The sequence below is a fragment of the Joostella sp. genome (genome assembly GCF_048266025.1).
In the GTDB taxonomy this organism is placed as follows: Bacteria; Bacteroidota; Bacteroidia; order Flavobacteriales; family Flavobacteriaceae; genus Galbibacter; species Galbibacter atrarenae.
The window spans coordinates 1-115343 of record NZ_JBLXAF010000008.1; the positions used below are offsets into that span (position 1 = coordinate 1).

Consider the following 115343-nt stretch of genomic DNA (forward strand, 5'->3'; position numbering starts at 1 on the left):
GGTACTACGAAAGTGGGAGAGTAGGTCGCCGCCTTCTTTAGAATCCTCATCATGTATTTGATGAGGATTTTTTTTTGCTATATACTTAAATGAAATCTCCATAAGCAGGTACCAGTCTTCTGTCAAAGTCACCTGTATGTTCGCTTAGCCAATTCTATAGCATCTCTTCCTGGAAGAATCAATGATTATACTTCATTGTCTTGTCATTTATAAGTTTATTATTGATATTAAGGGCGAGCATAAGCTAGCTATTTGGATATTCACCTGTATGGTCGTTTAGAAAGGTTCTACTGAGTTTTTAGAGCTTTTCTTCATAGTATTTGATTTTGAAATCTTGTATGTTTTAAATTGATTTCATCGTTAGTAATCTCTTTACGCTTTATTGCTCTAATACTAATAGCTTGTTCTTGGAAAGTGATTCATATATGATAAATTTAATATTAAATAGGCTTATCAGTTCTCATTATTTCTAGTTTCGATAGGAGGAAAGTTTATTGTGGAGCTTGTGTAGGCTTAAAAGAAACCTAAGAAATGGATATATCCATTATATTTAGGAATTCAACTATAAGTGAGCTGTAATGATAAGTTCTTAGTAGGTGGCAAAATGAAATAAAAAAAGGTTATTATATTTTCATATAATAACCTTCTTAGTCGGGGTGGCAGGATTCGAACCTGCGACCTCCGCGTCCCAAACGCGGCGCGATAACCGGGCTACGCTACACCCCGAAAACTTTTTGAGTAAAGTTCAATTTCACTTTAAATAAAAGTACCGTTTAAAGCGGGCACAAAAGTATGATTATTGTTTGAATAAAAAAACTAAATATTAATTTATTTTGAAGATATTTTTCATAATTAATTTTTGTGTTTGATATACAGTGTCTTATGTTTTTTTGTAAGAATAATTTAATAGAGAATGTTTGGTTGTACTTAAAGATTAATTAAGTTTTTGAGTTAGAATATTGCTCAATAAGTATAGGATATTTATTTACATATACTAGACAATTCTGTATAGTTATATTCCTTTTTAGATTGGTACTTTTGTAGAAATAAATTTAAGTAATCTAACTAAGAAATAAAATGGCAGAAGTAACAAACAAAAAAGCGTTATTAGCATTAGCTATCGGTGGTTTTGGCATCGGGATGACAGAGTTTGTTATAATGGGGATCTTGCCTGATGTAGCTGCAGCTTTAAATATTTCAATTCCTAAGGCAGGCCACTTTATATCTGCTTATGCATTGGGTGTGGTCGTTGGGGCACCTTTATTGACTACCATTGGTAACAAGTGGGCGCCTCATAAAATGTTATTATACCTAATGATATGGTTTACTGTTTTTAATACCATCTCTGCATTTGCAGATAGTTATTCACTTTTATTAGTAGCTAGGTTTTTATCTGGGTTGCCTCATGGGGCTTTCTTTGGAATAGGAGCTGTGGTTGCTGGAAAGCTTGCTAGAGAAGGGAAGTCAGCCAAAGCAATAGCGACAATGTTTTCTGGTTTAACAATAGCTAATGTTATTGGTGTTCCGTTGGGAACCTATGTTGGGCATCATTACCATTGGAGTATTTCTTTTATGATTGTAGGTGTGATAGGGATAATAACTATGTTAAGTATTTATTTTTGGATGCCTAAAGTGGAAACTACGCCTTCAAGAGGAATGGCAAATGAGTTTAAAGTATTTAAGAATTTAGATTTCTTAGGACTTATTGTACTTACAATGGTTGGTACTGGTGGATTTTTTGCTTGGTATAGTTATATAGCCCCTTTGATTACTGATGTTGCTGGATTGAATGAAAATATAGTTAGCTACGCTATGATTATTGCTGGTTTAGGAATGGTAGTAGGAAATTTTGTTGGAGCAAAATTGGCAGAAATATTTTCGCCTTTAAAAGCCGTTATTATCAGTTTAGTGGTGATGGTTTGTGTGCTACTAATTAATAGTTTTGTAGCATCAAGTGGTTATGTAGTATTATTGATGACGTTTATTATTGGAATGACTGCTTTTACTGTATCTACTCCGATTCAAATGGCGGTAATAAAAAGTGCCAAAGGTTCTGAGATGTTAGGATCTTCAGCCAATCAAAGCGCATTTAACATGGGGAATGCTTCAGGAGCCTTTTTTGCTGGACTTCCTATTGCATATGGACTTAGTTATACTTCGGCAAGTATTGTAGGCGCGATAATGGCTTCAAGTGGAGTTGTTTTGGCTATTTCAATTTTATGGTACCGTAAAAATAAGGCAACCAAGAAAGGATTAGCTTTTCAGAATTAATTCATTTTATTTAATAAGTATAGGTTTTTGCTTTGCTATAATCATCACTAAAAAGTATTTCGGCATGACCACTTGGAGCATCGTATGGAGCCTTTTCTAAAACACTCGGGTTAGAAGGGTATTTGCCTTCGCTATATATGAGTTCTTTATATACTCCTGCATCTTTGATTAAAATTATAGACCATTTATTTTTCTTTGTTTTTTCAACAAAGAGTGGTGGATTCATTACAGAGAATTTTGTAATTGGTTTAAGGTTAGTGTCTAGTAGTAACATTGCACAGCCGCCAGTTCCACAAAAATAGCGAGTAAAGAAGTTTATGAAAACCTCATTTTCACCATCATCATTTAAGTCAATTTCATATAATTGAAATTTTCTATCATTTTCTTCTAAAATATCAATATCATTTTTTAAATAGACTTCCTTTAAATAGGTTTTAATTCTCTCAGCTAATTCATCGTTTACAGTTTGTTGTGCATAATTTTCTTGGACAGGATTTTCTATTTCCTTTTCATGACTTTCTATTGTTATTTTTTCAACTGTATCTGTGTTTTTGTTGTTTGGTTCTTTACAGGAAATGAAGGAAACGAATGTTAGAAATAATATAAGAGCTTTCATCTTTTTTAATTTTTTATGTGTTAAGTAAATTCACTTTTAAACATTTTAGTTGTTATGATTTACTTTACATGTGTTAGGTTGGTAGTATTATAAAGATAATTATAATTTGTTTTGAAATTTATTTTAAAGGTTAATGGTATTGTTATTCTATTAGGAAAGACCGAAATTCGTTGTGATAAATTTAATTATGATGCCAGAATTTCAGACTCCTTTTATTGAATTGTCTAAAATGACTTTAGCGATTAAAAATCATATTATTTTAGAGGATATTAACTTGACGATAGAAAAAGGGACATCTCTTTCTATATCTGGGGCTTCTGGAAGTGGGAAAACAACTTTAGCGACTTTAATTTCCAATGGGAACGGACAAAGTTCGGGGAGTATTTATAACCCATTAAAAACTGTTTTTGTCTCTCAACAAGATAATTTTAGTGAAGTTTCAGGGATGGCTAGTACATATTATAGTAAGCGTTATGAGTTTCATGAGTATGAGAAACAACTTTCTGTGAGTCAGTATTTATATCAGATAAATAAAAAGGAAAAGTATACAGAAGGGAGTATTCTGGAGGATGAGCTCTTGAATAGTTTCCATGTTTCTAGTTTATTAGATAAAAACTTAATGCAGTTAAGCAATGGAGAGCGTAAGAAACTTCAATTAGTAGTAGCTATTTTTCAAGCTCCAGAGTTGTTGATATTAGATCAGCCTTTTACGGGTTTAGATGTAGCTGCCAGAAAAGAGTTATCCAAATTTTTTTATGAGTTTACCCAGCAAGGAGTAACACTTGTTCTCATTTGTGGAACAGAAGAGATTCCCCCTTTTATTGATAGGTCTATTGTGTTAGAGAAGGGTGAAATTGTACAGGATACGACTCCTTCTTCAATTAAAAATATAGAAGTATCTGCTGTAAATATTGATAAAAACATTGATTTAAGTAAATTACTTAAGAGCAATGACCATGATTATAATATAATTGTAGAAATGAAAGGTGTTAATGTTTCTATGTCTGGAAAGTCTATTTTGAAAAATATAGATTGGCTTATAAAGCCAGGGGAATGTTGGGCGCTTTTAGGACATAATGGTGCTGGAAAGTCTACTTTGTTAAGTTTAATTACTGCGGATAATCCACAAGGATACAATAATCATTTAGTGCTTTTTGATATAAAACGTGGAAGTGGTGAAAGTATCTGGGATATAAAGCAAAAGATTGGATTTTTATCACCTGAGCTGCATCTTTATTTTATGCGGGGTAGGGGTGTAATAAATAGTGTTCCAGGAATGAAAACCACTGCCAATCATTACAGTACTTTAACATGTTCTGATGTGATTATTTCTGGTTTTAAAGATGAAATTGGTACTGTTTCAATTCCAACCAAGAATCAAGAGGAAATTGCTAGCGATTGGTTGATTTTAGTAGGTTTGTCGCATTTAAAAAGTTCATTGTTTATTAATGCATCGCTTGGAGAGCAAAGAGTTTTATTGCTTTTAAGAGCTTTAGTTAAAAACCCACCGCTTCTTATTTTAGACGAACCATGTCAAGGGATGGATAGCAATCAAATTCAGTATTTTAAAGAGCTCTTGGATTATATTTGTAAGTCTAAGGAAGTAACTATGATTTATGTTTCTCATCGAAAAGAGGAAATTCCAAATAGCGTAACTAAAACACTAACCTTGTCAAAAGGTGAAATAGTTTAAAAAAGGAATTATAAGGTTTTTCTTTGTTTTAGTGTTATTTTATATTGTTATTCAGAATAAATGAACGTTTTTTTTGTTAAAATGTTAGTTTAGTGTGATTATTTTTATACATTTATTGTCGTTAGTTAGGTTTATTGCAAGTTTACTAAAACGTTTTATTAGTATTTTGTGAATCATGACTAAAAAAGTAAAAATCTAAATTAATAAACCAAGACTTAAATTAATGAGTGAAAACAGTAAAAAAACAAAGGACAATTCACGAAGAAATTTTATTAAGAATAGTGCTTTAGCATCATCATTTTTAATAGTGCCTAGGCATGTATTAGGGGGTGTTGGATATATGGCACCTAGTGATCGATTAAATATTGCCGCAATTGGAGCTGGAGGAAAAGGGCAAAGCGACATTGTAAATGCGTCTGTAAATGGTAGAGAACGTATTTTAGCTTTGTGTGATGTCGATTTTTCAGGATCTGCAGCAGCAACAGTTAAGAAATTTCCTAAGGCAAAGTTATATGCAGATTTTAGAGAGATGCTCGATAAGGAGAAAGATATAGACGCGGTAACTATTTCTACTCCAGATCATGTTCATGGCCCTGCTGCCAAGTATGCAATGGAGAGAGGAAAACATGTTTATGTTCAGAAGCCTATGACTCATAATATTCGTGAAGCTAGAATGCTTACGGAAATGGCGAGAACACAAAAGGTTGTTACTCAAATGGGGAATCAAGGGGGGTCGAATCCTTTATTAGGGATGGTCCAAAAATGGGTAGATTCTGGTAAATTAGGTAAAATAACAAAAGTAGAGGTTTGGACAAATCGCCCTGTATGGCCTCAAGGTTATGAAATGCCAAAACCAGATCCTAGTAAAAAACCTAGTGCTTTAGATTGGGACTTGTGGTTAGGTCCAGCTAAAGAAACTCCATATGTGCCAAACATACATCCATTTAACTGGCGTGGTTGGTGGGATTATGGAACTGGAGCATTGGGAGATGTAGGTTGCCACCTTATAGATATTCCTTTTAGAACATTGGATTTAATGTATCCTAAAGCTGCAGAATGTAGTGTAGGTACAGTATTTACTAAAATGTGGACACCAGATTATCATCCAGAAGGATGTCCTAACTCTTCTTTTATAACTATAAAATTTGATGCTACAGAGAAAACAAAATCTCCTTTAGTAATGACATGGAGTGATGGAGGTATTAGACCGTCTCATCCAGATATTATACCTGCGGATAGTGATATTGGAGGTAAAGGAAGTCAAAATGGAGTTTTAATTCATGGTGAGAATGGAATTATTTCTACAAATATTAATGACAGTTCTCCATTAATGCCAAAGTTGTATCTAAATGATGGTACTACAGAATTTGGTCCAGAAGTTGAGGAAATGCCAGAACCAGAATATGGGCACCAACGTAAGTGGGTAGATGCATGTAAAGCTGGATTTAATAGTAAGGAACATAAAGGACTTACTTCTTCTTTTGATTATGCAGGTCCAATGACAGAGACTGTGTTGATGGGTAATTTAGCTATTAGAAGTTATATGCTGAAAAGAGAGAATAGTAAAGGAAATGAAGAGTTTTATGGCCGTAAGAAACTATTGTGGGATGGTGAGAACATGAAAATCACAAATCTAGAAGAAGCTAATCAGTTTGTAACAAGAGACTATCGTATAGGATGGGAAATGTAATATTTTGAATTGTTTTATACCAAAAAATAAAGGCGAGCCACATGGTTCGCCTTTATTTTTAATGTGTTGTAAGTTGTTAATTATTTGTCATAAGGGAACTTACGAGTAGATTTACGCATCATAGCTTCAATAATGTCATAAGTGTTTTTTCCAGACTTTCTAGTAATTACCTTTTCGTATTTCCAAAGTAATTTTCCTGTTGCACCATCGCTTAATTTAATAGCTATTCTTCCGTAATCTGATGTTCCAGAAACAAAAGATACAAAGTCAAAATCAGTAGAAACACCTTCAGAAATTAAAGCATTTAATGTTAGATCTCCAGAAATAATAGCATCGACATTTAGGAGTTTACATAAATCTTGAGTTGTGTAAATATCTAAATTCATTAAATCTATACCTTCTTTAGATAAAATTGCATTTGTATTGTTGATATCTTGAAACTCTATGCGGTAGTCCTTGCGTTTATGCATCTTAAGAAAATAAGTTTCTAATGCATTTTGCACTTCATATCCCTCTTTCTCTTGAAGTTTCTCTAGTTGCTCTTTTGTAAGTTGTTTGTTGTCTAGCTCTAAACGTGCTTCAAAAGGAACAATGGCAACCGTTTTATGGTTTTTGCTTAACTCTTCAAAAGAATCACTTTGGTATATTGTTTTTTGTGCAAATGTGATGCTACTTAAAAGTAGTAAAGTGAGTAATAATATATTTTTTTTCATTTTTCTTAGAACCTGAATTCTGTTTTTATATTAGAAAAATTATGTTTGAGTTTCTCTATTAGTAGTTGTTAATCTAGTTTGGTGTGGTGTCTTTAATTTTGGGTGTCAAAAATATTGAAAATCTCTAAGCCTACCTCAATTTCTCGAGATTTGTTCTGTAAATGCTTGTTTTTAACTTTTTCTTCACGATTTGTGTATATTCAGAAATACTTAAAACGATTAATTAGAGTTAAAAGTAGCGTTGAAGGTTGCGCTATTACCTACATTATCTGTAACAATAACTTCTAGGTTTCTAGAGCTATCTTTAAAGTCTATATCGCTTAAATCATAAGTTAGCATGTTTTTTTTGTACTCATATTCAGTTAAAATCCATTCGCCATTGATTGTTGCTTTATATGAATTTATGCCACTTAGATCGTCTGTGATTCTTAGTTTTAACTCTCCATAACTAGAAAGGAATTGCCCACTTCTAAAGTTTGCAGGCTTAATTACTGGAGCAACAGTGTCTTTAGCTACTTTAAACTTTCCGAGATCGCGGGTTCTTGTGCTTAGTAAATCACCTTTTCTGTAAGTATATTCGTATGAAAGTCTTCCGTCTTCATTAACATGAGCGATAAATAGTTTTTCTTTATCAATATCGGTTCTATTATTAATGTTCATGCTAATTGTATAATCGTCTCTTACAGGTGTACTTTCGTTGTGGATAATGATAGCTTCATCTTCTTGGGTTAACTGAATAAAGAAATCTTCATAAAAAGTGTCTTCAGGAAAAAATAGAGAGGCATTTCCAACGGAAAAGATATTATCACGATTGGCGATAAGATAATCTCCTATGTTTTCTTTTTTCTGAAGGAAAGAAGCGTTCTGTTTTTTTCCTTCAATAGGAATAATTATAGTGCTTGTATTTCCTGCAAAATCTGAAACTTCCATAGTTACTTGATACGACATACCTTCATCAACAGAAATTACACCGTTGTCATTTCTCTTTTTATAAATGCTTAATTTATTATAAGGCTCGATATAGCATTTCTGAATTTTCTTACGATTATCTATATAAGTAGGGTAATCGATTAATGTATTTATATAACGACTTTCATCAAAAGAAAAAGTTTCAAAATCGTATTCAAAATTTAAAGTCCCATTAACAGTAGTACAAACTTTATAGGCACCATTTTTATTATATGCCATATCCAGCTGGTCATAAGTTTCCACGCCCAAACCAATGCTACCAGAAGCGTCGATTTTATCAGCTAAGTAAGTCCCATTTTGCTGTTTTGTAAGGCGCAGTTCTATTCTGCTGTCATTGTTATTAATTATAGAGCCATCTCCTACTGGGTAGGCGTGAATTCCTAAAATGCGTGGTGCTTTGGTGTCTTTAACAGTATAACCAAATAAAAGAGGGTTGATAGGTTTTTCTAATCCATCACGGATTTCAAAGTGCAAATGTGGACCGCCGCTTCCGCCTGTATTCCCACTGAGGGCGATAAGCTGACTTTTGGATACTTTTATTTCATTTTCAGAAGGAAAAAGCTCAATTTCATATGATTGATTCTTATACTGCTGCTTTTTTACTATCTCTTGAATTTCTGGGGAGAATTTTTGTAAGTGTCCATATACAGTAGTATACCCATTAGGGTGAGTTATGTAAATTGCTTTTCCGTAACCGTAATGTTGAACCTTAATTCTTGAAACATATCCATCTGCAGCTGCATAAACATCAAGTCCTTCTCTTTGTTGTGTTTTAATATCCATTCCAGCATGAAAATGATTGGAACGTAACTCTCCAAAAGTACCAGCTAGTACAATAGGAATGTCTAAAGGGGAACGAAAATAGTTTTTCGGATAATTGTTTTGTGAGTAAATAAATAAGGGAAGTAGAAGACTACAAATAAATACCGATAGATAGCGCATGAAAAAAAATTGTCTTACAAAAATAATGAAATGATAATTAAATCAGTAAAAAGTACTATAAAAACGCAAAATTAATTATATTAGTGAGGATTAATAATAACGATAGAAAAAAGATAAATATTTTAAGGAACAGGAATTTTTTTGTTCTGAAAAATAACTAAGATTTAACTTAAGAAATTTAATAGGAAAAGAAATTTTTGCAAACTGTTGTGAAGTATGTAAAGGTATCTTAACTTTGTAAAGATATGTATTGAATATTGCATATATGAGCGAGATTATAGAAATAGTTGATTCTCTGGAAAATAAGATTGGTAAGTTGCTTGAGAAGTTGCAGCAGCAAAGAAATGCTAATCGTAAATTAGAAGAAGAATTAAGTGGTTTGAAGAATGAAAATAAGGATTTATCACTTTCAGTAACGAAATGGGAGGATAAATATGAATCGCTCAAAATGGCAAATTCAATGCTTGGCAGTAATGAAAATAAAAAAGAAGCTAAGCTTAAAATAAATACTTTAATTCGAGAAATTGATCAATGTGTTGCTCAATTATCGGAATAAACGTTCTAAAATAGATGGGAGAGAAGCTTAAAATAAAGATATCTATAGCAGATAGGGTGTATCCTTTAACTGTAGAGCCAGAACAAGAAGAAGGACTTAGGAAGGCGGCGAAAACTATAGATGTGTTAATTAAGCAGTTCGAACAGAACTATGCCGTTAGAGACAAACAAGATGTATTGGCTATGTGTGCCTTACAATTTGCTTCTAAAGTAGAACAAGAAGGTATTGATACTAACAAAACAAGTGAAGAGATGGAGGAGCGTTTAAAAAACTTAGACGCAATGTTATCTAAGCATTTGGGCTGAAAATAAAATGTTCTTTAAAATAGTATAATGTTACTGCCTACATTGGTTGCATTTTTTTGACAAACTCAACAAGTATTAATTAAAAAAGGTGAGTTCAAGTTGTAAAAGCAAGCCGCTCCTCTGATTAACTTCAGATACAGGAATCGCGGATCCTTGATCAGTTTGGTAGCCTTAAACCTGTTTAGAGGAGTTTGTACAAAACTTCAATTACCAATGTAGGCTTTTTTTTTAAATATATGTAAAGATGGATAATACTACACTATCAATAATTGTTGGAGTAATAGGGATTATAGTTGGGTTTGTGATAGCGAAGGTGCTTGAAAAGAAGAATGCAACCAAAATGATCTCAGGAGCTAAGAAAGAAGCTCAAAAGATATTAAGAGAAGCTAAGACAGAAGGAGAAAGTATTAAGAAAGATAAAATACTTCAAGCGAAAGAAAAGTTTCTAGAACTTAAAGCAGAACATGAAAAAGTAATTGTTTCTAAGGATAAAAAAATTGCAGAAGCTGAAAAAAGGACAAGAGATAAAGAGTCTCAAGTGTCTAATGAACTTGCTAAAAACAGAAAGCTTAACTTAGAAGTAGAGGCTAAAAATAAAGATTATGATTACCGCTTGGACTTTTTAGATAAAAAGCAAGGGGAAATCGAGAAACTTCATAAGAGTCAGATTGATCAATTAGAGTTGATTTCAGGGCTTTCTGCTGCTGAGGCTAAATCTCAACTTGTAGAATCGTTAAAATCCGATGCGAAGAGTGATGCCATGGCGTTTATTCAGAATACATTGGAGGAGGCTAAACTTACTGCACAACAAGAAGCTAAAAAAGTTATTGTAAATACCATTCAAAGAATTGGTACAGAGGAGGCAATAGATAATTGTGTGTCTGTATTTAATTTAGAGTCAGATGACGTTAAGGGTCGTATTATTGGTAGAGAAGGAAGAAACATTAGAGCTTTAGAATCTGCTACTGGAGTAGAGATTATTGTAGATGATACTCCTGAAGCTATCATTCTTTCATGTTTTGATTCTGTGAGAAGAGAGATCGCAAGACTATCGTTACACAGACTTGTTACTGATGGTAGAATTCACCCTGCTAGAATTGAAGAGGTAGTTAAGAAAACTAAGAAGCAGATTGAAGAAGAGATAATAGAAGTTGGTAAGCGTACGGTAATAGATTTAGGAATTCATGGTCTGCATCCAGAGCTTATAAAAGCAGTAGGACGAATGAAATATCGTTCTTCTTACGGTCAGAATTTACTACAACACTCTAGAGAAGTTGCAAAATTATGTAGTGTGATGGCAGCTGAATTAGGAGTAAATGCAAAATTGGCAAAACGTGCTGGTTTATTACATGATATAGGGAAAGTTCCTGAAACAGAAATGGAAACTCCACATGCTATTTTAGGTATGGAGTGGGCAGAGAAATATGGCGAGAAACCAGATGTATGTAATGCTATCGGTGCTCACCACGACGAGATTGAAATGAAAACTCTTTTAGCGCCAATCGTTCAGGTTTGTGATGCTATTAGTGGAGCAAGACCAGGAGCAAGAAGACAAGTATTAGATTCTTACATCCAAAGACTAAAAGATTTAGAAGAAATAGCTTTCGGATTTACAGGAGTGAAAAAAGCTTATGCTATTCAAGCTGGACGTGAACTTCGTGTTATTGTAGAAAGTGAAAAGGTAAGTGATGATAAAGCTTCAGAATTATCTTTTGAAATTTCTCAAAAAATACAAACGGATATGACGTATCCTGGGCAGGTAAAAATTACTGTAATTAGAGAAACTAGAGCAGTAAATATAGCTAAATAGCCTTATAAATAATAACTTATATAATCGTCTGGAAAGTAATTTTCAGGCGATTTTTTTTTGTTTTTTTCTTTGCTTTCTTAAAAACAGCAAGCTATTTGAATCTATATGGTTTCTTCTAACATATAACTGCTTCATTCACGATAATGGAATAGTCTTAATAAGGAATCAATTATAGTATTCTAATCGATACTTTACCTCAACCATAATAATTTCTAACAGTTGACTTTATTCTGCCAAATAGTAAATTGGCCTTTAATTGTTATGTGTTTTAAACTATAATTTTTTTAATTTAGAATATATACTAAATTAAGTAATGTTTTTATTTATATATTCTTTATATTCATCTTTTATAAGTTTTGTTTTTATTTTAAATATATACTTATAAGTAGTATTAAGAGGGAATTTTATTTTTAAACCTATTAATAGGGTAATGTTATTTATTTACTCTATTTAATTAAGATTTCATTTTTACTCAAATTAAACAGCTTAATTTTTCTAAGAGAATTACCATATGCAACCTAGTTGGTAAACCCTTATTAGTGATAAAGTTAATAACTGTTTAATAGTTTGTTTACAGTTTGAGTTTTAATTAATTTAATTTATACACTAATGAAATCAAAAAAATTAAAAGCGGCAATTGTTTTAATGATCTCCGCAGGGATTGCTGATGTGCAATCACAAAATGGTAAAGGCGTTTATGTAGCGACAAACCATACTACAGCAAATACGGTTGTGGGCTTTATTCAAGATGGAAATGGAGCATTAAATATGATAGGAGAGTTTCCAACAGAGGGAAAAGGTACTGGGAATGTTGAAATATTTGATTGGGGTTATGATCATACGCATCCTTTAAAAGATGGAATCGATCCTTTAATCTCTGCTTATGGACTTACAAATACTAAAGACGGTAAGTTTGTAATTGTTGTAAATGCTGGTGATGCTTCTATAAGTACAATGAAAGTTATGGCAGACAAAAGTCTAACTTCAGTAGATAAAGCAGCAGCTGGAGATATTCACCCTTTAAGTGTTGCTTCGCATGGAAACCTTGTATATGTAGCTAGTTCTGGAAATGTACCTACTCCACCTTTTAGTGGTAACTTAAAAGGGTTTAAGATAGACGCTAATGGTAAACTTACGGCTATTTCAAATTCTGTTAGAGATTTAAATGCAAGACCATCTTGTGTGGCTTTTACTGAAGATGGGAAGTTTTTGGTTGTAAATGAACTGGTAAGTGGGTTGGTGAAAATTTATGCTGTAAATACAGATGGAAGTCTTAGCGACGCACCTGTTTCTCAAGCTAATTCTCCTCATGATTCTAAAAATGGAAGATGGCTACCAATTCCTGTTGGCTTTGATATCGTGAAAAAGGGAAATAAGCATATTGTTTTAGTTTCTGAAGCTCGTTTTTTAGATAATAAAGGAATGTTACGAGAAGAAACTAATAAAGTACCGCAGTCTCCTAAATATTCATGGCAAACAGGATCTACGTCATCTTATGTAGTTGATTCCAAAGGTCAGATAGAACTTGTTTCTGGCGATGTTAAAACAGGAAACTCTATGGAAGGTGGTCAAATTGCTAACTGTTGGGTAGAGATATCCAAAGACGGAAAAACATTGTGGGCAGCGAACGCTCTTTCTAGTTCTATATCTAGTTATTCAATTGCAGATAATGGCGAATTGAAGCTTACTGACGAAACTTTATATAAAGATACTTCTGAAGAGCTTTTTTTTAGTGATCTTGTGGTTAGTGAAGATGGAAAATATCTATATCAATTAATAGGTAATCAAGGTGCTGTAATGGTTTTCGAAGTTTTAGCAGGGAATAAGCTTAAAGAGTTAGGGGTTTATTCTTCTACGCAACTGCCTAAAGTAGGAACTTACGGTATTATAACCTTATAATATTTATCAATACAATTTAAGCTCCTTTAGTCGTCTAAAGGAGCTTATTTATATGCTCTTGTGATTTTTGATAACTATTTCTTATTTAGTTTTGGTATTAGGATTTAATAAAATCTTCAAAGTCTAAGTAAAATTCTTCAAATTTATCCATAGTGTCATTTAGAAAAACCATTGTTTCTTGCCATGTATTTTTATTATGGATGCTAACACCTTCTTTTAATACATAAATTCTTGATATTTCTTTACCATTTTCCAGAAAGAACGAATCGTTATAGATTACATCTGGTAAATAATTTTCAATCAATACCGACTTTAAGGATTCTAACTTCTCGTAATATTTAATCCTATTTTCAAGATTGCTGTCCTCTATATCTAGGGTTACTAAGGCTTTTTTAGTATCAAAATCAAACTTAAAGGAAAAGTCTTTAATTTTTGTATTGTAAAGAATCCATTTCCTTGGAAATGACTTTCCAAATGATATCCAAAATTCCTTACGCATTGCTTTAGATTCTTCTCTGCTAAACATTTATTCACGTTATATGAAAGCAAAAATATTTCATTTCTAGTAAAAGAGAATGTTAATAAGGTTTTTTATTCTTCATTTTATGTTTAATTTCACAGCTAAACTTTTTTGCTTTTAAATAAGGTACGTACACATTTTTTATTTGTACCCTTATATTTTAGCCTTTTAGTTTTAAATTAAATAATTATTAACCCCCTATAAATACCGAATAAATTAATGAAACGTAGAGATTTTGTAATGAAAAGTAGCGCTGCATTAGCAGCTACATCAGTTTTTGGAACTGTTGCAGCGAATTCATTTTCATTTGATAAACCCATTCAAATCGGAGTTATCGGAACTGGAAGTAGAGGAGGAGGTCTTATTCCTTTTTTAAATGAAATAGAGGGAATAACAGTAGGTGCATGTTGCGATGTTTTACCTTTCCGTCTAGAAAAAGGATTAAAGCGAGCAGGAAAGCAAGCTAAATCTTATACAGATTATAATGATCTTTTAGCAGACAAAAATATTGATGCTGTTCTTATAGCTACTCCCTTTGCAACTCACGGAAAAATAGCAATGGATGCTTTGAAAGCTGGAAAGCATGTGTATTGTGAAAAAACAATGACCAGAGGCTATAAAGAGATAAAAGACTTAGTAGATTTAGCTGAAAGTTCTGGTAAAATTGTTCAAACAGGACATCAATATCATAGTTCTAGAATGTATGTTGATATTGTTAAAATGATTAATGAAGGTAAAGTAGGTAATATTACTGCTTTTGAGTGTCAATGGAACAGAAATGGAGATTGGAGAAGAGCAGTGCCAGATCCATCCCTTGAGCATGCCATTAATTGGCGTATGTACGAAGAGTTTTCAGGGGGATTAGTAGCTGAATTATGTTCACATCAGATAGATTTTGTTAATTGGGTAACCAAGTCTACTCCTAAACGTGTTATGGGAATGGGAGGAATTGATTATTGGAAGGATGGTAGAGAAACATACGATAATGTGCATCTTATGTATGAATACCCTCAAGGTGTAAAAGCTACTTTTACATGCTTAACTTCTAATGCAAAAGATGATTACCAAATTAAAGTTATTGGAGACAAGGGAACTTTAATATTAGACTATACAAAAGCTTGGTTTTATCCTGAAGGGAGAAAACAAAATAGTAAAGTGTTAGGAGATGTTGATGGCGTTTCTGGTGCTACAATTACTACTGGATGGGATGAAGGTAAAGGGATACCATTAAATATAGATCATGAGGATCCAAGTAAGCAAGCTTTAATGGATTTTAGAGATAGTATCTTAACAAATAAGCAACCTATATCCAATGTGGTAACTGGAGCAAATGCTGCAATTGCCGTACAAATGGGAATAGATGCAATGCATCAAAATAGAATTGTAACTTGGGAAGAATCGTCTTTGTTATAATTTAGACGTAATAAGCAATTACAATCCCCAAGAGAATTACGATTAATTTTCTAAGGTTAAATTTATGTCCTTCTGAGCTTTCAAAAAGTATAACAGTTGAGATATGTAAAAAGATACCAATTACAATAGCCGATATTTCATGATAGTAATCCTTTGCTATTTGGAAATTATCGGCTATATAGCTTCCTAAAGGGGTCATTAAAGAAAAGAAGATTAAGAAAGCAGCTATTTTAGTTTTACTCATCTTAGAGTTTATAAAAAAAGTGCTAAGAATAATCGCGATCGGAATTTTATGGATTATTATTCCGTAAACTAAAGTATCGTGTTCATGCATCGGAAAACCTTCTAAAATGGAATGGATACTTAAACTAACAAATAGTAACCAAGGGAATTTATTCATATCATCATGGATATGAACATGGCCATGTTCAGCTCCTTTCGAAAAGAACTCCAAGAAAATCTGTAGTAATATTCCAAGCATAATAAAGACTCCAGTTCGTTTGGTGTCTCCATGATGATATACTTCTGGAAAGAGATTAAAAACAGTAATAGACAATAAAAATGCCCCACTAAAAGCTAAGAATAGCTTAAGGTTGCTCTTTTCATTGAATTTAAAAAGGACAACGATTAAGAATCCTATAAGTACAGCTAATATTGGAAGTAGATAATTTAACATATTAAAATCCCTATTTTAATGGGCATATCTTGTATTTATTATTTCAGCGAGCTAAATTAATGTATTTTTGTCTTTTAAAGTAAATACAATATGCCTAATAATTTTAAAATGGTAGCTAAAACCATGTTTGGTTTTGAAGAGGTGCTAGAAAATGAACTCAGAAAGTTGGGGGCTCTTAATATAGAAAAGGGAGTTAGGAATGTTTCTTTTGAAGGGGATCAAGGGTTTATGTACAAAGCAAACCTTTGCCTGCGTACAGCTATAAAAATTTTAAAGCCTATTCATAGTTTTAAAGTAAGGGACGAGCAAGACCTTTATGATAAAATATATAAAATGGATTGGGAAGCATATATGTCTTATAACAATACGTTTGCTATAGATGCTACAGTAAATTCAGAAAAATTTAACCATTCTTTATTTATAGCATTAAAAACAAAAGATGCTATTGCAGATAAGTTTAGAAATACTGTAGGAAAACGTCCAGATGTAGATTTGAAATATCCAGATCTTAGAATAAACATACATATCCAGAAAGATATATGTAATGTCTCTTTAGATAGTTCTGGTCAGTCTTTGCATCAGAGAGGTTATAAAACAGCAACCAATATAGCTCCTATAAATGAGGTTTTGGCAGCAGGAATGCTGTTGCTAAGTGGTTGGGATGGCCAGTCGGATTTGCTTGATCCAATGTGTGGAAGTGGAACAATTCCAGTAGAGGCTGCAATGATTGCTTGTAATATTCCAGCAAATATCAATAGAAGAGAGTTTTCTTTTGAAAAATGGAGAGATTATGATCAAGATTTATTTGATAAGATTGTAGAGAGTAGCCTCAAGAAGACAAGGGAATTTCACCATAAAATTTATGGTTTCGATAAAGCGCCTTCAGCGGTAACAAAAGCAATTGACAATGTAAAAAATGCTAATCTATCTGATTATATTACTATTGAGAGGCAAGATTTTTTTGCTTCAGTTAAGCAAACAGAAGGAAAACTGCATATGGTTTTCAATCCGCCTTATGGAGAACGATTACAGATAGATATGGAAGCTTTTTATGCTGAAATTGGAGATACATTAAAGCAAAGCTATCCAAATACAGATGCTTGGTTTATAACTTCAAATATGGAAGCAATTAAAAATGTTGGTTTGAGACCTTCAAGAAGAATTAAACTTTTTAACGGGAAGCTAGAAAGTAAGTTATTGAAGTATGAAATTTATGAAGGTAGTAAGAAAGCTAAATTCAATAAATACTAGTAGTTAGTTAAAACTTAATTAATAATAAAATATAAATATATGCTCAGAGCCTAACATCTGAGCATATATTTTGGAATATAAAATCGATAAATAGTTTATAAAATGAAGCCTAAAACAAAAGCATTAATATATAATTTAGTAGGGTTTATTGGGATATTTTTAATCCTTCGTTTTAGTTTATTGTATCTGATTGAAGATGTATCTCATATTGTTCTAGTTCTAATAGCAGCTTTTTGCAGTAGTTTATTAGCTCCAAAATTTGCCGTAGTAGAAATTGAAGATAAAGAGCAGATTAAAATGAAGTGGATTTTCTTAAAAGGTTTTAAAGATGTAAACTAGTTATTTTCTGGTTTATCCTTTTCTTTCTTTTTAGGCTTATCACTTTTAAATATTGGAATTAAATAAGATAAAGTGTAGTTGTAACCTACCCCAAATCTACTTCCGTCTGTAACCTTGTTAAAGCCAGGGATAAATAAGTTTGGAAATTGACTAGCTTCAGTCTCGTTAATTAAGAAATTAAGGCGGACACTTCCACTTAAATATAAATTTCTGAAAAGCTCTACTTTAAGTCCAAAAACTACTTCTGTCCATTGTGCATTTAATCCACTGTAAGTACCCAACATATCTTCTCCTGTAATTCCAGCGGCAGTTTCTCCCCAAAATTGATTAGGATTATATACTTGGTATTCATTTAATGTTTGATCAAAAGTACTGAGTCCGAAACGAATTCCTATATTTATAATATTCTCCATTCCATACCAATTCTCATAGGTATTCCAATCAAAACCAATTTTTACGTAGCTTCCGTTAGTAGTGAAATTAAAGTTGTCTTCTTGAGTTGTTTTTTCTTCATTACCAAGCTCTGCAGCAACATAAAAGTTGTGTGAAACTCTAAAATCAGCTACAAGTTCTAAACCTCTATAGTCATCGTCAATAAGAGAACGAATTGGCTTACTAAGGTCTATTCCAACACGTAAACCGTAACGTTGTTTGTATGAGATACTGTCATTTACAATTTTCTCTATAGGGGCAATAGAATCAGTAACAACACTATCTATTGCTTTTGTTTCCTCCTGAGAAAACCCAAAAAAAGTAAAAAGTAAAAATAGACTACTAAAGATATATTTTAACATGTATGGTGTCTTGATGTTCTAAATTTGTGTCTTGGTCTAATAAAGCAAGAATCCACTCGTCAGGATTAGGATCGGGCCCTGTATACTCAGGATTTAAGATACTAACTAATTCTGAAAAATTAACTCCATAGCCACAACCTCTTGAAATAAAATATTCTTGACGAGCGTAATTAAATTGTAAAGTGTCGATATCTCCAGTTTCTAGACCATCGTCATCATCTTGCGAATTATAAATAAATAAAAACTTACTTGTAGTTTCAGATGTTCTTAAGGGGATATCTACTTCAGTTTGACTAGATCTGTCTGAAAACGTGTTTAATGTATCAACGACTTCATCATTATTATCTAGTCCTATAATTCTTAAATTAGGAACAGCTTTTTCTTCCTCTTGATCTGAAAAGTCATAAAAACCTACTTTCAGATATGGTGTAGTCTGCGTTTCCTCTGGACAGATATCATCTTTTTCACAAGCGGAAAAAATAGCTCCACCAATGGCTAATATAAAAAATACTGCTAATAATTTCTTCATCTTAATTAGTTTCCTTCTTTAGCGGAAGATTATTTTATCTTCTTTGTAAAAGTACAACGTTTTCCACATGATGTGTTTGTGGGAACATATCTACAGGCTGCACCTTAATTACTTTATATAAATGATCCATAAGTGCAAGGTCTCTAGCTTGAGTAGCACTGTTACAGCTTACATAAACTATTTTTTCTGCAGCGATATTTAATAACTGCTGCACAACATCTTTGTGCATTCCATCTCTTGGAGGGTCTGTAATTACTACATCAGGCTTGCCATTTTGCTCGATAAAAGTATCGTTAAATACTTCTTTCATATCCCCTGCGTAGAAAGTAACGTTATCTATCCCGTTTAATTGTGCATTTGCCTTTGCATCTTCAATAGCTTCTGGAACAGATTCTACACCAACGACTTTTTTTGCTTTTTTAGCAACAAATTGAGCGATGGTTCCTGTTCCTGTATATAAATCGTATACAAGCTCATCTCCAGAAAGGTCTGCAAAATCACGAGTTATTTTATACAACTCATACGCTTGTTCAGAATTTGTTTGATAAAAAGATTTAGCATTTATTTTAAACTTTAAACCTTCCATCTCCTCAAAGATGTGATCTCTACCAGCATAACATACTATTTCTTGATCATAGATAGTGTCGTTTGGCTTTTGGTTGATTACATATTGGAGTGACGTAATCTCTGGAAACTCCTCTTTAAGGAAATCTAATAATAGTTCTCTTTCTTCTTTTTTATCGTCGTAAAGCTGAATTAAAACCATAATCTCTCCCGTAGAAGAAGTACGGATCATCATCGTTCTTAATAAACCAGTTTGATTACGTGGATTAAAGAATTCAAAATTATTTTTTAAAGCAAAATCTTTAACAGCTGTTCTAATGGCATTAGATGGATCTTCTTGAAGATGACATTTATTAATGTCTAAGATCTTATCCCACATACCTGGAATATGAAATCCTAAGGCATTCTTATCTCCAAAATCTTTATCGCTTTGGATTTCTTCTAACGTAAGCCAGCGGCTATCAGAAAAAGAAAACTCCATTTTATTGCGATAAAAGTATTGCTTTTCAGAACCTAAAATAGAAATGAATTCTGGTAATTCTATTTTTCCTATTCTAGCTAGATTGTTTAGAACCTCTTTTTGCTTGTAAAAAAGCTGATGTTCATAAGCCATGTTTTGCCATTTACAACCCCCACAGACTCCAAAATGCTCACATTCAGGATTTGTTCTCTTCGGAGACTTTGTATGGAACTTGGCTATTTTACCTTCAAAAAAGGCTTTGCGCTTTTTAAAAGTTTGTACATCTACAATATCTCCCGGTACTGCATATGGTAGAAAGATTACGCGTCCGTCAGGAGCTTTGGCAACTCCTTTTCCTTTAGCGGCAGCATCTATTACTTCTACCTCTTCAAAAATCTGTTTCTTGTTCTTTCTTGCCATGCCGCAAAAATAGGATTTTTAGTTTGAATGTTACTTATAAAATTATAAAGTTGATAGCTATAATTTTTCAGTAATTAAGATGATACAAGAGAAAATCTGTAATCTTAAATAATTAGTAATTGTCTCTTATCCATTCTAAAAGTGGAGTCATATGTTTTTTTACTTCTGTACTTCCACCTCGATAATGGTTATTCATAAAACTAAAAATTAATACCTCACCAGATTTTGTTTCTATATAACCACTTAAACAATAATTGTTGCTTAAAGTACCCGTTTTAGCATGGATATATGGTTTTGGATTTCCTTTAAAATAATTTTTTAAAGTTCCTGTTTCTCCTCCAGTAGGGAAAATATCAAAGAGCGTTTCTGTAGGAATTTCTTCATATAATTTATCTAGAACAAATACCATAGATTGTGGAGTGAAAAGATTATACCTTGAAAGTCCAGAACCATCTACCCATCTTGGATTCTGCTTAATGCCTGATAAATCGTTTTCAAGAATGTAATCTTGTGCTTTATGGCTACTTAATTTATCTCCCAAAGTAGAAGAGGAAAGTATTAAAAGCTGTTCTGCAATAAAATTATCACTCACATGCATCATTCTTTTATATACGGAATCTGCTTTTATTCCATAAATAATCTTTTTTTCTCCTTCAGGAAATGTAGAAGTAATTTTTATTTTCTTCTGAAGGATGTTTTCTAAAATACCTTTTACAACTATACTGTCTGTAATATATGGGATTTCGACGGTGTCTTTTTTTGAAGGATTTAAATAAAACTTATTTTCATGCATCGAACGCCTTTGTTGTGCATTTATAAGACTAATATTTTCTTTAAAATAATCAGGCGAAACGTACAACGAACCTTCATTATTTACAGTAACTACATTTCCATATAAAGGAAACGAACTTCGCTCAGGAGCATAATAGGTATCGTAATCATCCCAAGACCAGCCTGGTCCATATTTAGAGTCCTCTAGATTGTTATAATATAAGTTTATATGTTGTTGATTTTTTAAGAATGAGATTGCCGTACTGTCTTTTAAATAAGGATGTAAACTGGCTGGATTACCAACTCCTTCAATGTAAATTTCATCATTTTTAACCAAATACTTTAGTGTAGGTAAGTTCTCTGGAAGTAATTTGTGTGCTGTATAAAGAGTGAAAATTTTAGTATTACTAGCAGGAGTAAAGTATTTAGCTCCGTTATAATCTATAATCGTATCACCCGACTTTGGATTGTAAACAAAAAGACCTGTAAATTGATTTTTAAAAAAATCAGCATCCAAGTCAGTTTTTACTTCCTTAGGAAGATTCTTTACGGAAGAACAAGCAATACTGTTTAGAACAACGATTATTAATAATAGAATTTTTTTCATTTAAGTATAATATTTTTAAAAATGTGAAATTAATTAAAAATGAATATCTATAGGTTATGAGTCGCATTTTAATCTCAACTATTTAACAATTTTACGTGTTAATTTTTTAATCTAATAAAAATTAACTATTTTAGGAGCACCTAAATCTTAATTATTATGTTTAAAAATACTTTTTCTTTCGATGGAAGAATTCGAAGAACAGAATATGGACTAAGTTTAATTATTACCTTCATTGGCTATCTCATAGCATTTTCATTAACCACATTATTAGCATCTTGGATAACTATCGACACAACTGGAGTAGGTTTGTTGTTTTGGGTATTCTTTTTACCAGTATTCTATTTTAATATTACTCAGAATACAAAAAGATGTCATGATCTTGGTAAAAGTGGATGGTTTCAGATGATTCCATTTTATATTATTATGCTTCTTTTTATAGAAGGTAAAGAAGGAACTAATGCTTATGGACGAAACCCTAAAGAGATTTGTCTTTATGAAAACATGCAAGAGGCAACTAGAGCGTCATAACTTTAACAATTAAGTTTTGATTTTAACTATTAGCCAACAATTTTATATTGAAACTAACGTTAATTTTAAACAACCAATTTAATAAACAAAATATAGGATGGCAAGAGCTATGTTTGAGTACACTAAAACGGTGTTGCAAAAGGTAAGCTTCGATCCTAGACTCTTTTCAAGAGAACTAGAGAAAGCAGCAAAAAGGTTGCTACCTTATGAATTAGATGAACTTAGAATTTGGGTTAATCTATATATTCAAGGTAGGCCAGAATTATCAAAATCTTTAATTTATTTCAATCAATAATATAAAAGCCACTATTAAGTGGCTTTTTATTTATATAATCTAACAGGTTTATACACTTTTTATTGATGTATCTTACTTGTTAATAGGACTTATTATTTTTACATTTTGGAATGCTATAGCTCCGCGAAGTACTCCTGCAATAATGTCTTTTAGAGCATCGGTGATATGCATTTTTAACTCACTTTTATGGTATATTAAGCTTACCTCTCTTGCTGGATTAGGTTCCGTAAAATAGCGTAAATTCTTTTTCTGATTATCGCTAACATCTAATGTGTGTAAATAAGGTAGTAAAGTCATACCTAAACCTTCATCAGCAAGCTTCATCATTGTTTCGAAGCTACCACTTTCTAATTGGAAATGGTCATCTTTAAAACCTTTTTTAGATTTACATAAATTTATAACTCCATCTCTAAAACAATGGCCATCTTCTAAAAGGAGAATATCATCAATATCTAAGTCGTTTACACTTATTTTATCTAATTTATTTAATCTGTGATTCTCTGGAATATAAGCTACAAAAGGCTCGTAAAATAAAACTCTTTCTTTTATATTTTCATTCTCAAGAGGAGTTGCAGCAATTGCAGCATCTAAATATCCATCCTCAAGTTTTTCAATTATTGTTTGCGTACTTAATTCTTCAATTTTTAAGTTGACTTTTGGATATTTATTTACAAAGTTTTTTAAAAATAAAGGAAGTAAAGTTGGCATCACTGTAGGGATAATTCCTAATCGGTATTCTCCTCCTATAAATCCTTTTTCTTGGTCTACAATATCTTTAATTCGATAAGATTCATTGACAATATTTTTAGCTTGCTCTACAATTTTTTTACCAACTTGAGTGAGTTGAATTGGCTTCTTACTCCTGTCAAAAATTAAAATATCTAGTTCATCTTCTAATTTTTGTATTTGCATACTTAAAGTAGGTTGTGTAACAAAACTCTTCTCTGCTGCATGTGTGAAGTTTTGATATTCAGCAACCGATAAAACATATTGTAATTGTGTAATTGTCATCCTAAATAATTTATTACAAAGTTACAAAACTATTAGAAAACTTTATAGCGAGATGTATTTTTCATTTGTTCCGCTTATGGGGTGAAGTGTTGAGATAAGAACATGTATCACCCAAAACATTAATTATTTAGATCAATCCTCTAGCTTTAATCTCTAGGTATTTATTTATAGTATCTATGGTAAGATTTTCTGGAGAAGTAAGAATAGAGTAAATCCCATATTTTTTTAACTCATTTACAATAAGACGCTTTTCGAAAGCAAATTTTTCGGCAATAACCTTATCATATACTTCTTGAATAGAATTTGCTTCTTCTTTTATTAGTGAATCTAATTCCGTATTATCAAAAAATATAATTACTAAAAGATGATTCTTAGCAATAGCTTTTAAATAGGGAAGCTGTCGATGGAGCGCATCTAAAGTTTCAAAATTTGTATATAAGAATAGGAGACTTCTTTGGTTAATATGAGTTTTTATGTCTCCATAAAGTCTACCAAAATCACTTTCGAAATAATCAGTTTCTATATTATAAAGAGTTTCCAGTATAAGATTCATCTGACTATTTCTACGTTCTGCAATTACCGTGTTCTCTACCTTTTTTGAGAAAGTAAACATTCCTGCTTTATCTTGCTTTTTTAAAACAACATTACTTATTATTAAAGTAGAATTAATAGCATAATCTAATAAACTTAGTCCGTTAAAAGGCATTTTCATAACACGCCCCTTGTCAATAACAGAATATACAGGTTGTGACTTTTCATCCTGAAACTGATTTACCATCAATTGATTTCTCTTAGCGGTAGCCTTCCAATTTAGAGTTCTAATATCATCACCTTGAACATATTCTTTAATCTGTTCAAACTCCATGGTATGACCAATTCTACGGATTTTTTTTATTCCGTACTGATGCAAACTATTTGAAAAAGCCATTAAATCGTACTTTTTAAGCTGTAAGAATGCAGGATATGTAGGCACCATTGTGTTTTCAGAAAACCGATAGCGTTTACTAGTAAAGCCTATAAAACTTGAGATATAAATATTTAATTTCCCAAAATAGTATTCTCCACGTTCGGTAGGTCTTAATTCATATTTTAAGATTACTTTTTCTGATGGTTTTAAAGCTTTTGAAATTTTAAAATCTCTGATTTGAAACTGTACCGGAATTTCATCTATTACAATTGCATTTACTGAGAAATTATACTGATTTTCTAATGTTATATGTACTGTGTTTTTGTCTCCATTAGAAAATTTATCTGGAGCCTCCCTAGAGACAATCAGTCCTTTTTTTACGAAGAAAAGAATAAGAATATCTAAAATAAAAAATACTATAAAGCTAAATAATACTATTTGCGAAATAAAAAACAACCACTCTAAAATAAAACTCAATAGAAATAGGACTACTATTCCTGAAGCGAAATAGTAAAACCTGTTTTCAATATATAATTGTTTTATAAGTTTCATGTTTAGCAAATACGTATTTTAAAATTTATTTTGATCCTTTTGAACTTTATTTAGCTATCTAGGGATTTCTATAGTTTGGATTAATTGATTTACAATTTGCTTAGCAGTAATTCCTTCCATCTCTCTTTCAGGAGTTATTATAATTCGATGCTGAATTACAGGTAACGCTACTTTTTTAATGTCTTCAGGAGTTACAAAATCTCTTCCGTTTATTGCTGCAAAAGCTTTAGAAGCCTTTAATATAGCAATAGATGCTCTAGGAGAAGCTCCCATGTATAGAAACTCATTATTTCTTGTTTGATGAATTATCTCTGCGATATATTTGATGAGATTAGGTTCTATGATAATTTCATTTACTAATTGCTGATATTTTATGACTTGTTCTTCAGTAAGGAAAGAGTTTACCTTATCTATTTTTTTATTTTCTTTAAGCTGATGCTCTCTTAAAATAATATCTACCTCTTCTTCTAAAGAGGGATAAGTAATGTCAATTTTGAATAAAAAGCGATCCAATTGCGCCTCTGGAAGTCTATAAGTTCCCTCTTGCTCTATAGGGTTTTGCGTGGCTAGAACCATAAAAGGAGGGGTTAATATATAACGAGTACCATCCATAGTTATTTGCTTTTCTTCCATTACTTCAAAAAGAGCAGCTTGTGTTTTTGCAGGAGCCCTATTTATCTCATCGATTAAAAGCATATTCGTAAAAACAGGTCCTTTTTTAAACTCAAATTCAGATTTTTTAAGGTCAAAAATAGATGTCCCAAGGATATCAGAAGGCATTAGATCTGGAGTAAATTGTATCCTGCTAAAATCTACTGTTAGTGTTTTTGCTAGCAATTTTGCTGTAATTGTTTTTGCCACGCCAGGCACACCTTCAATTAATACATGTCCGTTTGCTAATAATGCAGTAAGGAGCATATCAATAATGTGTTTCTGACCAACAATTACTTTTCCTAGCTCCGTTTTTATGTTGTTTATAGCTTCCTGTAACTCTGTTAGATCAACTCTATTTTTAAAAGCTAAATCTTCATTTTGTGAAACTTGTTCTTTATTTTGATCCTCTGCTTGATTTTCTAATGGTGTATCCATGGCTTATTTTTTCTGATAGAATTTTTCAATGAGTTTATTTAAATCGATTAAATTTTCTTCTGTACAATTAGACTTGTCTTTTATAGAAAGTATGTAATCGATTAGTTTTTTTACTTTTTCTTCCTTAACGCCAGATTTTAATGAAAGCTGATGTATGAATTTCTCATCCAACATCGCAGTATTTAGATGGTAATCACGACGTATTTTTTCAAAGAAATAAGTGATTTTTTTATTTATTATATTATTGTGATCCTTAGATTCATAATAAAGGTTTGCAACTGTTTTTGTAAACTGGACGGTTGTGTTTTGTAATGGTGTTATGATTGAAATTGCACGTTGCCTTCTTTTAGCGTTGAAAAGCATAAATGTAATAATAAAAAATACGGCTAATAACCATGCCCATTTTAAAGCGGGTTTTGAAAATATATACCGCAGGGGAGAGTCAGAAATATAATTGCCTTGTTTGAAATCAGAATCAAATAAAACTGTTCCGTCTGGTAAGTATGATAAAACATCCGTTACATATTTATAATTATCACCTTTTAAAAGATAGTAATTTGTAAAGGCATACGGTTGTGTATGCAGAAGGATAGCTCCCTTTTTGTATTTTATTTTGACAAAATTAATATGTGTGTCTTCAAAATCTTGATACCCTAAAACAGTTGTGGTTTCTTTATTTAATTTTTTGAAATAATAATTACTTCTTCCTTTAGTATCAGTAATAGAATCGCCCTTGAAAGCATTATTGGCCAATCTAAATTTAGCACTTCCTTGAAAGCTATATTTATTATCAATTACAAATTGAAGTGAGTCTTGCAAGATTTCAGGAAATCCTTCCGAAGCTATAAAAAGGGTATTCCCTTCCGCAGCAAAATTTAAAAGCTTTTCTATAGAAACTTGGTCAAGATTAAAGCTTGGCTTTATCTTTATATAACTCCCTTTGACATTATAAATATCTTCATCCCAATTGTAATGATCTTCTAAGAATTCATAGGCAGTTTCATGTAAATCTATAATTGAATCGTTAGGGAATTGCGTTGGCAACTCATCACGAAAAACTTTTATTCCAAAGGGGATTGCATCTTTTTCACTAAAACTAGGTGCCCAATCAATAGGTTTAGGCCTAGAAGCCTCAAAAGCAATAGCTCCAATGAAAAGGAGTGTTAATATGGCGATATATATTTTTAGTGTTTTGTTCATTTCTTAACCGATTTTATGAGGGTTTCAAAACGAACAGCTGCATTTTTATAGGCGGCTTCTTCAATAGGGAATTCTCCGTACCAGATATAATTGTAAAGGTAAGAGGAATATGAAAATTTAGACTTTAGAGTCTTGTCGTCAATTTCATTTATATAATCGCTATTTGTTTTTTCAGCGTCATAATGTATGTGCTCTCCATCAGACAATTCTTTTAAAAGCCATAAATAATAATAACGAACCGCAAGGCGATAGTTTTTGTCATTATAAGCTTGCGCTATTAATTTTTCAAAATCTGTAGTATGAAGATTGGCTTCCACATCGTGGATGTTTAATGCTTTTTTATCAGAATATCTTCCAAAAATCCAATTCCCTTCTTTATTTAAAATCGCTTTCACGATGATATAGATTACGAATAGAAATATCAGAAGATAAATAACTCTAGAAATGATAGTTACCAGTTGTTCTGCTTCAATATCATCATTTAGTTTAAAGAGATCATTAATAAGGTCAGTAAACCATTTTTTTAATCTTGAAAACCAACCATTGGGATTGGTTTCAGATTCGTAATTGTATCTGTCAGAAGTATACTTTTCTTTAAAATTAGCTTCATAATTCCGCTTTTCTATCGTGGTATTATAATCGACCCTTAAAGAATCTTCAGCTTTAATTTTTTGCAAGGAATTTTGCCCATAACCAAAAGTTATAGAAAGGTAAATAAGAAAGAAAAATATCTTTTTGAGGTGCATATTAATAACTTCCTATTTCGTCGATTTCGCTTTTGGTATTAATATTTTCGGTGTCCTCTTTTAAGCTGAAAAATATGATACTCTGATTCATCTGTAAAATGGTAGTAAGAATTATGTTCACAAAAAATGCAACCATATAGACGGCAGTTAACATAGTAATAATTGTCATAGATTGGTCTGTAGTATTCATATTAGAAGCTTCTTCTGCACCTAAAACTAAAGAGCCCATAGCAAAGGAATATGGAATTAAAGTAACAATACCTTGTACCACTTGAATCATGATATAAAATAAAGCCACGCAGCCATTAGCAGCCCAGAAGTTCTTAAAAGAAAGATTAAAACCATAAGAAAAACACTCGAAAACTCCTTTGTTTGTCTGTAAATATGTGATGAATGCGATATAATAAAATTGTGATAACCAAGCTACAGCAATTAGTAGAAGTGGAATTCCAATGATTGTAATAGTTAAAATCACGATAATAAGACCTAAGGCCATAAACAAAGGAATCGCGATTAAAATTCCTGCAAGCAGGAAGGTAAATATTTTTCCTAAATTAGATTTTAAAGCGTCAACGATATCATTTTTAGAGAAATCACTGCCTTTATTTTTTTCATATAAAAGAAAATAAAGAGGTGTGTAGGCATAATTTACAATTCCCAATAGTAACGCTATTATTACAAATAGAAAACCAAATATAACTAAGACTCCTAGATTTTGGTCTAGGTAGTTGGTTAGAGAGTTACCTCCGTCTCCAAAAGTATCTGAGAAAATTACATTAGTATAGAATCGAGAAAAGAAAAACATCATTACTAAAAGAATAATGATTAAGATTCCATTTATTATAAAGTAGTTTTTATAAAAATGTTTTCCGTTTTCTCTTAGAAACGTAAATGTGTCTGAAAAATAATCGCCAAAAGTTCTAGATTTATATAGCTGCATATGCTTTAGTTAGTTTTTTATATACAATTCTTGGGTAAATTAAATAGTAGAATGAAATGATACTAAGTGTAATTAAAATAATTCCTATTGATAAAAAGTGAGGCATGGTATCAGAATATCTAGTTACAAAACCTTCTAGAAATCCTGCTGATATTGTAAAGGGAAAAGTGCTGATTAATATTTTGACTCCGTTTTTGACTCCAATTTTAAAGGATTCTATTCTAGAAAAAGTTTTAGGAAATAGAATGCTAGCTCCCAATAAAAGTCCTGCTGCGCCTTCAATTACAATAGCAAAAATCTCCATAGCTCCATGGATCCAAATTCCACGAACACTTTCCCAAAATACTCCTTCTTGTTGAAACATATATTGAAAAGCTCCAAGCATGATTCCGTTACTCATAAGTACCCAACCCGTTCCTAAGCCACCAAAAATGCCATATATAAACGATTTTATACCTACAAAAAGATTATTAAAAGTAATAGCAATAAAACCACCCCAATTACTTCCAGTTTTATAAATAGCTACTGGATCTCCTTTTTGAATGTTTTCAATGGTTCGATTAACATAATCTTCACCGAGAATAAGTCGTACAAAAGTATCATCATTAGCAGCAGAGATTACTCCAATAGTAACAAAGCAGAAAAAGATAATAAATGCATAGGCAATATACCTTCGGTATTCATAGACAACAAGTGGAACTTCTGTTTTCCAAAAAGAAAGTATTCTATTAGTATCTTGCCTTTTTGTTTTATAAATTTTTTGAAATGCTTTTGCAGCAAGCTGATTTAGATATTTAATTATTTTACTTTTGGGGTAATAAGTTTGCGCAAAAGAAAGGTCATTAATCAAATGTATGTATTGAGAAGCTAGATCGTCAGGATCTTTAAATTGATTATGAAAAATAGCTTTTTCAAAGCTCAGCCATTTTTCTTTATTTTGTTTAATAAATGCAACTTCTCTCATGTAGAATAAAAGTTTAAATTAAGGAAGAAAATGTCAGAGTTACAAATTAACACCACACAAAATGTAAACATAATGTTTACGGCGGCTTCGGTAGGGGAGCGTATTCTGGCATATGCAACAGATTTCTTGATTAAAATAGCATACGTATCGACAATAGGATATTTTATTTTTTACTTAACAGGACTCTGGGATTATATGCGATCTCTAGACGATTGGTCGCAAATGGCACTTATAATTCTATTTTTACTTCCTGTAATTTTTTATACTTTATTGTTCGAATCTCTTCTAGAAGGGCAAACGATTGGTAAAAGGATACTGAAGATAAAAGTGGTTAAAATTGATGGTTATCAAGCTTCTTTTTCTGATTATGTAGTACGTTGGTTGTTTAGAGTTATAGATATTAATATGATGTCTGGGATTGTAGCATTAATTAGTATAATTGTAAGTAATAAGAGTCAGCGATTAGGAGATATTACGGCAGGTACTTCTGTGATTACTTTGAAGGATAAAGTAACAATGAATCAAACTATTCTAATGGATCTTGCTGAAGATTATAAGCCAACCTATCCTTTGGTGATTAAATTATCTGACAATGATGCAAGAATTATAAAAGACACATACGAAACTGCTAGAAAGGCATCGGATCATAAAACGATGCAAAAGCTAAAAGATAGAATAGAGAAAGTAACAGGAATAGAGTCCGTTCACAATAATACACATGCGTTTGTGAAAACTGTTTTAAAGGATTATAATTACTATACACAACACATGTAATGTTTTATTATATAATAGATTTATTAGGAACTATTGCCTTCACAATTTCGGGAGTAATGGTCGCTATGAATAAACGTCTCGACCCATTCGGGATTTTTATTATTGGATTTGTAACCGCATTAGGAGGAGGAACGATAAGAGATGTGTTATTGGGGATAAAACCAGTAACATGGCTTATAAATTCCACCTATATGTATGTGGTAATGGGAACTGTTTTATTTGCTGTTATTTTTCGAGATAAGTTAAAGTATTTTAATAAGTCTTTATTTCTTTTTGATACAATCGGAATAGGTTTATATACTGTTGTAGGATTAGAAAAAGGAGTCGCTGCTGGATTACACCCCATTATGTGTATAGCTTTAGGAACTGTGAGTGCTTGTTTTGGAGGGGTTTTACGGGATATTTTATGCAATGAAATACCTGTAATATTTAGAAGAAAAGAAATTTATGCAACTGTGTGTATATTAGGTGGAGTAACTTATTTTATATTAAAATTTTTCTCTATAGAAAGTAATATAGCATTTGCTATTCCTATTATAGTAGTTATTGTTGTTCGACTTTTGGCTGTGAAATATGGATTAAAACTTCCTTCAGTTTACAAAGATGAGGTAGACGACGTATGATAAAAACTTATTGCTATTCTACAATTTCAACAGAAATTATATTAACATTTTTTAGAGGCCATTCATCACTTCCCGCAGGTACATTATTTATTTTATCTACTACATCCATTCCTGAAATTACACGTCCAAAAGCTGTATATTTTCCATCTAAATGATGTGCTCCATGTTTGGCAGTCACAATGAAAAATTCAAAAGGGGAAGCTAATTTGTGTGGGTTAGCAACATCATCACTACTTGGCATTGAAATAACGCCACGATCGTGTTTTAGTCCTTTTTTAGTATCAGGTGGAAGTAGGTGAAAACCTATGCTATCTCTCTTTTTTGCTGTAGACATCATGTCTGTATTTCCTCCTTGGATAATAAAGTTTTTAACTACACGATGAAAATAGGTGTTGTTGAAATACTTCTTCTTTGTTAGATAAATAAAATTCGCTCTATGATAAGGGGTTTGATTGTAGAGATCAACGACAAAACTTCCTAAGGAGGTATTTATTTTTACAACATGTTCTAAGTGTTCTTTTTGATATTCAAATAGAAACGGAATTGCATTCTCTTCTGTGAGCACAAAACGTTTCTCTTCTTCCTTTTTACGTTCTAATTCTTTTATTTTTGCTGAATCGACTTTTACAGTGTCTTTAGCATTTTTTTCAGTAGCGGCTTTAGCTTTTTTTGAAGAGTCCCCACAACTTGATAAAATAAATAATAGTATTATTGTAATTACTCTAACTGTATAATAATGCATATGAAATTTGCTGATTTTTACGATTTGATTCCAAAAATAAAAAATATGCCACTACCAGGGCAAGAATCTCATAATAAAATGGCGCCTTTAATTAGGACACAATTATTAAAGGAAGAAAATTATAAGAAAAAAGATCCTAGAAAAGCTGGGGTAGTATGTCTTTTTTATCCTGATGAGCACCTTCATACAAAACTGTTATTGATACTTCGAAAAACATACAACGGAGTACATTCCAATCAAGTAGGTTTTCCTGGGGGAAAGGTAGAGCTTTCAGATAAAAATATTGAAGAAACAGCTTTAAGAGAAACATGGGAAGAGGTTGGGGTCTCTCCAAAGAAGATTCAGCTTGTAAAAAAAATGTCTGAAGTTTATATTCCACCTAGTAACTTTATCGTGCAACCTTTTATAGGAATAGCAGAAAATGAATTGCAATTTGTTTTGCAAGAGGATGAGGTAGAAGACATTATAGAAGTTCCTTTTTTAGATTTTATGAATGACGACATGCTTTTTGAAGAAAACTTAACAACATCTTACGCTAAAAATATAGATGTACCTGCCTTTAAGCTAAATGATTATACCGTTTGGGGAGCTACAGCAATGATGTTGAGTGAGGTTAAAGAAATGTTTAAAAAGCTAATCTAAGGTTAAGATTTTGTATTTTTGTAGCTTTATTAACACTAGCATATAACTATTAGTAATGGGATTGTTTAAGAAAAATCCTTTCGGACATATATTATTCTTAAAAAAGTGGCTTATACGTATAGCGGGGTTATTAACTCATAGACGCTACAGAGGCTTCAATGAACTGCAAATAGAAGGTTCTGACATTATAAAAAACCTTCCAGAAAGTGGAGTTTTATTTATCTCCAATCACCAAACTTATTTTGCGGATGTAGTAGCTATGTTTCATGTTTTTAATGCTAGTTTGAGCGGGCGTGAAGATTCTATAAAAGATGTTACTTATTTATGGCAGCCAAAATTAAATATTTATTACGTAGCTGCTAAAGAGACAATGAAATCTGGGCTATTACCTAAAATATTTGCTTATGCCGGATCTATCAGTATTGAACGTACATGGAGAGCAGGAGGAGAAGATGTAAATAGGCAGGTTAAATTCAGCGATATTTCAAATATAAAAACAGCTTTAGATGACGGTTGGGTAATTACTTTTCCTCAGGGGACTACAAGACCTTGGAAGCCTATCCGAAAGGGTACAGCTCATATCATTAAACAATACAAACCTATTGTAATTCCTGTAGTTATAGATGGTTTTAGAAGGTCTTTTGATAGAAAAGGACTTCGAGTTAAGAAAAAAGGAATTCTACAGTCAATGATAATTAAGGAACCACTGGATATAGATTATGATAATGAATCTATAGATGAGATTGTAGAAAAAATAGAATATGCTATCGAGCAGCATCCTTCATTTTTAAAGGTGATCCCAGAGGAAGCTATTGCAGAAATGGAAGACCTCAATAAAACGAGACAATGGGATTATTAAATTCACTATAGCTATTTTATAGTGTCTATTTTCAATGCTTAGTATTTATAGGAGCATGAAATATGCTATTCTTCATAATTATATTCTTTTTTGCTTGTATTGAAACTCTTCATTTAGCTATCTTGGGGCAATAAACTCAACACATACTATAAAAAGGTTTCAATGGTAAAAAAAATAGCGCTATTAGCTTTATTTCAAATTTTAACTGTTTCCCTAACTGCACAAAAAAAATCAATCTCTGTAGAAGATTTTGATACTTGGAAACAAATCGAAAACAAGAAGATTTCAGAAAATGGAGAATATCTAGTCTACGAATATAACCCAGGAATGGGAGACGGTACATTAGTTATTACAAATCTTAAGAGTGGTAAAACAGATTCTATCTCCAGAGGATACAGTGCTACAATAAGTGGAAAAAGTAGTTTTGTAGCTTTTAAAATTAAAGCTCCAATTGAGATCCGTAGAAAAGAGGAAACTGAAAAAACAAAGAAGAGTAAACGAATAAAAGATTCTCTTGGTGTTTTTATTCTTGAAACTGGAAAGACTCTTAAATATGCAGATAATAGTGGTTTTAAACTTCCTGAGGAAGGTGGAGATTGGCTAGCATATAAAACGATAGTTAAGGTCAAAAAAGATACTCTTTCAGTTGTAAAAGATAGCATAGATAATGACGATAAGAAGAAAAGCAAAGCTAAGAATGATACTATTTTAGTAGCATATAACCCTCTTTCCAAAGATAGTATTGCCTTTAAGGATGTGAATGACTACACTTGGTCAAAATCAGCAAATAAATTACTACTTAGTTTAGAAAAGAAGGATTCTACTCTTACAAGTTCGACTTTAATAAAATTTGATGGAGATACTCAGAAATTTGATACTATTTTTTCTTCTGAAGGAATTATAAAGCAAACTACTCTTGATGAGAAAGGGAACCGTTTAGCGTTTCTACTTTCTAAAGATACTACAGATGTTAAAAACTACGAATTGTATGTTGGTGAGCAGGATAAAGTGAATACTGTAAATACAAGTAGTATAAAAGAATTACCAAAAGGATGGCTTCCTTCAGAGAATCAAAATATTTATTTTTCTGAAGATAGTAAACGTATGTTTTTTGGAACTGCAGAAGCTCAAATTGAACGTGAAAAGGATACGTTGTTAAATGCAGAAAGAGAGCGTTTAGATATTTGGTCATGGACAGATACCGAATTGCAGCCTATGCAAAAACTAAACGTTAAGAAGGATAAGAATAAAACATATTTGGCCGCTTATGATTTTGAAAAGAATGCAGCTGTCCAAATAGGAGATACTATTGTTCCAGATATTAGAATGTATGATGACGGAGATGCTAAATATGCTATTGGAAGTACCGATGAGAAATATAAGAGAGCAACTTCATGGTCTGCACTATTTTTAGATGATTTTTATCTTGTAGATACAGAAACTGGAGTGAAAAAGGAACTAATTACTGGTCAGAATAACGTTTGGGTAGGACCATCGCAAAAGTACGCTGTTTATTATAATAGAAATGATAGCATTTATTATTCTATAAATATTGCTTCTCAAAAGGAGCAGCCTATTACAGATAAAATTAGTGTTGCTTTTTATGATGAATTGAACGATACTCCAAACGATCCGAGACCTTATGGTATTGCTGGTTGGGAAGAAGATGACAAATCAGTTTTTATTTACGACCGTTATGATATTTGGAAAATTGATCCTTCTGGAGCAAAAGCACCAAAAAATGTAACCAAAAGCGGGAGAGTAAATACTACTGAATATAGATATATTCAATTGGATAGGGATGAAGATTTTATCAATCCGAAGAAAGCACTTTTATCAGTATTTAATGAAACTAATAAGAAAGCAGGTTATGCATATGCTAATTTGCTAAAAGAAAATACTCCAGATGCTTTTATTTATGACGATTATCGTTTTGGAAATCCTCTAAAAGCTAAAAATTCAAATACAGTTCTATACACAAAAGAGGCTTACACTCTATATCCTGATGTGTTAAAAACAGATCTTTCATTTAAAAATTCTGAGAAAGTTACAAATGGAGGTAAGCAGCTTGATAATTATAAGTGGGGGAAAGTTAGTTTAGAAAAATGGACCAATTATGACGGAGTAGAACTGCAAGGATTATTGTATGTCCCAGAAGGATTAGATCCAAATAAAAAGTATCCTTTAGTTTCATATTTCTATGAACGATTATCAGATACGTATCACCGTTTTTATTCTCCTACACCAAGTCGTTCTACAATAAACAAGGTGTTTTATCCAAGTAATAATTACATCGTTTTTGTTCCAGATATTGTATATAAAGAAGGGCATCCAGGAGAAAGTGGATATAACTGTATAGTAAGTGGAGTAGAAGCTATGGAAGCAAAGTATAGCTTTATAGATGGTGAGCATATGGCATTACAAGGACAGAGTTGGGGAGGTTACCAAACTGCATATATTGTAACTAAGACAGATAAATTTGCTGCAGCAATGGCTGGTGCACCAGTTAGTAATATGACAAGTGCCTATGGAGGAATCCGTTGGGGAAGTGGAATGAGTAGAATGTTTCAATATGAACATACTCAGAGTAGAATTGGGGGTATGCTATGGGATGAGTTTGATCTTTATGTAGAGAATTCACCTCTCTTTAAAGCGCCAAAAGTTACAACTCCTCTTTTAATGATGCATAATGATGATGATGGTGCAGTGCCGTGGTATCAAGGAATAGAATTTTATGTTGCCTTAAGAAGACTTGATAAACCTGTATGGATGCTTTCTTATAACGATGAACCTCACAACTTGAAAGGGGAAAGCTGGGGAAATCGTAAAGATTTATCTATTAGAATGATGCAATTTTTTGATCATTATTTAAAAGGAAAGCAAGCACCAGAGTGGATGGAAAAAGGGAGGTCTGCAGTAGAAAAGGATTATAATAAAGGATATTAATTTAGAGTTAGACTTAAGAGAGCTCTAGATATAAAATAAAAACCTTTGCAGATTTACTTCTTAGCTAATCTGCAAAGGTTTTTTATTTAAAGCAATTAGTTTCAACCTAAAAACTTTATTAGAATTAAACATCCATTCTTTTAAGTTCTTTATAATTTCTTTTTAAACGTCTCATTAAGATTCCATAAAGCAGGTAATAAATCCCTAAAAAGAGGGCTATAAAAAGGATGGTCGCAATTATAGAGATTCCAAAAATAATCAGGTAATCTGTAGTGTCTGCTGTTTCGGTAAATTTAGTCCAACCTCCTTGTTGTTGTATGGATAGGTAAATTATTGAAACTATAAATAAAATACCAGCAAAAGTTAAATTGAATATTATATACCGGCGTACGGTTTTCCTTGCTTTAATAATACTTTCTAATAAGCCTTTTACTGAAGATGTTGTAGATACTTTTTTATAGTTTTTATAAAATTGATAAATAAAGAATAGAATTACGATGATAGAACCATACGTGAAATAGTTTAGAAATGGAGGTAACATCTTTTCTTGTTCAAGGGAAGGATGGTAAAAGATACTCATTAGGATTCCTAATCCTAATTCGATTATACTGATGTAAAAAATCCATTTTATAGATGAAGAAGATTTTTTCAACATCATACTATATATATCCTCATAGGAAAGTTTAGGAAGATCTTTTTCCTTTTTCTGCCAATCCTTTTTTAAAAATTCTAATTCGTCCATTAGGGGTTAAGTGTATTTTTTAGTTTTGTTTTAACTCTATTCATCTTCACTCGGGCATTTACCTCAGAAATACCCATTGTTTCAGATATTTCTTTGTAATTTTTATCTTCTAAATACAAAAACACAAGCGCTTTCTCAATGTCATTAAGTTGCTTTATAGCATCATACATTAATTTTAGTTGCTGTTCTTCGGTATCATCATAGTCAATTGCTTTGACTTTATGGATTACCGAATCAAAATCCTGTGTGTGTATTTGACGTTTTGATTTTCGATATAATGTAATTGCTGTATTTAATGCAATTCTATACATCCATGTACTAAACTTAGCGTCTCCTCTAAATTTTGGATATGCCTTCCATAACTGTATGGTAATCTCCTGAAATAAATCGTTATGAGCATCAGTATCATCAGTGTAAATCTTGCATATTTTATGCACGATATTCTGATTATCCTGTAATTCTAAAACAAATTTATGTTCGAGTTCTTTGGTCACAAAAGGTAATTAGGCAATTAAGCACACTTTGTTTTAATGTAAACTTATAATGTGTGTTAATGAGTTAGTAGGTAAAGATAGGAGTTTGTTACAAGTTTAATATAATTTATTTCGACTCCTATTCAATCTATTAAGCTCTTGGGATATATTTATGGATATATTGAATTTTCTCGAAGAATAACTTTAAATTTGAGAAACACAACATTATTAAGCTTTTTAAGTAAAGTAATTACAGATGTAATCTCATTTTATTGAGATTAATTTATAGAGAAAATAACTATTGTATATATGAATATACCTCAAACTAGCTACCCACGAGTTGTTATTATTGGTGGAGGATTTGGAGGCATTGCTTTGGCAAAAAAACTAGCAAAACAAGAAATGCAAGTTGTATTGCTAGACAAACATAATTACCATACTTTCCAACCCTTGTTATATCAAGTTTCTACGGGAGGTTTAGAGCCAGATTCTATAGCTTATCCTATTCGAAAGATACTTTCTAAATATCCGAATTTTTATTTTCGTTTGGCAATGGTAAAAGGTGTAGATTCAGAAAAAAATACATTGGATACAGATATTGGACCTCTTAAATACGATTATTTAGTATTAGCTACAGGTTCTACAACTAATTTCTTCGGAAATAAAGAGATCGAAGCCAATAGTATGATAATGAAAACGGTTCCTGAAGCATTAAACTTAAGAAGTCTTATTCTTGAAAATTTTGAAGAAGCCTTGCTAACAGATAGTATGGACAGGCAAGATGCTTTAATGAATTTTGTAATTGTAGGTGCTGGTCCCACAGGAGTAGAGCTAGCCGGTGCTTTGGCCGAAATAAAAAGAGGAATTCTACCTAAAGATTATCCAGATCTTGATACGCGGAGAGCGCAAATAAATATTGTGCAGTCTGGAGATAAGTTATTAAAAGGGATGAGCGAAAAAGCTTCCGAAAAGGCTGAGGATTACTTAGAAGAATTGGGAGTGAATGTATGGAAGAATACACGTGTTACCAGCTATGATGGAGATTTAGTAACCACTAATACAGATCTAACATTCCATACAGCCACTTTAATATGGGCAGCTGGAGTAAAAGGAGAAACTATAAAAGGAGTTGATGGTAAGGATAGCATCACTTTTAGTAATCGTATAAAAGTAAACGATTATAATCAAGTTGAAGGATTTAAAAATATTTTCGCAATAGGTGATATTGCCTGTATGGTTAGTGATGATTTTCCTGCGGGACATCCTATGGTAGCGCAAGTAGCTATTCAACAAGGAACGCATTTGGGAGTTAATTTGGTGGCTTTTCTAGAAGATGAAAAGGTAATGAAACCATTTGTTTACAAAGATAAAGGAACGATGGCTACCGTTGGAAGAAATAAAGCGGTTGTAGACATGCCTAAATTTAAATTTCAAGGGGTATTCGCTTGGTTTGTTTGGATGTTTGTTCACTTATTTTTTCTAATCGGTTTTAGAAACCGAGTAGTAGTATTTATAAATTGGGTATACAATTATATTCGTTTTGACAGAGAAGCACGTTTGATAATAAGGCCTTATAAAAAGGAAAAAACAAAAGTTGTAAAAATGAATGCGGTAAAAACAGAATAGTTTTACCGCATTTTATTTATAATCTATTCATCATATATATTTTTATAGGGACCTCCTGGAACTTCAAAAAAAGTAGCGTCTACATATCTGTAACCTTTATCTAATGTTTTTATCTGTTGTAAATCCTTTTCAGTAAGTTCTATTTTATAACTATCTAAATTTTCTTTAATTCTCTTTGGATTAGTAGATTTAGGAATTACAGATGTTCCACGACTTAAATGCCAGCTAATTAAAACTTGTGCAGGAGAGCAATCGTGAGCCATAGCAATTTTTGAAATCACCTCATTTTCTAATAAATTTGGCTCATCGTCTTTCTTCATTTCTTGAGAGCGATCTCCAGAGCCTAAAGGAGAATAGCCAGTTAGAATTATAGAATTGTTATTACAGAACTCCAAAAGTTCCTCTTGATGGAGTAAAGGATGTAATTCCACTTGGTTTACTTCTGGCGGAAGTGTAGCGTCTACCAATAGGCTTTTTAATTTTTTTAAACTAAAATTAGAAACGCCAATACTTTTTACAAAGCCTTTGTTGTATGCTTCTTCCATTTTTTTCCAAGTTTCAATTATTGGAGCCTCTTCTGGAGTTAAAAATTCATCTGCTTTACTAGCAAATCCAACATCTGCTTTAAAAGCTACTGGCCAATGTATTAAATAGAGGTCGAGATAATCTAATTGTAAATCTTTTAATGTCTTTTGTAAAGCGGGAATTACTTTATCGCTTTCATGAGCATTATTCCATAGTTTTGAAGTAATCCATAAATCTTCTCTTGCAACAAGACCTTGTGCAAATGCAGTTTTAAGTGCTTCACCAACTTCGGCTTCATTACCATATACGGCGGCACAATCTATATGCCTATATCCAGATTTTATAGCTTCTATTACCGCTTCTCCTACTTTTCCTGGTTCAGATTTCCATGTTCCAAGTCCTATTGCAGGTAGTTTTTGGTCATTTTTTAATGTATAGAATTTCATAGTCTTTATTTTAATTTATTGTATGTAACTCTATAAAGTTCATTATAATATTGGAGATATTGCAATAACAAAAAGTTAAAAATCTTTTCTAGGGTGGTGTTTTTCGATTGTATTAGCAAGGTCATTTCTATCTAAATGCATATAAACTTCTGTTGTAGTTATGCTTTCATGACCCAACATCTGTTGGATGGCTCTTAGGTCTGCTCCTCCTTGTAATAAGTGAGTAGCAAACGAATGTCGGAATGTATGTGGGCTGATATTTTTTTTGATGCCAGCTTTCTCTGTTGCCCTTTTAATTATTGTAAAAATCATGGCACGTGTTAAGTTTTTCCCTCTTCTGTTTAAAAAAACAAAATCTTCATAACTTTTCTGAACATTAATATGTGGCCTTACATCGCTAATATAAATATCGATGTACTTTATAGTAGAAGAGGCTACAGGTACAAAGCGTTCTTTATCACCTTTACCACTAACTTTTATAAACCCTTCTTCAAAAAATAAATCAGATATTTTAAGATTAACCAATTCAGAAACGCGAAGCCCACAGCTATACAAAGTCTCTAACATCGTACGGTTGCGTTCTCCCTCTGGAGTGCTTAGGTCTAACGTAGCTATTATTTTATCTATTTCTTCAATGGCAAGTGTGTCAGGAAGCTTTCTTCCTATTTTAGGAGACTCGATAAGTTCCATTGGATTATCTGTTCTATAGTCTTCAAAAATGAGATAGTTAAAGAAGCTATTGAGTCCTGAAATGAGTCGCGCTTGTGAGCGTACATTTATATTTTTTGCAGTTTCATAAATAAATTCCTGAAGCGTATCAGTGTTTATTTTAATTGGAGAAACTTCCATTTCATGGAGTTCTAAAAACTTAATTAGTTTTTTTATGTCTAGGCAATAATTACTTACAGAGTTTTTAGATAAGCCTCTTTCAATCTTTAAAAAGTTCTGATAATCTATAAGTGCTTGGCTCCATTTCATAATGTGAAAGTACTAATTATTACGATTTGATTTAAAGATTCTGATTTAGAATTAATTTTTATTCAAAGTTGAGATGAGTAATTATTATCCTTAGTTGATGTTAAGGCGATTGACTTTCATTTTAAGAAACATTAGTAAGTAATTAACAATCTGATAACACGAATTTGTAGTCCGATTGAATAGCTTAGCACTATAAACCAATAAAAAATAATAGAATGAAAAAATATTTTTTAGCAGTATTAGCTATAGGAACGTTTGCAATATCTCAAGCTCAAGACGTTCAATTTGGAGCAAAAGGAGGATTTAACTTTGCAAAAATTAATGGAGATGAAACAGATAATATAGACACAAGAACCTCTTTCCATGTAGGTGCTGTCGCAGAAATCCCGTTAAGCGAACAGTTCTCTTTTCAACCAGAAGTGTTGTACTCTTCTCAAGGAGGGAAACAGGATGATTTAAAACTAAAGCTAGATTACATTAATGTTCCTTTGATGGCAAAATATTATGTTGCTGATGGATTAAGTTTAGAAGCGGGTCCACAGATAGGGTTCCTTGTTAATGATGAGGTTTCTTATGATGGAGACGAATTTGATGCTGACCTAGATTTAGATGGAAGTTACAGTAGTGTTGACTTTGGATTGAATTTTGGACTCGGATATAAATTTGATAGCGGATTATTTTTGAATGGTCGTTATAATTGGGGTTTATCAAATATTCTTGATGGTGATTTATCTGATGATTATGACCAGAATAATGGTGTTTTCCAAGTAGGGGCAGGGTTCTTCTTCTAGAATAGCAAACAATATAAAATTAGTTTAAAACGGAGGCATTAGCTTCCGTTTTTTTATGCTAATTTTTTTTACTTTTACGGAAAAGACTACCACATGAAACTTATCATTATCAACGGACCAAATTTGAATCTATTAGGGAAACGAGAGCCTGAAATCTATGGTTCGCAAACTTTTGAAGATTATATGAGAGTGCTTCAGCAAAAATTTAAAGGAGTTTCTATAGCATATTACCAATCGAATGTGGAGGGAGAATTGATTAATAAGTTACATGAGGTAGGTTTTGAATATGATGGAATTATTCTTAATGCAGGAGCGTATACTCATACTTCTATTGGTATTGGAGATGCTATAAAAGGTATTACAACGCCGGTTGTAGAGGTTCATATATCTAATACTTTCGGTAGAGAGGAATTCCGTCATCAATCGTACATATCTCCAAATGCAAAAGGAGTTATTCTTGGTTTCGGGATGCAGAGTTATGATTTGGCTATTCAAAGTTTTCAGAATTAATAAACAAAAGCTTAAAATAGCTTTCCCCAAATATATAATACTCATATATGCCTTATAAAACTTATTTTAATTGGAGCACAGGAAAAGACAGTGCTTTGGCTTTATATAAAATACTTAAGAATCCTAACTTTACAATTGATAAATTGGTTACTACTATAAATTCGGATTTAGATAGGGTTTCTATGCACGGGCTTCGGAACGAATTATTATTTAAGCAAGTAGAAAATATTGGGATTCCTTTAAAAACAATTGCTTTATCAGGAAATGTTTCTATGTCATCATATGACAGGACGATGAAACAAGCGATGAATGAATTAAAGTCAGAAGGTTATACACATGCTGTTTTTGGAGATATTTTTTTAGAGGATTTAAAAACGTATCGTGAAGAGAAATTACAAGAAGTTGGTGTTAAATCTGAATTCCCTTTATGGAAAATAGATACCAAAGCTTTGATTGAAAATTTTATAGCGCTTGGGTTTAAAGCAATCACTGTGAGCGTTAACGCTAAGTTATTAGATAAATCTTTTGTAGGGAGAATTATAGATCAGCAATTTATTGACGATTTACCAGCTGAGGTAGATGTTTGTGGAGAAAATGGAGAATTCCATACGTTTGTCTTTGATGGCCCGTTATTTAAGTCGCCAGTTTCTTTTAAGATAGGCGAGAAGGTTCTAAAAACATATACGCCTGCAAAGAGTAATAATGATAACTGTTTTAAGGACGATGAATGTTTTAAAGATGAGAAAGAAGTAACATGGGACACTTCTTTTTGGTATTGTGACTTACTCCCCGAATAAAATAAATATGCCCCGTAAAGAAATCTTTACGGGGCATGTAAATCTATAAATGAAAACGTTAATTAAGTAAAATTCAATATTAGTTTATAGATTTCTAGAATTTATAACCAAATCCAACTTGGAACGTGTGGTTTTTAAACTCTTGATTGTCCATTTGAGCAATGTCAATAACTCCAAGGTTGTAACGTCCGTCAAAGAAAAGTCCGTTATTAAGCTCATACCCTAAACCAAAGTTTACACCAAAGTTTACATCTGTTACAAACTCATTGATGTTTGTTGTTGTTTCAGCTAATTCGTAACCGTTACTTCCACTTTCTACTTCTTGCTCTGCATTTAAAAGGAATCCAACTTGTGGACCAACTTGAACATTTAAACCTTTGTATACTCTATATTTAAGCATAACAGGTACATTTAAATACTCTAATCTTACTGTAGTTTCTAAAGAGTTAACTCCAGAAGCATCAAAAGTTTTAAAAGTTTCATGAGCTCCTTGTGAAGAGTACAAAACCTCAGGTTGAATAGAAACTCTATCAGAAAATGCATATTCAGCAAATAAACCTCCGTATAATGCAACTCTAGCATTGTCTACATCGCCATTGTCTCCACTAATATTAGAGAAGTTTGTTCCCCCTTTAATACCGTAATTAAAACCTTGTGCGTTTGTAGTAGCTATAAAACCAAATACAGCTACTGCAATAAAAAATAATTTCTTCATGTTCGATATTTTTTAAATTCGACAGCAAATGTATGTAGAAAAAATACTTCTATATAGTGATTTTAATCACGTTTTATAAAAAATATTATAGAGTATTATCTGTCAGTGTTTTATAGAAAAAAATTAACATATTTTTAGTCTCTATATCCAGCTTTTACGCTGTTAAATACTGTTAATATTGAATTAAAGGGATGTTAAAACATCTTTCTTGAGACTTTACATGTAAGAAGTTTGTTCGTTTTAGGGCATAAAAAAAATGCTGTTTGAGTGTATATACTCAAACAGCATTTAGAAAATATGTGTTTTAATATTATATAATACTATAGGTGAATTACTTCATCATAAGCATCTGCAACAGCCTCCATAACAGCTTCACTCATTGTTGGATGAGGGTGAACTGTTTTAAGTACTTCATGTCCTGTTGTTTCTAGCTTTCTTGCAATAACAGCTTCAGCGATCATATCAGTAACGCCAGCACCAATCATATGGCAACCTAGCCATTCACCGTATTTCGCATCAAAAATAACTTTTACAAAACCATCTGGTGTTCCAGCAGCTTTTGCTTTACCACTTGCAGAGAATGGGAATTTTCCAACTTTAATGTCAAATCCTTTTTCTTTAGCTTGTTTTTCGGTAAACCCTACAGAAGCGATTTCTGGTGTACAATAAGTACATCCAGGAATATTACCGTAGTCTAAAGCTTCTACATGCATTCCAGCAATTTTTTCAACACAAAGAATTCCTTCTGCTGATGCAACGTGTGCTAATGCTTGTCCAGGAGTAACATCTCCAATAGCATAATATCCTGGGATATTAGTTTGGTAGTAATCGTTAACTAAAATTTTATCACGGTCTGTAGAAATTCCCACATCTTCTAAACCAATGTTTTCGATATTGGTTTTAATTCCAACTGCAGAAAGAACAACATCAGCTTCTAAAACTTCTTCTCCTTTTTTAGTTTTAATGGTTGCTTTTACTCCATTTCCAGAAGTATCTACTTTAGTAACCTCTGCTGAAGTTTTTATTTTCACTCCTGCTTTTTTGAAGCTTCTCTCTAATTGTTTAGAGATATCTTCATCTTCTACAGGAACAATATTTGGTAGGTATTCTACAACGGTAACCTCAGTTCCCATAGAATTATAAAAACCAGCAAACTCAATACCAATCGCTCCACTACCTACAACTATCATTTTCTTAGGTTGCTTAGGAAGTGTCATAGCCTCACGGTATCCAATTACTTTTTTTCCATCTTGTGGAAGGCTTGGTAATTCTCTAGAACGAGCACCAGTAGCTATAATAATATGGTCTGCACTATACTCAGTAGTTTTCCCATCTTTATCTTTAACGTCTACTTTTTTTCCAGATTTTAGTTTTCCAAAACCTTGGATAACATCAATCTTATTTTTTTTCATTAGGAATTGAACTCCTTTGCTCATTCCTTCAGCGACACCTCGACTTCTTTTTACAATAGCGTCGAAATCTTTGTCTACATCGCTTACCTTGATACCGTAATCGTCTGCATGTTTTAAGTATTCGAATACCTGAGCCGATTTTAAAAGGGCTTTTGTAGGGATACATCCCCAGTTCAAACATACACCTCCAAGGCTTTCCTTCTCAATAACAGCGGTTTTAAAACCGAGTTGCGAAGCGCGAATGGCAGTTACATATCCTCCTGGACCACTACCCAAAACGATTACATCGTATTTACTCATATCGTAGATTTTTTATTTATCTGAAATTTTGCGGTTACGAAGTTACGGAATAACTTTCTAAAGGGTAAATTTTTTTGAGAAATTGGAAGGTTCTTAATTAACGAGTACAAATTGGTGATTATTATAACGATATGTACTTTTTATAGAAGATGTTAAATAGTTATAAAACTGACCTAACAAAACTATAAAAGAGAGTATATTATTCAGTATATATGCTATTTTCGATTAAAATCTATTATATGAAACACATTTACTTATCATTTTTCTTTTGTTTAATAGCGCTTCATAATTTGTTCTCTCAAGAAGCGATTACAGCCAAGGTTGTAGATGCCAAAACTCAAGAACCCATTCCTTTTGTTACCATTTCTTATAATGACAAGAATGGAGTAATAAGCTCAGATACTGGAGACTTTACTTTGTATATAGATGAGGTGGTTTCAGAGACTGATTCCTTGTTTATAAGTTGTTTAGGTTATAATGAAGTTCGTTATGGTGCTAATGATTTTTCTGATAAAATTATTCAGTTAGAGACAAAGGAAATAGAGCTTGATGAGATTGTTTTGTTGAATAAAAATTATTCAGTAGAAGAAATTTTAGACAGGGTGAAAGATAGTTTAGAAATGAATTATGATACTGACTATGTTGAGCAAAAAGTATTTTTTCGAACTTCAGACTATACCAATGTTCAAAATAAAAGTGTAAAGATAAAAGAAAGCTCAATTCCAGAAATTAATCAGCAGTTTACAGACAGTTTAATAATGGCGGTACCAAGTAAATCGTCGTATCATACTGAAATTTTAGGAGACCTTTATGTCAAAATGGAGGAAGATAACCAAACTTCTAAATTGGCGATTTTAAAAGCTTCAGAATTATATGATAAAAATAATCAGCTTTCATTTAAAGGAGTAGAAGAGAAGTTACAAAATATAATGCGAAAGCATGTAAAACGCGATTCTTACTTTAAAATAAAATCAGGCCTTATTGGTGCGAAATCGGATATCGATTCTTCAGTTTTTGCTGATAAAGAGTTGGATACACTTATGGAAGCCAAACTCAAGAAGGAGAAAGAGAGAAAAGAGAACTTTTTAAAATATAGATCTTCTTATATGAATATAATTTTAAAGCGAAATTTTATATATGAAGATAGCGACCTAAATTTTATTCATAAATCAAGGAAGTATGATTTTGTTTTGGAAGAGCTATTGTACTTAAAAGACGACTTGGTGTATAAAATAAGTTTTGTGCCAGATGGAGGAGCAGATTTTAAGGGTATGATGTATGTGAATGCCGATGATTATGCTATTGTAAGACTAGATTATGAAAATATAAAACCTTTAAAAAATATAAATCTCTTTGGAGTTTCTTATAAGGATTACCTTTTAAAAGGGACATTTCTATATACTAAAAATGACAGAGGAAAGTATAGTTTAAAATATCTAGAAGAAAATAGTGGAGAGATAGTAGGTTTTGATAGGCCTGTAACTATTATTGAAAAGAATAAAAATGTAAAAGGTAGAAGAAAGCAAAATGAGATAGCAACAGATGTAGATTTTACGCTTCAGAATTCAGTTAAAGTGGAATTAGTAGTTTTTGAATGTAATCCAGTCGATAAACAACAGTTTGAAGAATTTACTCCTGAACCTACAGTAATTCCAACATATTTGCCAGATTATGACTCATCATTTTGGGAGGGATATAATATTATAGCACCAAACGAAGCTATTAAAGAGTTTAAAAGTATTGATTGATGAATGTTTTATGATTAGGTGATACGTTGTGTAAATCAAGTGATTAAGTTACTTTTTTTGTATAACTTTACTATTATAGATTAAATTAAAATAAGTTATGAGAAAAAAAATTATTGCTTTTGTAGCATTATTGCTAACCGTTCAGTTTGGCTTTTCAAGAAGTTATGAGGCGCCAATTCCTGTTGCAGAAACATATTTGCAAACAAATGGGGGGATTGTATGGTATAATCTAGTGACTCCAAATATTAGTGAATCTAAAGCCTTTTATGCTAAAATTTGTAAGTGGACTTTCAAGGATATTAATAAGAAAGGTCAAAACATTAGTATTATTTCTAATAATGGAAAACCCATTGGAAGTATGATAGAAATAAAAAACGCGGATGCTTCGACATGGATATCATCTGTAAAAACTAATAATATAGATGCTTCTATAAGCAGCGTTAAAACCAATGGAGGTCGTGTTATAATCGATAAGTTCACAATAGGAGAAAACATAGGAAAGCAAGTAATAGTAGAAGGTCCTTTGGGAGAAAAAATGTCATTTATTCAAACTGACAATCCAGCTATGTCGTTATTAGAAAATGTAGAAGGAAAGTGGATTTGGGAAGAATTATGGAGTACAGATATTGATAAAAGCATAAATTTTTATACCAAAGTGCTTAATCTTGATGTTGCTTATACAAGAGATGATGATAGGGATTATTGGATTTTTAATGACAGCGATGATAAGAAAGTAGCGGGAATGATGAATAATCCACTTAAAGGAGCAAATACACAATGGGTGCCATATATTAAAATTTCTGATATTAACGGGGTATATCAAACTTTGCAACAAACCGATGCACATATTTATATCAAGCCAGATATGAATGTTAGGCAAGGAACTATTGTTGTATTTGAAGACCCTAATGGAGCAACCGTTTGTTTACAGAATTATAATAATTAAGAAAATCTAATCAGATGAAAAAAGTAATAACATTTTTAGCATTCGTTTTTATATGTTTCTCAGTTCTAAGTATAACATCTTGTGCTAATGCACATATTTCTAGTCATGCGGGAGTAGATGTTGTTTGGGGTTCACATGGTCCAAGAGTAGTGCCTAGCGTTGGCGTTGGAGTTTATGGAGGAGGGCGCAGATAATTTATAAAATATAAGTTTGACGATTTCAAATTGTTCTAAAATAAAAATGACTAGTTCTTAGCAGAACTAGTCATTTTTATTTTCATTTTTGAGTTTAATTAACTCAAAATGTTTTACTCTTTATTATAAATGTATCCGTTTAATGGATATAGGAATATCAAAAAGAAAATCACTCCAAAAGCAAGTTCATAAACTTCCCACTTTCTATCTGGAGGGATAATAGCCACCAAAATAGTTGAAGCTATAAAAGCAATTGTTTGGTGCCATTTTACTACAGGAACGGCGAATTTATCAGCTAAGTTTTTTACCCATTCCATTTTGCGGTATAATACTGGTAAAACCAATAGGTAAATAACCATTGCTACCATTAATAATTGACTGAATATGATCTTGTTTATTTTTTTTCCTTCTACAACTAAGTTGTGTAAATTGGTTTCTTTTTGTGCATTATTTTGCAAAAAGTAATCTCCAGATTCGATTCCGAAAATACGTTGTCCCCATGAGATTTCTTCTCCAGCGCCAAAAAAGAACAATAAAGCGAAAAGGAACACGCCAATTTTCCAAGTAATAGGTTTTCCTTTGCTGATAGTGAATAAACGGAATAAGCAAAGTAAACTAATGCATAATAGCATAATTGCAGTTCCAGATTCTACCGCTTTATCTTCAGCGGCAAATGTATTATTAAAATATTCTGGATTACTAAATCCTAAATATAAACTAATAATAAAAATGATTGCTAGAAAAGCATATCCTAATTTTTCGGTTTTATTAATTGTCATAATTAACTTTTTTAATAATGTAAAAATTGCTTGTTAATCGGTTTTTATATGCGCGTTCGCCTGGACTTGCAGTATAGTTAACATCATATTCTTCGATGAATTCTACAACATATTTATCATCAAAGATACGTTTAAATTCTTCTTCATTATCTTTGTTAACTAAAATCCCAAAGACACTTTCTTCAGGTATAGTTAGGTGTGACCCGTGTTTTATTTCTGGTGCAGTTCCCCCTAAATGCCAAATCATCTCCGGAGAAGGCTCTCCTAAAGAGTATAATTTTAAATTTGTTTTTAGGTTTTCAATGTTGTTATAATGATAGTTGGTATTAAATGTTTTTGCTAGTGGGAAACCAAAAACTAGAATGGTCATAATAAACGAAATAGTAAGGTAAAATACTTGCGCCATTTTTTTCTTCCTCAGAAAATAAAAAATGCATATTCCAATAGAAAAAAGAAATATTGATGTTACTATAAAGCTAAAATAAAAACCTTCGAGTTTATCCTTTAAGAATATAAATCCCCCGATAGGAAATGCTACTCCAATCAATCCAATTAATCCGAAGTTAAAGTAAACTGGAAAACGCTCTCCTTTTTTTAGCTCTTTAAAATGAAGGATTAAATATTCAATATAAAAAGCCGTGTTAAGTGCCATCGGAATAAGAACAGGCAATAGATATCTTGACTTTTTCTCGGGGATAATAGAAAGTAAAATAACGGAAGCCATTGTCCATGCAAAAGTGAATGTATAACCTTTTTTATCGCTAACTCTATTTTTAAGGTATGGATAAAGTAAGGCTACAAAAGCAGGAATTGTCCATATCCCACTTTGGGTAAAAAAGCTCCAGTAATAATAAAAAGGGCGCACATTATAACTTGTCCAATTTCCAGCCTCTTCTTTTGCTATATCAAGAAACGATTGTGGATCTGCAATACGTACATATGCAAACCATGAAATACCAATAAGTAGTCCTAATATGACGCTGATAACAAATGGTAAAACTTTATTTTTCTTAACTTCTTCTTTATAGGTTATTCCGTAAGCGATTAAGAAAGGTAACCATAAAGCATATAAAGAAACGGGTCCCTTACACAGAAAAGCAATTCCAAAGAAAACCCCAGAAATCAGCGAGTTTCGCCACAAATGCTCTTTATGTTTTAGCATCATTATTAAATAATAAATACTAATAGACATAAAGCTATGGGTAAAAATATCCCATTGTCCATTTCTTCCAGAAAAAATGATGTAGAATGATGTTGCGAGAATTAATGAAGCATAGAAGCTTAGCTTTTTATTGTTGAAAAGTAAGTTTGATATTTTATATACAAAGAAGACTAATATAATTGCAGATAATGCTGCTGGAAGGCGTAAAGCAAACAAGTTATGAACGCCTAATAAACTAGCGCTAATTGCGGTGAGCCATGTTGGAAAAGGAGGCTTTTCGTACCTAGGAAAATCGTTCATAGTTGTAAGAATCCAATTTCCATTATGGAGCATTTCTCGTGCAGTAACGAAGTTACGAGCTTCCATAATATTAACGTAAATCACATTAAGATTGGTTAAGAAGATGGCGATACAAACAAAAAGAATAATCTTAACTGTATTTTTTTCTATATAATCAATCATTTTGTTTTTTTAGAATGAATAGATTTCTGGCATATATAATAGTCCCTAAAGAATGCCCAACTAAAAGTACAGGATCTTTTCTGAAGATGGCATAACTCAATATAAGTAAAGCGCCTACCAGACTCAAAAGCCAAAAACCTGCTGGTAGTGAGGATTCTTTTCTTTTTTCTGAATAGATCCATTGGTAAATAAACCGAAAGGTAAATAGCACTTGCGCTACAATTCCTAAAGTTAGTAACCAAAAGGGGATATCTTCATTTTTAAACAAATCATCAACATCATAAGCATTGTTGTTATAACCATAAACGATGATAAGGATTGGAAAAATAAGTAAAAATATTCTAAGTAGCTTTGGAGCTTTTTGCCATTCTCCCTGTAGCTGTAAATTTCTTATATAAATAAAATAAGTAAGCATTTGCCCTAGCATAATAGCAAAATCATCTCTTAGCCATCCATAAACAAATAATAGAAAAGAAGCGAATAGGCTTAATTTCCAAAATAAAGAAGGAGTTAGTACTTTTTTACTTTTTTCTGAAGCTAGCCATTGATAAATGAGCCTTCCCGAAAAGAGTATTTGTGCTAGGAAACCTATGGAATATATAATCCAATTTGCCATTTATCCTTTTTTAGCTATGGTATAATTTATGTATTTTTTCTTCATCCATAAATAAGCAAAGCAGTCTTGAAGTGGACCAATTAATCGGTTCCAAAAACCAAACTTTGCGGTTCCTGCGATACGTGGAAAATGTTGTACTGGAATCTGAATAATTTTACCTTCTTGCAGTAATATCATTGCAGGTAAAAAACGATGTAATCCATTAAACATAGGAATACGTTTTGCAAAGTCTGTTTTTATAACTTTTAGCGGGCAACCAGTATCGTCCATTCCATCATGCGTAAATGTTCTTCTAATTCCATTAGCAATGGTAGAAGACATATTTTTAACGAATGAGTCTTTTCTATTTGCACGTACTCCCGTTACCAAATCATAATGTTCTGTATGATTTAAAAGAAGATTAAAATCTTCAGGAGCTGTTTGTAAGTCGGAGTCAATGTATCCTAAAAGAGGTGTGTCAACATAATCAAACCCCGCTTTAATAGCGGCACTTAATCCTCTATTTTCTAAAAAAGAGATGTATTCAAAATGTGGAGAACGAGCACAGATACTTTCTATAAGTTCCTGACTTTTATCTTTAGAACCGTCATTTACAAAAAGTACTTTCGTAGTTTTTGTTGCTATTTCGAAGTATTTGATAAATTCTTTTTCGACTCTATCAAGATTGTCTTCTTCGTTATAAACCGGAACAATTATCGTAAACTCGTAATCCATATATCTAAACTATTTTTTGAGCTCTTTTTTGAGACAAAAGATTTGCAAAGGTAGGTATTTAGCGCAATAATTATAATAAAGTAAGTAAATATTGAGCTGCCGCAAATGGCGTTGTTTTATTAAGCTCGATTGCTTTTATCTGTATCTCTAAGGCTTCTTTGATTTTTTTATTCTGATAGAAGTTTGATTTTATACGGTCATTAATAGTTTGATAGAGCCAAAATTTATTCTGCTCTTTTCTTTTGTTTATAAAATCGTCATCACTTTTAGACTTTTGTATATATTCTTCAAGGAGTTCCCAAACCTTCTGTATTCCTGTGTTTTCAGTAGCTGAAGTTAAAAGCACTTTAGGAATCCAACCATTTTTTTTAGGTGGATAAAGATGGAGTGCTCTATTGAATTCTGTTTTTGCAATTTTTGCTTTTTTCAGGTTATCTCCATCTGCTTTATTAATAACAATGGCATCTGCAAGTTCTATAATCCCCCTTTTAATTCCTTGAAGTTCATCTCCAGCTCCGGCTAATTTCAGTAATAAAAAAAAATCTACCATACTATGAACAGCAGTTTCACTTTGTCCGACACCTACAGTTTCAATAAAAATAGTTTTAAAACCACAGGCTTCACATAAAATAATACTTTCTCTAGTTTTTTGAGCAACGCCCCCTAAAGACGATCCTGCTGGTGAAGGGCGGATATAAACATGCTCATTTTTAACGAGGTCTTCCATGCGGGTTTTATCTCCCAAAATACTTCCTTTTGTAACCGAACTGCTTGGGTCTACTGCTAAAACAGCAAGTTTATTTTCTTTATTAGCAATGGTGTTTCCCAAAGCCTCTATAAAAGTACTTTTTCCAACTCCAGGGACCCCTGTAATTCCTATTCTAATGGAATTATTTGCATGCGGAAGGCATAAGTTTAGAACCGCATTAGCCTTTTCTGTGTGCTCAGGATTAGAACTCTCTATAAGTGTTATGGCGCGACTTAAAGCAATAGTATCTCCATTAATAATAGAGGAAGCCAATTTTTCTGCTGAAATGTTTTCACTTCTCCTAGCTTTAAATTTAGCAATAGCAGCTGCATTTGTTATTTCGTTTATAGAAATACCTTCTTTGTCTTTTAAAGCGGATTTATGTGGTTTTTTGGTAGGCAAAATGGCAAAATTTTAAAACAAATTTAATAACTAATATTGTGATATTCTGTCTTAATAAGGGTATATTAGGGTTAAATTAAAAAATAAATAGAAATGAAAGCATTATATAAGGCTAGTGCAACGACCACTGGCGGAAGAGCAGGACACGTAAAAAGCGACGATGGAGTAATTGATATGAAGCTAGAATTACCTAAAGAATTAGGAGGTAATGGTGGTGAATTCACAAATCCAGAGCAGTTATTTGCAGCAGGTTATTCTGCGTGTTTTGGAAGCGCATTACAACATGTAGCTAAAGAAAAAAAGGTAGATATAGGAACTGATTTTGATGTAAAAGCTACTGTAGGAATCGGAAAGCATCCTGAATTGGGAGGTTTTCTACTTGAAGTAGTCTTAGACGTAACCATACCAGGAATAGATGAAGAGGTAGGTGAAGAGCTTGTTAACGAAGCGCATGAAGTTTGTCCTTATTCTAGAGCAACTGAAGACAATATAGATGTAACATTAAATTTAATGGTATAATTATATCATTAAAAAATGTATGATAATACGACCTCAGAATTACTTAATTCTGAGGTTTTTTATATTCATTAATAATGAAAATTAAAAAGATAAAGGCCGAGCAGACTTGGGAAATAAGACATAAAGTGATGTGGCCTAATAAGCCGTTAGCATATGTAAAGATTTCTAATGATTTGGAGGGATTGCATTATGGACTATTTGTAGCGGATAAATTAGTTTCCGTAGTTTCTCTATTTATAAAAGAAGAAGTTGCGCAATTTAGAAAATTTGCAACTTGCATCGATGAGCAGGGGAAAGGGTACGGCTCTTTTTTATTAAATAATCTTTTAAAAGAAAGAATACCTTTAGATGTAAAAAGAATATGGTGCAATGCCCGGGTTGATAAAATAACGTTTTATCAAAAATTTGGATTAGTAGCAACACAAGAAACCTTTACAAAAGGAGGTGTTGATTATGTTATTATGGAAAAACTATTTTAAATTAAAAGTCAAAGTAGTTTCATTTGTATAGTGTTCTCCTTTTTTTAATTCTGTAGATGGAAAATTATCATGATTAGGAGAATCAGAGAATTTCTCTGTTTCAAAACAAATACTAGGGTATCTTTCCAAAGGCTTGTTGGATATCTTAGATTCATCCATAGTTTCTGGTGTATAAACTACAACTCCAGGCTGGTTGGAAGCAACAATCATTTCAATGCCACTCTCTTCACTGTATATTTTAGCTAGCGGTTCCTTCTCATCCAAAACATAAGTGTCGTCTATCCCTTTAAACTCATAATCACTATTAATTTTTCTTTTCTCACGGAAATCATAATAGGTGTTTTCTACAGCTTTATATTTCCCTGTTGGGATTGCATTTTCATCTGTATCGAGAATGTTTTTGGCATTTATCTGTAATTCATGATCTAAAATACTGCCCTTGCCATTTAAGTTATAATAGTTGTGATTGGTAAGATTTAGAACAGTATCTTGATCTGATTCTCCTTCGAATAAAATAGTGAGTTCATTTTTTATCAGTGTATAAGTAACATATACTTTTAGGTTTCCAGGATAGCCTTCTTCCATGTCTTTACTGAAGTAAGAATACTTAATACTAGGATTTTCTCCTTCGGTGATACTTTCCATTTCCCAGGTTTTAAAAGAAAACCCTTCTTTACCTCCATGTAAATGAGCATCGTTTTTTGTGTAGAGGTCGTATTGTTTTCCGTTCAATTTAAATCCTTCTTTTCTAATTCTACCAGCAAAACGTCCAACGGAAGCACCGAGGTAATTTGAATTGTGTTTATAATTCTCCAATTCCTTAAAACTGATAACTACATTTACATCATTTCCATTTCTATCTTTTTTAATCAATTGGTGTATTGTAGCTCCATAATCAATAGTAACTAATTTTATAAGGCTGTTTTCTATTGTATATTTTTTCATCAGAAGTGAAGGTCTTTTATTATTGTTGAAAGGCTAAATTACGAAAATGTAATTAGTGTTTAATTGTAACTTTATAGAAATTAATGCAACGTTTTATTTTTTGAATCGTCTTTAGAGATGAATAGTAACCATAACCAACTAAAAGAAGCAAGCCGGCATGCTTGAAATCGATTTAATTGAGAAGTGTAAGAACAACGATCGGAAGTCGCAAATGAGACTTTACGATATGTATTGCGATGGCATGTATTGTATTTCTATGCGTTATGTAAAGAATACAAATGATGCACAAGATGTTATGCAAGAAGCTTTTATTAAGGCATTTCAGAAATTAGATCAGTTTAAAGCAGAAGTGACTTTTGGAGCTTGGTTAAAGCGAATTGTAATTAATAAGTGTTTAGACTTTTTAAAATCAAAGCAGCAATTTCAAATCTCTATCGAGGAAACAGATTTACAGTTGGTAGCTGATAATAGTTGGAAGGTTGATGAAGATGTAGATGTTTCTGAGGTTAAAAATGCGATAGAGGAGCTTCCTGAAAAGTATAAATATGTTTTGATGCTTTACTTAATTGAAGGGTATGACCATGAGGAGATTTCTCAGATATTAGGAATAAATAATACCACATCAAGAACTCATTTGTTAAGAGGGAAGCAGAAATTAAAAATGCTTTTAAAAGAAAAGGATTATGGCAAAGGATATTAAAGAGCTATTAAATAACGACTCAGAAGAGCAAATACAAAGATTGCCTAAAGGTCATCGTGAACGTTTTGCAGATCTTTTAGAGAAAGAACTTCCAAAGAAAAAAGAGAAAAAATCTTTTATGCTATGGAAAGTTGCAGCTGCTATTATCGTAATTTTTGGAGTTGGGATGGGTGTTTTTATGAATAATAAAGATGTTTCAGAGGATACTGTTGTTGATGTTCAGCAAAAGAAAGAGAATTCTGAAGACTCTAAAATTACGTTAGGAGATATCTCTCCAGATTTAAAAAAGGTAGAGCAATATTATGTAGCCAATATTAATTTAGAACTCGCTGATATCGATTTGACAGCAGCTAATAAAAAGCTGTTAGATGGTTATATGAATCGGCTTTCAGAATTAAATGATGCATATAATGAGTTAACCGTCGAGTTGAATAAAGTAGGTCCGAATAGCCAAACCATTGATGCGCTTATCAATAATTTACAATTACGTTTACAGTTACTATACCGATTAAAAGAAAAGATCAAAGAACTTAAAGAAACTGAAAATGAAAAATTTAATGACCAAAATGTATAGATGCTTTGCATTTTTTATGCTTGTATCGTTTTGTATGCAAGCCCAAAAGCAAACTAAAAATTATAAAGAGTCTTTTGAAGTAAATAAAAATGCTGTAGTGGAAGTTAATACAAGCTACGCCGATGTGACTTTTGAGACTTGGAATAAAAATAGAGTAGAAGTAGAAGCGACCATAGAAATAGAAGACGTCTCTAAGGAAGAAGCTGCCAAGTATTTTGAGGAATGGGGTTTTAAAGCTGTGGGAAATTCAAGTAAAGTTAAGATTACCACTGCAAATGGAGTTAGATGGACGCAAGGAAATAATGTAATTGTATTGTCTGGGTTAAGCGATATGGATTTTGATTTCCCAGATTCAATTCCAATGCCTCCAATGCCACCAATGCCTCCAATGGATTCAATGATGGTTATGGCTCCTATACCGCCAATGCCTCCGTTACCTATGGATTTTGAAAGTTTTTCTTTTGATTATGAGGCTTACAAAAAAGATGGTGATGTGTATTTAAAAGAATGGAAAAAACAATTTAATGAGAGTTTTAATGATGAGGTAAAAGCAAATTTAGAAGAATGGAAGAATAATGTTAAAGAGCGTCAGGTGGAGTGGCAATCTCATAAGAGAGAGATTATTGATGCTGAAAAAGAAGCTAGAAAAGCATCGGTAGAAGCAAGAAAAGCTATGCAAGAAGCTCGACAAGAAATTATTAAAATTAGAAGTAGCAGTAATTCAGGAAATGGAAATCGAGTTTTTTACTATAACTCTAATGAAGCGAACAATAATCTGAAAATAAAAAAGACTATTAAGATTAAGATTCCTAAGGGAGTTAAACTTGATATGGATGTTCGTCATGGAGAGGTAACCTTAGCAGAAAATACAACTAATATAAATGCAACCTTGTCTTATACAAGGTTGCATGCTTCAAGGGTAGATGGCGATAAATCGGTTATTAATGCTTCTTATTCTCCCATTTCTGTTGGAAATTGGAACCAAGGAGAACTTCATGTAAACTTTGTGGAGTCTGTAGATATAGCCCATGTAAACAGTATAAAATTAGTTTCTAAGTCTTCTAACGTAGCTATTCAGAATTTTTCAGGGGATGCTATAATTAATGGAAGTTTTGGAGCATTGGAAATTGCCCAAATAGCAGATGATTTTAATACACTTAATATCATATTAGATAATTCGGAAGCAGAGCTAACACTACCAAAATCGGCCTTCAATTTTTATAGTAACGCCTCTAATTCTATGGTGAAATACTCAAAAGCATTAATTTTAGATGTTTCTAAGAGGTATGATAATGAAGTGGCAAATGGATATTTTTCACAAAAAAATAGCAACAAAACGATTAATCTTGTTGCTACCTTTAGTGATGTTGTCCTAAAATAATTAATGAATATTATCTTTTAATAATTCAGGATATTTTTCTTGAAACCTTTTTAGCCTAGGAATCGATACATTACGGACGTATGGATTGTTAGGATTTCTTTTTTCATAATCTTGGTGATAATCTTCAGCTTTCCAGAATTTATCAAAAGGAACTACTTGAGTAACAATAGGCTTTGAGTAAATCTCTTTCTCCTCTAGTTGTTTTATATAACGCTCTATAATTTCCTTCTCTTTATCATTTTTATAAAAAGCAATCGATCTATATTGCGCACCTCTATCTGGACCTTGTCTGTTATACTGCGTAGGATCTTGAGACCCAAAGAATACACGGACTAAGGTTTCATAAGAAACTTCTGCGGGATCATAATATACCATTACTGCTTCAGCATGACTTGTTCTTCCTCCTCCAACTTCTTGATAGGTAGGATTCTTTTCTGTACCTCCAGAATAACCAGAAACAGCTTCTTTAACTCCTTTTACACTTTCAAAAACAGCTTCTACACACCAAAAACACCCACTAGCAAAATATGCGGTCTCATATTCTGATAAATCTTGAATAGGTTTTTCAAATTCTACTTTGGCAGTTTCATCTGTTGTTTTAGAAGCTTCTTTTTTTGTAGAAGATTGACAGCTTATGGTAAATAGACATAAAAAAAGTAAGGAATTTAGTTTTAAAAGTTTCATAAAATTATTTTTCTAGTTAGTCTAAAATTAACCAAATTCCTTACTTTATGCTTGTAAAATGTTACTAATCTAAATTTTTAGATAAAGTAAATCCAACAAATAAACCAATTCCAGCCAGAGTGAAGATTGTTCCAGGGAAAGCTACCTCTGCATCTACATTAAAATTGTTGTGTAATACTCCTGCTAAAAATATTCCTACACCAACTCCTATTAATAATAAAGAAGTATTAAGGATTAATATTTTCCATACAGGGGCAGTTTTCCTTTTATTAGAACTATAAAATATAGAAGCATCAGCTCCTTTCTCTATTAAAGATAAACGCTCTTTGTGTCTTGCAGTAATAAATAAATAAATAACTCCGAATATTGCTCCAAAAATAATTGCAACTATAATTACTCCTTCCATAATTTATGTTTTTTAGTTTATTGTTTGCTATTATGACGTATGTTTAAATAATTCGGTTACAAATATTTTTAATAAAGATGAATTATCTTGTAACCAATAGAGAGACAGCAACGTCTTATGTGTGAATGACTAGCCAAAAAGATAAAGAATATATAAAGCGTGTTTTAGAAGGAAACACCAATGCTTTTTCTTATTTTGTAGATACGTATCAAGATTTAGCTTTTACAGTGGCTATACGTATCTTAAAAAATAGGGAGGAAGCAGAAGATGTTGTACAAGATGCTTTTATAAAGTGTTATCATTCTCTAAGATCTTTTAAAGGAGATTCTAAATTTTCCACTTGGCTATATAGAATTGTATACCATAGCGCATTAGATAAGTGTCGTAAAAATGATAGAAATGTATCGTCTATTGTGATAGAGGAAGCGTCTTATAAGCAACTTGATGAGGTTGATAATGCTTTGGATATGTTAGAATCTAAAGAGCGCATAAAAGTTATTAAAGATGCTTTAGAAAAGTTAGATACTGAAGAGCAAACAATAATTACGTTGTATTACTTTGATGACCTATCTATAAAAGAAATAGTAGCGATTGTTGATATTTCTGCTGACAATGTGAAAATTAAACTTTTTAGAGCCAGAAAAAAGCTTTTTAAAATATTAAAAAATAAGTCAGAATTAAATATAAATCTATGAGTACGAACGAAGAGCATAAATTAGACGAACTTACTCGAAGACTTGTTCGTGAAGTTGGTAAAGAGCGACCTTCAGCGAGCTTAAAGCTGAATATAATGCAGACTTTAAATACACAATCAAAAGTTATTCGCTTTAAATCCTTAATTTCTAATAAAGCTAAAGTAGCTGTTTTTGTATTATTAGTAGGAATTATTGTGTTGTCTACTTTTTTACCTAGTGATGATATAATAGAGCCAGCCGTAAATGAGTTATCATCTTATATAGATTTATTATCAATCAAATTGCCAAATACTTTTATTTACGGAATCTTAGCAGTAGGGAGCTTAGTAATAGTTCAAATACCTATCTTAAAAAAACGTTTGGATAAGAATTAAGGACTTTGTATTTCTTTAAACGTAATAATGTAAGTAACGCCATCACCTAGGGACGTTGTTTTATCGAGAGTTCCTCTTAATTGTCTGGTTAAGTTTTTTATAAGTTTAAGTCCCATAGAGTTTTTAGCATTACAGTGTAGCTCTGTATCATAACCTATTCCATTATCTTTTAAAGTAAGTTCATAAAATGTAGGGTCATTTTTCTCTATTTGGATCGAAATAGATCCTTCATTAGTATTAATAAAGGCATGTTTTAGAGAATTAGTAACGAATTCACTAATGATTAATCCCAATGGAATAGCAGTTTCAATGTTGAATTTAATATTTATAATATCAATATTAAATTTTATATCCTTATCGTTTTTGTTTATCGACTTCAATAGAAACCCTCCAAGCTGTGTTACATAATCTTTATATTCTATTTTGGAAAGATCTTCTTTAGCATAAAGCATTTCGTGCACAATAGCCATAGATAAAACTCTGTTGTGACTACTGGTTAACATAGCTTTTGTTTCTAAATTATCTGTGTTTCTAGCTTGCATATTTAATAGGCTAGAAATGGTTTGTAAATTATTCTTAACACGGTGATGAATCTCTTTTAATAAGACTTCATTTTCATTATTCTTTTTTTCAACTTCTCTTTTTGAAATGTATAGGTTGTTATAGTTGGTGAGTAATATTTTTCCAAAGATTCCTCCCAAAATATAAACACTAAATAAAATGCCAATCAAGCTATAAGAATCTTGTGATTTTGCAGGGACAACGTTTCTAAAAGTGAAGTGAAACACGTCATGGAAATATATGAATAGAATAAAAAGGATAATTACAAAAAGATGAAGCCTACCATAATTTTGAGTGGAAATATAGCCTGCAAAAACAATTAAAGCCAAAACAAAAGTAAAAGGACTATTAATTCCACCGCTGTATAGCGTAACAATTGCAGCAGATAAAATACCGATGCATGAAGTAAAAAGAAAGGTGTAAATAAGCTTTTTGTGTTTGTAAAATAAAAGCGTGTTGAGAATATTTAACACGCCATAAATAACAAAGGTGTGTGGAATTATTTCTTTTATGTCAAGAAGATAATAGCATAGCGGAGCCAAGCATATCATCAGAATAGAAGAAAAATAATTCGCATTTAGAATTAGCTTAGCCTTTTCCTTATATCTGTCTGTAGGTAAAGTAGTAGATTGGTTCATATTTAAAAGCTCCTTGGAGCTAAGATTTAGCAATAAGGAGTTGTATTATAGTTTCATAATTTCTTATCTAAGGTATTATATTTTGAGAATATATTACAAAGTGTAAAGAATAATATTCTTACATCAGAAATAATTTAAGTTGACTAAAGAATATTTATATGCTATCTATATGTGTTTAATTTTCGTTTACCTCTATCCAGTAACCATTGGGATCTTTAAGGTAAATCTGTCGAACTCCATCGGCTCTACTATTTGTTGTATTTGGTTCTCCTGGCCAGTTTTCGAAGTAAATATTGTTGTTTTTTAAATGCTTTATAAAACCATCTAAATCTTTGGTATGGAGTGCAAAGTGAACCCCTTTTACATCTGGAACATTATGTTTAGAATCTTCTATAACATGTAATGAAGTGTTGCCTCCCATGGAAAACCAACGGATATGAGATTTTCCAGTTTTATTTTCAATCTCCTCTAGTCCCATAATATTCAAATAGAAATTAGAACTTTCTGTGAGGTCTTTAACTAAAATGGCATGATGGTCAAAGCTTAATTTAAAAGTTTGAGCGTTTGTTTCTGTGGTCATAAATAATAAAACTAAAATTATAAATGCGATTGGTTTAAATGACTTTTTCATCTTAATTGGCGGTTATTTTTTGTTAGTTTTTTGTGTGTTGTATAATTGTCTTCCTAATTCGGCTAAAAAAGGAATTCCAACTTCATCATATTCATAAATGCCATCATTGTAAATTTTATTTTTATTTACATGAATTGTAGCAGTAACAATAAATTCAATATCATTTTTAGTATCATGAATGTAAGAACAATCAGTAAGGTAACCGTATGCAAAACCTACCTTATTGTAGATTTTAATATGTTCTGGGATAGTAGTTTTTTTGTCTCCATACATGAATAATTTCACATAGCTATCATAATATTCTTTAGGATCGTAGCCTTGGTCTTTAGGTAAAGTAGACATCGACTTTAATAGAAATTCTCTATCGGTGTTACTTAATGAAAATTGTTTTTCTGCTGAAAAAGATTCAGGGAAAATTACACGTTTCATTATATCGTGCAAACTATTTATAGGAAGGTAGTTTTTTAAAGAAAAATCCATTGGTTGATTAATAATAGAGTCTCCTTCTGTATATCCTATTCCTTTTTGAATATTATTTAGAGCTAGTTTTTTTATAGCAGAATTTTTAGTCCCAGGGACTTTTATTATAGAATCTTCAGTATTAAAAATAAGAGGTTTTGTATCGAGCTCATAAGCATTATCAGTAGATAAACGATGACTTATTCTTACCGAACTAATGCCTTTTTCATGAAGTGATTTGTTAATGTAGTCTTTACCAAGAAACTCAAAAAGACGATTGTAGGCGTCATTATCACTTACAGCAAAAATTTTATTTATTTCTTTTTCAAATGTTGTTTCTACAGAATCGCCTTCAACAGAAAAAGGTGTTTTAATATTTAATCGATTGTCTCTATTTAGCTTTTCTAAGGTTAAAACGGCTATAGGGAATTTTACAGAACTGGCAGGGTAGAAGTAATTAGAATCGTTTACTCTAAACTTATAATCTGTAAATTCAACATTGTCTTCTTTCCGATTAATAGTGCTAAATAATATCTGAACTTCATATGCATCAGCGCTATCAACTACTTTTTTTATTAGCGGGTTATCAGATTTAAGAACAGTTTTTAATGGATCTTCAGTTTTGTTTTTTTTATCTCCACAAGATATTATTAGAGAGGCGAAAAGTAATAAAATAAATGAGTTTAAGTAGGTTTTCATAGGTTGTAGGTAGGTTTTAATTATAACTTAGCTTTTTTCAGCGTCGTATTCTTGCCATTTTTTATCTTTATAGATATCATCACCAAAATATTTAGCAATCTTTAAGAAACCGTCAGGCTTTTGGTATCCAGGAACTGGTGATAAAATCTCTTGTTTAGCGTTTAAAAATATTACAGTAGGGAAACTCATTTTTCCTTGTAATAATGCTGCTGCCAATTCATGGTAACCACGTTTCCCTTGGGGGATGTATTTAAAGGTTTTGTTTTTGTAAACAATATCATCTTTTCCTTCAGCATCCATTTTTATCATATAAAAATGCTCCATCATGTACGATGCAACTTTAGGGTTATTAAAGGTGTCTTTGTCCATTTTTTTACACCAACCACACCAGTCAGTATATACATCTACAAATAGCTTTTTAGGGTTTTTATCGGTATTGGCTTTTTCTACTGCTTCACTCCAAGAAAGCCATTCGATTTCTTGAGCTTGTGTAGTAAAGGTAAATAGTAGGGTCGTAAAAAGGAGGATCGTTTCTTTCATTTTTATGCTTGTTGTGTTTCAGTAGCTCAGACGTTTTTATATAAGTAAGCTTACAATATGAGTGAGCCATCATTCGTAAAGATACTAAAATAACCTTTTAATGAAAGAAGTTGTTCTTATTGAAAAATGGGCAAAAAAAGCTCGGCAGAAATGCCGAGCTTTTTTTGAATTTATCTGTTAAGCTTCTTTTACAAGCTCTTTTTTATTAAGTTCTGGAATGTTAGGCTCCACAAGGTTGTTTATAAGGTCGTTAAAGTTTTCTCCCTTACGAATTAAATGAGCTTTGCCATTGTGCCATAAAACCTCTGGTGGTCTAAATCTGGAGTTGTAGTTACTTGCCATTGAGAAACAGTATGCTCCTGCATTTTTAAAGCAAAGTATATCACCTTCAGAAATTTCATTAATACGTCTGTTGCTACCAAAAGTATCTGTTTCACAGATGTAACCAACAATAGAGTAGAAGCGTTCTTTTCCTTTTGGTTTAGATATGTTTATAATTCTATGGTAAGAATTATAAAGCATAGGTCTAATTAAATGGTTAAATCCAGAATCGATTCCTGCAAAAACAGTAGACGTAGTTTGTTTAACAACATTTACTTTCGCTAAGAAAAAACCAGCTTCACTAACTAGAAATTTCCCAGGCTCGAATGCTAAAGTTAAGTCACGCCCAAACTCCTTACAGAATTTATTAAAACGAGTTGTTAGTTTTTTACCTAACTCTTCAACATTCGTTTCAATATCACCTTCTTTGTAAGGAACTTTAAATCCGCTACCAAAATCTATAAACTCAAGGTCATGGAAATTCTTGGCAGTTTCAAATAAGATTTCAGAAGCGTAAAGAAAAACTTCAATATCTAAGATATCACTTCCTGTATGCATATGAATACCGTTTACTCGCATCCCAGTATTTTCTACAATTCTCAAGATATGTGGTATCTGATGTATGCTTATTCCGAATTTAGAATCGATATGTCCCACAGAAATATTAGAATTTCCTCCTGCCATAACATGAGGATTGATTCTGATACAAACTGGAATATTAGGATTACGAGTTCCAAATTGTTCTAAGATCGAAAGATTGTCTATGTTTATTTGTACTCCAAGTTTGGCAACTTCTTCAATTTCTTCAAGAGAAACCCCATTAGGAGTAAATATAATATCTTCAGGTTTAAAATCTGCCATTAATCCTAGCTGTACTTCTTGTAATGAAACAGTATCTAAACCGCTTCCTAAAGAATTCATTAGCTTAAGGATGGCAACATTAGATAACGCCTTAACTGCATAGTTCAGCTTTAAATGTTTTACATTTTTAAAAGCAGAAGTAAGCCTTTGGTATTGGGAGGTTATTTTTTCTGAGTCATACACGTATACCGGACTGCCAAATTCTTTGGCTACATTTAAAAGGTCGCTATTATTCATACTACAATATATATTAGAGGACAAAATTATAAAAGTGATCCCTGATTAAAAATATTTTTCACTAAATAAATAAAAATAAAACACATTGTTATATTTATAACTTTCCTCTTGCTGGTTAAATTATAAATAGACTTATTTTTTTGTAAAATTAATAAATCTGCAATTATAACACATATTTATAGATGAAAGAATCCAATACATTGTAAAATGTATACTGTGCTTATTTTAAGTCTATTATGTTATTCTGCTTTCTCTTGTCTTTATAAGTATATGAATGTATACATTGTAAATAAGGGTTAATTGGTATGAAATAGGAGCTTAATCAGTATAAAATGTTATCATTTTTAAAAAAATAAATCTAGATTGGGTTTATTAAACTCCATTTGTTACTTTTGTTCAGCTTTAAATTATACAACGTATCGTTATGAATTTACACGAATATCAAGGAAAAGAAATATTAGCAAGTTTTGGAGTGCGCATACAGCGTGGAGTCGTAGCACAGAATCCTGAAGAGGCTGTAGCTGCTGCAAAACAATTAACTGAAGAAACCGGAACTGGATGGCACGTAATAAAAGCACAGGTTCATGCCGGTGGACGTGGAAAAGGAGGTGGAGTTAAGCTTGCTAAAAACCTTAAAGAAGTTGAAGAAATAGCTGGAAATATTATTGGAATGGACTTAGTAACTCCTCAAACAAGTAAAGAGGGGAAAAGAGTACACCAAGTTTTAGTAGCTGAAGATGTTTATTATCCTGGAGAGAGTGAAACTTCTGAGTTTTACATGTCGGTATTGTTAGATAGAAGTAAAGGGAAGAATATGATCATGTATTCTACTGAAGGAGGAATGGATATTGAAGAGGTAGCAGATAAAACGCCACATTTAATTTTCCATGAAGAGATTGATCCTGCTACAGGGTTATTACCTTTCCAAGCTCGTAGAATTGCTTTTAACTTAGGTTTAAGCGGAACAGCTTTTAAAGAGATGACAAAATTTGTTACTGCTTTATACAAGGCTTACGAATCTTCTGACTCTTCATTGTTTGAAATCAACCCAGTGTTGAAGACTTCTGATGATAAAATTATGGCTGTAGATGCTAAAGTATCTATAGATGATAATGCATTGTACCGTCATAAAGACTATGAGGCAATGAGAGATCTTAGAGAAGAAGATCCAATTGAGGTAGAAGCAAAAGAAGCTGGACTTAACTTTGTAAACCTAGACGGAAATGTTGGGTGTATGGTTAACGGTGCAGGTCTTGCAATGGCAACTATGGACTTAATTAAAATGGCTGGAGGAGAACCTGCTAACTTTTTAGATGTTGGTGGTACTGCAGATGCTAAAAGAGTAGAAACTGCTTTTAGAATCATTTTAAAAGATCCTAATGTAAAAGCTATCTTAGTAAATATCTTTGGAGGTATTGTACGTTGTGATCGTGTTGCTCAAGGTATTGTTGATGCATATAAAAACATGGGAGACGCAATTCAAGTGCCAATCATTGTACGTTTACAAGGAACAAATGCAGAGATCGCTAAAGAATTAATTGATAATTCTGGTCTTGCTGTAGAATCAGCTATCGAGTTTAAAGAAGCTGCAGATAAAGTACAAGCTGTTTTATCGTAAGGTTTTTAAAATATATATAACGCTAAGCCTCGACATTGTCGGGGCTTTTTGTTTTTAAATTGTAAAGCTAGTTTCGTTTTCTTTTCATCTGTTAAGCGAACGTTATCCAGAAAGTCATTTCATGTCAAAATAGGAGTCTGTTAATTTAAACGACTTATTTTTGCTTTTATAGTAAACATTCCACCAGTTTTTTTCATCCTATTTATATAATTTGCTGAAGCATTGAAAGCTTCATTTTAATAATATTTTCTCATCTTTTTATAGAAATCTCTCTAGACCTTGTTTTTATTACTACTGACGTATTTAATGCATATATCTATTTGTAAATCTTCATTATTACCACAATGTTACCTTATTTAAGAGTTGGTTAACTATCTATTTTATAGTGTTTTATATCGTTTTCTCGTTGTACTTTTGACATGTAATCAAAAAACAAAAAGCATTATGAAAAATTTCAAATTAACATTAATTCTAGCATTACTAGCAGTATCGAATATTGTTATGGCTAGCAACAACGATCCGAAACCAACAAACAGCGAGGTTTCTAAACAACTATCTCTAATATTAGGAACTCCATCTTTTAGGGTTTCTGATAATGATATGTTGGCAAAAGTTCATTTTATGGTGAACAAAAAAAGTGAGCTAATTGTACTCACTGTAACTGCAGAAAATGAAATGGTAGAAGATTATATTAAAAGTAGAATGAACTACGAAAAAATTAACAATTCTTCTCTTGAAGCTGGTAAAGAGTATCTAATAAATGTAAGGATTGTTGCAAAATAGTCCATTATCTTCTTTACATAAGTAAAAAAGCTTCCGATTTCTCGGAAGCTTTTCTTTTTATCGATAGGTCAAGCCTTTGGATGTTATAGCTTTTTAAACTCTCTTTCGATATCCTCTCTTGTTTTTCCGGTTTTTTCTTGAATGCGACCTAGCATTTCATCAAATTTACCTTCAACATAAGTTAGATCATCATCTGTGAGTTCACCGTATTGTTGTTTAACTTTACCTTTTATTTGATTCCATTTTCCTTTTAACTCTTGATTGTTCATAATATTAATATTTTTAATTAATAATCAGTATACTAAAGTTCTGATTATTAACAGGAATAATATCACAAAGAGATGGTAATTTTGTCTTAAAGAATGTTATTTTTTATGGATGATTAATTCATTATGCCTAATGAATGTCCAAATTATAGATGGAGACCGCATTCAGTTTTAGGACTATTGTTCCAGCGTCCGCTTCTATCATCTCCAGGAACTGTACAATGTTTACATCCAATCGAATTATATCCCTTTGATACTAATGGATGGAATGGAAGTGTGTGTTCCTTAATGTATAGATCTCTTTCTTGTTTACTAATATCTAACAGTGGGTAGAATTTCAATATTTCACCTCTCATTTCAAAAATATCCAGCGTAGACCTGTGGTCGCTTTGCCATTCCATCAATCCGGAAACCCATACATTGTATTTCTTTTTAATAAGATCTAGTGGTTTAACTTTATTAATACTACAACAGAACTCAGGGTTTTTCTTATAGGTTTCATCACGTACTGTAAATTCATACTCTTCTTGCAATGCACTTATAGAAGAAACATTGAGATCATATAACTTCGTTAGTTTTTCCTTATAAGCTAATGTTTCTGGAAAATGATATCCAGTATCAATAAAATATACTCGTTGATCTTTATTTACTTCGGAAAAAAGATGTAATAAAAAAGCTGAAGTGGCAGCAAATGAGCTTGTAAGCATTACTTCCTCTTCGGAAAAATCGTTATACAATTCAGCTACTCGCTCATGTATATTAAGAGGTTTATATTTTTTATTTAAAGACTGAATCTCATTTTCAGTATACACTCTTTTTTCTGTTGAAATCATAAAAGTCTATTTATTCGATAGAGTATTGCTTTTAATGGCGCAATATACTTATTTTAATCGTTTTTCACTTCATATTATGTTGTTTCTCATCGAAAATTAAGATTATTTTAATTATTCAATTAGAATAATTACTATTTTAGGGTTATATATCAACTCAATATCGTCCCAACAAAATGAGTGAGAAAGAACAAAAACTTAGCCTGCTTTCCGAAATGATAGCTTTAGTTGAAGCAGATCATTTGGTCACCGAAAGAGAGTATAATTTTATTTATACTATAGCAAAACATATGGATGTAGAAAAAGAGGAGTTAGATGCTTTGTTTGTTAGTAATAAGGCAAAATACATTCCGCCATCTCCAGAATCTGAAAGAATTCTTCAGTTTCATCGTTTGGTTTTATTAATGAATATCGATAAGGAAAAGCATCCAAATGAAATTCAACGTTTAAAAGAATTTGGAGTTCGAATGGGTTTAAGTCCCTTCGCGATAGATCGCGTATTACAAATAGTAGATAATTATCCTAATGGAATAGTTCCGCCAGATGTATTAATCTCCATTTTTAAAACATATTATAATTAACCTTCCTTTATATCTATATTAAAGAAATCTAAATGCTTGCTTAATGTTTCTTTGTCTCTGTTGTTGGTTAGGTTATTATTTGCCTCGTCAACAAGAGTTCTAACTTCATTAAGGATAGATTTTTTATAGTTTTCATCTGCACATTCTTGGAAGTGTAGAAACCTAAACATAACCATAAGTTTCTGAATAATTATAATATCATGTTTACAATATAATCTTATAGAAGCCATTACATTGTAAAGTAACTCCTCAAAGCTTATCGAAGCTTGATAAATAAGAAGTTTTTCATCTTTAGAATGGATGCTTGTATCTTCTTTTTTCATTCTTATAGCAAAAAGCTCCGTCAGATAATCAATTGCATTTAGTGCAGTTCCGGGGTCGTTTATACCTGGAGACATTGCTTTCACTGTAATTTCTGTAATTTGTTTGAAAGCTAATACATAATTGTTTTCTATTAGTTCTCCCTTAGCGAAGATAAAAGTGCTCAAGATATCTTTTACGGTTTCTTCGTCTAGTTCTTTTTCAGTAGAAAATAATGGAACTCCATGTAGTACAAAATTTCCTTTAGCAACCAATATTTTAAATTTAGTATCTTTTTCTTCGGCAATGCCTAATAAAGCATCCATTGCTATATTTTGAAAATATCCGGATCTATTTGAGTTGTAAGAATGCCATTCTGTAGTGTCTGGAAATTTATCCTTATACGTTTTTTGGTCGTTTACAATAGCTGTCAGTCGATCTTTAGAAGTTCTAAAAATTCCTTCCAAAATATTATTTATCTGTATGGATTGTGAGATTGAATGAATAAAGTAAACAAATGCAGCGAGGCAGAAAACGGTAAGAATAATGCTTATTAAAACGGAGAACCCAGGTATTTTATCTTTGTCTGCAGTTGGTTCTATAGAAACCAATATAAATATGCAATACAATAAAGTTGCTAAGTAAATTCCTAATACTAATTGATGTTTTCTATTAGAAATAAGACCTGGTAAAATTCTTGGCGAAAAATTATTGGAGGCCTGATTCAATAATACCATTACCATGGAGAAGCTAAAAACCATCAAAGAAATAAGTCCGCCTATAAATACACTTAATAGAGACCTTGCTGTTTCTTCGTTGTCTAAAACTAGCATAGGTAGGTTTTCTCTTAAGTATTTTGAAACTCCTAAACTCTCCAAATATATCATGGTGAAAGCAAATAAGCATCCAACAATTGCGATTAGCGTAGGGTAGAAGGCAATCTGACTTTCTATGGTATCTAGAAAAGTTTTGAGTTTTCTGAATAGTAACTTCATTAAAGCTTGTTTTTCTATTTTAAAAATAAAGTATTCGCTTTAATTGACAGTTCTTTTTTTAAATATTGAAGCAAAATAAGTAAAACAAGACAAAAAGTCATTGTCTAGATGCTAAATAATGACTTTTTGTCACTTAAATATAATTGGAATTGATTTTGTTCTAAGGCTAGCAACGATTATTAAAATTAAAAGTTTAATTAAAAAAATATATAATTATGAGCTTAGTAAAAAGAAACAATGTAGTTTATCCATCATTTTTTGATGAAGTATTTAATCCTGATTGGTTCGGGGGAACTGAAAATAAAAAGTCATTTGTGCCTCCTGTAAATATTAAAGAAAATGATAACGGATTTTCTTTAGAATTAGCAGTTCCAGGGATGAAAAAAGACGATTTTAAAGTAGAGATAGATAAAAATGTATTAACTGTTTCTGCTGAAGTAAAAAATGAAAAAGAGGCTTCTAAGGAAAATGAAGTTTATAGTAGAAAAGAATTTAGCTTCTCTTCATTTAAAAGAGTATTTACATTACCAGATACTGTAAACAATGACGAAATAAATGCTACTTATGAAGCAGGAGTGTTGACCTTAGCGTTACCTAAAAAAGAAGAAGCCTTACCAAAACCAAAAAGGCTTATTGATATCGCATAATACATATTGATAGTTTTTTCATAATGTTTAAGTTGGTTAGTTAGTTAAAGGCGCCTCGATAAAATCGAGGCGCTTTTTTGTTTAGACATAGAGAAGTAAATAAAAAATTACTTTTCTATTAAATGTATTCTTGATTGATTTACAATAATTTCCATTATGATTTCAAAATAGGTTTTACCAAAACCTTGTTCTAATTCTGTTATCTTTTCTTGAATGAAATCGGTATTGTAAATAGTGGGCTCTTTTAGTTTATTTTTATAAAATTCTAGCGTAGTTTCTAGACCTAAATCAGATTTGTTTTTACTGATGTTTTTCCAAATCAAATCAATATCTTCATCAGAGCTTAGAGACCCAAAACCACCATATAGTAAATCGTTAAAAGCATCGAGGCTTTCCGAAATTTCCCAATCTTCGGAACTCATAAACAACCGATTTATTTCTTTGTAAAAAGATTTAATATCATGAATGTTATCTCCTTGTATCGTAAATTGCTTTGACATTTTTATTCTTAAACCCTTTCTTGTAAACCTTTTATTTCATCACGCAACTTTGCAGCTTCCATGAAATCTAGCTCTTTGGCTGCCTTTTCCATGGATTTACGCTTTTCGCGAATTATTTTTTCAATTTTCTCTTTCGGTAAGTAATCCAGCTCAGGTTCTGCAGCTTGTTTAGCAGCTTCCTTTTCTAATTGATAAGTAGAAACAGAATTTTTACCCAAAGCACTATCAAGGCTTTTATTCAGTGCGGTAGGCGTAAGATTGTGTTTGGTGTTATAATTTATTTGTTTTTCACGTCTATAATTGGTCTCATCAATCGTTTTTTGCATGCTAGCTGTGATTTTATCACCATACATTATAGCACGACCGTTAAGATTACGAGCAGCACGTCCAACGGTTTGCGTTAAAGCACGATTACTTCTTAAAAAACCCTCTTTATCAGCATCTAAAATAGCTACTAAAGATACTTCAGGTAAATCGAGTCCTTCTCTTAAAAGGTTGACGCCAATTAGAACATCAAAGATTCCTTTTCTCAAATCCTGCATAATTTCTACTCGTTCCAATGTATCGACATCACTATGTATGTATCGACAACGAACTTGAATACGACTTAAGTATTTAGTGAGTTCTTCTGCCATTCTTTTGGTAAGTGTTGTAACCAAAACACGTTCGTCTTTTTCTACTCGGAGATGAATCTCTTCAATTAAATCATCAATTTGATTTTCACTAGGGCGTACTTCAATAATAGGGTCTAAAAGCCCGGTTGGTCTTATAACTTGCTCTACATAAACACCATTACTCAGTTGTAATTCATAATCCGCAGGGGTTGCACTTACATATAAAACCTGATTTTGAAGTGCTTCAAATTCTTCAAATTTTAATGGTCTGTTATCCATTGCAGCAGGCAGCCTAAATCCATACTCTACTAAATTCTCTTTTCTACTTCTGTCTCCTCCATACATAGCATGTACTTGTGGAATGGTAACATGACTTTCATCTATAACCATTAAATAATCATCTGGGAAATAATCTAGTAAACAGAAAGGTCTAGTTCCTGGTTGCCTTCCATCAAGATAACGAGAGTAATTTTCAATACCACTACAATATCCTAATTCGCGAATCATTTCTAAATCAAAATTAGTACGCTCTTCCAAACGTTTTGCCTCTAAAGGTTTTCCAACTTCTCTAAAATAATCTACTTGCTTTACCATGTCATCTTGAATTTGATGAATGGCATTTTGTAACACATCGGGGGAGGTCACAAACATATTGGCAGGATAAATATTTAGACGATCATATTTTTCTAATACTTTATTTGTGTTAGGATCAAAAGCTTCAATTTCTTCAATTTCATCCCCAAAAAAGTGAATTCTAAACGCATCATCTGCATAGCTAGGAAAAACATCAACAACATCTCCTTTTACTCGAAAACTACCATGTGTAAATTCTGCAGTAGTACGAGCGTATAAGCTCTGTACCAATCTATGTAAAAGCTTAGTCCGAGAAATCACTTGGTCTTTTTCAATAGAAATAACATTCTTCTGAAACTCCACAGGATTACCAATACCATACAAACAGGAAACAGAAGCTACCACCAGCACATCTCTTCGACCAGAAAGTAATGAAGAAGTAGCACTTAATCGGAGCTTCTCGATTTCATCATTAATTGAAAGGTCTTTTTCAATGTAGGTTCCAGTAACAGGAATGTACGCTTCAGGCTGATAATAATCGTAATAAGAAACAAAGTATTCTACTGCATTATCAGGGAAAAATTGTTTGAATTCCGAATATAATTGAGCAGCTAAAGTTTTATTATGAGCTAAAACTAAAGTTGGCTTCTGAACCGTTTCAATTACATTGGCAACGGTAAAAGTTTTACCCGAACCTGTAACTCCCAGAAGTGTTTGGTACTTCTCGTTAGTGTCTATTCCAGATACCAATTCTTTAATAGCATTGGGTTGATCACCTGTAGGTTTATAGTCTGATTTTATGTTGAATCGCATCTTACAAATTTAACAAACATTACTATAGAAAGTTGTTTATGTTATGTGAAAGTTTTTTTAATATACATTCTCCCTTTTTACTATTGTTATTTCGTAAATTAGAGGAATTAGAACAGTAAATCACAAGGGGTTATGACTATTATAGATGTAAAACGAAAATTGGAAAGTAGTAAGAGTCCAGTTGCGCAATCGCTTCATCAAAATACACATTTTAAAGTGTTGGTTTTGGGGTTTAAGAAGGATATGGTTTTAAAAGAACATAAAGCGCATAGAATTTCAAAGTTAACAGTTTTAGAAGGAGCTGTAAAGTATGTCGAGGAGGGAAGAACGATCATACTAAATCAATATGAGGAGTTTGATATTCCAGTTGAAGTTACACATTCTGTAGTTGCATTAGAAGATAGTTTGTGTTTACTTTCTCAAGAATAATACAGTTTACAAAATATATTTTTAGTTTGAATAGCTTTTAACTATTCGTCTTTTTGTATATATTATCCCAATGGACTTATTTAATTCAGCACCCCAAAGTGAACGCAATCTTTTACCTAATGATGGGAAAGTTTTTTATTACGGGACTTTGTTTAGTAGGAAAGAAGCAAATGCTTATTATGAGCAGCTGTTAGAGGAGATTCAATGGAGAAATGATGAGGCTATTATTTTTGGTAAACTTATTGTTACAAAGCGAAAAGTGGCATGGTATGGAGATAAACCCTTTGATTATACCTATTCAAAAACTACAAAATCTGCCCTTCCTTGGACGGAAACATTATTAGAACTCAAGGAGAAAGTTGAGGCTGCCACTGGAGAAACATTCAACTCATGTTTATTAAACCTATATCATGATGGGAGTGAGGGTATGGCTTGGCATAGCGATGGAGAGACAGCTCTTAAAAAAAATGGATCTATTGGATCATTAAGCTTTGGTGCTGAGCGTAAGTTTTCTTTTAAACATAAAAGCAGCAAGGAGAAAATCGATGTTTTCTTAGAAAATGGGAGTTTATTAGAAATGAAAGGAACTACACAAACATATTGGCTACATCGGCTTCCTCCTACAAAACTAAAAATGAAACCAAGAGTGAATCTAACCTTTAGAACGATAGATGAAAAAGAATGATGTATGTTTTTCGTTCAAAATATAGGGTGTTTTTTATAAGTTGGTTTAAAGAATGTAATAGAAGTGAGAATTTTCAATTTTCGTTTATAACTTTCATTTGGAATACTTTTTACTTCCCTAACAAAATGTATATTTGCGGCACCTAAAACGATTGCGTAATGGAGTGTATTAGTGTTTTCGATATGTTAAAGATTGGAGTGGGACCATCTAGTTCTCACACCTTAGGACCGTGGAGAGCTGGAGAGCGATGGATTTCAGAATTGAAAGAAGACGGTTTATTTGATAAAGTGGTAGCCGTAAAAGTTCATGTGTATGGGTCTCTTTCATTAACAGGGAAAGGGCATGCTACAGATCTTGCGATTTTATTAGGGCTTACTGGAGCAGATCCAGAGTATATTCCTATCGAAGATATTGATGGTATTGTTAATACGATAAAGACTGAAAATCGTTTGGATTTAAATGGTGAAAAGAAACTTGATTTTAATTTCAAAGAGGGAATTATTTTTCACAGAGATTTTCTTCCTTTTCACGCAAACGGACTCACTTTCGAAGCAGAACTAATTACGGGAGAGTCGGTACAAGAAACGTATTATTCTATTGGTGGAGGATTTGTTGTAAAAGAGGAGTTGATTCACGCAAAGGAGAACTTAGAAACTTTAAAATCATTCCCTTTTCCAACACAAAAGGGAACAGAGCTTTTAGCATATTGTCTTCAGGAAAACTCAAGTATTTCTGAAATTGTTTTGGCGAACGAACGTTCTTTACGTTCAGATGAGGAGATAGATCGTGAATTGCACCGTATTTGGAATACCATGCTTGAGTGTATGTATACAGGCTGTCATACTGAAGGGAATCTTCCTGGCGGTCTTAATGTTCGTAGAAGAGCTTATGATACGCATAAAAAATTAATAGGAGATATAAAGTATAATACCCCTCAAGAATGGTTGGAATCTATTCGTCATACGGAGGTTAAATTCCGCCAAATTCTAAAATGGGTAAGTTGTTTTGCAATTGCTGTAAATGAAGTAAATGCAGCTTTAGGGAGAGTAGTAACGGCACCAACAAATGGTAGTGCAGGAGTAATTCCTTCAGTTCTAATGTATTATATGGTGATTGAAAATCATGAAGCTGGATTTGATGAAATAAAAAAGTTCTTATTAGTTGCAGGAGAAATAGGAAGTATCTTTAAAAAGGGAGCTACAATTTCAGCGGCAATGGGTGGATGTCAGGCAGAAATTGGGGTTTCATCAGCAATGGCTGCAGGAGCGCTAACAGAGCTTCTTGGAGGAAGTCCAGATCAAGTTTTAGTGGCAGCAGAAATAGCAATGGAGCATCACTTAGGACTAACATGCGACCCTATTGCAGGACTTGTTCAAGTGCCTTGCATTGAGCGTAATTCTATGGGGGCCATAAAAGCTATTAATGCGGCAGAGTTAGCTTTAGAAACTGATCCGAAGAACGTAAAAGTGCCTTTGGATAAAGTGGTAAATACTATGTGGGAAACTGCAAAAGATATGAATTCTAAATATAAAGAGACTTCAGAAGGTGGCTTGGCTGTAGGAGTGAATTTAAGTGATTGTTAATTAAAAAAACCTTATCGTTTTAAGGTGAAGTGCCCTTTAAAATCACGACCATCTTCTAATTTTACTCGAAACCAATAATCAGAAGCGGGTAGTGGAGTTCCATTGAATGTACCGTCCCAACCTTTACTCAATGGGTTCAGTTGTTTAACAAGCTTTCCATATCTATCATAAATAAATACAAGTGATTTCGATTGGGTAGATGAATTGATGCCATAAATTTTCCAATAGTCATTTCGCATATCATTATTTGGGGTGAAAAACTTATCGTAACCAATCACAGAAATGGTTTTAGAAACAATTCCGCAGCCATTTTTATCTTGGACATAAATAGTAGAAAACCCCTTAGGAACATCTTCAAAAATATTACTTACTTGGAAGGGGCCAGAGGGATTGTCTATTGCGTATAAATAATCGCCCTCGCCTTCAACAAAAACAGTGACTCTATTGTTGCTATGAATATCATTTATTTCAGGTTCTGGTCTAAAAGTTGCTATGTTAGAAGCGTTGATTGTAAAAACTTCAGAATTTGAACATTCATTTTTTATGCCTCCAGAAGTGTCATAGTGTATACTTGTTAAAACAAGTTTGTAATTACCTGTTGAAGTGATTACTATATTTTGATTATTCCCAATAGTAGTTTCAGTTCCATTGTTGTTAATTTTTATCCACTCATATTTATCAAAACCCGATTCTGCGGATATTCTAGCTGTTGGATTGTTAAGGCATAACTTAGGAAGAGGATCGGGGAGATTTACTAGAGGTTTTTTATTTACAATTAGATCAAACTGTTTTACCTCTTGACATTTATTGTTGTCTTCAATTCTAACAAAAATTGTTTTATTAGTCGACGTAATTAAATCGTTATTGATTTTGTTGAGTTCTAAAGAGGCATCATTTCGTGTACTATAAAAAGCAATGTCTAAATTCTTAAAGTAGGTTTCTTTAACATCTTTTAAATTAAAGGTTCCCTCAGGATTAATGTTGTTTTCATCATTTTCACAAGTATAAAAAGGACCTATTTCATTAAGACTAGCTAGTGTAGGTGTAACTTCTAGTTTTATTTCTCCAAATTTATTACAGCCATTTTTGTTTACTATTTTCGTATAGATAATTGTTTTATCAGTTCTAAAATCATTAGGATTTATAATATAGTTATCTGAATTCCTGTCGGCAATAGATTTGTAATAGTAAACTAGAATATCTGAGTTGCCGTTGGTTATTTCATTTTCAGCTTGTGTTAGATTAAAGTTTGTAATTCCATCGGTTGAATTATTATCTAGATCACATTGCACTAAAGTGGTGTTAGTAGCTGTAGGATTTTTATATGCTGAAATTTTAAAACTTGTAACGTCAAAGCAACCATTAACATTGGTTACCCTGCTATAAATTGTTTTTTCTTCTTCTGAAAGGGTCTGATTAGAAGCAATCGGATTAATGTTATCGTAAGCGTCACTTTCCGAAGAATAGAATGTTATAGTGTTATTGATGTTTGAGTTAATAGAAGATGAATAATTGTTGAGGTTAAATACATTTGTTCCGCTATTATTACAAATAGTATCATCTTTAATTTTTGCTGCGGTTGGAGTTGGAGGGAAAGGTGATTTTCCAGTTGTAGCGCTTCCTGTCCATTCAATATTAAAACTACTATCACCATGATGGCGTTCAATCATAATATAATAAAACTCTCCTGCGGTAACATCGAGCCATTTAACAAAGCTGTCTCCATCATTACCAGGACCTTCAGAAGTTTCTATCGAACTGCCATTCATCCCAGTCATATTTGTTGTGAGTCCTGCTTGGAGCGGATTTGTGGTTGAACATCGAATTGCTTGGCCTAAGCTCCCACATGCTTTATTTGCGCCAAATACAAAAAAATCATAGTCAACAGATAGGTCAGGGCTCTGAGGCTTAAGATTAAAGCCAAGTGTTCCTGTACTAGAAATATTAATTTTTATCCAAATGCTATTTGTCTCTCTTCCGCTGCAAATATCATTTGGGTTAAAGTCAGCAGAGCCATTTCCTATAGCATTAGAAGAAATGGAGCCGTCTCCGCAAACAGTTATTGCGTTAACGCAATCATTTGGGAGCGGCGGTAGTGTTTGTGCTGAACTAAATTCTACAAAAGAAAGTAGTAAAAGTATAGGTAGGTAATATTTTAGGGCTGGCATTTAGTATTTGTTTACAAGTCTCTCTTTTTTAGAAGTTTAAATGATAGGTAAATAAAGATGAATGTCCATAATAAAACAATTAATACCGTGTACCAATGCACAGCATAATCTTTACTTAGAGGTTCTCCCATTTGGTTGGCTACAGATTGTACAGCCCCAAGTCTGCTAAAAGGCTCTGGGATAAGGTTACTCATTGCATTTAATGGTAAAAATTGTGTTATCAAACTCGTAGTTTCTCCATCAGTTTGCCAACGAACAAGTCCAAATAAAAGACCTTCTATAACTTGCCATAAAATTAGGAAACCTAATGCAAATGCAGATCTTTTTACTAAAATCCCTAAGAATAAACAGAAGGAGAAAAAACCAAGAAGTTTTACAAAGAAAGCAAATAGGTATTCTAAGTCAGAAAAAATAATACTTAGCTCATTATAATCAGAGTAACAAAGTCCCAATATTAGCGATATTATAAAAATAAATATCGTAGAGACGATTGAGAAAACAACTACAGTAAGGAATTTAGAAAGAATGAATTCTTTTTTACTAAGTCCGTCAATAAGATTCTGTTTTATTGTTTTGTTACTGTATTCGTTCGACATCATCGATACAATAACAATCGCTAGAAATAGCTTAAAGAAGGCGGCAATATAAGTGTTGAAATGCCAGATATATGGGAAATTAAAAATCCCTTGATCTGCTAATTGGAAATTAACCTCACCGACATCAAATTTTACAGTAGCAAAAAGGGCAATAAAGGTTAGTAAAACAAAATATGCAATAATTAAAAATTTGCTTGCGCGGTTATTCCAGAGTTTTATAAATTCTATTTGAAGTAGTCTTTTCATCAGTGAGATTAATTTTTTGTTAGGGTTAGGAATTGCTCTTCTAAACTTTCTTTTCTTTTTACCAAATGGGAAAGTACAATTCCATTTTCGAACATGAATTTATTAAATGTAGTAGCATCCATAGGCTCTTTTAGAAATGCTGTAATAAGTCCATTTTCAGTTTTTATAGAACCAAAAGCAGGATTATTATTTAATAAATCGATGAGAGCTTTTTCGTTTTCAGCCTTCAATTCAAAGAATCCGTGGCTAGCAATCATTTCATCTACACGGCCTGCATATAATTTTATTCCTTTTCTAAGAATGATTACATGTGAACATACTTTTTCTACTTCGTCTAATAAATGGGAGGCCAAAAGGATTGTAGTTCCCATGGCTGCTATTTTTTTTATAATCTCCCTTATTTGATGAATTCCTTGTGGATCTAATCCGTTTGTAGGCTCATCTAGAATTAATATTTCAGGATCGTTTAATAATGCAGAAGCAATTGCAAGGCGTTGCTTCATCCCTAAAGAATATGTCTTGAAATTACTGTCTTTACGATCTAAAAGTCCAACGAGTTCTAGTTTTTCCTCAATCTTATCTTCAGGAACTTCCTTTATCTTACATACCAATTTGAGGTTTTGGATAGCCGTCATGTAAGGATAAAAATTAGGACGCTCAATAATAGCGCCTACTTTTTTTAGTGCTTGGTGTGTAGATACATTTCCTTCAAACCAAGAGAATTCTCCCGCAGTTTTATTAACTACATTAAGCACAATACCTAGAGTGGTAGACTTCCCACTTCCATTAGGACCTAGAATACCGTATACGTTTCCCTTTTCAATAGTAAAAGAAAGATCGTTCACAGCAGTCAAAAGATCAAATTTCTTGGTAAGATTATTTACAGTAAGAATAGTTTCCAAATTTTTCTTTTTTCGAGTTGATTCTATTAACTTGACGAATTCTGAATAGAATTGTTACAATAATATAGATTAAATTTGATTAAATTAGAAGAAAAAGGATATGAGTGAAAAATTAATGTCGAAGAAAAAACCTTCTTATCCGGTGAGCGAGCGTTTACTAATCTATTTGGAGCGCTATAGCAGAACCACTAAGATTCCTATTTCTTATGATGATTTATTACGCTTTTCAGGTTCCGTAGTAGTTTATGACGAAGATGATAATGATACGTTATGGATTCGTGTTTACTATTCTGAATTTGAAAGACCGGAAATAGATTACCATTTGAAGCAGGTGTATACATTGATTTTTTCTGATGGTAATGAAGATACTTTTCAATATTTAAATATCGATGCTATTGATTTCTGTACCTTCGGAAATTCGCAACCTTTTCGTATAAAAGTACGTAATGTTTTAAATGATAATTACACATATATATATGTGAAAAAGGCAGATGCCTCTCGGGTTTATGGCTTAGAGTTAGAGCATATACTATCTCCAAATAGAATGAATTTTGCAGTGTATGACGATACTCTTATTGAGGAGCATATTTCTGGAATTCCTGGAGATGAATTTATAAAAAACTCATTACCTCAATGTACAGATATTCAAAAAAGTCAAATAGCAAAAGAGTTTGTTAAGTTCAATGAACGCTGTATGATACGCTTGTTGGGAGATATGCGTTCTTATAATTATGTGATTATTCCTGTTCATGATTTTGATAATGTGATTTTTAAAATCCGGGCTATTGATTTTGACCAACAGTGTTATGAGGGGAATTTTAAAGTGTATAAACCACAGTTTTTTAAAGAAAACTTTAAAATGGTAGAAATGGTGCAAGAGCGTTTAAAGCCAGCATCTATTGAGCAATATAAAAAAGAAGAGCGTTCTTTATTAGCAAAGCGAATTTTAACTACCAAGAAGCGATTAAAGGCATTGTTGCGTTGCATGATAAATGACCATATTACGACCCCTGAAAATTTGGAAGAGTTAAAAAATGAACTTTATAATTATACGTTGGATATGAAGTTTAAGAGATGTCGTTCAATGGGACAAGTTGTAAGGGTTGCTTTAGAATTTGTGCGAAGAAACTATGAAGATGTAAGTATGAAGCGATTGCTTCATGATTCTTAAATAAAAAGAGCTGCTTTCCTTTCGGAAGCAGCTCTCAAGCATTAATGAAGGGACATTTTATCTATGAATGGTAATAACGCTCGTTGATTATTTTACCATTTTTCCATTGTGTTCTATTAACTTGTTCAAATTTATGATGTTCACCATCTTTTGTTTTGAACTCCATTATAGCCTCGTAATAAGAAATATCCCCTTGTACTGCAATGTTTTTAATTTCATAACGGATAAACTCAGAAACTGTTTCTAATAATTCTTTTTCAGCAATAATGCATACTTCTTTACCTATTTTAGGATCGTTATTTGCTTCTTGAAGCACAACATCGTCATCTAAGTATTTATCCATTGCCGTTAGGAATTCTCCTTTTCCAAGTAAAGATTCTAGTTCATTTAAAGCATTCTTAATTTCAGTTTCGTGATTGTTGCTTGTAGTACTCATAATTTTTTTTTTTTGGTTACTTATTAATTAGTTGAATTTTCCTGCTTCAACAACAGGGAAGTCTATTTCTGTATCTGCAATATGGTTTACATAATTTGTAAGTGTATTTGCAACTACATTTAAAACTACTTCAAGAACGTCTTCGTCTGTATATCCTGCGTCTTTAAAGGCTTTTAAGTCGGCATCAGAAACAACTCCTTTATTTTCAGTAACTTTTTTTGTAAACTGAAGTAACGCTTCAATCTTAGCATCTTCTGAAGTTCCTTTTCTGTTTTTATTTATTTCTTCAGCAGTTAAACCATGTCCAGATCCGATTTTTGAATGTGCTGATAAACAGTAATCACAATTATTGGTTTCTGCAATTGTAAGCGCTAATTGCTCTCTTACTTTGTGCTTAAAATTTCCTTTTTCGGTTAAACTACCTAGTGTTAAGTAAGTTTCTAATGTTGCAGGAGAGTTTCCTAATACCTTTAATAGATTAGGAACAAATCCTAATTTTTTCTGCACAGCATCAAATAATTCTTTTGATTTTCCTGTTGTAGTTTCTGGGTTTAATGTTTTGATTCTAGTACTCATAATATTTTGTTTTAATGATTTATATATATTCTATTTTATTGTTTTTTGTTTGATACAAAGATGAGGCATATAGTGAGGCTGATAAATGGACAAAAGTTCCTTACGCTTGTACTTTTGTAATTGTTGAGGTTTGTGTATTAATTGCCAATCCAGATAGCGCTAATAGTAATGCAATGTGTATCATTATATTCATCCAGTTTCCAGAAGGGATATGAACTATTATTAAGGCCATTAACATTATAAATGCTAGGAAAGTGTAGGAGTAAAATATTTTTTTATTGATAACCAGTAATATACCAGCAATTAATTCTAGAAAAGCCAATACTCCAGATAACATAATAGCTCCGCTTTCTCCTAAAAATGATAATCCGTTATTCATTAATAAAGCGGCCATATTTTCTAGACCTACTCCTCCCATAAAACCTTCGATGAATTTTTCGATCCCTCCCCATATAAATAATAAACCGAATCCTAATTGAATTAAATAATTTCCTGTTTTCATAACTTGATAATTTTAGTTGTTATAATTTGATGGTACAAAGATGTGACCATTACAGTGCTGAAAAAATGGACAAAGGTTCCTAGCACATGCACATGTGGTGTTTATGAGATTGAAGTGGAAAAAACAGAGTTTGAGTAGTATTTTTCTTTTAGCTGAATTATTAACAGCTTTAATTGGCATCTTTATTTCTGTATTGAAGAGGAGAAACGGCTAATGCCTTTTTAAAAAAGCGAGTAAAATACGCAGGATCATTAAAGCCTAGCATAAAAGCAATCTCCTTAACGGAGTTGTTTGTATAGCTTAGTTGCCTTTTGGCTTCGAGGATAATTCTATTTTTAATAATGTCACTTGGAGTTTCAAACCCTAACCTTTGAAAATGTTTGGTTAAAGATTTTGGAGAAATACCCAATCTATTAGCATATGAAGTAACGGTGTGTTCTTCTTTATAAAATTGCTCCACTAAAAGACTAAATTCTTTAAAAAGTACAGTTTCTTCATCTGTTTTTAAAGGAGTAATTTCTTTTTTTATTCTAACGGAATTAACAATAAACTGTTTTAAATAAGCTTGTAAGAGGTCGTATTGTCCTGTATTTTCACTTTTTAGTTCATCTAATAAGCTGTCGATTATAAACTGAAGCTTTTTATTCTCGTCTTCTGACGGACTTACAAAAGGTGTTTCGTATAGATTATTAAATAAAACACCATTACAAGAGACTTCTTTGTCGTGCGTTTGGATGCAATAAAAATCTCTTTTAAAAGAGAGCTTATAAGCTGTTTTTATTTTTTCATTATCAACGCTGAATATTTGACCAGGAGAAAGAAAGAAAATCACACTTTTATCTATAGCGTACGTTTTGAAATCTATATTGTAGTCGGCCTTACCTTCTTTGATCCAATAGATGGTATATGTATTTAGTTGGCCAGATTCATTTATGAGGCAAGCTTTGTCGAAGTCAACAATGCTTATATTGAAAATATCATTAAAACTATATGTTATAATATCTTGTACAGCCACTTTCCGTTTTTTGGTAATCAATTAATCTGATGACTATCAAAAGTAAAGAAAATTTTAATCGATTATAGTTTAATCGAAGAACAATATAGGATATAAGTAGTGTAGGGGATAGAGATATTTTTAGACTTATGTTTGAGGTAGTTACGTTCTCAAAATATAGTGAATAAAAAAGCCTGGCGGAGCCACCACCAGGCTTCGTAACCCTAGGGTTACACTTAGAACGAGTAAACGGCTAATTTTAAATTTCTTTAGTCTTAAAAGACTTTTATTCTTTGGCTATTTATTTTATTAATCGTTTAGGGATTATTTTATTTTAACCTAAGAATATTTTTGGTTGATTAGAAAGAATAAACTGCCGCTACTAAGAATGATGCTAGACTTCCAGTTGCTTCATCGTCATTATTTAGAAAGATGTCTTCAGAAGCACTATCAATTCTTAATTCTGGTTTTATAGTTAAATCACTTATTTTATAATTTCCTGTCAGTGTAAATTCAAAAACATCAGCATCGCTATCTGGAGCTAATCCGAAAACACCTACACCGCCATCAAATTCTTTAAAGTATTCCCCACGTAGTCCAACAGAGAATTTTTCAGAAGTGTCATATTGCGGATATAGTGCGAAACCGTAGAATCCAGAGTCATCAGTAGTATTATAAGTTGTATTTATTCCTAAGTAAAAAGCATCAGATAAATCAAATCCACCTGTATAATCTACTTGGAAAGTCTTTCCTGGTAATCCTGTCTGCGCTCCATAGATAAAGTTTAAATATTGACCTTTATATCCTAATTGAGCACCAGCTGTATAGCTTCCGTCTAAATTAATTTCTGTAAAGTCTGTACTGTTCATAACAGCTAACATTAAAGAGAAATCATCAGATAATGTAAAGTCTGCTTTAATTCCTGTATGTGAGAATGGTCCGTACGAGAACATATAAGAAGTTGAGTAGTTGAAGTTACCTACAGGCGAGATTACTTCATACCCTAAAAATGTATTAAAGTTACCCATAGTAAGTCTTACTTTCTCGCTTACATTCCAGTATACGTATAATTGATTAACAATATTTGCAGATCCTGTAGATAAAAATACAGCGTCTTCCCCACGAGGCCCAAATACTAAATCGGCTACAAATCCTACCTTTTCACCTTCGTATGATGCTATTAGATTTGCCATTCCAAGGGCGAAACCGCTTCTATTGGCAAATGAAGTAGGAGGAGTGTTGAACATTCCGTCTTCATCAGCTTCATTAGTTCCAGTAAAATTAGTTTTCCAATACACATCTGCAGAACCGCTAAAAGAGAACTTTTTGTCTTCTTGGGCAAATGTGCTAAAGCTAGCGAAAGATACTGCTAGGATAAATATATTTTTTACGATATTTGTTTTTGTAATCGCTTTCATAATTCTATAGTTAATAGTTGTTTGGTTTGTGTGTTTAATGAATCAAATAATAATTGTTAGCTATGTGAAAGTGGGTGCAGAACGGAGCGTACCGCCAAATACCGCTCCGTTCATTTCCCTTAATTAAAAACTAACTAACTAACGATCTATAGTGAAATCTGGATATGCAGCACCATCGTGCTCATGCATATCTAATCCTTCTATTTCTTCTTCTTTTGTAACTCTTAATCCTAATGTTTTCTTCAGAATGAATAATACAATAAATGAGGTGATTAATGCCCATGCACCAATTCCTACAACTCCAATAGCTTGAACTCCAAGTTGACCGAATCCTCCTCCGTAAAGAAGCCCTCCATCAGTAGCGAAAACACCTACTAGTAAAGTTCCAAGAGCTCCACACACACCGTGTACAGAAATTGCTCCAACTGGATCATCTATTTTTAGAGTTTTATCAATAAATTCTATAGAGAAAACAACTGTTAAGCCAGAAAGGACACCTATAATAGCAGCGCCTCCAGGGCTTACTGCAGCACATCCTGCCGTGATTCCAACAAGACCAGCCAAAGCACCGTTAAGAGTCATAGACACCTCTGGTTTTCCGTAGCGAATCCATGTTAGCGCTAATGCAGTAACTGCACCTGCTGCTGCTGCAAGGTTTGTAGTGATGATAATCCCTGCTGCGTTGAATGAGCTTTCTCCGCTAATGGCTAACTCAGATCCAGCATTAAATCCAAACCATCCTAGCCAAAGGATAAATACTCCAAGTGCTCCAAACATCATATTGTGTCCTGGGATAGCATTTGATTTTCCTTCTGTATATTTTCCTATTCTTGGTCCTACTAGAATTGCTCCCACCAAAGCAGCCCATCCTCCAACTGAGTGTACAACTGTTGATCCAGCAAAATCTATAAAACCTAGTTTTGTTAACCACCCGTCTCCTTGCCAAACCCAATGGCCTGAGATAGGATAGATTAGCGTTGTCATTATTAAAGAAAAGATTACATACGTAGTAAACTTAGTTCTTTCTGCAACAGCTCCAGAAACTATGGTAGCTGCCGTTGCACAGAATACAGTTTGAAAGAATAAGTTGTGCATATCTTCTCTTACATTGTAGAATAATGAAGGAGTACCGATAAAGCTACCGATAGACTCTCCATACATTAATGTGTAACCAATAAACCAAAAAGCTAATGAACCTACAGCGAGATCCACAAAGTTTTTCATTACTATATTGATTACGTTTTTAGATCTTGTGAAACCAGATTCTACAAGTGTAAAACCGGATTGCATAAAAAACACGAGGATTCCCGCGATCATTATCCACATTATATCTAGAACTGCGTTCACTTCTATAACGTTTGTTTCCATAAAGAGTTTTTTTAATTAGTTTAGTTGGTTTATTTTAATGATTCTTTGCCTTTTTCTCTCGTTCTAATGCGATAGGCTTCTTCTACAGGAGATACTATAACTTTACCGTCACCAACATTTCCTGAATATGCTGATTTAAGGATTGCTTCAATCGTTCGTTCAGCAAATTCATCTGAAACAATGATTGATAAATACCGTCTTTGGATGTCGGCTGTACTGTAACTTACCCCACGATATACATGGCCTTTTTTCTCGTTACCTACTCCCGTAACATCCCAGTAACTAAAAAAGTTTACTTCTACTTGATGTAACGCATCTCTAACGTCATCAAATTTTGATTTACGAATAATGGCTTCAATTTTCTTCATATTTAAATGATTTGTTTGCTTAAAACTATGTTAAAAAATTGTTACGAGAAAAAAAATAGGGGGTATTCGTTTAATTTTTATTGAATTATTAATAACACCCCTATTAAAATTAGGGGTAAATATAATATTGATGTTATTTTTGAATTTTTAAACGCTTAATTTTTAGGGGCAATTAAAAAATGATGAAGTTTTAGTGTAGTTAATTCAGATTTTTTAAAATGAATTATAATTACCACAAAGGCAGAAGGTAATTCTTACTAAATAATAGTTTATGACTTTCTTCTTATACAATAGTTGTAGATGATTTTACTGCATTCAGAAGAAGAGGGGAGTTGAGAGAAAGGGTAACTTACTAAGGTGTGCTCGTAACAAAGGGAAAGGTGGTTGTCAAAATATTTTTGACAACAATCTAATAACAGCTTACTCGGATGAATATTTTATGAGTCATATTGAAGATGCTCAAAATTCTTGTAAATAATAAAGGAGTGATGTAATTATCACTCCTTATATATAGATGTTGTTATTTAGTTGATTTAATATCTAATATTGTTCCGTATTAATTACTGAAGATGTATTTACATATGATAGTATTGGAATATAAACCTCAGTTAAATGATCAGCTGGATTAGGATATTCCTTTGAAGTTCTAATGTGTGTTTCAAATGGGTATTTAGTAGGATCTGGTTCTAGGTTTTGCTGTTTCATTGCTTCTCTAGCCTTGATCCATGTTTCATTAATGTTGCTATAATCCCCTTTTAATACTGTTTTAAAATAGTTGCCTGGTTCAATAAAATCACATAGTATAGTGCTTCCAGGTGGTGTACCTATTCTTTCTTTAATAGGAATACTAGCAGAAAAGATGGCAGTTTCGTTATTATCGTTCATCTGTTGAAATAAGATAAACTCATTTCCAGCTGCAGTTACATAGCTATCTTCCATAAAAGATTTAATCTCAGGAAAAATTCTTTTAGTGGCAATATCAATTTCGTTTTGTTTGGCGCTAGCTGTTTGGTATAAGTAATAGCCTCCTCCGTATGCAGTTTCTCCAATAATAGAAATACTGTATTTTTTCATGTCGGATATAATCAGGCTATCTAACTTTTGTAGTCCTCTATTAAAGTCTTTTGTTAAATCAGCTTCCATGTCGCCTTTTAGTAGTATCATAGCTTTCTCTGTAAAGCTGAGTTTTCCTTCCATTCCCCAAGTTACCACTGTTTCTTTTTGTTTTTCAACAGGAGAGAGTGTCCAGAAAATTTTTGAAGTAGATTCGTAAGGGGTTATAAAATTAATAGTTTGGTTTATGGAATCTTTTTTGCTGTAATTGGTTTTAATAGTACCTTCTCCCATGGTCTCTCCATTCCAAGAATAAGATGCGTCTTGTCCTTTAGAGACTTCTCCAAAAGAAACAGAAGCATTTTTATCCTTTTCATGCCATGGACTCCATTTTGGCCATTCTTTTAAATCGTTAATGTAGTTGTATATAACTGGTTGAGGTGCTTGTATGGTAGCGTTTGTTGAAACCTTGTAATTATCAGGTTGTATTGCTACATAGATAGCTACCCCTATAGCAGTTATAAGGAGTAAGAAGATAAGGTATTTTAAAATTCTCATAAAAAAGTGTATATGTTATACCCAATGTACAAAAAATGTACGTTTCTATAAAGATTTTTTAAATACATTAAATGTCAATAATTTTGGCGTATTATATGGCTTCTTTTAAAACCACTTCATGTTCGTTGCTAGAAACTTCTTTCTCAGCTTTTAAACCTTTACTATGTTGCGTATTGTAAATAGCAGCAGTTTTGGTTTTTGCTTTTGGAAGTTTATTAACACTGAATAATAATAATACCACATTAATTATTAACAGGCTGAATAAGATTGTAAAGAAAATCATCATTGCTTAAGTTGATTGCTTTGTACAAAAATAAGAAAATTATAACATAAAATCTCATATCGAGCACTAAAATTAACATTAAGTCGCTAAATATGAGGTTACTCTGTTTTAAATGTTAGTTTTTTGTTAAATACTTAATAAAAGCTATGCTAAATATGAAAATGATAAAAAATATAAGAACCCATATAGTGCCTTTATATTGTTTTTTATGTGTTTTGTTATCTCTTTTGTAGCTAATTATCATTATAATGACGAAAATAACAACAAATAATCCAGCAAACATTAGTTGACCACTGCTAAACATATATTTTTAATTTTCGGCAAAATTAATCAAATTAGCTGTAGTAAAAACCATTTATAAAAAACTTCTTTTTAAATAAAAATTAAACATATTCAATAGATGAAAAATAAATTAGCAGCAGTAGAGAAATTCCATAATGCATTCGGTTTAGGGGTTTCTGATGTTCTTAGGGCACAATTAGAAGATGAGAAAATAGCTTTACGTCATAATTTAATGGCAGAAGAAAATGATGAATATTTAGAGGCCGCCAAAAATAATGATTTAGTAGAAGTTGCAGATGCATTGGGGGATATGTTGTATATTCTTTGTGGAACAATTTTAGAACATGGAATGCAACATGTAATCGAAGATGTATTTAATGAAATTCAATTAAGTAACATGAGTAAGCTAGGAGCAGACGGTAAGCCTATTTATAGGGAAGATGGGAAAGTTTTAAAAGGGCCAGATTATTTCAAGCCTGCTATAGCCAAAGTATTAGAGCAGTAGCAAAAAAAAAGGCATTAAAAAAGTTGTTCAACTTTTTTAATGCCTTTTTTTGAAAAATAAACTTCGTTTATTTTAAACTTTTACTCTCCATCCAAATTTATCTTCAACAGTATTATATTGAATATCCATAATGGCTTGTTTTATTTTTGCTGCATATGTGTTTTCTGTCTTAGGAAGCTCCCATTTGTCTCCTTTGTAGCCAAAACCAGCTATCGGATTTATAACTGCAGCTGTACCACTACCAAAGATCTCTTTAAGTTCTCCTTTGTTTACAGCCTCAATTATTTCGGACACTTTAATTGGACGAACTTCTACATCGATACCCATATCTTCCGCCATAGTAATAACACTTCTTCTAGTAATACCATCCAAAATTCTATCACTAATAGGACAAGTAACGAGTTTATCTCCAATTCTAAAGAAGATATTCATAGTACCAGCTTCCTCTAAATACTCATGGTGCTCAGAATCTGTCCATATAATTTGTTGAAAACCTTCTTCGTTTGCAATACTTGTAGGGAAGAATTGCCCAGCGTAATTTCCTGCAGCTTTCGCAAATCCGAATCCGCCACTAGCAGCTCTACTGTAGTGATCAGCTATTTTTACTCTAACTTCACCGCCATAATAAGACTGTGCAGGAGAGCAAATAATCATGAATTTATATTTTTTTGCTGGTGAAGCAGATACACCTGGTTCTGTAGCAATTACAAAAGGACGGATGTATAAACTATTTCCAAATCCTTTTTTAATCCAATCCTTTTCTAGTTTTAGTAATTCTGTTAGTCCCTCAAAGAAATATTCTTTAGGGAATTCTGGCATTGCTAATCTATGAGAAGATTTATTGATACGATTAAAATTCTCTTCTGGTCTGAAAAGCCAAATATCATCGTGCTCATCTTTATATGCTTTCATTCCTTCAAAAACGGCTTGTCCGTAATGAAAAACTCTCGCAGAAGGATCTAGTGTAAGTGGTTGGTATGGAGTGATTTTAGGTGTTTGCCAAGCTCCATCTTCAAAATCACATACAAACATATGGTCAGTGAAAATATTTCCAAACACTAAGTTGTTAAAATCTACTTCATTAATTTTTGAAGTAGTTGCTTTCTCAATTTCAATTTTTGTAACTGTTTCCTTGCTCATAACTCATCTTTAATTCTGCTAAATTAGAAAATATTCTAGCAAAATATGTATTATTTAATGCAAAAATAAGTTATTTTGTGTTCACTTTACATTAAAAAATAATTGATATGAAAATAAAATTAATCGTCATACTTCTAGCAGGTTTACTAGCTTCTTGTACAGGAAATAAACGCGATAACAATAAAGAGATTGCAGAAAACTATAATGTTTATGGAGATACTATTATGTTGAATAATAGTATCGATACGGAACAACTCCTTAGTAAATATCATTCTATAGAAGTAGGAGATTCTACTACAGTTGTAGTTAAAGCGGAAGTTGTGGAGGTCTGCCAGAAGAAAGGATGTTGGATGAAACTCGATTTACCAGATGGAGAGTTGGCAATGGTGAAATTTAAAGATTATGGTTTTTTTGTTCCCAAAGATATCGCTGGAAAAGAAGTAATTTTAAAAGGGAATGCTTTTGTAGATGAAGTTTCTGTAAGTGATCTAAAACATTATGCTCAAGATGCTGGGAAGACAGAAGAGGAAATTACGGCGATAACAGATCCAGAGCGTACCTTTGCCTTTGAAGCAGATGGGGTGCTACTAAAAAAATAGATTTGAAGAGAAAAATAATACAAACTTCCGACGGTTCGTCAACCATATATATTGAAGAGTTAGATGAACATTATCATTCCAAGCACGGAGCAATCCAAGAGGCTTACCACGTATTTATAAAAAGTGGTTTTTATCCATTTCTGAAAGAAAATAGCTGTACTGAACTCTCTATACTTGAGATTGGATTCGGAACAGGACTTAATAGCTTCATAACTTTTATTGAAGCAGAGAAATCAGGTGTGAGAGTTACTTATGACGGAGTAGAAGCTTATCCTGTGTCTTTAGAAGAGGTGAAGCACCTTAATTATGTAGCAGAGCTTAAAGTTATAAACAAGGCTGATGTTTTTGATAAGATGCATCAGGTAACTTGGGGGGATTATCATGAGTTATCAGAGTCTTTTCAGTTAAAAAAGAGAAAGATATTCTTTAATGAGATTTCAGATAAAAATATTTTTGATATCATTTATTTTGATGCTTTTGGAGCTCGCGTACAACCAGAATTATGGGAAGTATCTATTTTTAAAAAAATGTATGACGCTTTAAAAAGTAATGGAATGTTAGTTACTTATGCCGCAAAAGGTAGCGTTCGTAGAGCGATGCAAGAAGTTGGTTTTGAAGTAGAAAGACTTCCGGGGCCTCCTGGTAAGCGAGAAATGTTAAGGGCTGTTAAGAGAGGATAAGAAAATTCTTTAAATACGTTAAAAACTTATAACTAGAGTGTTAAAGGTAAATTAATTACTGCTAGCTGATAGATTAATTTCCCTATTTTTATCAAAAATCAAGGTATGAGGATTTTAATTGCAGGGGCGACAGGTTTAATAGGAGAGGAAATTGTGCGCGTATGCCATAATAGGAAATATGCTGTAAATTATCTTTCTACTAGCAAATCTAAGATTGAGAATAGAGAAAATTATAAAGGCTTTTATTGGAATCCCAGTAAAGGGAAAATTGATTTGACTTGTTTTGAAGGTGTTGATGCTATAATTAATTTAGCTGGCGTTAGTATTTCTAAGCGCTGGACACCTATGAATAAAAAGAAAATATTAAATAGCAGGGTAGATTCACTTCAATTACTCAACGATTCATTATCCAAAATAGATCATAATATTAAATCTATAGTTTCTGCTTCTGCAATTGGTATTTACCCAGATTCTTATACCAATTACTACGAAGAGGATACTACTACAATAGACGATTCTTTTTTAGGGGAAGTAGTTTCTAAATGGGAAGCTGCTGCCGATCAACTAAAAGTTCATGAAGTTCCAGTTGCAAAAATTCGAACAGGGTTAGTTTTATCTTCCGATGGAGGAGCTTTACCAAAAATGGCAAAGCCTATTCGTTATTATGCGGGAACCGTTTTTGGAAGTGGAGAGCAATGGCAGAGTTGGATTCATGTTTCTGATATTGCTAGGATTTATCTACATGTGATAGAAAACAGATTAGAGGGCGTTTATAATGGCGTAGCTCCAAATCCAGTAACTAATACAAAGCTAACACACGAAATAGCTAGTGTTTATAATAAACCAATAGTGTTGCCAAATGCTCCAAAAGCATTGTTGAAATTGGCTCTAGGGGAAATGGCTTATATTTTATACGCGAGTCAGCGGGTAAGTTCTAAGAAAATTGAAGAATCAGGTTATAATTTTAACTTCTCTAATGTTTGCTTGGCACTTAAAGATATTATAAATGAAAAAAGCCAATTCCGTGAAGAATTGGCCTCATAAGCTTTAATTTTTTCTGAAATAAATTATGCTTTATTAGCTTTTATAGAAACTTTTAGTTCTATATCATCATTGATAAACTTATCTCCTAAATCTCCAAAAACAGATTTTGAACCATAGTTTACTTCCCATTGTGTTCTGTCAATAGTAAAAGTTTCACTAGCTAATAATATTGAATCTCCATTTTCTGTTAGCGTAACAGGAATAGAAATATTTCTTTTAATCCCCTTAACAGCTAAATTTCCTTTTATAAAAGTTTTCCCATTATTAACTTCAGTTCCTGTAATTTCGAAATAAGCAGTAGGGTGATCTTTTACATTAAAGAAATGATCTTCCTTTCCTTCAACAGTTCCTTTTAAATGCGCTTCTAGGTTTTCTTTTTTGTCACCTTCAAGATCAGTAACAGTAATAGAATTCATGTCTATTAAAAAGTTCCCACTTTCTACAGCACCATCTTTTACAGCAATAACACCAGACTCAATAGCTATTGTTCCTGTATGTTCTCCTGTAGGTTTAGCTCCTTTCCAATCGATAGTACTTTCAGCAGGAATAGCTTTAAATTTAGTAGCCGTAGCGCTTACTTCTTTAGCAGCTTCCGCTTCAGATGGAGTTGTTTCGTTTTTCTTGTCATCTTTACAAGCTGTAAAAATTGTAAGACATGCTATCAATGAGATTGATAAGATATTCTTTTTCATTTGAATTATTTTTTTTGATTAGTCTTCAAAAATATAAATAACCTCGGATAACTATATTAAATATTTAATAATTTTTTTTGGTGACATTTTGACATTTTAGAATAAATGGCAATACTTTTGCCTCCTGTTATTGAGTTTAAAGAAAGTTAGGAAAATAGTGTCTTGACAGATAGTGTTTTCAATAAAATATACAGGCAGATAGCTGTCAATAAAAACAACAAACGTATGTCTAAGGAAGAAGAAAAAAATAAAGAGGTAGCTGCAGAAGAGAATATGGCAACAGAGCAAACAGCAGAAGAAACTACTGAAACTGTTGAAGAAGTTAGCAACGAAGAGAAGTTAGAGAACGATTTGGCAGTAGAAAAAGATAAATTTTTACGCCTATTTGCTGAGTTTGAAAATTACAAAAGACGTACATCTAAAGAGCGTGTTGAGTTATTTAAAACTGCGGGTCAGGATATTATGGTTTCAATGTTACCAGTATTAGATGATTTTGATCGTGCATTGAATGAGATTTCTAAAACGGAAGATAAAGAGCTTTTTAAAGGAGTAGAACTTATAAATAATAAGTTAAGAAATACATTGCAAGGCAAAGGATTAGAGGCGGTTGAAGCTAAAGCAGGAGATGTTTTTGATGCAGATTTGCATGAAGCTATTACGCAAATACCAGCGCCATCAGACGATTTAAAAGGAAAAATAGTAGACGTTATCGAAAAGGGATATAAACTTGGAGAGAGAGTAATTCGTCATCCAAAAGTTATTGTCGGACAATAAACTTGTAGACGTTTTGTCATAACAAGAAAATCAAAGAATTTTTATATTCTAGAGACCAATTTTTAAGTCTTAATTAAATAAAAATAAATAAATCGAAGGGAATACCTTTCTAAGATATTTACATGAAGGAAGATTATTACGAAATACTAGGAATTGATAAGAATGCATCGGCTGCAGAGATAAAGAAAGCATATCGTAAGAAGGCCATACAATATCACCCTGATAAAAATCCAGGAGATACTGAGGCGGAAGGTATGTTTAAAAAAGCTGCAGAAGCATATGAGGTTTTAAGTGACCCTAATAAAAAACAGCGTTATGACCAATATGGGCATGCTGCTTTTGATGGTGCTGGTGGTTTTGGTGGCGGTAGTGGCCATATGAACATGGATGATATTTTTAGTCAGTTTGGAGATATTTTTGGCGGTGCCTTTGGCGGCGGCGGTGGCGGATTCAGCGGTTTTGGTGGATTCGGTGGCGGTGGTGGAAGAGCTAGAGTTAAAGGTAGCAACCTCCGTATTCGTGTGAAGCTTACTTTGGAAGAAATAGCCAAAGGTGTTGAGAAAAAAGTAAAAGTTAAGAGAAAGATCCAATCTAAGGATGTAACCTATAAAACATGTCCTACATGTAACGGTAGCGGGCAAATGATGCGTGTTACGAATACTATTTTAGGACGTATGCAAACGGCTACTACTTGTAATTCTTGTGGTGGAGCAGGAGAAGTAATCGATAAACGATCTTCTGAAGCAGATGCTCAAGGACTTGTGGTAAAAGAGGAAACGGTTTCTATAAAAATACCACCAGGAGTTGTTGAAGGTATGCAGCTTAAAGTAACTGGTAAAGGGAATGAAGCTCCCGGAAACAATGGAATGCCAGGTGATTTATTAGTTGCCATTGAAGAGTTGGTGCATGATACACTTAAAAGAGAAGGGGATAACCTTCATTATGATCTGTATGTGAGTATTGCAGAGGCTGTGTTAGGAACTTCTAAAGAAATAGATACCGTATCTGGTAAAGTGCGTATAAAACTTGAGGAAGGAATTCAATCAGGGAAAATTTTACGCCTTAAAGGAAAAGGTATTTCTAGTATAAATGGTTATGGCCAAGGTGATCTTTTAGTGCATATTAACGTATGGACACCAAAAACACTGAATAAAGAGCAAAGAGAATTTTTTGAAAAAATGGTAGGAGATGATAATTTTTCTCCTAATCCAGAGAAAAGTGATAAATCGTTTTTTGAAAAAGTAAAAGATATGTTTTCATAATTTAACTTTTGTGTTATATAAAAAAATATATCTTTGTGAAGACACTAGTTCTAACCTAGTGTCAATTTTTTCTTTTTCATAGCAATTTTTTCCCATCCTTGATATTTTTTTAAGGGTGGGTTTTTATTTAAGAGATATGATAAACTATAATTGCGTTTGGCTTTTATAGTATATCAATATCCAATATATTTGGAAAAATCAATTTATATATGGCGAATCTATTAGTTGCTCAGAATGTTTCCAAGAGTTTTGGAGCTTATAAAGCACTAAATAATGTTTCTTTAGAGATTCCTGAAGGAACTATTTTCGGACTCCTAGGCCCTAATGGGGCTGGTAAAACTACTTTTATAAGAATCATCAATCAAATAACATATCCAGATGTAGGGAAAGTTATTTTTAATGGCGAAGACTTAAAACCAGAACATGTTAAAATGATCGGGTATTTGCCAGAAGAACGTGGGCTTTATAAGAGTATGAAGGTAGGAGAGCAAGCATTATATTTAGCTCAACTTAAGGGAATGAGTAAGAGTGATGCGCAGAAGAAGCTTAAATATTGGTTTGAGCGTCTCGAAATTGGTGATTGGTGGAATAAAAAAGTGCAAGAACTATCAAAAGGGATGGCACAAAAGATTCAATTCGTTGTTACAGTACTTCATGAGCCTAAACTCTTAATATTTGATGAGCCTTTTAGTGGATTCGATCCTATAAATGCAAACCTTATTAAAGATGAAATTCTACGTTTAAAGGAAAATGGATCTACAGTTATTTTTTCTACACACCGAATGGAATCCGTAGAAGAGTTATGTGATCATATAGCATTAATAAATAAGTCGAATAAAATTCTCGACGGGAAGCTAATAGATATAAAACGCGAGTTTAGAAATGGAACTTATGAAGTTGGTATAGAAACCAATCAACCGGAAGTTTTAAGACAAACGTTAGAGGCGAAGCATATAATTACCAAGGCTCAATTTAAATCTTTAGGAAACGAGTTGCAGTTAAGAATTCAGCTTACAGATGGAAATACAGCCAACGATCTTCTTTTATATCTCACTACTCAAGGTACAGTAACACATTTTGTAGAGGTAATACCAACAGCAAACGAAATTTTTATTGAAACGGTAAAACGTAATTAAATGGATAAATTATTACTTATAATTAAGCGCGAATATATGGCGAAAGTAAGAAACAAGTCTTTTATTGTTCTTACTATTTTAAGTCCTATTATTATCGTTGCAATGATTGCTTTAGTGGTTTATTTAGCTAAAGTAAACGCAGATGAAAAGAGAGTAATTGCTGTTTTAGATGAAAGCCCATATTTTAGTCACCAGTTTACGGAAGGTGTAGAGGCTTCTTATATCGATTTTGCTAATATTTCTTTGGATAAAGCTATAGACTCTGTAAATGCAGCAGGCTATTATGGATTATTACATATTCCTGAAGGCGAAGAAATAGATAAAGTAGCTCAAAAAATTCAGTTTTACACAAAAGAGTCGCCAAGCCTTGATATTCTTGGCAGTATAGAAGGGAAAATAGAACATAAAGTTCGTGAGCATAAGTTAGCGGAATTGAACATTTCTCCAGAAGTATTAAAAGATTTGGAGAATAATTATGAGATGAGTATCGTGAACTTTAGTGGCGAGAAAAATCTAAAAGGTATAAGCGAACTTAAAGTTTTTATTGGCGGCGGTTTTGGATACTTAATAATGATGTTTATTATTATCTACGGAGCCTTTGTCATGAGAAGTGTAATTGAGGAAAAAACTACTAGAATTATAGAGGTTATAATATCTTCGGTACGTCCTTTTCAATTAATGCTAGGTAAAATTTTGGGTACTTCTTTGGCGGGAATTACTCAATTTGTAATTTGGATTATTTCTGCGGGTGTCTTAACATATGTGGTATTATCATTTATGGGAATAGAGATTGATGCGATGCATTCTAAAGCAAATATCTCTCCTGAAGCCATGCAGACACTTAATGAAGCTGCGGGTTCTCAAGATACTATTCAATTATATGTAAATGAGTTGGTGAAAATCCCTTGGGGAACATTGATTATAAGCTTTTTACTATATTTCTCTTTAGGATACTTAATTTATAGCTCTATTTATGCTGCAATTGGCGCTGCTGTAGATAATGAAACAGATACACAGCAATTTATGTTTCCAGTAATTACACCTTTGATGTTAGGTATTTATGTAGGTTTTTTCTCGGTATTTGAGAATCCAAATGGTCCTATAGCCGTTGCCTTTTCTTTATTTCCTCTAACATCTCCAATAGTTATGATGATGCGTTTACCAAATGGGGTTGGTGGAGCTGGAGTGCCATGGTGGCAACTTATTACGTCTATTTTATTTTTAATTATTACCTTTTTATTAATAGTATGGCTAGCTGCTAAGATTTATAGAGTAGGTATTTTAATGTATGGAAAAAAACCTAGTTATAAAGAAATTTATAAATGGTTAAAATATAAATAGATAATATTCTATATTGCATCTAGTTTTGGAACATTAATAGAGATGAAAGAAATTATAAGCAGTATAATCAGCAATATAAAGGAATTCTTTTCTTATCCCTTGTATAAAGGGGATAGCTCTACTATAACAATAGGAACCATTTTAGCTATTGTTTTTAGTTGTGTCTTAGCATATTATTTGTTAAAACTTATAAGAAAGCTTGTAACAGATAAACTCCCTTTGGATGATAAAAGAAAATTTGTAAGCATTTTTAAGTTTACAAATTATATAGTTTACATTCTAGTTGTTATTACGGTGTTAAATTCTTCGGGGGTCGATTTAACTGTGCTTTTAACAGCTTCAGCAGCTTTATTTGTAGGTTTAGGGTTTGCATTACAAAATTTATTTCAAGATATTATCTCAGGAATATTAATCATTTTGGATCAATCGCTTCACGTTGGTGATGTTATAGAGATAAATGGAAAAGTAGGAAAAGTTCTAGATATTAAATTAAGAACTACGCGTGCAATAACCAGAGATGATAAAGTAATTATTATTCCAAATCATATATTTTTAGCTGAAGTTGTATATAACTTCACACAAAACCATAAAACTACCAGAGAAACAGTTACCGTTGGAGTAGCTTATGGAAGTGACACAAGACTTGTAGAAAAGTTGTTGCTGCAAAGTGTTGCCGAGCAAACGGGAGTTTTAAAAAGTCCTAAGCCTACAGTGGTTTTTAAAGACTTTGGAGATTCTGCATTGATATTTGATGTCAATTTTTTTATAAACGACAGTTTTTCAGACCCAAGAATTAAAAGCGAAGTGCGTTTTAGAATTGATAAACTATTTAGAGAACATAAAATTAGCATTCCTTTTCCTCAGAGAGATGTTCATATTTTTAATAAATAATTACATCTTGAAAAATAAAGGGAATGAGATATCTAAATAATTATTTAAGAATATCATTAATATTGTTTGTTGTGTTTGCTAGTTCATTAGAAGCAAAAGCACAACTAACAGATCTTGCTAGGATAGAATACACTTATTTTCCACAGGCGTCTTCAGAGAACTCCTTTAAACGTTTTAAAACGTTGCTTAATTTTCCATGGAAAGTTGGAAAGGATAAATACATTGTAACGGGAGTAGAGTATTCTAATGTTAATATGGAACTTAAAGATGGGTATCCTTTTGTGGCGAGTGATTTTGAGAGGTTGCAAAGTTTTAAGTTTACACTTGGTTATACATTTCGTTTTAGTGAACGTTGGCGTTTTGGTGCTGTTGTTAATCCACAACTAGCTTCTAATTTTGAAGATGGAATTATAGGAGATGATTTTTTATTGAATGCCGCTATATATTTTATTCGAGAAAGAAGAAATAAAGCTAAAGATAGTAGAGAAGGACGTCTTATATTGGGAATTCAATACAATACAGTTTCTGGTATTCCTTTACCTCTCCCGTATGTTAATTATCATAAAGAGATTAGTGATACATGGGCATATACATTGGGAGTTCCTAAAACAAACCTTAAGTATAAAATAAATAATAGCAACGTTTTACAAACATTTGTTACGCTAGATGGTTTTTATTCCAATATTCAAAAAGAGGTCGCAATAGAGAATAATATAGCAGAAAGTATATCGATGACCACAATTTTATCAGGAATAGGTTACGAACATTTTTTTAATGAGCATATATTGTTTTATTTTTATTCCGGATACACGCTAATGAATAACATCAGATTACGTGATGCAGATTTAGATGACGTGTATACAATAAATGATACAAATACCCTTTATATTAGAGGGGGAATAAAATTTAAGATATAATGGCAAAAATTCTTGTAATAGAAGATGAAGCAGCTATTAGGCGAGTGCTTGTAAAAATCCTTTCTGAAGAAAATAAAGATTACCAATTAGAAGAAGCAAATGATGGTTTAGAAGGCATTGAAGCCATAAAAAAGAACGACTACGATTTGGTTTTATGCGATATAAAAATGCCAAAAATGGATGGTGTTGAGGTTTTGCAGGCTGGGAAAAAAATAAAACCAGAACTTCCTTTTGTGATGATTTCTGGGCACGGAGATTTAGAAACAGCGGTGAATACAATGCGAATGGGAGCTTATGATTATATTTCGAAACCACCAGACTTAAACCGTTTGTTAAATACCGTTAGAAATGCTCTAGATAAGCAGCAATTAGTTGTGGAAAACAAACTTCTAAAGAAAAAGGTAGGAAAGAATTATGAAATGATTGGAGAGAGCGAAAACATTTCTATTATTAAAGAAATGATAGAAAAAGTAGCTCCTACAGACGCTCGTGTTATGATTACTGGTCCTAATGGAACAGGGAAAGAGTTGGTTGCTCATTGGATTCATCAGAAGAGCGATCGTTCGAAAGCTGCTATGGTGGAAGTTAATTGTGCTGCGATTCCTTCTGAGCTTATAGAAAGTGAACTTTTCGGACATGTAAAAGGAGCTTTTACTTCAGCAGTAAAAGATAGAGCAGGAAAATTTGAAGCTGCTAATGGAGGAACTATTTTTTTAGATGAAATAGGAGATATGAGCCTTTCTGCACAAGCAAAAGTATTACGTGCATTACAAGAAAACAAGATTTCACGTGTAGGTAGTGATAAAGACATAAAAGTAGATGTCCGTGTAGTTGCAGCAACAAATAAAGATCTTAAAAAAGAAATCGAAGAGGGAAATTTCCGAGAGGATTTATACCACCGTTTGGCAGTTATTTTAATAAATGTACCTGCTTTAAACGATCGTCGTGATGATATACCGTTGCTTATTGAGCATTTTACAAGTAAAATAGCAAAAGAACACGGAGATACAAAAAAGGAGTTTTCTGATAAAGCTATTAAGCTGCTACAAGAATATGATTGGACAGGAAATGTAAGGGAATTACGAAATGTAATTGAAAGATTGATTATTCTTGGGAATGCAGAAGTAAGTGAAGAAGATGTAAAACTTTTTGCTAGTAAATAGCAAGGAATGATATATTATAAAAAAGCTGTCTAATTAATATGTATTAGACAGCTTTTTTATATTCTATTTTGAAGAGCAACTTTTTAATGCGTCTTGTATTTTTTGTTGAGTTTCTATGGTTAAGTTGAGGTAATAAGAACGAGTTTCTGCTAACGATTCGTTATTTAGAACATTATCTTCTCTAGCATAACCTCCTTGTAAGATAGCAGATGTATTTTTACAACTTAGTAATGATGTAAGCTCTTTAAAATTACTTTCCATTTCAAATAATGCTTGCTCAGCTAGATGTTTTAATTTTAATTGCTCCTCTAGCTCTAATTGTCTATTTATTCGAGCTTCCTCAGCCAATTGTTTTTGTCTTTGTATTTTTTCTTCTAAAAGACGCTGTTGTTCTATCAATTTTTGTTTTTCTAACTCTAGCTGCTCTTGCTGCGATTGTAAACTATTATCAGTTTTTACTGTAGAAGATACAGATGGCGTACTAGTAGGTGGTGTGTTGGTATTTGTAGAATTGGTGTTAGGGGTTTCAACAGCATAGTTAATGCTAGAACCGCTACTGGTACAAACATCCATTTTGTTCATTAATGTTTGTAGGTATTCATACCCATGCTTAGCGTAAAAACGACCAGCCTCCCAATCTACAGGGTCTTCAGCTTGGGTTAAATTATCGAGGGCATCAAGAATAGGACTTATTGCTTCTTTACAGCCACAGCTTTCAACTAAAGATTTTGTCTTGTTTAGTGCGTCTATAGCTCTACCAGCATAATATTTTTGATGATCAAAATTATCGGAACTTAAAGATTTCTTTGTGTGGGCTAAAGCATAACTTGCTTGAGAATACGCAGAATTACATTGTGAAAATGCATAACTTGATAGTAGGAAACATAACAAGATGAGTGTAGGATTCTTCATGGAAATTAGGTTTATTTATTTGGGCGAAGCAATATTACAATATAAATTGTATTTTTAAAAAACTTTGTGGTGAACTTATTCATAGAATATGTGTACCCTTCATTTTTTATTAATAAAAGATATATGGATTCAATAAAAACATCAGATTATAGAATTGATGAAAAAGCTACACTAGCAAATATTCCTACACTTAATAATCTTAATGCTTCCGATGATAAATTAAAGGATCGATTAAAGCATACAAGAAAGAAATTAGGGAAGCTGCAAGATGTTATTTATGCACACGGAAAATATAGTGTGCTAATTTGTTTACAGGGAATAGATACTGCAGGTAAGGATAGTTTGGTTAGAGAAGTTTTTAAAGATTTTAATTCAAGAGGTGTATTGGTTCATAGTTTTAAAGTTCCAACTGAATTAGAGCGTAAGCATGATTATCTATGGAGGCATTATATAGCCCTTCCAGGAAGAGGTAAGTTTGGAGTCTTTAATCGTACGCATTATGAAAATGTATTGGTTACACGTGTGCATCCAGAATATGTTCTAGGAGAAAATATCCCAGGGATAGATTCAGTAGAAGATATAACAGATACTTTTTGGGATAAGCGGTTTGAAGAAATAAAAAACTTTGAAAAGCATATATCGGATAACGGAACTATAATTTTTAAATTTTTCCTTCATTTGTCGAAAGGAGAACAAAAGAACCGACTTTTAAGGAGATTGAATCTCGAAGAAAAGAATTGGAAATTCTCACCTTCAGATTTAAAAGAACGTGCTTTATGGGATGAATATCAGGTTTATTACGAAGAGGCAATAAATAAAACTACAACTCCTTATGCTCCATGGTATGTGGTTCCTGCTGATAATAAAAAGGCTGCTAGAGCTATAGTTGCAAATATTTTATATGATGAATTGAAGGAGTATAAAGATATTGCTTATCCTGAATTAGATCCTGCTATTAAGGAACACTTGAGTAAATATCGTGAACAATTAAATAATGAATAAACTTATAATTAATGATTAATAAAAGTTACCTAATCTTACTAATATTAGTTCCTCTGTTAGGGATTTCTCAAACAGAAGATGAAAAGCAATTAAAAGAAATATATACTTCCTCATTAACAGAAGGGAAAAGTTATAGCTGGTTAGACTATTTATCGAATAAAATAGGAGGGCGTTTGTCTGGTTCTTTTAATGCGGAACAGGCCGTTGAGTATACAAAAAACGAGTTAGAATCGCTTGACTTAGATCGTGTTTGGTTGCAACCAGTAATGGTGCCTAAATGGACACGAGGAATAAAAGAATACGCTTACATTGAAAATGCTCCTGGAAATACAAATGCCGTAAATGTATGTGCTTTGGGAGGTTCGATTGCTACTCCAGAGGGAGGATTAAAAGCAAATGTAATCGAGGTTCAAGGATTGGAAGAATTAAAAGAATTAGGAGAAGAAAAGATAAAAGGAAAGATTGTTTTTTACAACCGACCAATGCAGGTAGATGTAATTCAGACTTTTGAAGCTTATGGAGGTTGTGTGGATCAACGATATTCAGGTGCTGAAGAAGCTGCAAAATATGGAGCGGTTGGTGTAATAGTACGTTCCATGAATTTACGTTTAGACGAGTTTCCACACACCGGAAGTATGAGTTATGGAGATTTACCAGTAAATAAAAGAATACCGGCTGCAGCCATAAGTACTAAAGGAGCAGAATTGTTAAGTAGTCTTTTAGCTCTTAATAATGACCTTAAGTTTTATTTCCGTCAAACTTGTAAAGTGTTTCCAGATGTTAAATCGTATAATGTTATAGGGGAAGTTAAAGGGTCTACTTTTCCAAATGAGATTATTACTGTTGGTGGACATTTAGATTCTTGGGATTTAGGTGATGGTTCTCATGATGACGGTGCTGGATGTGTACAGAGTATGGAAGTTTTAAGATTATTAAAACAAACAGGTTATAAGCCAAAACGAACGATACGTGTAGTTTTATTTATGAATGAAGAGAATGGTTTACGAGGAGCTAATAAATATGCAGAGGTAGCCAAAGAAAAAGGAGAGAATCATATTTTTGCTTTAGAAAGTGATGCTGGTGGTTTTACTCCAAGAGGATTTTCTTTTGACTGTGATGATGCTAATTTTTCACAGATTACTTCTTGGAAACCCTTATTCAAGCCTTATCTGATTCATTTTTTTGAAAAAGGAGGTAGTGGTGCCGATGTTGGTCCTTTAAAAGGAGATGGAACCGTATTAGCTGGGTTACGACCAGATTCTCAACGTTATTTTGATCATCATCATGCGGAAAATGATACTTTTGAACATGTAAATAAACGTGAGTTAGAACTTGGAGCAGCAACAATGACTTCTTTGATATATCTTATTGATAAATATGGAACGATTAATACTTCAAAAATAAAAGGGTAGTTAATTTTTAACGTATAACATAGTAATTACAGGAGGGAGCTCAAACTTCTTTTTGTTTAGCCATATAGAAGTACCTTAACCATATATTTTTATATTTGTGCAGTGGCGTTTATATGGCTAACAATTTTTTTAAAAGTAAATGCAAGCTATTATCTATTCCACCTACCACTATTATAATTAAAACCAATCTATATAAATAATGAAAATTGTATACCCGACACTATCTAAAATACAACTACAATCGATTGTATTTAGTATTGTAACTTCTCTTTTATATTCCTGTGCTGAAAAAAAGGAAGTGGTGAAAGTAGAGAAACCTAATGTTGTATTTATTGCCGTAGATGATTTACGTCCAGACTTAGGATGTTATGGTAATGAGATTGTAAAATCTCCTAATATAGATAAACTGGCTTCTGAAGGGGTGGTGTTTAAAAATCACTTTGTAAACGTTCCTACATGTGGAGCTTCACGTCAATGTTTGATTACAGGAATACGTCCTTCATCTAATGAATATTTAAGAAATAGTATTACAGAAAAAGTAATTTCTAATAAACCAGAAGGGGAGGAGCCTGAATCTTTTATACATCAGTTAAGGCGAAATGGTTATCATACAGTAGGTATTGGTAAAATAACACATTCTGTTGATGGTTACTTGTATGGTTATGAAGAGGAAGTTTCCGATAAGAAGGAGCTTCCCTATAGTTGGGACGAGTTGTTATTTAATTCTGGAAAATGGGGAACTGGTTGGAATGCTTTTTTTGGATATGAAAATGGAGAAAATCGACAGAGTTTAAACCGACAAGTGAAACCATACGAAAAAGGTGCTGTAAGTGATACAGGTTATGTAGACGGACTTACAGCTCAATTGGCTGTTTCTAAGTTGAAGGATTTAAAAGAGAGTTCAAAGCCTTTCTTTATGGGGGTAGGTTTATTCAAGCCACATTTGCCTTTTAATTCTCCTGAAAAGTATTGGGATTTATATCATCGTGATTCTATTCCAATTTCTGAAAACCCTTTGGTGCCTAAAAATGTAAACCTAACAAGTATCTTTAGGAGTGGGGAATTTAATGGGTATAAATTAGGAGATGAAAAAGCTACATTAGATCATCCTATGTCTCAAGAATATTCAAGAAAACTTAGACATGCATATTATGCTTGTGTAAGCTACATAGATCAGCAGATAGGAAATATTGTTGACGAAATTAAAGCACAGGGATTAGATAAAAATACAATTATTGTAATTTGGGGTGATCATGGGTGGCATCTTGGAGATCAACAAATATGGGGAAAGCATACAATTTTTGAGAATGCATTGAAGAGTCCGTTGATAATAAAAGTTCCTGGAGCATTCCAAAATCAAGAAGTTACTCCAATTGTAGAAACAGTAGATATTTATCCAAGTCTTTTAGAATTATGTGGCGTTAAAATGCCGCATAAAGTTGATGGAGAGAGTTTTGTTGAGGTTTTAAAAGGAAGCAATGCCCAAGATGATAATGTTGCGTACAGCTACTTTAGAAAAGGAATTACGATGCGAACTCAAAGATACCGCCTCACAAAATATTACAGAGAACAGCAACCAGCTATAGAGCTATACGATCATAAAGAGGATCCATTAGAGTCTGTAAATGTTGCAGCAGAACATCCTGATATTGTAGCGGATTTGATGCCGTTATTGGAAAAAGGAAACAGTGGAATTTATAAATAACGTATGTTTTTGTTTTATTCAGTTGAAATAAAATAGTAGAGAATAAAAAAAGGGTCAGATTTAAATTCTGACCCTTTTTTTATTTTTGAAGATATATTTCTTCCTATTCTTCAACAATAACCCATTCTCCTTTTGTAAGTAATGGTTCTGCTTGTTTGAATTTAACAGTTTTATTCTCTCCAGACATTACATTTTTAATAGTTACTTTATCGTTTCTTCCAATTTTTGGACGATCTCTTACGATAGTTTCTGTAACCTGCGGTCTTTGTTGTGTTTGTCCAGCAGCTCTATTTTGAGCGGCTAACTCATCACTATTTGGAATTTCTTCTTTTGAAGTCTGTAGGTTTTCTTTTCTCTTAACCTCTCTAGCTTCTTGGATATTTCCAGATTCTTCTGTTGGAAGCTCTCCTTTAAATAAGAAAGAAATTACCTCTCTGTTAACTTTATCGATCATTACTTTAAAAAGTTCGAAAGCTTCAAACTTATAAATAAGTAATGGATCTTTTTGCTCATGAACAGCGAGTTGCACAGACTGCTTTAACTCATCCATTTTTCTTAAATGGGTTTTCCAAGCATCATCTATAATAGCAAGTGTGATATTTTTCTCGAAATCTGCAATTAATTTCTTTCCTTCAGAGTCGTATGCTTCTTTAAGATTGGTAACAACTTTAAGTGTTTTTATTCCATCAGTAAATGGAACTACAATACGCTCAAATTTATTGTTTTCATTCTCATATACATTTCTAATTACAGGAAAAGCTGTTTTTGCATTTCGCTCAATCTTATTTTGGTAATAGTTTAGCGCCTCCTTATAAACGATCCCTGTAAGCTCTTTCGAAGACTTGCTTTTAAACTCATCTTCAGAAACAGGAGGAACGATTGAAAAGAATTTTATTAATTCAAATTCTAAATTCTTGTAATCATTTGCTGCTTTATTATTTTCTACAATATCTTCACAGGTATCATATACCATGTTTGCGATATCTAGTTTTAAACGCTCTCCTTCTAATGCGTGTCTTCTTCTTTTATAAACAACTTCACGCTGAGCATTCATTACATCATCATATTCTAATAGACGCTTACGAACTCCAAAGTTATTTTCTTCTACTTTTTTCTGAGCACGTTCTATAGATTTAGTCATCATAGAATGCTGAATAACCTCTCCATCTTCAAGTCCCATCTTATCCATCATTTTGGCTACTCTTTCAGAACCAAAAAGACGCATTAAGTTATCTTCTAAAGAAACATAGAATTGTGAGCTACCTGGATCTCCTTGACGTCCAGCACGACCTCTCAACTGACGGTCAACACGTCTGGAGTCATGACGCTCTGTACCTATAATTGCTAAACCTCCAGCTTCTTTTACTTCTTTTTTAAGCTTAATATCTGTACCACGACCTGCCATGTTGGTAGCAATAGTTACAATACCTGGATTACCAGCTTCTGCAACGATATCCGCCTCTTTCTTGTGTAACTTAGCGTTTAATACGTTGTGTTTTATTTTTCTTATTGATAACATTTTAGAGAGTAACTCAGAAATTTCAACAGAAGTAGTACCCACAAGAACAGGGCGTCCTTCGTTTACTAACTTTTCAATATCTTCAATTACAGCGTTGTATTTCTCTCTCTTAGTTTTATAAATAAGATCTTGTCTGTCATCTCTAGCGATTGGACGATTAGTAGGAATCTCCATAACATCTAGTTCATAGATTTCTAAGAATTCCCCAGCTTCTGTAATGGCAGTACCTGTCATACCAGAAAGCTTTCTGTACATTCTAAAGTAGTTTTGTAACGTTACAGATGCGAATGTTTGTGTAGCGGCTTCAATTTTTACACTTTCTTTAGCTTCAATTGCTTGGTGTAATCCATCTGAATATCTACGACCGTCCATAATACGACCCGTCTGCTCATCAACAATCATAACTTTATTATCCATCACCACATACTCTACATCTTTTTCGAATAGGGTATAAGCTTTTAAAAGCTGATTCATAGTGTGGATACGCTCACTTTTTACAGAGAAATCTTTAAAAAGATCCTCTTTAAGTACAGCTTCTTCTTCTGCTCCTAATCCTTGTTTTTCAATTTGAGCAATTTCAGTACCTATATCTGGCATTACGAAGAAATCTGGATCTGTATCACCAGATAAGTACTCAATTCCTTTATCTGTTAACTCAATCTGATTTCCTTTTTCATCAATAACAAACCATAGCGCCTCATCTATTTTAGGCATCTCACGGTTGTTATCTTGCATATAATGGTTTTCTGTTTTTTGAAGTAATTGCTTAATTCCTTCTTCACTTAAAAACTTAATTAATGCTTTATTTTTTGGTAAACCTCGGTGAACTCTTAATAATTGAAAAGCTCCCTCTTTAGTGTCTCCTTCTGCAATTAGTTTTTTAGCTTCTGCTAAAACACCCGTTAAGTACTGACGTTGTTTAGTAACAATATCACTAACTTGAGGTTTTAGTGCATCAAATTCATGAATATCTCCCTGCGGTACCGGGCCAGAAATAATAAGTGGAGTTCTCGCATCATCAATAAGTACAGAATCGACCTCATCTACAATAGCATAGTTTTGAGGGCGTTGTACTAAGTCTTCTGGAGTGTGTGACATATTATCACGTAGGTAATCAAAACCAAACTCGTTATTTGTACCGTAAGTAATGTCTGCTAGATATGCTTTTCTACGTCCTACAGATCCTGGTTGGTGATTATCGATACAGTCTATAGAAAGACCGTGAAACTCAAAAAGTGGTCCCATCCAAGCACTATCACGACGTGCCAAGTAGTTATTTACTGTAACAAGGTGTACTCCATTTCCAGTTAATGCATTTAGGTAAACTGGTAAAGTTGCTACCAATGTTTTTCCTTCTCCTGTGTGCATCTCAGCAATTTTACCTTGGTGCATAGCAATACCACCTATAAGCTGTACATCGTAATGTATCATGTCCCAAGTAACTTCTTTTCCTGCCGCATCCCAAGAATTTTTCCAAATTGCTTTGTCATCTTGTAGCGTAACGTAGTCATTATTTCCAGAGATTTCTCTGTCAAAAGTTGAAGCTGTAACAGTAATTGTTTCGTTATTGGCAAAGCGTTTTGCAGTTTCTTTGACTACTGCATATGCTTCAGGAAGGATTTCGTTAAGTGTTTTTTCGGTATTCTCGTATACCTTTTCTTTAAGCGCATCAATTTCAGTATAAATATCTTCATTCCTGTCGATATCGTTAGATGCTTCTGCTTCTGTTTTAAGCGCTTGTATTTTTTCTTCTAAAGACGCGCAAGATGCCTTTATTCTATCTTTAAACTCCTGTGTTTTAGAGCGTAGTTCGTCGTTGGAGAGTTGAGATAGTTTTTCTTCGAAAGATTTTATTTGGTCTACAATAGGTTGTAAGGCCTTTACATCTTTCTTCGCCTTATCTCCTACGAAAACTTTTAAAACTGAATTGAGTAAACTCATGTCTGTATGTGTGTTTATATTTCAAAATTAAGCAAAAAAAAAGCCTCGACAGAGACTTTTTTGCTTTATAATGTTAATGTGTTTGTTAATATTCATCCTCGTTCCAGAGGTAATCCTCTTCAGTTGGATAGTCCGGCCAAATCTCTTCAATGGATTCATACATATCACCTTCGTCTTCCATTGCTTGTAAGTTTTCTACAACTTCTAATGGAGCGCCAGTTCTAATAGCATAGTCAATTAATTCATCTTTTGTTGCTGGCCAAGGCGCATCGTCTAAATATGATGCTAATTCTAAAGTCCAATACATCTGCTATTGATTTTTAATTTTGTGCAAAAATAAATTTTTATAGTAAAAAGTCAAGTAAAATTTATATTATTTACATATTATTTCTAAGAACGTAGTTTTTAGGGCGTTATATTGAATATAAATCAATAAATTGATGCTATTGATTCGATGTTTCCCTATTTGGAATCCATTTTACCTCATCTGCCTTCAAATCAGAAGTCAACTTTCGTGCCAATACAAATAAATAGTCTGACAAACGATTTAGGTAGTTAAGAACTAATACGTCAAAAGGTTCATTCTCATGTAAATAAGTGGCTTTTCGTTCTGCCCTTCTACAGATAGTTCTCGCTATGTGACAATATGACACTGTTGTATGTCCTCCTGGAAGAACGAAATGTGTCATTGGCGGAAGTGAACCATCCATTTTATCGATTTCATTTTCTAATAGCGAGATATCGTTAGCCGATATTACGGGGATATCTAAACGCTTTTTTCCATTCTTTAGGAACTCTTTTTCAGGAGGTGTTGCTAGAATAGCGCCAACTGTAAAGAGGCGGTCTTGAATTTCGATTAAAACAGATTTATAACTTTCTTCGATTTCTTGATCTCGAATAAGTCCAATCCATGAGTTCAGCTCATCTACAGTTCCATATCCTTCAATACGAATATGGTGCTTAGGAACTCTCGTTCCTCCATACAATGCTGTAGTTCCTTTGTCTCCGGTCTTAGTGTAAATCTTCAAATTATGTTATTTTATGTTTTTTTCTGAGGAAAACCGATCGCCAAGTCGGTATGCTTTTCTTTGTTTCCTCTTTTTCATATTCCGTTTGTTGTTCAATAAAACGAAGATACAGAGGATAGCTAAAATAACAATCCAAATAATATGAGTTTCCATATTAAATTACTTTTAACTTCAAAAGGTAGTTCAACGATATTATATTCGAAAGACTAACTCTAATTTACTCGTTGGATTTTCCAACTAATATATAAAATAACAAATTATATCCGAATACAAAAATCTTCTTTTGCTTGTCCGTTTTTAATGAACAAAAAGCCAATATTATAAAAATCGATGGATACATCAAACGCAGCTTTTGCTTTTAATTGTTGCCAACGGTTTTTAGCCTCGAAACTGTTGTTTATATGATCTATTATATAAAATGAAAATTCGTTCTTAGCATCTAGAATATCTTCAAGAGAACTGTTTTTTAATGAAAAATAGGTTGTTTTGTTACTGCTGAAGGCATTTTCGTGTTCAGAAGAAAAAGAGCTGTTATTGAAATATGTCAACGCCCTATTGATGATTTTTTCTTTCCTAGGATCGAATGAAACTTCCTTTTTCCAATTTTCAAACAGCATATTTGTCGTTAAATCTGACTTTTTATAAAGTGCTTTTGTAACCAAGCAATACACAAAAGGGGAGTGCACCCCGTGTTGATTGGTCGATTGAAATAAATATTTTATGTATGATAATCTTAAGTACAACAATTTTAAGGTTGAAAATAGCTATTATGTTTAATCTAAATTGTTATTTCTAAAGGAACAACTTCTATGCTTTTATGCAAGCCATTATTCTTCCATTTTCATGGAAAGCTCAAACCAAGCTTCTGTTTTGTCTTCGAGCTCTTGAATTATCTCCTGCAGTTTAATCGACTGCTTATCGATCTCTTCACCTTCTAATTTTCCTAAAGCGAATACATTTTCAGCTTCTTTTTTCTTCTCTTCAAGCTTCTTTATATCACGCTCCAGTTTTTTAAACTCCTTCTGTTCTTCATAGCTTAAAGTAGCATTGCTATCTTTTTTCCATGCTTTTTTAGAAGTATCTTCAGTTACAACTTTAGTCTCTTTTTGAGGTTCACTACTGTCATAAGCTCTATAATCGGTATAATTACCAGGAAAGTCTTCAACAATACCAGCTCCTTTAAAAATGAATAAATGATCTACAATCTTATCCATAAAATAACGGTCGTGAGAAACAACCAACAGGCAACCAGGAAAATCTAACAGAAAATCTTCTAGTACATTTAAGGTTACAATGTCTAAGTCGTTGGTAGGCTCATCGAGAATTAAGAAGTTGGGATTCTGAATAAGAACCGTACATAAATACAAACGCTTTAATTCTCCACCACTTAATTTTTCTACAAAATCGTACTGCTTCTTTCTGTCGAATAAAAAGCGTTCTAATAGTTGTGCAGCTGAGATTTGTCGCCCTTTTGTAAGCGGAATGTACTCTCCGTACTCTTTTATAATATCTATAACCTTTTGCTCAGGCTTCGGATTAATACCACTTTGGGTATAATATCCAAACTTTATAGTTTCTCCTACAATAACTTTCCCTCCGTCTGGTTCTATTCTTCCAGTAAGAATATTTAAAAAAGTAGACTTTCCAGTACCATTTTTACCGATAATACCAATACGTTCTCCTTTTTGGAAGTTATATTCGAATTTATCGAGGATACTTTTATTCTGAAAGCTTTTAGATACTTTATGGAACTCTACAATCTTACTCCCCAAGCGCTCCATATTAATCTCCAATTGGATTTTATGGTCTTGTCTACGTTGGCTAGCTTTTTCTTTGATTTTATAGAAATCATCAATTCTAGACTTAGATTTTGTAGTACGTGCTTTTGGTTGTCTACGCATCCAGTCTAGTTCTTTTGTAAATAAATTCTTTGCTTTATCTACAGAAGCCTTTTCTGCTTGTATTCTCGCTTCCTTTTTCTCTAAATAGTAAGAATAATTCCCTTTATATTGATATATTTTACCGTGGTCTAATTCTACAATTTCATTACAAACACGCTCTAGAAAATAACGGTCGTGAGTAACCATAAAAAGAGTAATGTTTTCTTTAGCAAAATACTGCTCCAACCATTCAATCATTTCTAAATCCAAATGGTTAGTAGGCTCATCGAGAATTAATAAATCAGGAGAATTTAATAATATCGTAGCTAGTGCTAAACGCTTTTTTTGTCCTCCAGAAAGATTACTTACTTTTTTATCGAGATCGTCTAATTTTAGTTGAAATAAAATCTGCTTGTATTGCGTTTCAAAATCCCAAGCATTTTTAATATCCATTTGCTCGAATGCCTTTTGATACGTTTCTGTATCGTCTAGGTTTTCTAATGCTTTTTCGTAATAGTGAATTGTTTTTAAAACATCATTATCAGAAGCAAAAATAGTTTCTTCGATTGTTAGGTTTGGATCTAAATCTGGCTCCTGAGAAAGGAAAGATATCTTAATACCATTTCTAGAAACTACTTGTCCGTCATCGGGAGCATCGTTTCCAGTTATAATATTCAATAAAGAAGTTTTTCCAGAACCATTTTTAGCAATGAATGCTATTTTTTGGTCCTTATTTATTCCGAAAGAAACATCTTTAAATAAAACTCTCTCTCCGAACGATTTTGCTATATTTTCTACTGATAAGTAATTCACTAAAACATTTTTTGCAAATTAACGCAATTTAGATTTGTGAAGCGATAAAAATAGAAGGAACTAAAGAATAATAATTATGGAGTAGCCTTTCTTTAATTAGTAATGCTTAAAGGAAGGAAACTTTCTTTTTCTCTTTTTATAAAAGTAGCCAGTTTAGTAGGTGTTTTACTTGTTAGTTTTTTATACCAATTACTAATTTTTGGTTCTTTTTGAAATCGTGGTAAGAAATGAAGCAGAAGCATAACAATTATAAACTCACTAGGAATCCCTTCTTTCCTTTTTACAAAATAGAACTTAATAGGGTTTACGCTATTATATAATATCGGAATTCCAGCCTCTTCGTCGATCAGTTTTGTTACCTCATAGAAATTAAGATTTTCAGAACCTGTAATTTCTAGCGCTTGATTTTTATAAACTGAAAAATCATTGATTAAAACCGCAGCAGCTTCTCCAATATTTTTTACATCTACCCAATTAAATTTAGCTTTTCCCGAAGGAAGGGTAATCTTTTGTTTTGATTTTATTTCTGATAAAAGGGTAGTGGTAAGGTTTTGCATGAAATAACTTGGACGAATAAAGATAAACTCAAAGTCTAAATTCTTTATCAATATTTCAATTTTATGATGTGGTATTGCCTTACTTCTTTCTACGCCTTGAACAGATAGAAATACTATTTTAGTGATGTTAGCCTTTTTTGCGGCTTCTAATAGGGGTTTAAAATATTTGTTTACTTCTGATATCTCTGGCGGGCGCAATAAAAATAGAATGTCTACAGCATGAAGCGCTTTGATAAAAGTACTTTTATCTTTAAAATCGAATGTTCTGTAGCTTATGTCTTGAGAAGTAGCAAAGGTAGTTTTTGCTTTAGATATATCTCTTACAGCCGCAATTATACGACTATTGTTTTCTAATGTATTTAGGTAGTAAATTACTTCCTTGCCAATGTTTCCGGTAGCTCCTGTTACAAGTATATTTTTCATTTGTTACAAGAAAGTGAAATGTGAGATTAATAGCCTTTTAAGGACTATAAATTTAAGGAGATTTAGTTTTTATTACAAATTCCTACAGCCCATTTGTTTTGTAAATGACCAAATTTTTTAACCTCTTTACGCAGTAAGCTTAAAAACTCTTTACCTTGCCCGTGGCTTAGCTCTAACTTTTCACAGTAGTGAAGTAAAGCTACAGTTGTTTTTTCTAGCGAAGATACAGACTCTAATTTGATGGATGGATCTGCAGAAGCTTCAGCCATTGCTATTTTTGGGGCTAATCCCAAAGATGCCATTACCAATTTGTCAGAAAACTGATCCGCAATAATTTTAGAAGAATGAAGTTCTAATATAGACTTATCTCCTCTTATATATTCTACAACCTGCCTACTTAACTTAAAGATATAGAGCGCCTTTTTGTATACCGGTAATTTGGTTACATTGCGC

General features: G+C 32.4%; 116 protein-coding genes, 1 tRNA gene and 1 other RNA gene (1 of these 118 running past the window's edge). 54 read left to right on the forward strand and 64 right to left on the reverse strand.

Features of this window, described 5'->3' with window-relative positions; translation table 11 throughout:
• Positions 1-651 precede the first annotated feature (651 nt).
• Positions 652-726 (reverse strand) — tRNA-Pro (locus tag ACN0TY_RS13030).
• A 351-nt stretch (positions 727-1077) separates the two neighbouring features.
• On the opposite strand from ACN0TY_RS13030, the gene ACN0TY_RS13035 reads away from it, so the two are divergent.
• Entirely contained in the window at positions 1078-2271 is a 1194-nt protein-coding gene (locus ACN0TY_RS13035; RefSeq protein ID WP_417444846.1) for an MFS transporter, read from the forward strand.
• 10 nt (positions 2272-2281) lie between these two features.
• Here the strand turns inward: ACN0TY_RS13035 and ACN0TY_RS13040 are convergent, their stop codons facing one another.
• On the reverse strand, positions 2282-2887 hold the full coding sequence (locus ACN0TY_RS13040) for a hypothetical protein (RefSeq protein ID WP_417444847.1): 606 nt from the start codon (positions 2885-2887) through the stop codon (positions 2282-2284).
• Positions 2888-3074: 187 nt separating this feature from the next.
• Between ACN0TY_RS13040 and ACN0TY_RS13045 the strand changes: the two genes are divergently transcribed.
• Together ACN0TY_RS13045 and ACN0TY_RS13050 are read left to right on the forward strand one after the other, a co-directional pair.
• A complete protein-coding gene (locus ACN0TY_RS13045; protein WP_417444848.1) occupies positions 3075-4580 on the forward strand; it encodes an ATP-binding cassette domain-containing protein in 1506 nt (501 codons plus the stop codon).
• Between the two features lie 223 nt (positions 4581-4803).
• Positions 4804-6270: a Gfo/Idh/MocA family protein gene (locus tag ACN0TY_RS13050; RefSeq protein WP_417444849.1), complete on the forward strand. Its 1467-nt coding sequence runs from the start codon at positions 4804-4806 to the stop codon at positions 6268-6270.
• An 80-nt stretch (positions 6271-6350) separates the two neighbouring features.
• Here the strand turns inward: ACN0TY_RS13050 and ACN0TY_RS13055 are convergent, their stop codons facing one another.
• Both ACN0TY_RS13055 and ACN0TY_RS13060 read right to left on the reverse strand, forming a co-directional pair.
• Entirely contained in the window at positions 6351-6983 is a 633-nt protein-coding gene (locus tag ACN0TY_RS13055; RefSeq protein WP_236958967.1) for a hypothetical protein, read from the reverse strand.
• A gap of 219 nt (positions 6984-7202) precedes the next feature.
• Complete coding sequence (locus tag ACN0TY_RS13060) at positions 7203-8894, reverse strand: M23 family metallopeptidase (protein ID WP_417444850.1); 1692 nt, start codon at positions 8892-8894, stop codon at positions 7203-7205.
• Between the two features lie 265 nt (positions 8895-9159).
• On the opposite strand from ACN0TY_RS13060, the gene ACN0TY_RS13065 reads away from it, so the two are divergent.
• The 5 genes from ACN0TY_RS13065 (at position 9160) to ACN0TY_RS13085 (ending at position 13464) form a co-directional block, all read left to right on the forward strand.
• Complete coding sequence (locus ACN0TY_RS13065; RefSeq protein WP_236958969.1) at positions 9160-9450, forward strand: hypothetical protein; 291 nt, start codon at positions 9160-9162, stop codon at positions 9448-9450.
• Positions 9451-9464: 14 nt separating this feature from the next.
• Positions 9465-9755, forward strand: a complete 291-nt coding sequence (locus ACN0TY_RS13070; protein WP_417444851.1) for a cell division protein ZapA — start codon at positions 9465-9467, stop codon at positions 9753-9755.
• A gap of 63 nt (positions 9756-9818) precedes the next feature.
• Positions 9819-9948, forward strand: a non-coding RNA gene (gene ssrS / locus ACN0TY_RS13075) — 6S RNA.
• A 51-nt stretch (positions 9949-9999) separates the two neighbouring features.
• Complete coding sequence (gene rny / locus ACN0TY_RS13080) at positions 10000-11565, forward strand: ribonuclease Y (RefSeq protein WP_236958971.1); 1566 nt, start codon at positions 10000-10002, stop codon at positions 11563-11565.
• Between the two features lie 609 nt (positions 11566-12174).
• Positions 12175-13464, forward strand: a complete 1290-nt coding sequence (locus ACN0TY_RS13085; RefSeq protein ID WP_417444852.1) for a lactonase family protein — start codon at positions 12175-12177, stop codon at positions 13462-13464.
• Positions 13465-13561: 97 nt separating this feature from the next.
• Here the strand turns inward: ACN0TY_RS13085 and ACN0TY_RS13090 are convergent, their stop codons facing one another.
• Entirely contained in the window at positions 13562-13990 is a 429-nt protein-coding gene (locus ACN0TY_RS13090) for a DUF4268 domain-containing protein (protein WP_417444853.1), read from the reverse strand.
• A gap of 213 nt (positions 13991-14203) precedes the next feature.
• On the opposite strand from ACN0TY_RS13090, the gene ACN0TY_RS13095 reads away from it, so the two are divergent.
• Positions 14204-15397, forward strand: a complete 1194-nt coding sequence (locus ACN0TY_RS13095) for a Gfo/Idh/MocA family protein (protein WP_417444854.1) — start codon at positions 14204-14206, stop codon at positions 15395-15397.
• Position 15398: 1 nt separating this feature from the next.
• Here ACN0TY_RS13095 and ACN0TY_RS13100 read toward each other — a convergent pair whose 3' ends face one another.
• A complete protein-coding gene (locus tag ACN0TY_RS13100; protein ID WP_236958975.1) occupies positions 15399-16073 on the reverse strand; it encodes a ZIP family metal transporter in 675 nt (224 codons plus the stop codon).
• A 90-nt stretch (positions 16074-16163) separates the two neighbouring features.
• Between ACN0TY_RS13100 and ACN0TY_RS13105 the strand changes: the two genes are divergently transcribed.
• A complete protein-coding gene (locus ACN0TY_RS13105) occupies positions 16164-17324 on the forward strand; it encodes a THUMP domain-containing class I SAM-dependent RNA methyltransferase (protein ID WP_236958976.1) in 1161 nt (386 codons plus the stop codon).
• A 102-nt stretch (positions 17325-17426) separates the two neighbouring features.
• Positions 17427-17663: a hypothetical protein gene (locus tag ACN0TY_RS13110; protein WP_417444855.1), complete on the forward strand. Its 237-nt coding sequence runs from the start codon at positions 17427-17429 to the stop codon at positions 17661-17663.
• On the opposite strand, the gene ACN0TY_RS13115 is transcribed toward ACN0TY_RS13110, so the two are convergent.
• From ACN0TY_RS13115 to ACN0TY_RS13130, 4 genes are all read right to left on the reverse strand, one after another.
• The gene (locus tag ACN0TY_RS13115) at positions 17660-18457 is read right to left on the reverse strand and encodes a DUF6048 family protein (RefSeq protein ID WP_417444856.1); all 798 of its coding nucleotides are present in this window, start codon (positions 18455-18457) and stop codon (positions 17660-17662) included. The two genes, ACN0TY_RS13110 and ACN0TY_RS13115, sit on opposite strands and share 4 nt — an antisense overlap.
• Complete coding sequence (locus ACN0TY_RS13120; RefSeq protein ID WP_236958979.1) at positions 18438-18986, reverse strand: DUF6452 family protein; 549 nt, start codon at positions 18984-18986, stop codon at positions 18438-18440. The genes ACN0TY_RS13115 and ACN0TY_RS13120 overlap by 20 nt, the downstream gene beginning before the upstream one ends.
• A gap of 34 nt (positions 18987-19020) precedes the next feature.
• On the reverse strand, positions 19021-20430 hold the full coding sequence (gene rlmD / locus ACN0TY_RS13125) for a 23S rRNA (uracil(1939)-C(5))-methyltransferase RlmD (protein WP_417444857.1): 1410 nt from the start codon (positions 20428-20430) through the stop codon (positions 19021-19023).
• Positions 20431-20542: 112 nt separating this feature from the next.
• The gene (locus tag ACN0TY_RS13130) at positions 20543-21808 is read right to left on the reverse strand and encodes a D-alanyl-D-alanine carboxypeptidase/D-alanyl-D-alanine-endopeptidase (RefSeq protein WP_417444858.1); all 1266 of its coding nucleotides are present in this window, start codon (positions 21806-21808) and stop codon (positions 20543-20545) included.
• 156 nt (positions 21809-21964) lie between these two features.
• Between ACN0TY_RS13130 and ACN0TY_RS13135 the strand changes: the two genes are divergently transcribed.
• Entirely contained in the window at positions 21965-22336 is a 372-nt protein-coding gene (locus ACN0TY_RS13135) for a DUF805 domain-containing protein (RefSeq protein ID WP_236958982.1), read from the forward strand.
• A 97-nt stretch (positions 22337-22433) separates the two neighbouring features.
• A complete protein-coding gene (locus ACN0TY_RS13140) occupies positions 22434-22631 on the forward strand; it encodes a hypothetical protein (RefSeq protein WP_236958983.1) in 198 nt (65 codons plus the stop codon).
• 72 nt (positions 22632-22703) lie between these two features.
• On the opposite strand, the gene ACN0TY_RS13145 is transcribed toward ACN0TY_RS13140, so the two are convergent.
• From ACN0TY_RS13145 to ACN0TY_RS13175, 7 genes are all read right to left on the reverse strand, one after another.
• Positions 22704-23642 carry a LysR substrate-binding domain-containing protein gene (locus ACN0TY_RS13145; protein WP_417444859.1) on the reverse strand — a complete coding sequence of 313 codons (939 nt, stop codon included), beginning with the start codon at positions 23640-23642 and terminating at the stop codon, positions 22704-22706.
• Positions 23643-23769: 127 nt separating this feature from the next.
• On the reverse strand, positions 23770-25101 hold the full coding sequence (locus tag ACN0TY_RS13150) for a DUF58 domain-containing protein (protein WP_417444860.1): 1332 nt from the start codon (positions 25099-25101) through the stop codon (positions 23770-23772).
• A 54-nt stretch (positions 25102-25155) separates the two neighbouring features.
• Complete coding sequence (locus ACN0TY_RS13155; RefSeq protein ID WP_417444861.1) at positions 25156-26190, reverse strand: AAA family ATPase; 1035 nt, start codon at positions 26188-26190, stop codon at positions 25156-25158.
• 3 nt (positions 26191-26193) lie between these two features.
• Positions 26194-27390 (reverse strand): DUF4350 domain-containing protein, encoded by a 1197-nt coding sequence (locus ACN0TY_RS13160; protein WP_417444862.1) that lies wholly within the window; start codon positions 27388-27390, stop codon positions 26194-26196.
• A complete protein-coding gene (locus ACN0TY_RS13165) occupies positions 27387-28067 on the reverse strand; it encodes a DUF4129 domain-containing protein (RefSeq protein WP_417444863.1) in 681 nt (226 codons plus the stop codon). Before ACN0TY_RS13165 ends, ACN0TY_RS13160 begins: the two co-directional genes overlap by 4 nt.
• Before the next feature lie 70 nt (positions 28068-28137).
• Positions 28138-29076 carry a hypothetical protein gene (locus tag ACN0TY_RS13170; RefSeq protein ID WP_417444864.1) on the reverse strand — a complete coding sequence of 313 codons (939 nt, stop codon included), beginning with the start codon at positions 29074-29076 and terminating at the stop codon, positions 28138-28140.
• On the reverse strand, positions 29063-30040 hold the full coding sequence (locus ACN0TY_RS13175) for a stage II sporulation protein M (RefSeq protein ID WP_236958990.1): 978 nt from the start codon (positions 30038-30040) through the stop codon (positions 29063-29065). Before ACN0TY_RS13175 ends, ACN0TY_RS13170 begins: the two co-directional genes overlap by 14 nt.
• A 30-nt stretch (positions 30041-30070) precedes the next feature.
• Here ACN0TY_RS13175 and ACN0TY_RS13180 point away from each other — a divergent pair, with 30 nt between their 5' ends.
• Complete coding sequence (locus ACN0TY_RS13180) at positions 30071-30814, forward strand: RDD family protein (RefSeq protein ID WP_417444865.1); 744 nt, start codon at positions 30071-30073, stop codon at positions 30812-30814.
• Positions 30814-31437, forward strand: coding sequence for a trimeric intracellular cation channel family protein (locus ACN0TY_RS13185; protein ID WP_236958992.1), 624 nt, complete (start codon positions 30814-30816; stop codon positions 31435-31437). The genes ACN0TY_RS13180 and ACN0TY_RS13185 overlap by 1 nt, the downstream gene beginning before the upstream one ends.
• 13 nt (positions 31438-31450) lie before the next feature.
• On the opposite strand, the gene ACN0TY_RS13190 is transcribed toward ACN0TY_RS13185, so the two are convergent.
• Positions 31451-32179, reverse strand: coding sequence for a peptidylprolyl isomerase (locus ACN0TY_RS13190; RefSeq protein WP_417444866.1), 729 nt, complete (start codon positions 32177-32179; stop codon positions 31451-31453).
• On the opposite strand from ACN0TY_RS13190, the gene ACN0TY_RS13195 reads away from it, so the two are divergent.
• From ACN0TY_RS13195 to ACN0TY_RS13205, 3 genes are all read left to right on the forward strand, one after another.
• A complete protein-coding gene (locus ACN0TY_RS13195) occupies positions 32180-32821 on the forward strand; it encodes an NUDIX hydrolase (RefSeq protein WP_417444965.1) in 642 nt (213 codons plus the stop codon). It abuts the gene before it with no gap.
• Between the two features lie 55 nt (positions 32822-32876).
• Positions 32877-33680, forward strand: coding sequence for a lysophospholipid acyltransferase family protein (locus tag ACN0TY_RS13200; protein ID WP_236958995.1), 804 nt, complete (start codon positions 32877-32879; stop codon positions 33678-33680).
• A gap of 162 nt (positions 33681-33842) precedes the next feature.
• On the forward strand, positions 33843-36626 hold the full coding sequence (locus tag ACN0TY_RS13205) for an alpha/beta hydrolase family protein (protein ID WP_417444867.1): 2784 nt from the start codon (positions 33843-33845) through the stop codon (positions 36624-36626).
• Between the two features lie 124 nt (positions 36627-36750).
• Here ACN0TY_RS13205 and ACN0TY_RS13210 read toward each other — a convergent pair whose 3' ends face one another.
• Both ACN0TY_RS13210 and ACN0TY_RS13215 read right to left on the reverse strand, forming a co-directional pair.
• Positions 36751-37368, reverse strand: a complete 618-nt coding sequence (locus ACN0TY_RS13210; RefSeq protein WP_417444868.1) for a hypothetical protein — start codon at positions 37366-37368, stop codon at positions 36751-36753.
• Positions 37368-37862 carry an RNA polymerase sigma factor gene (locus ACN0TY_RS13215; RefSeq protein ID WP_236958998.1) on the reverse strand — a complete coding sequence of 165 codons (495 nt, stop codon included), beginning with the start codon at positions 37860-37862 and terminating at the stop codon, positions 37368-37370. The genes ACN0TY_RS13210 and ACN0TY_RS13215 overlap by 1 nt, the downstream gene beginning before the upstream one ends.
• A 288-nt stretch (positions 37863-38150) precedes the next feature.
• On the opposite strand from ACN0TY_RS13215, the gene ACN0TY_RS13220 reads away from it, so the two are divergent.
• Complete coding sequence (locus ACN0TY_RS13220) at positions 38151-39467, forward strand: NAD(P)/FAD-dependent oxidoreductase (protein ID WP_417444869.1); 1317 nt, start codon at positions 38151-38153, stop codon at positions 39465-39467.
• A gap of 23 nt (positions 39468-39490) precedes the next feature.
• Here the strand turns inward: ACN0TY_RS13220 and ACN0TY_RS13225 are convergent, their stop codons facing one another.
• On the reverse strand, positions 39491-40438 hold the full coding sequence (locus ACN0TY_RS13225; protein WP_417444870.1) for an aldo/keto reductase: 948 nt from the start codon (positions 40436-40438) through the stop codon (positions 39491-39493).
• A 75-nt stretch (positions 40439-40513) separates the two neighbouring features.
• On the reverse strand, positions 40514-41416 hold the full coding sequence (gene xerD, locus ACN0TY_RS13230; RefSeq protein ID WP_236959001.1) for a site-specific tyrosine recombinase XerD: 903 nt from the start codon (positions 41414-41416) through the stop codon (positions 40514-40516).
• 215 nt (positions 41417-41631) lie between these two features.
• Between xerD and ACN0TY_RS13235 the strand changes: the two genes are divergently transcribed.
• The 3 genes from ACN0TY_RS13235 to ACN0TY_RS13245 all read left to right on the forward strand — a co-directional run bounded on the left by ACN0TY_RS13235 (position 41632) and on the right by ACN0TY_RS13245 (position 43514).
• Positions 41632-42207: a porin family protein gene (locus ACN0TY_RS13235; RefSeq protein ID WP_417444871.1), complete on the forward strand. Its 576-nt coding sequence runs from the start codon at positions 41632-41634 to the stop codon at positions 42205-42207.
• A 93-nt stretch (positions 42208-42300) separates the two neighbouring features.
• Positions 42301-42717 carry a type II 3-dehydroquinate dehydratase gene (gene aroQ, locus ACN0TY_RS13240; protein ID WP_236959004.1) on the forward strand — a complete coding sequence of 139 codons (417 nt, stop codon included), beginning with the start codon at positions 42301-42303 and terminating at the stop codon, positions 42715-42717.
• Positions 42718-42764: 47 nt separating this feature from the next.
• Positions 42765-43514 carry a diphthine--ammonia ligase gene (locus ACN0TY_RS13245; RefSeq protein WP_417444872.1) on the forward strand — a complete coding sequence of 250 codons (750 nt, stop codon included), beginning with the start codon at positions 42765-42767 and terminating at the stop codon, positions 43512-43514.
• Positions 43515-43608: 94 nt separating this feature from the next.
• On the opposite strand, the gene ACN0TY_RS13250 is transcribed toward ACN0TY_RS13245, so the two are convergent.
• Positions 43609-44229, reverse strand: a complete 621-nt coding sequence (locus tag ACN0TY_RS13250; RefSeq protein WP_417444873.1) for a porin family protein — start codon at positions 44227-44229, stop codon at positions 43609-43611.
• Between the two features lie 320 nt (positions 44230-44549).
• Positions 44550-45941 carry a dihydrolipoyl dehydrogenase gene (gene lpdA, locus ACN0TY_RS13255; protein WP_417444874.1) on the reverse strand — a complete coding sequence of 464 codons (1392 nt, stop codon included), beginning with the start codon at positions 45939-45941 and terminating at the stop codon, positions 44550-44552.
• Between the two features lie 239 nt (positions 45942-46180).
• Here lpdA and ACN0TY_RS13260 point away from each other — a divergent pair, with 239 nt between their 5' ends.
• The 3 genes from ACN0TY_RS13260 (at position 46181) to ACN0TY_RS13270 (ending at position 48829) form a co-directional block, all read left to right on the forward strand.
• On the forward strand, positions 46181-47689 hold the full coding sequence (locus tag ACN0TY_RS13260) for a carboxypeptidase-like regulatory domain-containing protein (protein ID WP_417444875.1): 1509 nt from the start codon (positions 46181-46183) through the stop codon (positions 47687-47689).
• A 97-nt stretch (positions 47690-47786) separates the two neighbouring features.
• Positions 47787-48635: a VOC family protein gene (locus tag ACN0TY_RS13265; RefSeq protein ID WP_417444876.1), complete on the forward strand. Its 849-nt coding sequence runs from the start codon at positions 47787-47789 to the stop codon at positions 48633-48635.
• A gap of 14 nt (positions 48636-48649) precedes the next feature.
• Complete coding sequence (locus tag ACN0TY_RS13270) at positions 48650-48829, forward strand: hypothetical protein (protein ID WP_417444877.1); 180 nt, start codon at positions 48650-48652, stop codon at positions 48827-48829.
• A 113-nt stretch (positions 48830-48942) separates the two neighbouring features.
• Here ACN0TY_RS13270 and ACN0TY_RS13275 read toward each other — a convergent pair whose 3' ends face one another.
• The 5 genes from ACN0TY_RS13275 to meaB form a co-directional block, all read right to left on the reverse strand.
• On the reverse strand, positions 48943-49608 hold the full coding sequence (locus tag ACN0TY_RS13275; RefSeq protein ID WP_417444878.1) for a hypothetical protein: 666 nt from the start codon (positions 49606-49608) through the stop codon (positions 48943-48945).
• Complete coding sequence (locus ACN0TY_RS13280) at positions 49598-51232, reverse strand: ArnT family glycosyltransferase (RefSeq protein ID WP_417444879.1); 1635 nt, start codon at positions 51230-51232, stop codon at positions 49598-49600. Before ACN0TY_RS13280 ends, ACN0TY_RS13275 begins: the two co-directional genes overlap by 11 nt.
• Positions 51225-51848 (reverse strand): lipid-A-disaccharide synthase N-terminal domain-containing protein, encoded by a 624-nt coding sequence (locus tag ACN0TY_RS13285; protein ID WP_236959012.1) that lies wholly within the window; start codon positions 51846-51848, stop codon positions 51225-51227. The genes ACN0TY_RS13280 and ACN0TY_RS13285 overlap by 8 nt, the downstream gene beginning before the upstream one ends.
• Positions 51849-52562 (reverse strand): glycosyltransferase family 2 protein, encoded by a 714-nt coding sequence (locus ACN0TY_RS13290; protein ID WP_236959013.1) that lies wholly within the window; start codon positions 52560-52562, stop codon positions 51849-51851.
• Between the two features lie 70 nt (positions 52563-52632).
• Positions 52633-53712 carry a methylmalonyl Co-A mutase-associated GTPase MeaB gene (gene meaB, locus ACN0TY_RS13295; protein ID WP_417444880.1) on the reverse strand — a complete coding sequence of 360 codons (1080 nt, stop codon included), beginning with the start codon at positions 53710-53712 and terminating at the stop codon, positions 52633-52635.
• Between the two features lie 93 nt (positions 53713-53805).
• Here meaB and ACN0TY_RS13300 point away from each other — a divergent pair, with 93 nt between their 5' ends.
• Entirely contained in the window at positions 53806-54231 is a 426-nt protein-coding gene (locus tag ACN0TY_RS13300; protein WP_236959015.1) for an organic hydroperoxide resistance protein, read from the forward strand.
• A 74-nt stretch (positions 54232-54305) separates the two neighbouring features.
• Complete coding sequence (locus ACN0TY_RS13305) at positions 54306-54710, forward strand: GNAT family N-acetyltransferase (protein WP_417444881.1); 405 nt, start codon at positions 54306-54308, stop codon at positions 54708-54710.
• Here ACN0TY_RS13305 and ACN0TY_RS13310 read toward each other — a convergent pair.
• Positions 54702-55655 (reverse strand): aldose epimerase family protein, encoded by a 954-nt coding sequence (locus ACN0TY_RS13310; protein WP_417444882.1) that lies wholly within the window; start codon positions 55653-55655, stop codon positions 54702-54704. The genes ACN0TY_RS13305 and ACN0TY_RS13310 overlap by 9 nt on opposite strands.
• A gap of 157 nt (positions 55656-55812) precedes the next feature.
• Here ACN0TY_RS13310 and ACN0TY_RS13315 point away from each other — a divergent pair, with 157 nt between their 5' ends.
• The 3 genes from ACN0TY_RS13315 to ACN0TY_RS13325 are packed head-to-tail and all read left to right on the forward strand — an operon-like array spanning position 55813 to position 58310.
• Positions 55813-56355, forward strand: a complete 543-nt coding sequence (locus ACN0TY_RS13315; RefSeq protein WP_417444883.1) for an RNA polymerase sigma factor — start codon at positions 55813-55815, stop codon at positions 56353-56355.
• The gene (locus ACN0TY_RS13320) at positions 56339-56929 is read left to right on the forward strand and encodes a hypothetical protein (protein WP_417444884.1); all 591 of its coding nucleotides are present in this window, start codon (positions 56339-56341) and stop codon (positions 56927-56929) included. The genes ACN0TY_RS13315 and ACN0TY_RS13320 overlap by 17 nt, the downstream gene beginning before the upstream one ends.
• Positions 56901-58310: a hypothetical protein gene (locus tag ACN0TY_RS13325; protein ID WP_417444885.1), complete on the forward strand. Its 1410-nt coding sequence runs from the start codon at positions 56901-56903 to the stop codon at positions 58308-58310. Before ACN0TY_RS13320 ends, ACN0TY_RS13325 begins: the two co-directional genes overlap by 29 nt.
• Here the strand turns inward: ACN0TY_RS13325 and msrA are convergent, their stop codons facing one another.
• Positions 58311-58994: a peptide-methionine (S)-S-oxide reductase MsrA gene (gene msrA, locus ACN0TY_RS13330; RefSeq protein WP_417444886.1), complete on the reverse strand. Its 684-nt coding sequence runs from the start codon at positions 58992-58994 to the stop codon at positions 58311-58313.
• A gap of 64 nt (positions 58995-59058) precedes the next feature.
• A complete protein-coding gene (locus tag ACN0TY_RS13335) occupies positions 59059-59400 on the reverse strand; it encodes a DUF6249 domain-containing protein (RefSeq protein WP_417444887.1) in 342 nt (113 codons plus the stop codon).
• Positions 59401-59525: 125 nt separating this feature from the next.
• Here ACN0TY_RS13335 and ACN0TY_RS13340 point away from each other — a divergent pair, with 125 nt between their 5' ends.
• Together ACN0TY_RS13340 and ACN0TY_RS13345 are read left to right on the forward strand one after the other, a co-directional pair.
• On the forward strand, positions 59526-60095 hold the full coding sequence (locus ACN0TY_RS13340) for an RNA polymerase sigma factor (protein WP_417444888.1): 570 nt from the start codon (positions 59526-59528) through the stop codon (positions 60093-60095).
• Positions 60092-60469 carry a hypothetical protein gene (locus tag ACN0TY_RS13345; protein ID WP_417444889.1) on the forward strand — a complete coding sequence of 126 codons (378 nt, stop codon included), beginning with the start codon at positions 60092-60094 and terminating at the stop codon, positions 60467-60469. The genes ACN0TY_RS13340 and ACN0TY_RS13345 overlap by 4 nt, the downstream gene beginning before the upstream one ends.
• Here ACN0TY_RS13345 and ACN0TY_RS13350 read toward each other — a convergent pair.
• The 5 genes from ACN0TY_RS13350 to lysA form a co-directional block, all read right to left on the reverse strand.
• Positions 60466-61668: a sensor histidine kinase gene (locus ACN0TY_RS13350; RefSeq protein ID WP_417444890.1), complete on the reverse strand. Its 1203-nt coding sequence runs from the start codon at positions 61666-61668 to the stop codon at positions 60466-60468. The genes ACN0TY_RS13345 and ACN0TY_RS13350 overlap by 4 nt on opposite strands.
• Before the next feature lie 175 nt (positions 61669-61843).
• A complete protein-coding gene (locus ACN0TY_RS13355) occupies positions 61844-62299 on the reverse strand; it encodes a VOC family protein (protein ID WP_417444891.1) in 456 nt (151 codons plus the stop codon).
• A 12-nt stretch (positions 62300-62311) separates the two neighbouring features.
• On the reverse strand, positions 62312-63457 hold the full coding sequence (locus ACN0TY_RS13360) for a serine hydrolase (RefSeq protein ID WP_417444892.1): 1146 nt from the start codon (positions 63455-63457) through the stop codon (positions 62312-62314).
• 27 nt (positions 63458-63484) lie between these two features.
• Complete coding sequence (locus ACN0TY_RS13365) at positions 63485-63997, reverse strand: thioredoxin family protein (RefSeq protein ID WP_417444893.1); 513 nt, start codon at positions 63995-63997, stop codon at positions 63485-63487.
• 177 nt (positions 63998-64174) lie between these two features.
• Entirely contained in the window at positions 64175-65416 is a 1242-nt protein-coding gene (gene lysA / locus ACN0TY_RS13370) for a diaminopimelate decarboxylase (protein ID WP_236959029.1), read from the reverse strand.
• Positions 65417-65840: 424 nt separating this feature from the next.
• Here lysA and sucC point away from each other — a divergent pair, with 424 nt between their 5' ends.
• Entirely contained in the window at positions 65841-67034 is a 1194-nt protein-coding gene (gene sucC, locus ACN0TY_RS13375) for an ADP-forming succinate--CoA ligase subunit beta (RefSeq protein ID WP_236959030.1), read from the forward strand.
• A 444-nt stretch (positions 67035-67478) separates the two neighbouring features.
• Positions 67479-67817 carry a hypothetical protein gene (locus ACN0TY_RS13380; RefSeq protein WP_417444894.1) on the forward strand — a complete coding sequence of 113 codons (339 nt, stop codon included), beginning with the start codon at positions 67479-67481 and terminating at the stop codon, positions 67815-67817.
• An 83-nt stretch (positions 67818-67900) separates the two neighbouring features.
• Here ACN0TY_RS13380 and ACN0TY_RS13385 read toward each other — a convergent pair whose 3' ends face one another.
• A complete protein-coding gene (locus ACN0TY_RS13385; protein WP_236959032.1) occupies positions 67901-68086 on the reverse strand; it encodes a CsbD family protein in 186 nt (61 codons plus the stop codon).
• A 143-nt stretch (positions 68087-68229) separates the two neighbouring features.
• The gene (locus tag ACN0TY_RS13390) at positions 68230-68916 is read right to left on the reverse strand and encodes a phosphoadenylyl-sulfate reductase (protein WP_236959033.1); all 687 of its coding nucleotides are present in this window, start codon (positions 68914-68916) and stop codon (positions 68230-68232) included.
• A 173-nt stretch (positions 68917-69089) separates the two neighbouring features.
• Between ACN0TY_RS13390 and ACN0TY_RS13395 the strand changes: the two genes are divergently transcribed.
• Complete coding sequence (locus ACN0TY_RS13395) at positions 69090-69494, forward strand: TerB family tellurite resistance protein (RefSeq protein ID WP_236959034.1); 405 nt, start codon at positions 69090-69092, stop codon at positions 69492-69494.
• Here the strand turns inward: ACN0TY_RS13395 and ACN0TY_RS13400 are convergent.
• Positions 69491-70789, reverse strand: coding sequence for a DUF2254 domain-containing protein (locus ACN0TY_RS13400; protein WP_417444895.1), 1299 nt, complete (start codon positions 70787-70789; stop codon positions 69491-69493). The genes ACN0TY_RS13395 and ACN0TY_RS13400 overlap by 4 nt on opposite strands.
• Before the next feature lie 215 nt (positions 70790-71004).
• Between ACN0TY_RS13400 and ACN0TY_RS13405 the strand changes: the two genes are divergently transcribed.
• The gene (locus tag ACN0TY_RS13405; protein ID WP_417444896.1) at positions 71005-71436 is read left to right on the forward strand and encodes an Hsp20/alpha crystallin family protein; all 432 of its coding nucleotides are present in this window, start codon (positions 71005-71007) and stop codon (positions 71434-71436) included.
• 107 nt (positions 71437-71543) lie between these two features.
• Here ACN0TY_RS13405 and ACN0TY_RS13410 read toward each other — a convergent pair whose 3' ends face one another.
• Complete coding sequence (locus tag ACN0TY_RS13410; RefSeq protein WP_417444897.1) at positions 71544-71936, reverse strand: ribonuclease inhibitor; 393 nt, start codon at positions 71934-71936, stop codon at positions 71544-71546.
• Between the two features lie 8 nt (positions 71937-71944).
• Positions 71945-73936, reverse strand: coding sequence for an excinuclease ABC subunit UvrB (gene uvrB / locus ACN0TY_RS13415; RefSeq protein WP_417444898.1), 1992 nt, complete (start codon positions 73934-73936; stop codon positions 71945-71947).
• A 132-nt stretch (positions 73937-74068) separates the two neighbouring features.
• Here uvrB and ACN0TY_RS13420 point away from each other — a divergent pair, with 132 nt between their 5' ends.
• From ACN0TY_RS13420 to ACN0TY_RS13430, 3 genes are all read left to right on the forward strand, one after another.
• A complete protein-coding gene (locus tag ACN0TY_RS13420; RefSeq protein ID WP_417444899.1) occupies positions 74069-74365 on the forward strand; it encodes a hypothetical protein in 297 nt (98 codons plus the stop codon).
• Positions 74366-74435: 70 nt separating this feature from the next.
• Positions 74436-75050, forward strand: coding sequence for an alpha-ketoglutarate-dependent dioxygenase AlkB family protein (locus ACN0TY_RS13425; RefSeq protein WP_417444900.1), 615 nt, complete (start codon positions 74436-74438; stop codon positions 75048-75050).
• Between the two features lie 158 nt (positions 75051-75208).
• Positions 75209-76633 carry an L-serine ammonia-lyase gene (locus tag ACN0TY_RS13430; protein WP_236959041.1) on the forward strand — a complete coding sequence of 475 codons (1425 nt, stop codon included), beginning with the start codon at positions 75209-75211 and terminating at the stop codon, positions 76631-76633.
• Between the two features lie 11 nt (positions 76634-76644).
• On the opposite strand, the gene ACN0TY_RS13435 is transcribed toward ACN0TY_RS13430, so the two are convergent.
• From ACN0TY_RS13435 to ACN0TY_RS13445, 3 genes are read right to left on the reverse strand one after another with little or no spacing between them, the layout of a single operon-like run.
• Entirely contained in the window at positions 76645-78801 is a 2157-nt protein-coding gene (locus ACN0TY_RS13435; protein WP_417444901.1) for a T9SS type B sorting domain-containing protein, read from the reverse strand.
• 11 nt (positions 78802-78812) lie between these two features.
• Positions 78813-79643, reverse strand: a complete 831-nt coding sequence (locus ACN0TY_RS13440; RefSeq protein WP_417444902.1) for an ABC transporter permease — start codon at positions 79641-79643, stop codon at positions 78813-78815.
• Between the two features lie 8 nt (positions 79644-79651).
• On the reverse strand, positions 79652-80545 hold the full coding sequence (locus ACN0TY_RS13445; RefSeq protein WP_236959044.1) for an ABC transporter ATP-binding protein: 894 nt from the start codon (positions 80543-80545) through the stop codon (positions 79652-79654).
• A 100-nt stretch (positions 80546-80645) separates the two neighbouring features.
• Here ACN0TY_RS13445 and ACN0TY_RS13450 point away from each other — a divergent pair, with 100 nt between their 5' ends.
• Positions 80646-81716 carry a hypothetical protein gene (locus ACN0TY_RS13450; RefSeq protein ID WP_417444903.1) on the forward strand — a complete coding sequence of 357 codons (1071 nt, stop codon included), beginning with the start codon at positions 80646-80648 and terminating at the stop codon, positions 81714-81716.
• Positions 81717-81777: 61 nt separating this feature from the next.
• On the opposite strand, the gene ACN0TY_RS13455 is transcribed toward ACN0TY_RS13450, so the two are convergent.
• The 9 genes from ACN0TY_RS13455 to ACN0TY_RS13495 form a co-directional block, all read right to left on the reverse strand.
• Entirely contained in the window at positions 81778-82152 is a 375-nt protein-coding gene (locus ACN0TY_RS13455) for a hypothetical protein (RefSeq protein WP_236959046.1), read from the reverse strand.
• A gap of 27 nt (positions 82153-82179) precedes the next feature.
• Positions 82180-82728 carry a carboxymuconolactone decarboxylase family protein gene (locus ACN0TY_RS13460; RefSeq protein ID WP_417444904.1) on the reverse strand — a complete coding sequence of 183 codons (549 nt, stop codon included), beginning with the start codon at positions 82726-82728 and terminating at the stop codon, positions 82180-82182.
• Between the two features lie 100 nt (positions 82729-82828).
• Positions 82829-83230: a doxX family protein gene (locus ACN0TY_RS13465; RefSeq protein ID WP_236959048.1), complete on the reverse strand. Its 402-nt coding sequence runs from the start codon at positions 83228-83230 to the stop codon at positions 82829-82831.
• Positions 83231-83399: 169 nt separating this feature from the next.
• Complete coding sequence (locus tag ACN0TY_RS13470; protein WP_417444905.1) at positions 83400-84245, reverse strand: helix-turn-helix domain-containing protein; 846 nt, start codon at positions 84243-84245, stop codon at positions 83400-83402.
• A 338-nt stretch (positions 84246-84583) separates the two neighbouring features.
• The gene (locus tag ACN0TY_RS13475; RefSeq protein ID WP_417444906.1) at positions 84584-85642 is read right to left on the reverse strand and encodes a porin; all 1059 of its coding nucleotides are present in this window, start codon (positions 85640-85642) and stop codon (positions 84584-84586) included.
• 138 nt (positions 85643-85780) lie between these two features.
• Positions 85781-87010 carry an ammonium transporter gene (locus ACN0TY_RS13480; protein WP_236959051.1) on the reverse strand — a complete coding sequence of 410 codons (1230 nt, stop codon included), beginning with the start codon at positions 87008-87010 and terminating at the stop codon, positions 85781-85783.
• Between the two features lie 29 nt (positions 87011-87039).
• Entirely contained in the window at positions 87040-87378 is a 339-nt protein-coding gene (locus tag ACN0TY_RS13485) for a P-II family nitrogen regulator (protein WP_236959052.1), read from the reverse strand.
• Between the two features lie 540 nt (positions 87379-87918).
• Positions 87919-88989, reverse strand: coding sequence for an SRPBCC family protein (locus ACN0TY_RS13490; protein ID WP_417444907.1), 1071 nt, complete (start codon positions 88987-88989; stop codon positions 87919-87921).
• 91 nt (positions 88990-89080) lie between these two features.
• Positions 89081-89275, reverse strand: a complete 195-nt coding sequence (locus tag ACN0TY_RS13495; protein ID WP_417444908.1) for a hypothetical protein — start codon at positions 89273-89275, stop codon at positions 89081-89083.
• Positions 89276-89672: 397 nt separating this feature from the next.
• On the opposite strand from ACN0TY_RS13495, the gene ACN0TY_RS13500 reads away from it, so the two are divergent.
• Positions 89673-90059, forward strand: a complete 387-nt coding sequence (locus tag ACN0TY_RS13500; RefSeq protein ID WP_417444909.1) for a hypothetical protein — start codon at positions 89673-89675, stop codon at positions 90057-90059.
• A gap of 72 nt (positions 90060-90131) precedes the next feature.
• Here ACN0TY_RS13500 and ACN0TY_RS13505 read toward each other — a convergent pair whose 3' ends face one another.
• The gene (locus ACN0TY_RS13505) at positions 90132-91199 is read right to left on the reverse strand and encodes a branched-chain amino acid aminotransferase (protein WP_417444910.1); all 1068 of its coding nucleotides are present in this window, start codon (positions 91197-91199) and stop codon (positions 90132-90134) included.
• A 107-nt stretch (positions 91200-91306) separates the two neighbouring features.
• On the opposite strand from ACN0TY_RS13505, the gene ACN0TY_RS13510 reads away from it, so the two are divergent.
• From ACN0TY_RS13510 to ACN0TY_RS13520, 3 genes are all read left to right on the forward strand, one after another.
• Positions 91307-91798: a DUF4920 domain-containing protein gene (locus ACN0TY_RS13510; protein ID WP_417444911.1), complete on the forward strand. Its 492-nt coding sequence runs from the start codon at positions 91307-91309 to the stop codon at positions 91796-91798.
• A gap of 2 nt (positions 91799-91800) precedes the next feature.
• Positions 91801-92478 carry a tRNA (5-methylaminomethyl-2-thiouridine)(34)-methyltransferase MnmD gene (gene mnmD, locus ACN0TY_RS13515; protein ID WP_417444912.1) on the forward strand — a complete coding sequence of 226 codons (678 nt, stop codon included), beginning with the start codon at positions 91801-91803 and terminating at the stop codon, positions 92476-92478.
• Positions 92479-92583: 105 nt separating this feature from the next.
• A complete protein-coding gene (locus ACN0TY_RS13520) occupies positions 92584-93522 on the forward strand; it encodes a TIGR01777 family oxidoreductase (protein ID WP_236959060.1) in 939 nt (312 codons plus the stop codon).
• A gap of 23 nt (positions 93523-93545) precedes the next feature.
• Here the strand turns inward: ACN0TY_RS13520 and ACN0TY_RS13525 are convergent, their stop codons facing one another.
• A complete protein-coding gene (locus ACN0TY_RS13525) occupies positions 93546-94214 on the reverse strand; it encodes a YceI family protein (RefSeq protein WP_417444913.1) in 669 nt (222 codons plus the stop codon).
• Positions 94215-94439: 225 nt separating this feature from the next.
• Between ACN0TY_RS13525 and ACN0TY_RS13530 the strand changes: the two genes are divergently transcribed.
• The 7 genes from ACN0TY_RS13530 to ACN0TY_RS13560 all read left to right on the forward strand — a co-directional run bounded on the left by ACN0TY_RS13530 (position 94440) and on the right by ACN0TY_RS13560 (position 101698).
• Positions 94440-94988, forward strand: a complete 549-nt coding sequence (locus ACN0TY_RS13530) for a nucleotide exchange factor GrpE (protein ID WP_236959062.1) — start codon at positions 94440-94442, stop codon at positions 94986-94988.
• Positions 94989-95110: 122 nt separating this feature from the next.
• The gene (gene dnaJ, locus ACN0TY_RS13535; protein WP_236959063.1) at positions 95111-96250 is read left to right on the forward strand and encodes a molecular chaperone DnaJ; all 1140 of its coding nucleotides are present in this window, start codon (positions 95111-95113) and stop codon (positions 96248-96250) included.
• 209 nt (positions 96251-96459) lie between these two features.
• Entirely contained in the window at positions 96460-97386 is a 927-nt protein-coding gene (locus tag ACN0TY_RS13540; RefSeq protein WP_236959064.1) for an ABC transporter ATP-binding protein, read from the forward strand.
• Positions 97387-98727, forward strand: a complete 1341-nt coding sequence (locus ACN0TY_RS13545) for an ABC transporter permease (RefSeq protein ID WP_417444914.1) — start codon at positions 97387-97389, stop codon at positions 98725-98727.
• Between the two features lie 42 nt (positions 98728-98769).
• Complete coding sequence (locus ACN0TY_RS13550) at positions 98770-99618, forward strand: mechanosensitive ion channel family protein (RefSeq protein ID WP_236959066.1); 849 nt, start codon at positions 98770-98772, stop codon at positions 99616-99618.
• A gap of 23 nt (positions 99619-99641) precedes the next feature.
• Positions 99642-100535 carry a DUF6268 family outer membrane beta-barrel protein gene (locus ACN0TY_RS13555; protein WP_417444915.1) on the forward strand — a complete coding sequence of 298 codons (894 nt, stop codon included), beginning with the start codon at positions 99642-99644 and terminating at the stop codon, positions 100533-100535.
• Positions 100535-101698 (forward strand): sigma-54-dependent transcriptional regulator, encoded by a 1164-nt coding sequence (locus tag ACN0TY_RS13560; RefSeq protein WP_417444916.1) that lies wholly within the window; start codon positions 100535-100537, stop codon positions 101696-101698. Before ACN0TY_RS13555 ends, ACN0TY_RS13560 begins: the two co-directional genes overlap by 1 nt.
• A gap of 63 nt (positions 101699-101761) precedes the next feature.
• Here the strand turns inward: ACN0TY_RS13560 and ACN0TY_RS13565 are convergent, their stop codons facing one another.
• A complete protein-coding gene (locus ACN0TY_RS13565) occupies positions 101762-102610 on the reverse strand; it encodes a hypothetical protein (RefSeq protein WP_417444917.1) in 849 nt (282 codons plus the stop codon).
• Between the two features lie 123 nt (positions 102611-102733).
• Between ACN0TY_RS13565 and ACN0TY_RS13570 the strand changes: the two genes are divergently transcribed.
• From ACN0TY_RS13570 to ACN0TY_RS13580, 3 genes are all read left to right on the forward strand, one after another.
• Positions 102734-103612 (forward strand): PPK2 family polyphosphate kinase, encoded by an 879-nt coding sequence (locus ACN0TY_RS13570; RefSeq protein WP_417444918.1) that lies wholly within the window; start codon positions 102734-102736, stop codon positions 103610-103612.
• Between the two features lie 11 nt (positions 103613-103623).
• Complete coding sequence (locus ACN0TY_RS13575) at positions 103624-105024, forward strand: M20/M25/M40 family metallo-hydrolase (RefSeq protein WP_236959071.1); 1401 nt, start codon at positions 103624-103626, stop codon at positions 105022-105024.
• Between the two features lie 199 nt (positions 105025-105223).
• Positions 105224-106729 carry a sulfatase gene (locus ACN0TY_RS13580; RefSeq protein ID WP_417444919.1) on the forward strand — a complete coding sequence of 502 codons (1506 nt, stop codon included), beginning with the start codon at positions 105224-105226 and terminating at the stop codon, positions 106727-106729.
• Positions 106730-106832: 103 nt separating this feature from the next.
• Here the strand turns inward: ACN0TY_RS13580 and secA are convergent, their stop codons facing one another.
• The 7 genes from secA to ACN0TY_RS13615 form a co-directional block, all read right to left on the reverse strand.
• A complete protein-coding gene (gene secA / locus ACN0TY_RS13585; RefSeq protein ID WP_417444920.1) occupies positions 106833-110189 on the reverse strand; it encodes a preprotein translocase subunit SecA in 3357 nt (1118 codons plus the stop codon).
• Between the two features lie 85 nt (positions 110190-110274).
• The gene (locus ACN0TY_RS13590; protein WP_008612884.1) at positions 110275-110496 is read right to left on the reverse strand and encodes a DUF2795 domain-containing protein; all 222 of its coding nucleotides are present in this window, start codon (positions 110494-110496) and stop codon (positions 110275-110277) included.
• 136 nt (positions 110497-110632) lie between these two features.
• The gene (locus ACN0TY_RS13595) at positions 110633-111217 is read right to left on the reverse strand and encodes a cob(I)yrinic acid a,c-diamide adenosyltransferase (RefSeq protein WP_417444921.1); all 585 of its coding nucleotides are present in this window, start codon (positions 111215-111217) and stop codon (positions 110633-110635) included.
• A gap of 257 nt (positions 111218-111474) precedes the next feature.
• Positions 111475-111834, reverse strand: coding sequence for a hypothetical protein (locus ACN0TY_RS13600; RefSeq protein ID WP_417444922.1), 360 nt, complete (start codon positions 111832-111834; stop codon positions 111475-111477).
• Between the two features lie 210 nt (positions 111835-112044).
• Complete coding sequence (locus tag ACN0TY_RS13605) at positions 112045-113910, reverse strand: ABC-F family ATP-binding cassette domain-containing protein (protein WP_417444923.1); 1866 nt, start codon at positions 113908-113910, stop codon at positions 112045-112047.
• 92 nt (positions 113911-114002) lie between these two features.
• Positions 114003-114890 carry an NmrA family NAD(P)-binding protein gene (locus tag ACN0TY_RS13610; protein WP_417444924.1) on the reverse strand — a complete coding sequence of 296 codons (888 nt, stop codon included), beginning with the start codon at positions 114888-114890 and terminating at the stop codon, positions 114003-114005.
• Positions 114891-114952: 62 nt separating this feature from the next.
• Positions 114953-115343, reverse strand: the 3' portion of a protein-coding gene (locus tag ACN0TY_RS13615) for a hypothetical protein (RefSeq protein ID WP_417444925.1). 35 nt of this gene lie beyond the right edge of the window; the window shows 391 of its 426 coding nt (coding positions 36-426); the start codon falls outside the window, past its right edge; its stop codon occupies positions 114953-114955.

Bases quoted from the DNA above. Each gene is read 5' to 3' on its own strand.
- ACN0TY_RS13510 (WP_417444911.1), top strand. From the start codon at position 91,307: ATGAAAATAAAATTAATCGTCATACTTCTAGCAGGTTTACTAGCTTCT.
- ACN0TY_RS13430 (WP_236959041.1), top strand. From the start codon at position 75,209: ATGGAGTGTATTAGTGTTTTCGATATGTTAAAGATTGGAGTGGGACCA.
- ACN0TY_RS13530 (WP_236959062.1), top strand. From the start codon at position 94,440: ATGTCTAAGGAAGAAGAAAAAAATAAAGAGGTAGCTGCAGAAGAGAAT.
- ACN0TY_RS13325 (WP_417444885.1), top strand. From the start codon at position 56,901: ATGAAAAATTTAATGACCAAAATGTATAGATGCTTTGCATTTTTTATG.
- ACN0TY_RS13410 (WP_417444897.1), bottom strand. From the start codon at position 71,936: ATGTCAAAGCAATTTACGATACAAGGAGATAACATTCATGATATTAAA.
- uvrB (WP_417444898.1), bottom strand. From the start codon at position 73,936: ATGCGATTCAACATAAAATCAGACTATAAACCTACAGGTGATCAACCC.
- ACN0TY_RS13185 (WP_236958992.1), top strand. From the start codon at position 30,814: ATGTTTTATTATATAATAGATTTATTAGGAACTATTGCCTTCACAATT.
- ACN0TY_RS13235 (WP_417444871.1), top strand. From the start codon at position 41,632: ATGAAAAAATATTTTTTAGCAGTATTAGCTATAGGAACGTTTGCAATA.
- ACN0TY_RS13245 (WP_417444872.1), top strand. From the start codon at position 42,765: ATGCCTTATAAAACTTATTTTAATTGGAGCACAGGAAAAGACAGTGCT.
- ACN0TY_RS13420 (WP_417444899.1), top strand. From the start codon at position 74,069: ATGACTATTATAGATGTAAAACGAAAATTGGAAAGTAGTAAGAGTCCA.
- msrA (WP_417444886.1), bottom strand. From the start codon at position 58,994: ATGAAACTTTTAAAACTAAATTCCTTACTTTTTTTATGTCTATTTACC.
- ACN0TY_RS13335 (WP_417444887.1), bottom strand. From the start codon at position 59,400: ATGGAAGGAGTAATTATAGTTGCAATTATTTTTGGAGCAATATTCGGA.
- rny (WP_236958971.1), top strand. From the start codon at position 10,000: ATGGATAATACTACACTATCAATAATTGTTGGAGTAATAGGGATTATA.
- ACN0TY_RS13140 (WP_236958983.1), top strand. From the start codon at position 22,434: ATGGCAAGAGCTATGTTTGAGTACACTAAAACGGTGTTGCAAAAGGTA.
- ACN0TY_RS13465 (WP_236959048.1), bottom strand. From the start codon at position 83,230: ATGAAAACAGGAAATTATTTAATTCAATTAGGATTCGGTTTATTATTT.
- ACN0TY_RS13120 (WP_236958979.1), bottom strand. From the start codon at position 18,986: ATGAAGAAATTATTAGCAGTATTTTTTATATTAGCCATTGGTGGAGCT.
- ACN0TY_RS13035 (WP_417444846.1), top strand. From the start codon at position 1,078: ATGGCAGAAGTAACAAACAAAAAAGCGTTATTAGCATTAGCTATCGGT.
- ACN0TY_RS13340 (WP_417444888.1), top strand. From the start codon at position 59,526: ATGACTAGCCAAAAAGATAAAGAATATATAAAGCGTGTTTTAGAAGGA.
- ACN0TY_RS13175 (WP_236958990.1), bottom strand. From the start codon at position 30,040: ATGAGAGAAGTTGCATTTATTAAACAAAATAAAGAAAAATGGCTGAGC.
- ACN0TY_RS13360 (WP_417444892.1), bottom strand. From the start codon at position 63,457: ATGAAAACCTACTTAAACTCATTTATTTTATTACTTTTCGCCTCTCTA.
- ACN0TY_RS13225 (WP_417444870.1), bottom strand. From the start codon at position 40,438: ATGAAATTCTATACATTAAAAAATGACCAAAAACTACCTGCAATAGGA.
- ACN0TY_RS13180 (WP_417444865.1), top strand. From the start codon at position 30,071: ATGTCAGAGTTACAAATTAACACCACACAAAATGTAAACATAATGTTT.
- ACN0TY_RS13260 (WP_417444875.1), top strand. From the start codon at position 46,181: ATGAAACACATTTACTTATCATTTTTCTTTTGTTTAATAGCGCTTCAT.
- ACN0TY_RS13280 (WP_417444879.1), bottom strand. From the start codon at position 51,232: ATGATTGATTATATAGAAAAAAATACAGTTAAGATTATTCTTTTTGTT.
- ACN0TY_RS13450 (WP_417444903.1), top strand. From the start codon at position 80,646: ATGAGTGAAAAATTAATGTCGAAGAAAAAACCTTCTTATCCGGTGAGC.
- ACN0TY_RS13610 (WP_417444924.1), bottom strand. From the start codon at position 114,890: ATGAAAAATATACTTGTAACAGGAGCTACCGGAAACATTGGCAAGGAA.
- ACN0TY_RS13520 (WP_236959060.1), top strand. From the start codon at position 92,584: ATGAGGATTTTAATTGCAGGGGCGACAGGTTTAATAGGAGAGGAAATT.
- ACN0TY_RS13355 (WP_417444891.1), bottom strand. From the start codon at position 62,299: ATGAAAAAGTCATTTAAACCAATCGCATTTATAATTTTAGTTTTATTA.
- secA (WP_417444920.1), bottom strand. From the start codon at position 110,189: ATGAGTTTACTCAATTCAGTTTTAAAAGTTTTCGTAGGAGATAAGGCG.
- ACN0TY_RS13160 (WP_417444862.1), bottom strand. From the start codon at position 27,390: ATGAACAAAACACTAAAAATATATATCGCCATATTAACACTCCTTTTC.
- ACN0TY_RS13490 (WP_417444907.1), bottom strand. From the start codon at position 88,989: ATGAGAATTTTAAAATACCTTATCTTCTTACTCCTTATAACTGCTATA.
- ACN0TY_RS13460 (WP_417444904.1), bottom strand. From the start codon at position 82,728: ATGAGTACTAGAATCAAAACATTAAACCCAGAAACTACAACAGGAAAA.
- ACN0TY_RS13065 (WP_236958969.1), top strand. From the start codon at position 9,160: ATGAGCGAGATTATAGAAATAGTTGATTCTCTGGAAAATAAGATTGGT.
- ACN0TY_RS13145 (WP_417444859.1), bottom strand. From the start codon at position 23,642: ATGACAATTACACAATTACAATATGTTTTATCGGTTGCTGAATATCAA.
- ACN0TY_RS13570 (WP_417444918.1), top strand. From the start codon at position 102,734: ATGGATTCAATAAAAACATCAGATTATAGAATTGATGAAAAAGCTACA.
- ACN0TY_RS13200 (WP_236958995.1), top strand. From the start codon at position 32,877: ATGGGATTGTTTAAGAAAAATCCTTTCGGACATATATTATTCTTAAAA.
- ACN0TY_RS13495 (WP_417444908.1), bottom strand. From the start codon at position 89,275: ATGATGATTTTCTTTACAATCTTATTCAGCCTGTTAATAATTAATGTG.
- ACN0TY_RS13555 (WP_417444915.1), top strand. From the start codon at position 99,642: ATGAGATATCTAAATAATTATTTAAGAATATCATTAATATTGTTTGTT.
- ACN0TY_RS13210 (WP_417444868.1), bottom strand. From the start codon at position 37,368: ATGGACGAATTAGAATTTTTAAAAAAGGATTGGCAGAAAAAGGAAAAA.
- ACN0TY_RS13580 (WP_417444919.1), top strand. From the start codon at position 105,224: ATGAAAATTGTATACCCGACACTATCTAAAATACAACTACAATCGATT.
- ACN0TY_RS13055 (WP_236958967.1), bottom strand. From the start codon at position 6,983: ATGAAAAAAAATATATTATTACTCACTTTACTACTTTTAAGTAGCATC.
- sucC (WP_236959030.1), top strand. From the start codon at position 65,841: ATGAATTTACACGAATATCAAGGAAAAGAAATATTAGCAAGTTTTGGA.
- xerD (WP_236959001.1), bottom strand. From the start codon at position 41,416: ATGAAATGGAGCCAAGCACTTATAGATTATCAGAACTTTTTAAAGATT.
- ACN0TY_RS13100 (WP_236958975.1), bottom strand. From the start codon at position 16,073: ATGTTAAATTATCTACTTCCAATATTAGCTGTACTTATAGGATTCTTA.
- ACN0TY_RS13250 (WP_417444873.1), bottom strand. From the start codon at position 44,229: ATGAAGAAATTATTTTTTATTGCAGTAGCTGTATTTGGTTTTATAGCT.
- ACN0TY_RS13365 (WP_417444893.1), bottom strand. From the start codon at position 63,997: ATGAAAGAAACGATCCTCCTTTTTACGACCCTACTATTTACCTTTACT.
- ACN0TY_RS13485 (WP_236959052.1), bottom strand. From the start codon at position 87,378: ATGAAGAAAATTGAAGCCATTATTCGTAAATCAAAATTTGATGACGTT.
- ACN0TY_RS13300 (WP_236959015.1), top strand. From the start codon at position 53,806: ATGAAAGCATTATATAAGGCTAGTGCAACGACCACTGGCGGAAGAGCA.
- ACN0TY_RS13395 (WP_236959034.1), top strand. From the start codon at position 69,090: ATGAGTGAGAAAGAACAAAAACTTAGCCTGCTTTCCGAAATGATAGCT.
- ACN0TY_RS13270 (WP_417444877.1), top strand. From the start codon at position 48,650: ATGAAAAAAGTAATAACATTTTTAGCATTCGTTTTTATATGTTTCTCA.
- ACN0TY_RS13590 (WP_008612884.1), bottom strand. From the start codon at position 110,496: ATGTATTGGACTTTAGAATTAGCATCATATTTAGACGATGCGCCTTGG.
- ACN0TY_RS13385 (WP_236959032.1), bottom strand. From the start codon at position 68,086: ATGAACAATCAAGAGTTAAAAGGAAAATGGAATCAAATAAAAGGTAAA.
- ACN0TY_RS13275 (WP_417444878.1), bottom strand. From the start codon at position 49,608: ATGACAATTAATAAAACCGAAAAATTAGGATATGCTTTTCTAGCAATC.
- ACN0TY_RS13560 (WP_417444916.1), top strand. From the start codon at position 100,535: ATGGCAAAAATTCTTGTAATAGAAGATGAAGCAGCTATTAGGCGAGTG.
- dnaJ (WP_236959063.1), top strand. From the start codon at position 95,111: ATGAAGGAAGATTATTACGAAATACTAGGAATTGATAAGAATGCATCG.
- ACN0TY_RS13220 (WP_417444869.1), top strand. From the start codon at position 38,151: ATGAATATACCTCAAACTAGCTACCCACGAGTTGTTATTATTGGTGGA.
- ACN0TY_RS13305 (WP_417444881.1), top strand. From the start codon at position 54,306: ATGAAAATTAAAAAGATAAAGGCCGAGCAGACTTGGGAAATAAGACAT.
- ACN0TY_RS13060 (WP_417444850.1), bottom strand. From the start codon at position 8,894: ATGCGCTATCTATCGGTATTTATTTGTAGTCTTCTACTTCCCTTATTT.
- ACN0TY_RS13265 (WP_417444876.1), top strand. From the start codon at position 47,787: ATGAGAAAAAAAATTATTGCTTTTGTAGCATTATTGCTAACCGTTCAG.
- ACN0TY_RS13130 (WP_417444858.1), bottom strand. From the start codon at position 21,808: ATGAAAAAAATTCTATTATTAATAATCGTTGTTCTAAACAGTATTGCT.
- ACN0TY_RS13435 (WP_417444901.1), bottom strand. From the start codon at position 78,801: ATGCCAGCCCTAAAATATTACCTACCTATACTTTTACTACTTTCTTTT.
- ACN0TY_RS13525 (WP_417444913.1), bottom strand. From the start codon at position 94,214: ATGAAAAAGAATATCTTATCAATCTCATTGATAGCATGTCTTACAATT.
- ACN0TY_RS13475 (WP_417444906.1), bottom strand. From the start codon at position 85,642: ATGAAAGCGATTACAAAAACAAATATCGTAAAAAATATATTTATCCTA.
- ACN0TY_RS13320 (WP_417444884.1), top strand. From the start codon at position 56,339: ATGGCAAAGGATATTAAAGAGCTATTAAATAACGACTCAGAAGAGCAA.
- ACN0TY_RS13095 (WP_417444854.1), top strand. From the start codon at position 14,204: ATGAAACGTAGAGATTTTGTAATGAAAAGTAGCGCTGCATTAGCAGCT.
- ACN0TY_RS13550 (WP_236959066.1), top strand. From the start codon at position 98,770: ATGAAAGAAATTATAAGCAGTATAATCAGCAATATAAAGGAATTCTTT.
- ACN0TY_RS13575 (WP_236959071.1), top strand. From the start codon at position 103,624: ATGATTAATAAAAGTTACCTAATCTTACTAATATTAGTTCCTCTGTTA.
- ACN0TY_RS13155 (WP_417444861.1), bottom strand. From the start codon at position 26,190: ATGGATACACCATTAGAAAATCAAGCAGAGGATCAAAATAAAGAACAA.
- ACN0TY_RS13040 (WP_417444847.1), bottom strand. From the start codon at position 2,887: ATGAAAGCTCTTATATTATTTCTAACATTCGTTTCCTTCATTTCCTGT.
- ACN0TY_RS13090 (WP_417444853.1), bottom strand. From the start codon at position 13,990: ATGTTTAGCAGAGAAGAATCTAAAGCAATGCGTAAGGAATTTTGGATA.
- ACN0TY_RS13205 (WP_417444867.1), top strand. From the start codon at position 33,843: ATGGTAAAAAAAATAGCGCTATTAGCTTTATTTCAAATTTTAACTGTT.
- ACN0TY_RS13115 (WP_417444856.1), bottom strand. From the start codon at position 18,457: ATGTTAAAATATATCTTTAGTAGTCTATTTTTACTTTTTACTTTTTTT.
- ACN0TY_RS13455 (WP_236959046.1), bottom strand. From the start codon at position 82,152: ATGAGTACTACAAGCAACAATCACGAAACTGAAATTAAGAATGCTTTA.
- ACN0TY_RS13290 (WP_236959013.1), bottom strand. From the start codon at position 52,562: ATGGATTACGAGTTTACGATAATTGTTCCGGTTTATAACGAAGAAGAC.
- ACN0TY_RS13310 (WP_417444882.1), bottom strand. From the start codon at position 55,655: ATGAAAAAATATACAATAGAAAACAGCCTTATAAAATTAGTTACTATT.
- ACN0TY_RS13390 (WP_236959033.1), bottom strand. From the start codon at position 68,916: ATGATTTCAACAGAAAAAAGAGTGTATACTGAAAATGAGATTCAGTCT.
- ACN0TY_RS13600 (WP_417444922.1), bottom strand. From the start codon at position 111,834: ATGCTGTTTGAAAATTGGAAAAAGGAAGTTTCATTCGATCCTAGGAAA.
- ACN0TY_RS13085 (WP_417444852.1), top strand. From the start codon at position 12,175: ATGAAATCAAAAAAATTAAAAGCGGCAATTGTTTTAATGATCTCCGCA.
- ACN0TY_RS13545 (WP_417444914.1), top strand. From the start codon at position 97,387: ATGGATAAATTATTACTTATAATTAAGCGCGAATATATGGCGAAAGTA.
- ACN0TY_RS13285 (WP_236959012.1), bottom strand. From the start codon at position 51,848: ATGGCAAATTGGATTATATATTCCATAGGTTTCCTAGCACAAATACTC.
- ACN0TY_RS13050 (WP_417444849.1), top strand. From the start codon at position 4,804: ATGAGTGAAAACAGTAAAAAAACAAAGGACAATTCACGAAGAAATTTT.
- lpdA (WP_417444874.1), bottom strand. From the start codon at position 45,941: ATGAGTAAATACGATGTAATCGTTTTGGGTAGTGGTCCAGGAGGATAT.
- ACN0TY_RS13380 (WP_417444894.1), top strand. From the start codon at position 67,479: ATGAAAAATTTCAAATTAACATTAATTCTAGCATTACTAGCAGTATCG.
- ACN0TY_RS13195 (WP_417444965.1), top strand. From the start codon at position 32,180: ATGAAATTTGCTGATTTTTACGATTTGATTCCAAAAATAAAAAATATG.
- ACN0TY_RS13105 (WP_236958976.1), top strand. From the start codon at position 16,164: ATGCCTAATAATTTTAAAATGGTAGCTAAAACCATGTTTGGTTTTGAA.
- ACN0TY_RS13190 (WP_417444866.1), bottom strand. From the start codon at position 32,179: ATGCATTATTATACAGTTAGAGTAATTACAATAATACTATTATTTATT.
- ACN0TY_RS13540 (WP_236959064.1), top strand. From the start codon at position 96,460: ATGGCGAATCTATTAGTTGCTCAGAATGTTTCCAAGAGTTTTGGAGCT.
- lysA (WP_236959029.1), bottom strand. From the start codon at position 65,416: ATGAATAATAGCGACCTTTTAAATGTAGCCAAAGAATTTGGCAGTCCG.
- ACN0TY_RS13440 (WP_417444902.1), bottom strand. From the start codon at position 79,643: ATGAAAAGACTACTTCAAATAGAATTTATAAAACTCTGGAATAACCGC.
- aroQ (WP_236959004.1), top strand. From the start codon at position 42,301: ATGAAACTTATCATTATCAACGGACCAAATTTGAATCTATTAGGGAAA.
- ACN0TY_RS13110 (WP_417444855.1), top strand. From the start codon at position 17,427: ATGAAGCCTAAAACAAAAGCATTAATATATAATTTAGTAGGGTTTATT.
- ACN0TY_RS13345 (WP_417444889.1), top strand. From the start codon at position 60,092: ATGAGTACGAACGAAGAGCATAAATTAGACGAACTTACTCGAAGACTT.
- ACN0TY_RS13150 (WP_417444860.1), bottom strand. From the start codon at position 25,101: ATGAAACTTATAAAACAATTATATATTGAAAACAGGTTTTACTATTTC.
- rlmD (WP_417444857.1), bottom strand. From the start codon at position 20,430: ATGGCAAGAAAGAACAAGAAACAGATTTTTGAAGAGGTAGAAGTAATA.
- ACN0TY_RS13505 (WP_417444910.1), bottom strand. From the start codon at position 91,199: ATGAGCAAGGAAACAGTTACAAAAATTGAAATTGAGAAAGCAACTACT.
- ACN0TY_RS13480 (WP_236959051.1), bottom strand. From the start codon at position 87,010: ATGGAAACAAACGTTATAGAAGTGAACGCAGTTCTAGATATAATGTGG.
- ACN0TY_RS13425 (WP_417444900.1), top strand. From the start codon at position 74,436: ATGGACTTATTTAATTCAGCACCCCAAAGTGAACGCAATCTTTTACCT.
- ACN0TY_RS13135 (WP_236958982.1), top strand. From the start codon at position 21,965: ATGTTTAAAAATACTTTTTCTTTCGATGGAAGAATTCGAAGAACAGAA.
- ACN0TY_RS13070 (WP_417444851.1), top strand. From the start codon at position 9,465: ATGGGAGAGAAGCTTAAAATAAAGATATCTATAGCAGATAGGGTGTAT.
- ACN0TY_RS13405 (WP_417444896.1), top strand. From the start codon at position 71,005: ATGAGCTTAGTAAAAAGAAACAATGTAGTTTATCCATCATTTTTTGAT.
- ACN0TY_RS13500 (WP_417444909.1), top strand. From the start codon at position 89,673: ATGAAAAATAAATTAGCAGCAGTAGAGAAATTCCATAATGCATTCGGT.
- ACN0TY_RS13045 (WP_417444848.1), top strand. From the start codon at position 3,075: ATGATGCCAGAATTTCAGACTCCTTTTATTGAATTGTCTAAAATGACT.
- ACN0TY_RS13400 (WP_417444895.1), bottom strand. From the start codon at position 70,789: ATGAAGTTACTATTCAGAAAACTCAAAACTTTTCTAGATACCATAGAA.
- ACN0TY_RS13315 (WP_417444883.1), top strand. From the start codon at position 55,813: ATGCTTGAAATCGATTTAATTGAGAAGTGTAAGAACAACGATCGGAAG.
- ACN0TY_RS13565 (WP_417444917.1), bottom strand. From the start codon at position 102,610: ATGAAGAATCCTACACTCATCTTGTTATGTTTCCTACTATCAAGTTAT.
- ACN0TY_RS13350 (WP_417444890.1), bottom strand. From the start codon at position 61,668: ATGAACCAATCTACTACTTTACCTACAGACAGATATAAGGAAAAGGCT.
- ACN0TY_RS13170 (WP_417444864.1), bottom strand. From the start codon at position 29,076: ATGCAGCTATATAAATCTAGAACTTTTGGCGATTATTTTTCAGACACA.